Here is a 115,343-nt window from a genome sequence, read left to right on the forward strand (position 1 = left end):
GGCAGGGTGCTGACCCCATCAGAGCTTAAGGCCATAGAGACACTGTGCCACAAACACAGCCTGGTGGTCTGCTCAGACGAAGTACACTGCGATATTATTCTGGATCAAACCTGTAAACATACGCCTTATGCCTCTATCAGCCAGCATGCCCTGGACCACTCCATCACCTTAATGTCCCCCTCTAAAACCTTTAACCTGGCAGGCTTTGGTTGTGCTTTTGCGATCATCCCCAACGGTGAGCTTCGACACCGTTTTCAAAACACGCGAAAAGGTATAGTGCCAGCCCCGGATAATATGCTGATGGGCTTTACCGCCACCAAGGCAGCCTATCGACACGGAGAACCCTGGCGGCAGTGCATGCTTGAATACCTGAGAAGTAACCATAACTATCTTCTGAAAGCCATTAATGCCATTCCCGGACTCCGTATGAACCCTGTTGAAGCCACTTACCTGGCCTGGATTGATGCCAGTAAACTACAGCTTGATGATCCTCACCGCTTCTTTGAAGAAGCCGGTGTGGGTCTCTCACCCGGTGCCCAGTTTGGTGATGCCAACTTTTTAAGGTTAAACTTTGGTTGCAGCAGGGCCTTGCTGGAAACCGCTGTGGAGAGGATAAAAAAAGCGGTGTATAAGATAACTTGAAAATCCCTTGGGAACCGTTAACCTTCACTGATTTTATGGAACCCCTTCAGTGAGCAAACCCACCCTTGCCCAATTCCAGTTCCAACAGGTTGGCGTTATCCACTCCTGTTACCGGCAAAAGTTTGGCATCCCCCGGCAGCCCGGCATCGTCACTGCTGCCGAGGCGGAACTTGAACTGTTACCGCCTTATAATCAGGAAAACCTGATTCGGGGTATAGAAGGTTTTTCCCATATCTGGGTTCATTTTATTTTTCACCAGACCATGAATGAAGGCTGGCGCCCCACCATTCGCCCTCCCCGCCTGGGTGGCAAACAGCGTATGGGGGTATTCGCCACACGTTCAACCCACAGGCCAAATCCCATAGGCATGTCGGTGGTGGAACTAAAGGGCATTCGCTCAGGCAATGGTAAAGTCATACTCGAACTGGGTGCCGCTGACCTTCTGGATAGCACACCGGTTATTGATATTAAACCCTACCTGCCTTACGCCGATGCCATTCCAAAGGCAATGGGCGGCTTTGCACCCTTACCTGTTACCCTGGCAGAGGTAAAATTCTCGGAGCAGGCCAGGAAAAAGTGTGAAACCTATCAGCAACGAACAGGCCGCCAGCTGATAACACTGATTGAGCAAATTCTCGGGCAAGACCCTCGACCAGCTTATCTCGGGGAGACCACCCATCGTCGCCACGGCACAGCACTCTGGGATATTAATGTGGTCTGGGAATCCCGGGGGGATTATTTTCTTGTAACAGACCTTGAATACAACAAAGACATAAAGGAACCGGAGTGATCATTCCCTACCAGATGCTTGAAAAAGAAACATTAAATAGCCTGATCGAAGAGTACGTTAGCCGCGATGGCACAGATAATGGCTTTGACCAGGATCTGACCAGCCGTGTTGCCATGGTGATGAAGCAACTGGCAACAGAAGAGGCGGTTATTGTTTTTGACAGTGAAAGTCAGACAGCCAATATTGTGTGTAAAAAAGACCTTGGCTCAAAACTGTAAGAAGCAAATAAATCTATCGCCTCACTCTCAGAAGCCTGGGAGTGAGGCTAGATTATGCTCACCGCCTCCCACGCCTTTTTCTATTTTTTGATGAACTTGATCTAGAACTGGATTTAACTTGAGAAACACTAGATGTATGAATAAATTTTCTTCTTTTATCACCACTGAGACCCATTATCGGTTCTTGATCTCCCTCTGGTTCTCTTTTTCGCTTATTTCCTGCGGGGGTTCCAAACATGTTCGGTTGATCTAATTTAGCTCTATAACTGACATCCGATCCAGAACTCGGATACAATAACCCTAGTAAAATATCATCCCCCATATTACTCACCTCTTCCAAAGTGCTGATAATGTTATCTTTTACCCATATGTATTCTTGCTCTAGCTTAGCATTTGCTAGCTGATAACATGTATCGATATCACTCAAGTAATAATTTACATTACCTGTTTTATCAACAGTCATATATTGTCTCAGATGACCAACAATAGGAATCATTTCTTCCGTTGGATAAAAATCTGCCATTACTTTTTCATTTCTGCACTTTCTATCAACTTCACATACACATAAGTTTTGTCGTACATTTATACCATCAACCACCTCTGGAACAATCTTTGCCAAATCAAAGTACTCAAATAAACTGCCACTCTCTATCCAATTCTCATTGTCACTTTCATTTCCATCTCGCTCTTTTTCCCATTGAATCTCTCTAACCCAGTATGGCTGGTCATTGCCATCCTTCAACACCTTCAATTTCTGTAAAAAATATTGTTTCGCCAAATAACGAACATCTTTTATTTGCTCTAAAAAAAACCTCATAAACCGTATAAAAAAAGGAGACCACGGGTTCACAACCATTGAACTGGAAATATTATAAAATTCATCGTCCTTCACCAGATAGCGTTGAAAATCATGGGCAAATGGATAAAACTCACCATTTGGCACGTTATTTTCCATGTCGGAGTTATGTGCATCATTATTCTGAGAAACAGTCACCCCAAAATTTATTTCCTTAAATTGAAAAAGTGCCACTACTTTTTCTAGCTGTGGATCATCTGGATTTATATTTTTTCTCTTCGCCACAGGAAAGTACTTAAAAGTCACTTCTTCATCAGGAAAGAGTTCAGCATAAGCCTCAACCCTATAATAACAAAAAGGCAAATTCGCACTACGCATGTCCTTTACTTCAAGTTCAGTTTCAGCATCATCAGATAGAGCTAATTTTCCAGCGTTCCCTGAATGAACCCATAGTGCAAAAAAGCATGAGAAAAAAATAACAAATATTTTGCTCATTAAGACTCTCCCCAAAAGGAAGACTTGGTAAATTACTGCCACCCATCAAAATAAACAGAAAGGTAACCGTGAAACAAACATCTATATCGATGTTAAACTGCACTTAGCCAGAAACCATAGTTTAATGAACTCATTAAAAACACGTTTAGTATTTAACATACTCAATCAACAAGCTAAAAATACCTTATTTTCAAACTGCTTATAGCTTAGAAACTAACTACCAGTATAATAGTTATTTTTTCAGTAACATGGATAAAAAAAAACAAAATATTCGAAAAAAATACAGCCAAATAAAACTTCCATACTCCATAAACAATATCAAATAGAGTAAAATTGCCATCTATCAATTTACCCATTAAGACCTCAAATGCTTAACTATTACAACAATGAAAAGCCGCTCAAATCTGGTAAAAAAGGCCTTACTACCAGTATTCTTTTGGCTTTGGCTCTAACAATAACACCTGTTACAGCTTCTACCGGGGTTTCTCTGGATGACAACCCCAATATCTGGGGACTGGGCCTAAACGTCCGCTACGCCCATGTTCCCTTCAATACCTACAGTGATACCAGCAGCAACCTGGTTCCAGAACTCTACTACAACGGAGACATATTCTTTCTTGAAGGCAGTGCGGGCGGTTTTAAGCTACTACGAAGAGACCGGTGGTCATTGGATTTCCTGGGGCGCATGCGCTTTGGCGATCTGCCTGCAAAAGTTGGCCAGGAATATCGAATGGATACCACTGACTGGGGAGCACGTCTGCGTTATCAGGTAAATAACAGTCAACGCTGGTATGCAACAGCCATGTCTGATCTGCACCATGCCACTTATCTGGATATAGGCCATGAGTGGCAATTTGAAAGCCCGAGGTTCAAAACCGAGCCTTATATCCAGCTCCGCATCAAAGATGCTGGATACAATAGCTACTACTATGGTGGAACCCATCTTAGTGGCCACCGGCTGGGAGGAGGGATTGAAGCCTCTATCGGGATTGACACCCGATATCATCTAACCAGGGGCATCTATCTGGTTGCAGGACTGGAATACACTCAACTGGATAGCCAGGCACGTAAAAGCCAGTTTCTTAGCAGTAATTATAAAGCAGCAGCCAATGCAGGCATAATGATAATGGGGGACCGGACACCAGTGACCGGTAATGGCATCATGCCTGATGGTAGCTATCTCCGGATTGCCCATGGCTGGGCAACACCTTCCGACATGGGAGAAATTCTTAGTGGAAAAAATGACTCAGAGGGGTTTGATGATACTCTCAGCTCCGTTTTTTACGGCCACCCCCTGATGAAAAACACCTTTGACCTGCCATTGGATTTATATATGCATTCTGGCCTAGTCTGGCATCATCAATCTGATACCCAAAAACGGGGAATCGAAGGGGTGATATCCATGAAGGCTTATTATACCCTTAACTGGCCGACCCAGTGGCGTATTGGCCTGGCAGAGGGGTTATCCTATGTATCCAGGGCAACCCACGTTGAAAAAGCCGAGCTGGAGCGAAAAGAAAGCAGTGAAAACCGATTGATGAATTATCTTGATATCAGCTTTGATTTTAACATTGGTCAACTGATCGGCAACCGTGGTCTGGATAAAATCTGGCTGGGGTACAGTATGCACCACCGCTCATCTATATTTGAGCGCTCCTCCCAGTTTGGCCGGATCAAGGGTGGCAGTAATTATAATACGGTGTATCTACAGTTTGATTTTTAGGTCGGATAAATCGCTATAAATGGCACTTGCCGAGCTGTACCTGATACTTAGCAGCTTGGCTTTGTATTTTTTTTGCTGTCTTCTGCAACCACTTTTTAGACTTCCAATGTTGTTTTCTAAACCCTCTCCAACCTTCATGGTAATTAAGATAAAGCTGGTCAGCTTGTTGCAGTGATACCTTATTGATCCGATGGCTTTTATGGTTATACCAGCCAATAAAGTCTATGGCATCCCCAAAGTTTTTCCGACTGGAAAACCAGCCCCCCGCCTCCTTTAAATACTCTCCCCACACAGCATCCTGCGCCTGGGCATAGCCATAGGCAGAAGATTTTCTGGGTAAAGGTATTATCCAGAACCAACGGCGCGGGGGGCGGACATCCTGCCTGAAGCATGACTCCTGATACATGATAGCCATCATGACAGGTACTGATGTTCCCCAGCGAGCCTCAGATTTTTTTGCCTGGCGATACCAGCCAGGCTTTTCCTTAAACACACTGCACAGGTCTTGAGGCCTGGTAGGCGGCTGGCTGTTATCACAATCAGCCAGCATTAACACAAGGACACTTAATAAGAGTCCCTTATATAGCCATGTTATCCAATAATTTAACACCACTGAGCGCTGACATCCGACGACGGTAAGCATCTACACCAGAAGGATAGCTCACCCCGGCCCGCAGACAGTACCCGCAAGCAGACAAACAGATAAATGCTATAAATTACAGCGTCGCAGCTGCTCTCCGTATTCACTAGCTCGCCACTTGACTTTCCTGGCGGTTCGTTTCAGCCAATCCTTTGATTTCCAGGTGCCCCGCCGATAGCCTCCCCAACCGTCATGGTAGTTAAGGTAAAGCAAATCTGCCCGCCAGAGGGAGACCCCGTTGATCTTGCGGCTCTTATGGTTATACCAGCCTATAAAATCAATGGCGTCAGCAAAGTTTTCCCGGTTGGCAAACCAGCCCCCCGCCTCTTCCAGATATTCTCCCCAAACCGGATCCTGGGCCTGGGCATAACCATAAGCCGATGACCTGCGGGGTAAGGGAATAAACAAAAACCAGGGGCGCGGTGGCTGAGCATCATGCTTGAAGCTGGACTCCTGGTACATAATGGCCATCATGATTTGAACAGGTGTCCCCCACTTATCCTGGGACTTCTTTGCCGCCTTATACCAGTCAGGCTTTTCTTTAAATATGCTGCACAGGTTATGGGGTTTGGAGGGGGGAGTGGTACTGGTGGCACAGCCTGCCAATCCTCCCCCTATTAATATAATTAATAAAAGCCTTTTTATTGCAAGCCTCATGCAACTCCCCACCCCCGCAACATTTCCTGGAATTCATCTTCGGAAACAACCTTTACTCCCAGCTTTTCCGCTTTGGCCAGTTTTGAGCCTGCCTTTTCTCCAGCCAGAACCACTGAGGTTTTTTTGGAAACAGAGCCTGCCACCTTGGCACCGAGACTTAGCAGAATATCTTTACCCGCATCACGAGTCATGGTGGCAAGGGTTCCGGTTAATACCCAGGTCTGTCCATCTAACGGTTGCTCCCCTTGGTCATTCACGGGTTCTTTATTAGTCCAGTGAATACCTTTCTCCCTTAAATTATCTATCACCTCACAGTTATGGGCCTGCCTGAAAAACGTTTCAAGATGGGCAGCCACCACAGGTCCAACATCATCCACCGTTTGGAGATCATCAACGGAAGCAGCCATTATTGCTTCCAGTGTACGATAATGATTAACCAGACTGCGGGCTGTAGCTTCTCCAACTTCACGAATACCTAATGCGTAAACAAACCGTTCCAGCTGGGTATGACGACTTCGTTCCAGGGCATCCAGAAGATTTTGTGCTGACTTGGTTCCCATTCGCTCAAGACCTGCCAGCTGTCCTTTAGTCAGGCTATATAAATCAGCCACTGTTGATATGAGCTTTTTTTCCACCAGCTGCTCAACCAGTTTGTCACCAAGACCTTCAATATCCAGTGCCTTCCGGGAAGCAAAATGCTTAATCGCCTCCTTACGCTGGGCAGAACAATAGAGTCCACCAGTACACCGGGCAGCTGCCTCACCCTCATCTCTCTCGATATCCGACTCACAGACAGGACAGTGATCAGGCATAACAATATTCTTTGCCTGATTATTTCGTTGTGATATCACCACATTCACAATTTGCGGAATAACATCCCCCGCCCTGCGAACAATCACTGTATCACCTACTTTAAGCCCCAGCCGCTCAATTTCATCCATATTATGAAGCGTGGCATTACTAACAGTCACTCCCCCAACAACAACAGGCTCAAGTCTAGCAACTGGAGTTATTGCACCAGTTCTACCAACTTGAAAGTCTACCCCCTTCAACACCGTCATTTCTTCCTGGGCGGGAAACTTGCGGGCAATGGCCCAGCGGGGCGCTCTAGCCACATAACCAAGTTTATTTTGCAAATCAATATCATTGATTTTATAAACAATACCATCTATTTCATAAGGCAGCTTCTGACGGCGCTCTTCAAGATCCTGATAGTACTGTTCACAACGTTGAATCCCCCTGACCACTTTAATCTCGGGGTTGACCCTTAATCCCCACTCTCCCAGCCGGGATAAAATATCACCATGTTTTGCCGGTAACTCACCTCCCTCGGCAATGCCTGTACCATAGCAGTACATGGTCAAGGGTCGCCTGGCGGTAATTTTTGAGTCCAGTTGCCTGAGACTTCCTGCGGCAGCATTGCGGGGATTGGCAAATACTTTCTCACCCCGATCCCTGGCTCTTTGGTTCAGCTTCTCAAACCCACCCTTGGGCATATAAACTTCACCGCGAACCTCAAGCCTTTCAGGCCAGCCCGCACCACTTAACTTCAGTGGAATGGCAGCAATGGTACGAATATTCCGGGTGATATCCTCGCCAGTGGAACCATCACCGCGGGTGGCTCCCCGAACCAGAATCCCATCCTCATAAAGCAGGCTAACGGCAATACCATCCAGCTTCGGTTCGCAAATATATTCAATGGCTTCATGGGTTTCCAGCCGCTCACTGACCCTGCGATTAAAGTCTTTCAGATCTTCAGAATCAAAGGCATTATCCAGGGACAGCATGGGCATTTCATGACGAACCTGACCAAAGGACTTCAGTGGCGCACCACCCACCCGCTGGCTTGGAGAGTCTATTGTCACCCATTCCGGGTGATCTGCCTCAAGGGTTTTCAGGCGCTGCATTAAGCGATCGTATTCACCATCGGGAATTTCCGGATCATCAAGGACATAGTAGCGGTGATTATGATAATGAATTTGATCCCGCAGCTGGAGAACTTCCTGCTCTGCCGGGACAGTAGCTGTAACTTTTGACATAGATAATATGAGGATAGGGTTATTTTCCACTGGTCGATAAAATGTCAGGCCCTATGAACAGAAACTGCCGCTTGCCTGAATAGAAAAAAGGGCAGCGATTGCCACCCTTATATAGCAGTCTCATTCCAGTGGCATGGAAAGGTTAGCCTGGTACTTTGTGAGTAAGCTGTTTACGCTCGTAATCAATAATACGCTGACGGCAGTGCTCGATGGTTTGTAGTGTCATAACACTATGCTGTTCATCCTTTAGCTCCCCTCCCACATCAAGCGCCAGCTTCCTGGCCGTTTCTACCATTTTGGTAAATGCCCTGATAGGGTCTTCCGGTCCCGGTAACCCCATAAAAAAGCTGACCGCAGGCGTTGAGGTTTGCTCAAGCTCTTCCAGGTTAAAGTTACCGGGCTTTACCCCGTTAGCCATACTGAACAGGATTTTGCCTGTACCGTTACTATTGGTGTAGCGGTGAAAAATAGACATATCACCAAAACGCATGCCCGCAGCCATGACAGAATTCATCAGCTGCTGGCCATCAAAACTTTCCTGCCCCTTCACCATGACATTGATAACAATCACTTCAGCCGCTGGCCCCCGGTCACTAAGCTTTTCTGCATGCTCAGCCTTTACTTCCGGTTTCTGCCCCTTTCGTCTGGACAGCTGATCCGAAGACTTAAGCCTTGCTCGAGTCCCTTGCTCAACCTTATCACCAGTACTACGACTTTTTCGGGAGACAAAGCTCTTTTCAGCCTTAACTCTTCTTACTACTGCCGAGTCGTCTGTTCCCGAATCTTCAATATTGGTCAGGATAGGCACAGCATCCTCCTCTTTTACCTGCCCAGAAGAACTGTTCTGCTCTTCGACCGCAGGCTGCTGGAAAGACTCTGACCGTTTCGACCGTTCCATCTCAACCTCACCAGAATTCTCCGGTTCCTGGCCAAGGGTGTTATTATCCTCACCAAAGCCCATACCGGATAACTCAGGCTCAACCCGTTTCGATAGATGACGCTCCTGGTTAGAATAATCCCTCAAATGACCTTTTGGCTTCCTGGCACCTCCATTGGGAAGCTCACTGCTAAAGTCATCAGTGTCTCCTTTTACCTCTTCCAGGCCAAAGCTTAATTCACTCGCCCTCTTCCTGGCCAGGCGCAAGCGACGATACCCATCAATAATAACAACAGCTATCACGAGTATCCCGATAAGAACGAGCCATTCACGCAAACTCATGTCCATGGTGTCTTATATACCCTCAATGCAGCTCCTTCGCTGCGCTTTTATGCTATCTGGCTTCAAATTATTTTATCTGCTCAAAACCCATAGATAACATTCTAACCTCACAAATAACAATTACAAAATTCAGTATTAATCCAAACATTTATAATTCTGCCAGGGCTGCCGCCTGTTCAATATCAACAGATACCGGACGGGAAACGCCAGGCTCATGCATAGTCACACCTACCAGCTGATTGGCAGCCTGCATGGCTATTTTATTATGGGTAATATAAACAAACTGCACACGCTCGCTCATTTCCTTAACCATCTTGGCATAACGGCCCACGTTGGCATCATCCAGAGGAGCATCCACCTCATCGAGCATACAGAACGGCGATGGGTTAAGCTGAAAAATTGCAAAAACCAGGGCTATCGCGGTCAGCGCCTTCTCACCACCGGAGAGCAAATGAATGGTACTGTTTTTCTTGCCGGGAGGTTGCGCCATAATGGCCACCCCAGTATCCAGCAAGTCCTCCCCTGTTAGCTGAAGATAAGCCTGCCCTCCGCCAAACACCTTTGGAAAGAGTTCCTGCAATCCCGTATTAACCTTATCAAAGGTCACCTTAAACCGCTGCCGGGTTTCCCTATCAATTTTTCTGATGGCATTTTCCAGCGTGTTAAGTGCTGACTCCAGGTCTTCATTTTGCGCATCCAGATAGCGCTTTCTCTCAGACTGGCTGTCATATTCATCAATGGCAGCAAGGTTAATGGCCCCCAGACGCTCAATTCGTGCATGAAGCTTTTCCAGTTCCTGCTCCCAGACAGAGTCATTGGCTCCTTCCGGTAAATTTTCGAGAACAGTTTCCAGGTCAAACTGTTCTTCACGAAGCTGCTCGGCCAAAGAGGTTCTTCGTACCTCCATAGCCTGCCAATCCATTCTCAGTTTTTCCAGCTGCCCACGAAAACGTTCTGCCTTTTGTTCAGCACTGTGTCGTATTTTTTCGTTCTCACGAATACGCTGTTCTACTTCCTCCAGCACCATCCGGGCTTGCTGCATGGCCTCTTCTTCCTCCAGCCTTCGCGCCAATAATTCCTCAAGCTGTTCCTGCAAATCTGACTCAGGGGAATTGGCCTGGGCCAATGACTCATTCAGAAACTCTCGCCGTTCACGCAGTTTATTGGTCTGCTGGCTAAGCCTTTCAATGGCAGCGCGGGCAGAACTTATCTGGGCAGTAATGGTTTGCTGTCTTAATGCCAGCTGATGGGTACGGTCTTTATCGGTGCGGGCCTGCTGCCTGACTTCTTCCAGATGATTACGGCAAATCTCCTTTTTCTCCAGCAGTTCTTCTTTCAGGTCGATATCCTGTTCCATTATGTCCAGGGCCTCCTGAAGACGTAACCGGGACTCCCCTATTGCTTCCTGTTCGTTCTGGTGCTGCTCCTGACACTCTTTTAACTCTTGTTGCAAACGCCCACGCCGTTCAGAGAACTGTTCCAGCTTGACTTTTTTCGCCCCCAGCTCGGCCCGGACTTTACCTTGCTCACTGTTTAACTCACTAAGCTGGCGCTGCTGGCTATCTCTTTGTGTCTCATGTTCTTCCAGCTGCGCGGTAATATCATCCTGCTGGTTCTTGAGCTGTTCAACCGTATTTTCCAGCTCTTCCAGTTTCAGGCTTAGCTGTTCCAGCTCCTGTTCCCGCTCCAAGACACCCGCCTGGCTATCAATGGAGCGACTGACCCGTATCCAGCTGGATGACAACCAGATCCCGTCACGGGTCACAATAGACTCCCCCGGTTGCAGCTGCTTCCTCCGGGCAAGCGCCTGTTCCAGACTATCTGCAGCATAGATGCCATGGAGAAGATCAGGATTATCCAATCCTTCAGAAATTTTGCTGATAAGCGGGAGTAAACCACTCACCTGACCTGCGAAAGGTGTTCCACTTGCCCCCTGCTCCAGCAGCACTAGAGCACCTTGCTCAAGATTACCCAATAATCCGGCCAGCGGTTCCAGCTTCTCCACACAAACGGCCTGTAGAGCATCACCCAACACAGTTTCAACGGCTTTTTCCCAACCTGTATCCACCCTCAAGCTTTCGAGCAAACGGGGATTACTCTGGAGCTGGCATTCCTCCAGCCAGTTCACTGTTCCAAAGTCTTGTCCAGCTGCGGCCTGCTTCAAAGCCTCCAGTGAAGCCTGGCGCCCCCTTGCTGTGTTCAGTTCCGTTTTATGCCTATCCAGCTGCTTAACCAGCTGCTGCAAAGCCTCACGTTTGGATTCGATTTCGGCGGTTGTTGCTTCCAGGCGAATTTCCACTGTTTCACGGCTGAGTTCCAGTTCTGTCAGACGTTCGGCCAGGGTTTCCATTTCCTCCTGGTCTTCCCCCCCGCCTAAAGCATTGAGTTCTTCGGCCAATCGGGTTTCCCGTTCCAGCAGCCGGCCAAGCACTTGTTCGGCATGCTGGATTCTCGATTGCTCCACCTCGGCAATGCGCCTGGGTTCGTGAGAGCGCTGATTAAAGTGATCCCAGTCCTGCTGCCAGTTCTGCATGGCCTCTTCAGCGGCAGCCAGACGATCACCGGAGGTGTCTTCCTGCTCCTGAAGCATTTCCAGCTCCGGCTCCAGCTCTACCTGCTCAGCCTGTAGAGATTCCAGCTGCTGCCGGTCATCTGCCAGCTGTTCCCGGGCTTCCTGCCAGCCTTGCTCCACCTGGGCCAGATCACTGGTCAACTCTTGTGCCCGCTGCTCTTGATGGCGCAAGGTTTGTTCAATTCGGGTCACCTCATTACCGGTACCATAATACCGGGATTGGGTTTCATGGAAGGTATCACTTAACTCCATTTGAGCGGTACGATCCTGCTCCATATCCGCATCTGTCGCCCTCTGCTGACTGACTGCCGCTTCCAGCTGCACCTCCAGCTCCCGGATGGTTTGCTCCTGGGCCAGCGCTCCCTGATTCAGGGCCTGCCAGCGCAATGCAGACAGTTGGGCCTTTTTCAGGCGTTCTTCCGCTTTATACTCTTTGTACTTTTCAGCGGCCTGAGCCTGACGCTGCAAGTGTCCCAGCTGCCTGCCCAGTTCATCGCGAAGGTCAGTCAAACGTTCCAGGTTTTCATTGGTTCTGCGAATACGGTTTTCCGTTTCACGGCGTCTTTCCTTGTATTTGGAAATACCTGCCGCTTCTTCAATAAAAACCCGTAATTCTTCAGGCTTGGATTCAATCAGGTTGGAAACGATGCCCTGGCTGATGATAGCGTAGCTTCTGGGACCCAGTCCGGTACCCAGAAAGATATCCATAATATCCCGACGGCGGCATTTACTGCCGTTGAGATAGTAGAAATTTTTCGATTCAGAGGTAAGCTTGCGCTTAACGGATATTTCATTATAGGCAGCGTATTCTCCGGTGACCTTGCCTTCGGTGTTATCGAACACCAGCTCTACAGAGGCCTGGCCGGCAGGCTTACGGCTGTTTGAGCCCTTAAAAATAACATCCGTCATGGACTCACCACGCAGATGTTTAGCCGATGACTCCCCCATTACCCAGCGCACCGCATCAATAATGTTGGACTTGCCACAGCCATTAGGGCCTACCACACCACACATATTGGAGGGAAAATGGACTGTCGTAGGATCGACAAATGATTTAAAACCAGCCAGTTTTATGGATTTTAGACGCATTGTTTCCTTAAGCTCATCGCCTTGCCGGTGAACGAATGATCGTGCCAACCGCTATAAATACCAGAAATCTATATGAAAAGTGACTTCCATATTGAAAACATCCCCCAGACAGATTCCCAGGAGGCTGACCAAGAATAGCGCCCATAGCGAGGGTGGCAGAAAGCCACATGTAAAAATTCACTTTTCCCTGCTAATCAACAGTTCTAATAAAAGCGAATTTTCAACTCAATTAACCACCACAATAGGGCAAGCCTTTCTCAGCCAGTCTCTTATCTTTCCGCTGCTTGACTAGCCAGCTGTCCTGCGATAAAACATCAACAGCCCCTATGCCGTGCCATAAGGTATTCACCCAATCCTTAAGAGTTTACACAGGATTAAAGGTAATAGAAAAGTAGCCTTTTCCGAAATAAAAACCGGCCATGTGCTTTCGGTATGAATCAGACCTGAAAAATAGGGAAAAATTCCACAGTAAAATCTTTAAACAGCTACACCATAAAAAACAAATTAATTCATTTTTCCCCATCCCCCCAAAACAAATAAAGAAACAGCGTTCTGTAAGACCTGCAAAAAAACAGTTCCGCAAAAGTCATGGGGGGGGATTACAGAAGAGAAGAAATACAAGAAAAAGAGCTGAAGACTAACACCTTTGTACAAATTCCATAACAACATGGGTAAGAGAATGGATAAAGCTCTTTATACCAATGTCTATGATTAAAACTTTAGGTGTATTCCATACAAATTAACGGTATTAAGGCATAGCTTTTGCCACTTTACCCGTAAATAAAATAAGGTGCTCACAATGACTACAGGCATAAACCCGGGTATCGCCACATTACCATCAATGAGCTATGCTGACGCTTTAAAGCAGCTGGAAAGCTTGGGAAGCAGACGAATAGTCGTTGTGGATCCTGATAATCTAATGCCTACAGGGGATTTTCTTAAAGAAGCGTACCAAAGCGTCTGTGATCACACCCATGACCTCTACCAGTGGGCAATTTCATCACTCCCTTATGTATCCGGTATGCTTACATCTGCCGGAAAAATAGCAGAAAGCACTATTCAGACTGCTCAGGACACCCTGGAGCTTGCAGGAAACACAGCCCAGGAGACACTGACATCTGCTGGAAACATGATCAGTGGTCTATATCCGGTGGTCGGTAACATCGTCAAGGGAGCCGCCCCTTATATAGGCGCTCTCACAAAGCATGCCATTCCTGTGCTGACACTGGCTGCTCCAGCTGCCATCCCCCTCGGCCAACGATTAGTCAGCAAGAGGGCACATCAAAAACAGCTCGTTCTTTTAGAAGATAAAAACCAACGCGTTAAGGATTACTTATTATCTGACCAAAACAGCGTAAAAGATAAGTGTCACCTGGCTAATAAGCGAGCTCAACAATTACAGAAAAAAAGATTGCATTACACTCGACTCAAAGACCGAAAGCTTATTTCCATACCAGGAACTATAAAGTGTCTCGCAACAATAGCTGTTCCACTATGGACTGTAGGAGGGACTGCCGCCCTTGGAGCAGGACTTTTGGGTCTCGCGGCTCGCTATTATACAAATAGGCAAGAAGCATCTGCCAATGAAGCAATGGCTGAAAAAATTAAAAAACAGGAAGCCCTCTTCACAAGTTCCGCAAATGTTTACCAGCAAGAACTGGAAAAAGACGGTGTATTACAAAAAGAGGCTGAGTTGCTGAAAATCTGTGCAGATAAATTACAAACGGATCTTACCCGTCAGCAAATCATGTCCAATCAATTGGAAGGCTGGGGAGGCGATCTGCAAACCCGGCTTACTGATGCACAAATTCACTTTTCAGATGCTTTGAAGGCTAAACAGGATCAATACGATCAATTAAAAACTGAATGTGATCAATTAAAAAAGAAACTCAAAGACGGCCAACCTCAAGCAGGGGGTCAGGAGAAACAGTGCTCTCATACAGAAGGTAAAGTTAATGGGGCAGATAATAGGCCTTTAAATGGACAAGGGGATAACAAGCCCGGCAATCCCGCGCCTCCACCTCCACCGCCACCTCCACCGCCACCAAAACAGACGTCAGGTGATGCGGGTAAAAACATTAACAATAAGGCAACTACTAGCTCTAAAGGTAACTTTGTGAGTGAACTTACAGATGGCAACCACTTGGGACGGTTAAAACAGTGCTCTCCCCCTATAGCCAAAACAGTCACAAAGGATCCTATGGCGATTTTAATGGATGATATCAGAAAGGGGGCTATTTTAAACCCTGCCCCACCACCCAGAGATAAAGAAGATTACCCGAAGGATATGAGTCCTAGAGATTATTTAATGGCTGACCTTAAAACAGATAACCCCTTGGGTCGATTAAACCCGATAAAAGATAAAGATAAAGATAAAGATAAAGATAAAAACACTCAGGATAAGAGTAACATGGGCTTTTTTGCCAAAGGATTACATCAAAAGTTTTTTCGCGCAAATGGCAATGATTCAATGTCTTCAATAGATTCAAATGATGATGATTTTGAGTAGAAGGCTGTTTAAAAAATAATGCTAAAAACAAAGATTGAGAAAAACTGATAATAAAAATCTGCTTTTTATAAGGTGGGTATAAGGGATACCCTGTAGCGATCCCCATTTACCGAATAAATAGCAGATTTTCTATTTATAAACCAAAAACCTGCCAATCTAACAAGCACGTACAGAATTAATAACAATCACATAAAAACATGGATAGACCGCGTCATTTCACCCTCTAACCATATAAGACTTTTGGCTTATACGGGCATTCAATCCATGATTATTAAAAACCAAAAGTTATCACTCAATTTTACTTACTCATAATAAATAAAAGGAAATAATTATGACTACAGGAATAAATACACATACCGGCTTGTTAAAAATGCCAACACTGGGTTCTGTCCAGGAGACCCTTGGAAACCTTCCAGAGGGAATCGGTGGCAGAAAAATTGCTGTTACATATCCTGACAAGCCGGTATCCACAGAAAGCATTGTTCAACACTTTAAAAATGATGTCCGTAATCTCTATCAGTGGGTAATCACAACCGCCTCTCCCATGGCTAAAACACTTGTTGAAACTGCTGAATCTGCCTCAACTACAGCACAAAAAACCTTGACATCAGTTCAGGGGGCATTAAAGCCTGCCGCCAACTTACTTGAAGAAGGCCTGTCATCTGTCGGAAGCGTAACAGAAGGCTTCTTAACATTCACTGGCAATGAAGTCAGCCGTTTTTCTCTAACTGCCGGCAATGCAATTAAGTCCGCAGCCCCTTACGTAGGTACCGCAGCAAGACCTGTTATTCAAGGGCTTGCGATGTTCGCTCCAATAGCAATTCCCTTACGCAACCGGGCAGTAAGTTCAGCAAACCTTAAAAAAGAGCTAAAGCGTTCTGAAGATGCGAATCTGCGAATTAAGAATGACCTGTTGTTTGGCCAAGACAGTACAGAAGAAAAGCTTGATCTCGCCAAGAGGCGTGCTAAACGGCTGGGTGATAAAAAACAGCATTTTACTGAACTCAAAGATCGGAAAATCATTTCCTTTCCTGGCTTCATGAAGTGTCTGGCAACCGTTGCTGTTCCAGCAATCTTTGCTGGTAGCGGACCTGCCGGCATGGCAGCAGGATTTGTCGGCCTTGCTGTTCGCGGCTATGTAAACAGACAAGAAGCCTGTGCCAATGAAGCTATGGCCAAAAAATATGAAAAGCAAGAAGCCGAATTCGAAAAAATAGCTAACCATTTCGGGCAACAGCTAGAGGAACAGGAACAGGATCAGGAGCAAAACAAAGAAAAGCTTGAATCTGTAATGGATCATGCGGACGGATTGCAATCTGACCTTACCGAGCTGCAAGTTAAGTATCATCAGGATTTTGAGGGATTCGATAAATGGAGCAATGATCTACAAACCCAATTTACCAAGGAACAGATCAAGTATTCAGAGACCATACAAAAACTCATGGAAGAAAATGCTAAAATAAAAGAGGAGCTTAAAAAAACCCAAGCCAAAGTAGAAGAGCTAACAAAGCAACTGACTAAAGCGTAAGTTCAATTCTACTACATCTAAACAAGAGTTCCTGGATTACACCTCCTTGTAATCCGCGAACTCTTGTTTAAATCCAAATTTCCAATCATTCCTGAATAAAATATAAAGTTAATCAGTTTCACCAAGGAACACCTTAACTAACGTATTTCCTGAAGGCTTCACAGCTTCCACCACAGCCTGATAGTCGGCTTCTTTCACATCACCACTTAGACTAATTCGAGCAAAAACATCCACAACAGCAACACCAGATAAAGTCCCGCCGCCCATCATCATGGCAGACTGATCGTCCAATACTATTTCCATGGGTAGTTCACCCAAAGTAACAGGAACCGCAGCAATAGGCGGTTTTTTCGTACCGCTTTCCCGGGCAAAGACGATCACCCGGGTATTGGCCGGGAGTTTTTTTAATTCCGGAGTAATGGCCACCCTAACCCTGATTTGCGATAGTTTTTCACCGCTGAGTGCCCTGGCTTTGGCAATGCCGGTAACTAACGCCTGACGGGCTATCGGGTCTCGTTCATTTTTCAAGGCTGTTTGCCAGGCTATAACCGCATCACGGTAACGTTGCTGTCCGAAAGCATCAATGCCTTGTAACCCGAGAGCCGTGGTATTGGCAGGGTCAAGGGCCAGCGCCTCCTGATACAGCTGCCGCACTTCAAAAGTCATCATATTGCTCTCCTGAAGGAATAGCGCCTGAGCCAGTTCAGATGAAACCCGGGAATTTTTATCTGATTGCCGGTACAGTGTCCGATATATTTCAACCGCCTCATCAATCCGCCCCATGGAGAAATAATTACTGCCCAGTAGATAAAGAGCCTGGGCATTATCCGGCTTTTTCTCAACCCAGCGTTTCAAGGCATCATTGACCTGTTCAGTGGTAGCGCTCTCCTGACCCAGCAACCGTGTCACTTCCAGTTCGGTATGGGCACCCAGCTGACTGTATAGCCCCAGGGAGACCGTCGGAACCAGCAGCCCCATAATCAGCGCAGGTATAACACCCGCCACTTTTAAACGGGATGGTTTAGCATGTTGAGCACTAGATATCTCATTCAGCAGCTTTTTCTCAAGCTCAAGCTTCAACTCTTCTGCATCCGGTAAGCGCAACAGACCGCTGGCAACCCTTGATTCAATATCACTTCGTTGTTCATTAAAGCTGGCCAGATTAGCGTGTTGCTGGCAGCTATCTTCACCCGCTATTACCGGTGTGTTTTTCCTGAAGATCAGCGGTGCAACAACAAAAGCCACTGCAACCAGAATTAAAAGGGAAGCCACTGCCAGAAACATCATCGGTTACTCCTTTCCTGACCCACTTCAATAATCCGCTTTAGCCTTTGCCTTTGTTCCTGCGTCAATCCATCACTGACCTCCAGCGATTCAACTACTTTTTTCCTGGTATGTTTTCGGACAATCATAATGAGTGTGATTATCCCAAGCAAAAGCAGCCCCAAAGGGCCAAACCAGAGCGCGAGAGTTTCCAGCTTTAAAGGCGGGCGATATAAGACAAAATCCCCATAGCGGCTCAGCATAAAATCAACCACCTGTTGATCATCAGCACCCTCCTGCAATAGCCGATAAACCTCTCCCCGCAAATCCTGGGCAATAGGTGCATTGGAATCAGCTATGGATTGATTCTGGCACTTCGGGCAGCGCAGCTCATTGGTGAGAGTAAAAAAACGCTGTTCCTGAATACTGTCCTGGAACTGGTAGGTATCAATAACGGCAAAAGCAGGCGACAGCATCACTGTCACTAACAAGCCCAACAGCCACTTGTTGATCATTGCCCCTTATCCTCCTGTTCCACGTTAAGCAGCGCATCATAATGAGGTTTCAGGGTATTACTCCAAAGCTTCTCATCAACCACACCCACATGCTTGTAGCGAATAATCCCCTTTCTATCAATCAAATAGGTTTCGGGAGCGCCATAGACCCCCAGGTCAATACCCAGTTTTCCCTGAGGGTCACTGATACTGAATCGATAGGGGTTATGCAGTTCTTTTAGCCATTTCTTTGCAGATGCTGTCTCATCCTTATAATTCACGCCATAAATGGGTATTCCACGCTCTGCCAGTTTAACCAGAAAAGGGTGCTCAACCCGGCAGGAAATACACCAGGTGGCCCAAACATTAACCAAGGCAACTTCGCCAATAAGGTCTTTCTCGGTGATAATCCGGTCATCACCCTCAACGGTGGCCAACTGAAAAGCCGGTAAAGGCTGGTTAAGAAGTGCTGAAGGCAGCTCCCCCTGTTTATCCCTGAATAGTCCCATATAAAGTAGCAAGCAAAGCCCAAGGAAAATAATCAAAGGCAAAAACATCTGCCAGCGCTTCATGCCTTTCCTCCTGTTAATTCAGGCTTGATCCACTGTGCCGTTGAATCCGGTGCAGCTGCCATCAAAGGACTGCGTAACCGGGTTCGGTATCTCCGGTCAGCAACGGCAATGGCACCTCCCAGGGCCATCAATAAGGCACCCAGCCAGATCCAGCGCACAAAAGGCTTGATATAAATTCTGAGCGCCCAGCTGCCCTGATCATCCAGCGCCTCACCCAGGGCAACATAAATATCCCGGGTCAGCCCCGGATCAATAGCGGCTTCCGTCATGGGCATACCCTGTACCTGAAACAGCCTTTTTTCCGGATGCAAAACAGAAACCAGTCGCTCACCTCGATGCACAGTAACCGTGCCAAATTCAGAGATATAATTAGGACCAACCTGTCGTTCAACACCCTTAAACTGAAACTGATAGTCTCCCAGGGAAACCCGGTCACCAGGTGTCATTCTCAGGTCTTTTTGCAGGCTATACCCTGAGCTGACAGCAACCCCAATGATCATGACCGCAAGCCCAAAGTGAGCCAGATGCATGCCGTAATAAGCAGGTTTTAATCGTCTGAGTCCGGTGCAAAAACCTTGATGACGGGTCTTATTCAACAAATCCCTGATAATGGCTAATACAATCCAGGCAACCAGGGCTATGGCCAGCCATTCACTGATAATAAAATGCTTCCCATAAAACAGGCTAAACAGAAAACCGGCCATCAAACTGGCAAGAAAAAGCCACCGGGTCTGTGCCAATAGCCATGAGAGAGAGCTACTTTTCCAGTTCAGCAAAACCCCCACCCCCAGAGTAAAGGCCAATAACATCGCCATAGGTACAAACAGGCTGTTGAAATAGGGAGGTCCCACTGAAACCATGCCCATATCCAGGGATTCCAGCAAAAGGGGAAATAACGTACCCAGCAAGACAGTGGCAGCACTCACCGTCAGTAGCACATTATTCACTAACAAAAGGGTTTCCCGTGACAGCCAGGAAAATTTAATCCGGCTGTTAACTTCAGGTGCCCTGATGGCAAACAAGGTTAATGAGCACCCCACAACAACCAGCAAATAAATTAAGATAAAGATCCCACGTTCCGGATCATTGGCAAAGGCATGGACAGAGGTCAAGACACCGGAGCGCACCAGGAAGGTTCCCAACAAACTGAGAGAAAAAGTAAAAATAGCCAGCAACAGGGTCCAGCTTTTAAACAGTCCCCGCTTTTCTGTCACAGCCAGCGAGTGCATCAAGGCCGTTCCCACCAGCCAGGGAATAAGAGAGGCATTTTCCACCGGGTCCCAGAACCACCAGCCTCCCCAGCCTAATTCGTAATAAGCCCACCAGCTCCCCAAGGCAATTCCCAATGTCAGAAAACACCAGGCAACGGTGGTCCAGGGACGAACCCATCGTGCCCAGGCACTATCCAGCTGTCCCCCCAGTAAAGCGGCTATGGCAAAGGCAAAGGCAACCGCAAAACCAACATACCCCATATACAACATGGGAGGGTGCACAATCAGGCCAAAATCCTGTAGCAGCGGATTCAAATCGGCCCCATCCGCCGGTGGAAATGGCAAAATTCTTGCGAATGGGTTAGAGGTCAGCAGCATAAATAGCAGGAAGCCAATGGATACCATTGCCATAACTGAAAGCACCCTTGCAGCAAGCTCCAAGGGTAAACGACGACTCTTTAGCGCCACCACAGCCATCCAGCCGGTGAGGGTTAACACCCAGAGCAAGAGAGAACCTTCATGACCTCCCCAGGTAGCACTGACTTTATACTGAGTAGGCAACAGACTATTGGAATGCCGGGCCACATAGTCCACCGAGAAATCATCCGTCAAAAATGACCAGACCAGACAAAGAAAGGCAAACAAAACAAACAGGCATTGACCATAGGCCAGAGGCCTCGCCTGCTGCATCCAGCGGCGATTACCGGTATAGCTTCCTGCCAGGGGGATCACTGACAACACCAGTGAAAGACACAGGGCCAGTATCAAGGCCAATAAGCCAAGTTCAGGAACCATAACCTACCCCTCCGGCAGCCTTACCCTTGGGGTGGACTTCATCAATGGCCTTCTGCACTTCTGGCGGCATATAGTTTTCATCATGCTTGGCCAACACTTCCCTGGCTATAAACTGCTTTTCACTATTCAGTTTTCCAAGGGCAACAATACCCTGCCCCTCTTTAAACAGATCAGGCAAAATCCCGTCATAAATGACAGTAACAACCCCTGCACCATCCGTGATTTTAAAACTAACCTTAAGACTGTTCTTGTCACGATCCACTGAGCCATGAACAACAAGCCCGCCTCCCCTTATGGTTTTATTAACCGGGGCTTCGCCATTGACAATTTGTGAAGGCGAGTAATAGTGATTGATGTTCTCCCTGAGGGCAAACAGTGCCAGAGCAACAGCAATACCAATACCCGCCACCAGTAATAACAGCAGAATAAGCCTTTGTCGTCGTACAGCATTCATTGCTCACCGCTCCTTTCAACTGCTGGCTTATCTTCAGTATGACCAGGCATTTTTGAAGTTGAGGTAATGGATGAGCGCACAGTTCGCTCTCTACCCTGTTGCACTCTTATTTGCTGTTTTATCCTGAACAGAATTCTTTTCCTGGCTATGATGGGTGAAATCAGGTTATACACCAGTATCAGCAAGGCACAGCCGTAGGCAGACCAAACATAGAGACCATGCCCCCCCATTATCATAAAACTGTTAAGGTCCACAAAATACATACTCCCCCCTTAAATTCTGTGGACATAAGATTCCATACTCAGCTCAACCTTTTTCGGATGTTTTTCTCAATCTTATGCCTGCAAAGCCTATTATTTTGAAACCCGGCAGTCCCTAGGGGCTCAAATGGCGAACCCAGTGAGTCCTCCGCTCGCGATCCAAAATCTCAACCCTCATGCGCATCAAAAACACGAGAGTAAAAAATAAGTAAAAGCCTGCGATACAAATCAGCAGGGGCAGCAGCATTTCCAAAGCCATTGCCGGTTTTTCTGTAAGTGTCAGGGTGGCTCCCTGATGCAGGGTATTCCACCACTCCACCGAAAATTTAATAATTGGAATATTAACCACTCCCACCAGGGTCAAAATAGCGCAGGCCCTGGATGCCACATTCACTCTAAGCCCTTGTCTCAGAGCGATAAGACCAATATATAAAAACAGAAGAATCAGCATGGAAGTTAAACGGGCATCCCAAACCCACCAGGTTCCCCAGGTTGGCTTACCCCAAATAGCCCCCGTCACTAACGCCAGCAAGGTAAACGATGCGCCAATAGGAGCCAGGGTGGCAAGTGCCATATCAGCCAGTTTGATTTTCCAGACCATAACCACCACTGCGGCGGCAGCCATCATGATATAGATTGCCTGGGCAAGAAATGCCGACGGTACATGAATAAAAATAATTCGGTAACTGTTTCCCTGAAGATAGTCTGTTGGCGCATAGGCCAGCCCCCAGACAAGGCCTATCAAAAGAATAACTGCCGATGCTACGGATAGGCCTGGTAGCCATTTGCCACTGATCTTAAAAAACCACCGGGGAGAACCCAGCTTGTGAAAAAACGTCCAGTTCATTTGCTTATTTTCTTATATCCTGTTACTTGCCAGCAGTCGCTCTATGTTATAAACGACCACGGAAGTATAATTCTCAGCTACCCAAAACCTGGTAAATAAGGTGATCTCATAACCCTATATACTCTATAATTCTTAGAGTACGTCACCATAATATGACTAGTACATCATTTCAATGGTCTAGCCTTAGTCGCATACTACCCTTAATGCTGCTGCAATTGCCAATGGTGCAAGACATAATCCTAAAACCAGGAACGTTGCCAGCCACAATAAATGCCCCATGTAGGGTAAACCATCCATTGCCGCCCGAACCCCACTGGTTCCAAAAATTAAGACTGGAATATACAAGGGCAGTGACAGTAGCGTCATCAAGATCCCTCCCTGTTGTACCCGGACTGTTAACGCCGCACCTATGGCACCAGCCAGACTCAGCAGAGGCGTACCTAAAAAAAGGCTTAAAAACAAAGCTTTTGAAGCTGTTGAAGGCAAATGGAGTATCAACCCCAGCAGCGGAGCCATTAAAGTGATACAAAACCCGGAAGTCAGCCAGTGTGCTGATACCTTAGCCAGAACCAGTAAAGGCAGCGGATAAGGCGACAAAAGCAACTGCTCAAGGGAACCGTCCTGTTGGTCATTTTTAAACAGGCTGTCGAGAGACAATAAAACAGCCAATAACGCACCTATCCAGACAGCCCCCCCTGCCAGTTCAGAGAGTGTTCCCCTTTCAGGGGTTATTCCCAGAGGGAACAATGATGCGATCATCAGAAAGAAAAACAGGGGATTGGCAACACTTCCCGGAGTCCTCACTGAAAGCAACAGCTCTCGCCTAACAAGAGAGACAAAAGCTCTAAAATTACTCATATCAATTTCATTACTGCTACTCATACCTGTATTCCAGAATACTGATCGAGCCTGATCGTTCTAAGGCCAGCCAAGGACTCAGAAAGTGCCTGGTGACTGGTTATTACTGTCATCCCCCCCTGCCGGGCATGCTGCTCAAGTAAACGCTCGACCCAGTCTATTCCGCTGCTATCAATAGCCGTAAAAGGCTCATCCAGAATCCACAGGCGGGCATCACTCACCAATAAGCCCGCCAAGGCCACACGGCGCTGTTGTCCTGCCGAGAGCGAGCCACAGGGTATATATTCATACCCGGCAAGATCGGCTTCTGCTAGTGCATCGGTGAAATTATTCGATAATTTTCGACCTGAAATACTCTGGCGCCAGGTAAGGTTTTCCATAGGCGACAGTTCATTTTTTATACCAGGATAATGTCCTATGAAATGACAGGCCAGACGAAACTCCGCATAATTTTTATTAAGCAAGTCCTTACCCCAAAGAACTGTCCCCTGATAGTCCTGGGTCAAACCCGCAAGAATTTTAAGCAGTGTCGTTTTACCTGAACCATTACAGCCTTCAACCTGTAATGTTTCCCCTGGCATGACTGAAAAAGAGAGGTCAGCGAACAGCATCCTGTCATCTCGCTCACATTCCAAATTAGCAACTTCGAGCAAGTAGTAACCTTCTGATATTTTATTTATCTTACTGATCAAAGAGTGATAACTGGAGAGATTATAACTGAGAGTGAGGGGGATAGGGAGTGGTTGACGGGAATAGTACCAAGCTATTCCCTATTATTTTTCATCAATACTGTGACCGCTTTGACAGCTGCTCATCAACCAGGCCATCTGATGTCAGGGTGACGGGATAGTCCAGGGCAAGCCAGGAATAGTATCCATCCCTGAAAAAGAAAATCTTTTTATAGCCCCAAAGTGCAGCAAGATAACTGCCGATGGCACCTCTCATGTGATAGGTACTATTTCCATAAATCACGATAGGTGTCTGCTTATTCAAGGTGCCTTCCATAAACAACTGCCTGAAGCCACCTCTAAGATCCAGGCTATGGGAACCGTCAACATGCCCCCAACGCCATTGCTTGTAGGGCCGGACATCAATAAATAATGCCCCCAGCTCATGTAAACGTTTAGCCTGATGACTATTTATGGTAATAACACCTTTAATATTAACCGGAGCTTCCTGGGCAGATACAGAGTGGACATACAGGGAACCAATAACCCCAACCACTAAAGAAATCCATTTCATAGAATACAGATCCATTATTAACTTCACATCATAGCTCTAAGTATATGGATCTTAAGATAGGCGAAATGGAATAATAGGAAGCAAAAAAATCCTTTTCAAATCTTTAGTGAATATCTGCCGTTATAATTTTGTCACCCTCATATTTTTATTGAACACCTACTGCAATACAGCGTCATACTATTGAACATTTCACCAATAAAACAACTTCATTTAAATACTTTTTAAAATTCGCTATAAATTCGACTACCCACGGAACATTCACTTTATCCAGTGATGCAATCTTGACCTTAACCTTACCGCAGCCTGAGAATGAATTTGGCTAACCCTTGATTCACTAACCCCAAGAACTTTGCCAATTTCTTTTAGATTCATTTCCTCATCATAATAAAGCATTAATACCAGCTTTTCTCGTTCAGGCAATTTATCAATAGCTTCAATAAGCGCCATCTTAAATTTTTCTTCCTGAATATCCGCCTGTGGCCCCCTGTCACCAGAACTGGCCTGCATACGAGACTCTTCACTATCAAACAGTTCTTCGAAACTGAATAACCGGCATCCTCTAAGATCGCTGAGAATGGTATAGTAATCATCAATTTTCACATTGAGTTCAGCGGCCACCTCGACATCTCGGGCATCCCTTCCCAGCTTGGCCTCAACCGCCTGAATGGCTTCACTGATACGCCTGCTATTCCTGTAGACAGACCTTGGCCCCCAGTCACCCTTACGGATTTCATCCAGCATGGCGCCACGGATTCTGATGCCTGCAAAGGTTTCAAAGCTCGCGCCCTTTTCCGCATCGTATTTTTTGGCAGCTTCCAGCAAGCCTATCATTCCTGACTGGACAAGATCATCAATCTGAACGCTGGCGGGCATTCTTGCTGCCAGGTGATTGGCAATTCTTTTGACTAAAGGACGGTGTGCCTCAATCAATTCATTATCAACTTTACGGTTTTCCTGAATGGCCTGTGCTAATAATGACATGACTAAACTCCCTCCTTAACTCTTGTTGGCATAAAAATTTCAATACTTCCCCTGGGCATGGGAGCAGGAACCGCTTTCACCTGATGAGCAAGCCGCTGAAACGCACGGGAAGCCCGACAATCCGGTGACCGCTCCAATAATGCCTGTTGATGGTTTAAGGCCTCTGGAACCGCCTTATCAAAAGGAATGGAACCGAGATAGCTCAAAATAATCTGGCTATCTTCTCTTAAAATATTCTGAAGTCGTTCAAATTGTCCTGACCCTGTCTTTTTGCTGGTCACTGCATTCACAACAATACCAAAGCGACGCACCTCATATATCCTGTTTAGCAGTCGAATCAGTCGGGCAGCATCCAGCAGGGAAAGAATATCCTGATTAGTGACAATAAGGATTTCTCCGGCAGCCTGAATCAAAGTGACATTATCGGGAGCCATCCCCGGCGCCGTATCAATAATCAGGGTATCAAGGGACGATGCCAGCTGTTCAAGCTTGCTGATCATCTTTACCGTATCGTTAATACCGATAGACTGACGCCACATGGGGCCACTTGCCGGAGCCAGTACCGTTAGCCCCGAGGGCCCGGAAAGGATTTCCCCATCCCAGAAACTGCTATTGTTTTCAGGTGTACTCAAGCTGGAATTAAAATCCAGCCCCAGGGTGGTTCCAACATCTGGTACTGATAAATTACCATCCATCAGTACCACCCGTTGTCCAAGTTCAGAAAGAGCCAGTGCAAGGTTCACAGATACAAACGTTTTTCCGACACCACCTTTACAACCCGCCACAGCAATCACGCGTTTGGTTTTGGAGGTCATAGTTATTCGCTTCGTTTGTTTTTAAACAATTATTAACTAACAATGAACATGCCAACTTTTAAAAATAATTATTTTCCTCCAGCTTGGAGTCATTCTATTGAACCTATTTAACCTGGAGGCGCTTTCTTTTTCACCACAATCTCATGTTTTTAAAAGATAAAAAATTATTAGATAAAGAAAATAAATTCTGCCGTTTTTTTGACTTCAAAGTTAAAAACAAAGAAATAATATTAATTATCATTAATTATTCAGCACTCACACCCCTATTTATTTGACACTGTCATTTATTCGTGACATTTTCCCGTCGAAGGAAAAGCCAACAAAAAGACCTATTCAAAAAATAATCCAGCTATTAACTGCCTTGTCAAAATAACGGCTCAAAAAATCGCAACCCCTGTGACTTAGCCCATAAAAAAAACCTGGCAAAAGCCAGGTTTTTTTTATGGGGATGATTAAGAGAAAGTTTACAACTAACTCTTAACCGTCTCTTCATAGCGATGCATGCCATACTTTCGCATCTTCTCCACCAATGTAGTCCTGCGAATTTGCAACTTATCCGCCGCTCTTGCCACCACATTATTACAGTCATTCAAAGCCTGCTGTATCAGGCTTTTCTCCAGGCGGGTGAGAAAATCCTTCAGATTCAATCCACCCACCGGCAATACGGCAAGATCATCCACCCTTCCCGTTCCTGCCGGCTGAATACTGTCAGGAAATAAATCAGCCATGCCACCATCATCATGGTCCTGGGCATTCAGGTGACGATAGTCCTCAGGCAGATCCTGAACACCAATCACACCATAGGGATACATGATAGCCAGACGTTCAAGCAGATTTGCCATTTCCCTGACATTCCCCTGCCAGTCATGTCGACACAGAGAGAGAATAGAGGAAGAACCCAGGCGAATGGATCCCCGTCCCTGCTTCTCCATGGCCCGAATCAGCTCATTCAGCATCAACGGGATATCTTCCGGTCGATCACGCAGCGCGGGCATTTCTATGGGGAATACATTGAGACGGTAATAAAGGTCCTCACGGAAAGTGCCTTTTTCAATCATCTCTTCAAGATTTTTGTGGGTGGCAGCAATAATCCGCACATCAACCTCTATGGATTCAGTTCCACCAACCCGCTCAAAGGTTCTTTCCTGCAAAACCCGCAGCAGCTTAACCTGCATATGCAGGGGCATATCCCCGATTTCATCCAGGAATAATGTGCCTCCCTGAGCCAATTCAAAACGCCCTTTCCGTGTGGCAACAGCACCGGTAAACGAGCCTTTCTCATGACCAAACAATTCACTTTCCAAAAGTTCATTGGGGATAGCACCACAGTTAACCGGTACAAAAGGCTGATCACTGCGACTGGAATGTTCATGCAGATTTCTGGCCACCACTTCCTTGCCGGTACCAGATTCCCCGGTGATTAATACATTCACATCCCGATCCGACACCTGGGCCATGGCAGAACGAACATTCCGAATGGGTTCACTTTTCCCCACAAGACCCCGGAATAGTTCCAGCTGTTGCTGGGCAGCACCAATCTGATGGGTTTGTCGCCACTGCTCACGATAAACCTGACCATAGTGCATGCATGACAACAGCTGCGCCTTGGAACAGGGCCAGTCCAACCGCGCAACGATCTGACGCTTGAATGCAGCCTGCAGGTTATCCGGAAGGGGTTCATGGATGCGAATAACCGGAATACCCGCTCCCCAGCGCTGTATTCTCGCAAGAATACCCTGTAAAGAGCTTTCTGCCTCGAGAAAATCACCAAGGAAAATAGTACTGAAGGTTTCCGGCCTGTGCATACTGATAGACTCCTCCCAGTATGCAGCACTTATAGTAACGGGCTTGTACCCCATAAAATGGAGTACGGTGCTTAAATCATGACGACGCTGCTGCGCATCATCAATGATTAGTACCTGATCAGCTGTCTCCATATGACGACGGTCCTTGTCATCAAGTCAAAAAAACAACATAACGGCACAATATTTCGAAATTAATACTTCTCTTTTAATTTAGTAAAGATATAAAAATATCATCCGTCAAATAATTATACGTTTTTTCTTTTTCCTACAAACCAGCACAAGGCAAAAAGTACTGAACAGCCTTTAAATTCTATGCCCCGAAATTGTTATGTCCTTAAAAAATATTTAAACAACATACAGCCCCTATAATCAACATAACCCGCTGGACAACACATTCATCAACCTATCACCTTTATCGCACAAGTCAGCCTTTAAACTGGAGGTTCCCTTGACTTGAGGGAAATTCATTATGAAAAATACCATGGCATTTTTTTATACTTTACTAGGGCTAACTCCATTAATAGCTGCTAATACCTTTGCAGGCCCCATTGCAACCACAGCAGGACAGCCCATCATCACAGCACCTTTAGCAGCCCCCCCTCTTTTTACAGGAACGATACCCAGTCTTGCTTTGCAGTTTGAAAAACTTGATTTTGTTGATCCGACAGAGTGGGGGAATAGTACCCATACAGCCAAAACACCCTTTATGAAACAAAAGATAAAGCATACAGAAAGAAGTAAAAGATCGTTGACGCCTCCAGATGATCTCAATCGCCGGAAGAAAGCAATTCGGCAACGGCATCACCACCGTCATGATCACCAACCACGGGCAGGTTGGGATTTACACGCACCTGTCTGGATCAAAAATATAACATCTAACTGGTTCAAAACTAATCTACAAAAATCGCTTACTGTTGATGAGAGTAACCCCGGCTACGAACAACCTGTAGCAGCTCAGCAACAAGAAGAAATAGTGACTTCGCTCGTAAAAAATTGGTCAGAAAAACCAGAGGCAGAAAGAACAGAGGAGTCTCTTCGCACCATCCTATCTGCACAGGGAATCCAACTGAAAGAGCTAAGCCAAATATCTCCTGATAACATAGGAACGGAGCAGGATCCCTTACCCTTACCCCCAGGCAAAATTGTATCAATAATACACAATGGTGAGATTTTATCTGGCAGCAGGACTACTCAAGACCATGTCCGGGTTAGACGAGAAACCCAATCTGGCAATTGTAAAATCAAGCCTCTTAATTTCCCACTCTATTTCGCAGCTGACCCAAAAATCAGGAAGAATTTTTCTCATATTTCGATCAACATAGGTCATGTACCAAGAAGAGGAAAACCGTGCCAGCACCTAACCCAACAGGAGAGGCAAGATTTACCTTATAGCAGCTGGCAGAGGTACATACTCTATAAGACACAGCAAAAGCCCAAAAAGACACCTCTTCGCTGTCAGGCGACAAAATTTGAAAGCAAGCCTGTTACAGTCATTCAAGAAACAAATTTCGATGGATTTTCATATTCAACACGGGTCACTCAAGTAAACACAGGAATAAAGGTGGCAGTTGAAGCTAAATGCCGATAACTCATACTACCTCCCTCTACGTCCTATAGCTTTAATCGGTGTACCTCCCCCCTATTCTCAGATATCCTGCACTTCACCCCACAGCTTGCGCAGCCGTTTATCCGAAACCGGAAAACGGGTTCCCAGCTGCTGGGCAAACAGGGAGACCCGGTACTCTTCCATCATCCAGCGATAAAGTGTCAGGTTCTCATCCACCAGCTTATGCTTTTGGTGTGCGTCTAAACGGCTGGTATAGGCTTGCTGAAGGGAGCCCAGCTCTTCTGTCCAGGCCCGGTCGCGGTTGACCTGGGCAGGCAGTTTTTCCAGCCGCAGCGCCATAGCCTTCAGGTAGCGGGGAAAATGACTGAGCCACTCAGTACCGGCTTCCTGAATAAAACCATTACTCAGCAGGCGTGTCAGGTGTTGCTTGATATCCGCCATGGAATAAGCCCGGTCAAAGGGAATATTTTTCCCTTTTAACGTGCGGGCAATCGGTTGCGCCAGCCTGAATATCTCATTAAGCAAAGGATCGGTCTTTTCCGCCAGGGGAACAAGGTCTCCCTTATACCGCTCAATTAATGCCTCAAACTCAGCCTTACTGGTGGGACGTTCAGCCTTATCTGCAAGAAAAGCCCGGGATACCAGGAAGCCTTGAAGATCATCCTCCAGAACCTTGTGGTTCACCAGATTGGTAGCCAGTAGTTTGGTTTCTTTTAAACGAGACATTTTAGCAATGGCGAATTTCAACTGGCTTGCCATTCTTATTCTGATCAACCTTACTAGGCCGTTATGAGTTTCTTTATCTGCCAATGAAGGGCTTTCCAGCAGCTTCACCGCAACACTATCCGTTTGATCAATCAAGGCAGGATAAACCTTCAATACCAAACCGGAATAATTACGGGTAATCTCCCTTGGCAGCTCGCCACAGGACCAGTCCGTCAGGCCTTTCTGCTCCAGCCCGTCAGAGGATAAATTACGGATACTGGCTTCAGCCTGACTGGCAAACCGTTCCCTGAGCGTCCTGAGGTTACGCCCTTGCCCCAGCAGTTTGCCCCGCTCATCCACTACCCGAAAATTCATCAAGTGATGGTCATCCAGATTATCAGTGCTCCAGGCATCATCCGGGATAGGCATACCTGCCATTCGCGTCAACTGCCTACCCAGTTTTTCAGCCAGTGGCTCATCACAGATTGAAAGGGCTTCCAGCGCCCCTTTAACAAAATCGGGCACAGGTACAAAATTCTTGCGAATGGCTTTTGGCAATGCCCGCACCATGGCAACACACTTATCAAACAGCATTCCCGGAACCAGCCACTCAAGCCGGTATTTGGGCAGCAGCCTGAGAGCTTGCACAGGCACCGTCAGAGTGACGCCATCATCAACATCTCCCGGCACAAAGTGGTAGGTCAACGGTAGCTCAAGACCTTCCCAGCGGAACCGATCGGGGTAGCGAACTTCCGTTATCTGATCCGCATTATGACGCATCAGGTATTCACGGGTTAACAATAATCGTTCCGGCTCTGCACGCTCGACTGCTCTACGCCATTTCTCAAAACCTGCACCATTAAAAATACCTTCGGGAACACGCTCATCATAAAAGGCATAGAGGGTCTCCGGATCCACCATAATGTCCCTGCGCCGGGCCTTGGCTTCCAGTTCATCCACTTCGGCAATCAGGGCATTGTTATGGGCCTGGAACCGCCCTTTGGACTTATAATGGCCTTCAACCAGGGCTTCCCGTATAAAAATCTCCCTTGATACCACCGGATCGATGGCACCGTAATTGATACGACGGCGACCGACGATAATCAGGCCATAGAGGGTCACCTGCTCAAAAGCAACCACCTGAGCCCGTTTCTTTTCCCAGTGGGGTTCAAAATAATTACGCTTAACCAGATCACCTGCCAGCGGCTCAATCCATTGTGGCTCCACTTTGGCATTCACCCGGGCAAACAGGCGGGATGTCTCTACCAGCTCTGAAGACATCACCCACTTAGGCTTTCGCTTGTAGAGCGTTGAGGCCGGGAATATATAAAAGCGCCGGTTCCTGGCTCCCATATAATCCGCTTCATCATCTTTATTGCCTAAATGGGATAGCAGGCCCGACAGTAAGGCTTTATGCACATCGCCATAACTGGCTGGTTCTTCATTCACCCGAAACTTGAGATCCCGACAGGCAAGTGCAAGCTGACGATGAAGGTCGCGCCACTCCCGCATACGCATAAAAGACAAAAACTGTTGTTTGCAGTATTTGCGTAGCTGATTCTGGGAAAGCGCCTGCCGCTGCTCTTCATAACTTTCCCAAAGATTAACAAAGGTCAGGAAATCCGAGTCTTCATGATAGAGTTCACGGTGCCTTTGGTCTGCCGTCTGCTGTTTTTCGGCCGGTCGCTCCCTGGGGTCCTGCACCGCCAGGGCACTGACAATCACCAAAAGTTCTTGCAGGGCATTATTTTGCTGCCCTTCCACCAGCATACGACCCAGACGGGGATCCACAGGTAATTGCCCAAGCTGGCGGCCAATACGGGTCAGCTTTCGCTCGGCATTAACGGCGCCCAGCTCCTGCAATAGTTTAAAGCCGTCGTTAATGGCCTTGCTATCCGGTGCATCCACAAAGGGGAAACGGGCAATATCCCCCAGCCCCATCCGCAACATTTGCAGGATAACGGCGGCCAGGTTAGTTCTCAGAATTTCAGCATCGGTAAACTCGGGACGAGCCAGGAAATCCTCTTCAGAATAAAGGCGGAAACAGATGCCGTCAGACACACGTCCACAGCGGCCTTTTCGCTGATTAGCCGAAGCCTGCGATACAGGTTCAACCGGTAATCTTTGTACCTTTGATCGAACACTGTAGCGGCTGATCCGTGCCGTTCCCGGATCAATCACATAACGGATACCGGGAACGGTCAGGGAAGTTTCCGCCACGTTGGTGGACAGAATAATCCGTCGCCCGGAGTGAGACTGAAAAATCCGGTTCTGTTCCGCCGCTGTCAGGCGGGCGTAAAGGGGAAGGATTTCGGTATGGGGTAATCGGGCATCCCGGAGAAATTTTGCTGTTTCCCGGATTTCCCGCTCACCGCTTAAAAACACCAGAACATCACCCAGACGCGCGCCCTTACCGGAGTGTTCCATTGCGGTAATTTCAGACAGCGCCCCATAGATACTTTGCTGTAGTCGCTGGTCAGCATCCCGCCCTTCCAGCTCCAGGTCTTCCATAGGTCGATAGTACAATGCTACCGGATAGGTGCGACCTGAAACCTCGATCACCGGAGCATTGTCAAAATGCCGGGAAAAACGTTCAACATCAATGGTGGCCGAGGTGATGATCACCTTGAGGTCTGGGCGTTTCGGCAGGATCAATTTGATATAGCCCAGCAGAAAATCAATATTCAGGCTGCGTTCATGGGCTTCATCAATAATCAGGGTGTCATAGCGACTAAGAAAACGGTCATTTTGAATCTCTGCCAGCAGAATCCCGTCGGTCATCAGCTTAACCAGGGTCTTATCAGTAGAGTGATCCGTAAAACGAACCTGGTAACCCACTTGCTCACCCAGGGAGACCTTCAGTTCTTCAGCAATACGGTTAGCCACAGAACGGGCGGCCAACCGCCGGGGCTGGGTATGACCAATGATGCCATAGGTTCCCCGCCCCGCTTCCAGACAAATTTTGGGCAACTGCGTGGTCTTTCCTGAGCCGGTTTCACCGGCAATAACAACCACCTGATGTGCTTTTATGGCAGCCGCAATATCGCTCTTGCGATCCACAACGGGCAGGGCCTGGTCATAGATTATTTCCGGGATAGCAGCCTGTCGCTGGGCAACCAGCATCCGGGACTTTGTTAGCCGTTTTTGAATAGCCTCCAGCCCGGCCTGGTCATTACGACGTAGCCTCCGAAGCTGTCCCCTCAAGGGGTAGCGATCTCTAATCATGCACTGTTGGATGCTTCGGCGTAGGTCATTTATAGCAGGGCCGGACACTCATTAACTCCAATATTTACTTCATAAAAAAACAGGGACAATAGTATAACCATCTCTATCTAAACCATGCCCGATTCCCCTTACTCACAGCGCCCCGAGGATGCCGATAAACCCAATTCTGTAGATAACAAAGTAGGATTTTTACTCTTTTTTTCACCACGGAGAACACAGAGAACACAGAGCTTTCATTGCTCTTAAAAAATAATTCTCCGTGTCTTTGTGCGACCGCCATGAATGGTGGAAATGCCGAAAATGTAGGAACACTTATCGGCTCTCTGTGGTGAATAAGATGTCTTTTGCGACACCCTCTCCCCGCAGGGAATGCATACAGATGTTTCAGCTTACTCAATGGCTTTATGGGTGTTCATCCCAGCCAATGCTTCATCCCGTAATGCCCGTCGAAGAATTTTACCCACATTAGTGGTTGGCAGCTCTTTCCGAAACTCAACCAGCCTGGGCACTTTATAGCCCGTCAGATGTTTACGGCAATGCTGGATCACATCTTCCCGGCTCAACCCAGGGTCTGAAGCCACAACAAATACTTTAATGGCTTCACCAGTTTTATCACTGGGTACCCCAATGGCTGCACTTTGCAAAACATCGGGATGCAAGGCCAGCACATCTTCCAGCTCATTGGGATACACATTAAAGCCGGAGACGCAGATCATATCCTTCTTTCGATCCACAATAGTGACATACCCCTCCTCATCAATTTGGGCAATATCCCCGGTTTTCAGCCACCCCCCAGCATCAATAGTCTCGGCAGTGGCCTGTGCATTTTCCCAGTAGCCTTTCATAACCTGGGGGCCATAGACACACAATTCCCCCACCTCTCCCTGCTTTAGATCATTCCCCTGATCATCAATCACCTTAAGCTCACAGGAGGGTACAGGAATACCAATGGTTCCCAGCTTAATTTTATCCAGGGGGTTAATGGTCACAATAGGTGAGGTTTCTGTCATGCCGTAACCCTCACAAATACGACAACCGGTTAAATCTTCCCAGCGCTTGGCGGTATCCAGCTGTAATGCCATCCCACCGGATACGGTATTTTTCAGATGCGTGAAGTTAAGCTGACGAAAAGAAGGATTATTCATCAACCCCACAAAGAGCGTATTCAGGCCCACAAACATGCTGAATGGTTTACCTTTCAGCTCCTTCACAAAGCCATTGAGATCCCGTGGGTTGGTAATCAAAAGGTTATGGGCACCAAGCAGCATGCCCACCATACAATGCACAGTAAAAGCAAAAATATGATAAAGGGGCAAAGGAGCCACCATAAGCTCTTTACCCTCCTCCAGATTTCGCGCCACCATGGCTTTAGTCTGGAACATGTTGCTAATAATATTACGATGAGTCAGCATCGCCCCCTTGGCTACGCCTGTGGTACCACCGGTATATTGCAGGATGGCTACATCATCATTCTCCCTGCGGACCTCCCGGGTTCCCCAGTGCCCTCCCAGCCTAAGGACTCTATTGAATGTCACGGCTCCGGGAATTCGCCAGTCCGGTACCATTTTCTTGATATAACGAACAACCCCATTTACCAGATAACGCTTAATGGGTGGCAACATATCCCCGACTTCGGTGACAACAACATGGTTAATCCCTGTCTTTGGCAGCACTTTTTCAGCCATATGAGCCATATTAGCCAAAACCACCAGCGCTTTGGCGCCGGAATCATTGAACTGATGCTCCATCTCCCTGGCGGTATATAAGGGATTGGTATTAACAACAATCAACCCGGCTCTCAATGCCCCGAAAACCGCCACCGGAAACTGAATCAGATTGGGTAACATAACCACAATACGATCACCCGGCTGAAGGTCTGTATAATTTTGCAGATAGCTGCAAAATCGGCCACTTAGTTCGTAAAGCTCTGCATAGCTGATGCTTTTTCCAAGATTGCTGAAAACCGGCTGGTCTGCGTATTTTTCCGCAGAATAATTCAATACATCCAGTATGGATCGATACTGCCCGGTATCAATCTCAGCAGGAACGCCTTCAGGGTATTTATCTTTCCAGAAACCGGTGATCAACTGTTTGCCTTCTTCAATCATTTAGCAGAATAAATAGGTGAGATTATCAATTTTCTGGATACCTCGATAGACAAGCTTCGGAAAAACCGTACGTTAACAGCAAGGCAGTAAAAGCAAAACCGCTATTATCAAACCATAAATGCCCATAGCAAAAAAAACATTTTGCACCACCCAAGCCCATGAAAAACGGAACAACCAAATATTTTTCACAGCAAAGAACAGCTTATCACTCACTTAGCCAAAACCCTTCAAAAGTTGATAATTACGTAAAGAACCCTACTTGCGGTTCTAGCCGCACTCATAATAATGAGACACGATCTTTTTGGAGGTTTGCGAGCAGACCTGAACACCATCACTCCCGGCTTTTGTCCGGAAGGCCGACATGAAATGTTTAACGAGATCAACAGGAAGCAGGCCACTAACCGCCTGTTACAATGGACTGATAAACTAAATTGCTAACGAGCCAGTAAACTACAATGCGTAAGCTTAAAAATATTCCTTTTGATGAGCTGGAGATAGGTACCAAGGGGAATCTCACACGAACACTGACCGAACAAGATCTGTTGCTATTTGCCAAAGTATCCGGTGATACCAATCCCGTTCACCTGGATGAGGCCTTTGCTGCTACAACCCAGTTCGAAGGCCGTATTGCCCATGGCATGTGGACTGCCTCCCTGATTTCCTGTGCCCTGGCAACAGAAATGCCTGGCCCCGGGGGAATTTATCTAGGGCAGGAACTTAAGTTTCTGCGCCCTGTCAAAATAGGCGACACAGTTACTGTCCAGTTAGAAGTTCTATCCAAGAATGAACGACGTAAACGGGCAACCATTGCAACCAATGTTATCAACCAGCATGGCAAAACCGTTGTTAAGGGAACAGCTGAAGTCATGCCCAGTTCCAATAGCATAGCTGTTGACGAGCACCCCCTTCCCGACGTGGAACTAAAAAACAACTAGACGTTTTTCGTGGCAATGAGGTTACTCATTGCCTCTTCTCTGTTAATTTCTAAATAGTATTGTCCGCCAGGAGTGATACCGGTCATCTAACTGAAGAGTGCATATACAACCAAGGTCAGTTAAACTCTGATTGCCGGTAGGTTTTAACTGGCTGGGATAGTGAAAATTCATTCTTGATATGACATAAAGGCCTTCTGACAGACTCCCTCCTGGTCAGCCTCCTTCAGTCCAATAATTATTATGAGGTAAGCATGAAGCTTTCCGCATTCGGCAAGAAATTCACCCGCCACTCAGGCATTCTTTCTCTTATGGATGACCTGGGCAATGCTATGGCCAATGATAGTGATATGATCATGATGGGAGGGGGTAACCCGGCTCATATCCCTGAAGTAGAAACTGCATTTAAGGAACGGCTACAACGGATTCTCGATAGCCAGTGTGAATTCACCCGCCTGATAGGCACTTACGATCCCCCTCAGGGAGAGAAAGGTTTCATCAGTGAGCTGGCCCGGTTTCTGAATCGTCACTATGGCTGGGGTATCAGTGAACGAAACATAGCCCTGACCAATGGCAGTCAGGCCGCTTTTTTTATGATTTTCAATATGTTTGCCGGCCACTATGATAACCATCAGTGCAAACGTATACAGCTACCCCTGGCACCGGAATATATTGGCTATGCTGATAGTGGCGTGAAGGATGATTTTTTCATTGCCAACAAGCCCGATATTGAACATATTGATAGCCATATCTTTAAATACCATGTGGATTTCAATCATCTCACCATTGATGAGAGTACAGGTGCCCTGTGCGTCTCCCGTCCAACCAACCCTACCGGCAATGTGCTCACTGATCACGAAATTGAACATCTGGATGCTCTTGCCGCCCGACATGATATTCCACTGATTATCGACAATGCCTATGGAGCCCCTTTTCCCAGCCTGATATTCACAGAAGCCAGACTTAACTGGAATGAAAATACCATCCTCTGTCTCAGCCTTTCTAAATTAGGGCTGCCCGCCACTCGCACCGGCATTGTCATTGCCAGTGAACAAATTATTAATGCCTTATCCGGAATGAATGCCATCATGAATCTGGCACCCAACAGCTTTGGGAGCTTGCTTGCACTGGATATGGTCCGGGATGACAGTATTCGCCCACTCTGCCAGAATGTCATTCGCCCTTATTATGAAGAAAAGGCAAAATTTGCCATCCATTGTCTTAAAAGACATATGACTGGTATCCCCTGGCGTATCCACAAACCGGAAGGTTCCATGTTTTTATGGCTATGGTTCAAAGACTTGCCGGTCTCAAGCCTTGCTTTGTATGAGGCATTAAAAGCCCGCGGTGTCCTGGTGGTTTCCGGCCACTACTTTTTCCCTGGTATAACGGATGGCTGGCAACACAAATACGAGTGCCTTCGCATTACCTTCACCCAAGATAGCACTTCAGTGGACAAGGGAATCTCGATTATTGCCAAGGAAGTCAGGAAGCTTTACGGAATGTAATTCATTAGCTCCCTAGGAGTCCTTTCAGGACTCCTGCCTTACTGCTCTTAATCTCTGTTAACTCTGTCACTTGCTCACGCTTTATTCCATTCATTGCCTATCATTTCCTTCATTTAGGCTCTTTCAGTATAAGAGTACTTCCTTCAATTAACTCACCTAAAAACAGGTGAGAATTTTTTGAGGGAAAGGAGCGACCTGAGATAATATCAACAATACAGCGAACTTCATCAACGACCGGACTACTGATGGTGGTAATATCATAAGATTCATACCTGGCGGGAGAAATACCATCCATGGATATAACCCCGATATCATCCGGAATACTTAGCTTTTTTCTGTAACGAATGCCATCCATAACACCCATAGCCAAGATGTCACTGGTACAAATAACTGCATCAGGATAAGGGGCTGTAAAACATAGCTCCATTGCTGCTTGAATGCCTGCATCGTAGCTATCTTCCGGTGCTTTTATATGATTTGGAACCACTCCGCTATGCTGTAATTGTTTTTGACAGCCTTTATAGCGGTAATAAGTTACAGGATTATTTTCTGCCCCAGTCACAATACTTATCTTCCGGTAACCTCTTGCCAGCAGTATTTCTGCTGCCAGTCTTCCGGTACGTTGGTGATCACCAGAAACAAAGTGGATATTACTGCCTGATGGAATGGTAACTGTCAGAGGGGCTATAACAATAATTGGCTTTTCACTACCGGATAGGCTTTGGAGGCTTTTCTGATTTAAAATACCATTAACAATAACAATTGCTTCAACCTGGTACTGCATCGCCTGCAAAACTTGTTCGGACACATCATCAACGTCCTGTGCTGAAAACAGAATCATTTGGTAGCCTTTCTGATGCAACGCCAGCGTCAAGGTTGCAACCACATCCGTATAATACGGATTCTGGTTTATCTGACCGGTCACCAGGCCAATCAACCTGCTTTTTCGGGTATTCAGCATTTTAGCAATGATATTTTGCTGATAACCCAGTTCCCGCGCTTTTTCCAGCACCCTTACACGCGTCTTTTCCGAAATTCTGGCCCCTGGAGTAAAAGCACGGGATATAGTAGCTGTAGATACGCCAAGGGCACGGGCAACATCTGCAGCAGAAGCTTTTTCGAAAGGATTATTAGGCATCTATCAAATAACAACTGAACACCGGGGTTTGATAAAACCCCGTATAGAAAATGTATTATTATGCAATTTCAGCTTTGGTTTTGTAAATGACTGAAGGCTTGGTCAAGGTTTCAGGCAATAGCATCCAGGCCACACAGCCCAATGCAAAAAACAGCGATGGTATCAACAAACCCACTTTCATCCCCAGATCGTCAGCAACAACACCTATGCCATATACAGTGACCATTGATATAATCCGCCCCATATTAAAACAGAACCCGGATGAAAGCGCCCGGTACTTAGCCGGAAACATTTCTGTGTAATAAGCTCCCCACACTCCTGAATAGCCCAGCCCAATACCATAAAGAAACGACATGGCAAAAAGCAGATAAATATATTCAATGGATAATCCCATATATACAGGAATAATAATGGCGCACAGCATCATTCCCAGAATGTTTTTTTTCCGCCCCACACTATCAGCTATAAACCCCCACATGATAAACCCGAGAAAATGGCCAACATTCTGAATCTGCACCATTCGGGACCACTCCTGCACAGTCATCCCTAACCCATCCTGCAAATAGATAGGAACAAACTGAGTAAAACCTGAATAACCGGAAAAGTTCATGCCGGAAAGGAAAACAGCTAAAATAGCCACCCAGAAATACTTTCCCTTTAACATTCCTCCATAACCCAGCTTCTCTTTTTTTACCAAAGCCTGCTCTCTGTTTTTTTGAGCAATAGCGAGGTCAGAGGGAACCAAAAAGTAAACCAGAACAACACCGATTAATGTGGGAATAATGCCAAACCAGAGCACCATACTCCAATCTGACTCCATAAAAACTTCGGCTACTTTTCCCGCAATAACGCCAGAAACCGCAAACAAACAGGAAGCAAAGCTGGTGAGCCTGCCGCGATATTTTTGTGGGAACAAGCCTACAATCAAAGATACAGCCGTCCCAAAGACCCCACCCAGAGCAACGCCTGTTAGAAAGCGAAATACAGCCCATACTGCAAAGGATTCAGGTGCAACAATATGCGCATAGGTAAACAGGGAAAAGCTGACACCCAATACCATCAGGGCTATTTTTCTCCCCCACTTCAGAGCCACTTTTCCGGCAATAATCGTTCCAAATAAAGTCCCAAATGACATCAAGGAAAATAACAAGGCAAAATTTGAATTAGTAAAATCAAGCTGGGTTGTCATAAAAGGACCCAGCACACTGAGTATATAGAAGTTGTAGCAATAAAAGAGGTAAACCAGAAGAATAGCTAAATAAGCTGCCATGCGGCGAACAGTAGAAAGATTTTCCCCCAGCTCAATACCTGTATCACATGTATTTGACATCCCGTTTATCCATAAAGTTTTTTCTGTATACAAACAACAGGCATACCAGCACCATGAGTACCGGTACACCATTGGGTTTGAACTAATCCACCTGTTCCATGCTAAGGCGGTGTCCCTCAATTTGACGGAGCACATCCAGTCCATCAAAGGTCAACCATTCTTCGAGAATATTGCCATTACGCACTTTATACTGGCTAACACCCAGGATTTCAGCTTGCCCATGGGAAGGGGAACCAAAAAATCCTATTCCCTCATGTAATCCCAATACTCGCCAGCGAACAGCAACATCCCAGTCTTTATCACCTGACACTTTATTACAGGTCACTCTCTCAACCTGAACCCTGGCATTAGGGAAGGATGCAAAGAAGCTGACCAGCCACCCTTTGATAGCATGAGAGCCTGTTAGATCCTGATTACATACAGTATGTAATACGGCATTTTCAGAGTAATAGTCAGTTAGACAGTTAAAGTAACGCGCCCCCCAAACCTTGCTCATCATTTCCTGCATGAACTCGCCAATGGCAAAAACAGAACTGCCTGAAATTTTGATCTCCGGGATAAATTGGCCATTTCGATTTTCAGATAAACCATAAGAACCCAAAGCAGGTGTCGATTTTGCCATTTTTCGCGCTACTATATTGGGATCCATACCCAGTTGCCTGACAATATGCAGGTTATCGCGAACAAGCCACTCTTCCACAATCTTATTTTTATAGACCTTGCAATCAGCCACCGTTCTGAAAGAAATCGGCTTCCCGGTAGCAGGGCCAAAACTACTATCTCCCAGATTAGTGGCTGTGGAATGAATTCTATGGGAGGAAAAATAAGTTGCATCTGGGTCTTCAGACCAAATTACATTTTCAGCAATAAGACGGCGGTCAGGAAAAGCATGAAGCTGCTGCATTGTCCCGGAGATAACCGTGTTTAAGCCAGCCAGGTGCTGTGTACCCACATGCATAACACAATCATTGTGGTAGGTCTCATAAATAACCCCAATACCTTTTTCTTCCCAGATTTTATGGGTAATACGCAAGATGTAATCAACAAAATCCCTGTATTGAGGCTCAAATCCTTCTAACTTTTGCCGAGGCTCGGTAAAACCATCCATTTGGTTATGATCATTATGATAAAGCGGAGTCACCTTACCGCTATCGCCAAAAAAAATAACGGGATCGCCTTGATCTAATGATTTACTGGCGCCATTACCTTTTACTTTCGGACTTATTGTAATGTCTTTTGTTTTTTGTCCTGTAGCTGCTGTCTCAGTCATCACATTCCCCTGTTGAGAAAACCGCACAAATAGTGCAATCGATTGCACAAATGGCTTTGTATTATTTCCTATCACTTATCGCAACAGTTACAGGATAAGAGACTGATTTATATCAATATATTAACCCACTTATTGTAATCGATTGCACAAATAGACTCATCAGCTTCTTAAACATCATCCATATAAATTCAAAAACCACAAAATGTTTGGTAAGCAGGCGTATAGAACAAGTGATCTGACAAGAGTTTTCCGGACACTTTTTTACGCTGTCTCGGCAAGTTCCTGTTCATACTTGAGCGGAGCCAGGTAGCCGTTAGTTGAGTACTTTAGCAGCATGACCACGGATGCAAAGCATTTTATGCATTCAGTCCGATCTCACTGGTCGGTGGAAAATAACACCTGCACTGGACACTCGACACTGCCTTCAGAGAAGACGAATGCCGCATTAGAAAAGGGTTCGGCGCAGAGAATATGGCGATATCCCCCAGTCATCATGGCTAAGCTATCAGCTCACCACATTCAGACAGGACTTTTCCCGACTGGCAAAAGAATCCATTAAGTTACTACTGAACCATATTCATCATCAGTCGTCTAATATTGTGAAATTAATGATATCAACCGAAATAATAACAAGAAAAACCACACGCTAACGCGGCTATCTATAAAAGCAAATATCACCTTAGCTTATTCTGAACTTACCAAAGGATAATAACATTCCACTACAACAAACCATGGATGTTAATATTTAAGTTGCACCAGTGGAGAAGCTAGAAAGCATGCATTTTCCAAGTTGGCGCAGTTTATAAGCCCTCTGATATTTTTACTCCCCTATACAATCTGGTCTACACTTTTCCGCATATCCAGCATACAGTTTTGATGAACAGCCAAACTTGACTTATTAAAACCGCATGCTGGCTCATCTTCTCCACCTTTCTCCTTATATAGTAATCCTTGACCAATCAAAAAGGATTGACGATACGGGGGAGTTCACAAGCCATGAAACCACTTTCTTGTTTTTACTCTTTTTTTTCCAGCGCTCTTCTTTTACTTGGCACATTCCTTATTCCTGATGCAGTCATCGCCAAACAGCTGTCAGCAGCACCCAAGCCTCTCGCTATTTCTTCACAACAGCTAAAAAAAACCATTCCGATAGAACAGTTAATCACTCAAACCCGAAAAGGACACGGGGAGATCACCATCCAGTCTGCGCGGCAAACCCATCTTGACCAAAGACAGGTATTTGTTATCGATTTTATCGACCTTGGTGGTGAATTGCAGCGAGTTATATATGATGCCATTACCGGCAAGGAGCTGGACCAGGTTCCTATGAAAGATATCCTGCCCATTGAAAAGATTATTGTGAAAGTTCTGGATCGTTACAAAAACGCTCAAATCAAAAGCAGTCGCCACAGCCTTCAGGATGGCAATCAGGTGGTGATCATCGACCTTATAGACGCAAAGAATAAGCGATGGGTCATCACCGTCGATGCCCATACCGGGATGCTTATCACAGAGTACATGTACAACCTGAAACCGAAGGGCAGGCAGCTGTCTCTCATACATATTATTGAAAAAGCACGGGAACACCAAAAAGGACTCATAGTCCTCAGAACACGGCAGACCATTTTCAATAATATTCCTGTACGGGAACTGACCGTACGGGATCAACATAATGTTCGCCGCAGAATGATATTCAATGCCCAGTCAGGGGAGTTACTCAGTAACAAACCTATCACCGGCTACCATTATTAAACACAAATAAAAAGGCTTTTTCTATAAACCCGTTGAGAAAGGAGGAATTCCCCTGAACATACGCCAGCCTTTACCAGGCAAGCATATAGCACAACCCAGTCGTACTTCCACGTAACATCCACCCCTATATCTGCATCACTCTCTGCGCAAATACAAAATGTATAAGACACTCAGTGATCGAAATACTAACCGGAGGATAAAGAATCAGAATAACACCCAATCACATTTATCAACACACTCAAAAGCCCCCCTATCTCAGACATGGACTAAAATAAAACCTTATTTTTAGGGTCGATCATGAATTTCAGAACAAAGCATTGACCCGGCTCAACTTATTGTGTTGTTCAGTCTGGCTAAAATGGCAGGGTAATTATTATGCGGGTTGTTATTTCGCTTGGAGACAGTGCTTTTTTGCAAAAGAGCCAGCCCCTTAAGGTTCATCTATTGCAAAAAAGCATTCAACTGGCGGCCAGTGCCGTTGCCAAAATAGCGGGTATTCATCAGTCTATTATTTTACATAATAACGGTCCGCAGATAGGCATGCTTACTTTAATGCACAGTTCGAGCGAAGAGCTTAGCTTGAGTTCTGCGGATGTTATCGGTGCCCAAAGCCGGGGGGTAATCGGTTTATGGCTTGAACAGGAATTACGGAACAGTTTGCCTGACAACACTGTTTGCAGCCTGATCAACCTTACGGCCATTGACGCCAATGACCCGGCATTAATGGAACCTACGCTGTACTGTGGCCCTGTGTATACACGAGTACAGGCACAACTTGTGCAAGAGCAGAATCCTGGTTGGAAATTGGTGAAAGATGGCCAATACTACCGTCGGCTCATAGCAACTCCAGAGCCGAAAGAGATCATGGAGCTGCCAGTTTTAAAGCAGTTGATAGCCTCTGACCGTACAACCGTCATATGCGGTAGCGGTGGAGGTTTACCTGTGTGCAGGAGCGATAGCGGCCAGATTCATGGCATTGAGGCTGCTATCAACCAGGATCAATCAGCTGCACTGATAGCAGAAGGTATAGAGGCAGATGCATTATTGCTGCTATCAGCCACTGAAGCGCTAGCTGAACCCGTTGAAACCGCACAGCCCAGATTAATTAAGGCTGTAACACCGGAAAAACTGGTGGCTGCCGGGTTTACTCACCCTGGCATTAAAGCCAGGATTCGTGCTGCCCGGTATTTTATAAGCAGCACTGCCGACACCGGTCGCCTATGCGCTATGGGCAGCCTGTTTAATGCCATGGATGTTTTATCAGGAACCTCTGGCACCCGTGTGGCCAACGATGTTCAGGATAGCATCACTTACTACTAGTACGTATGTAGTAACTATGAGTTTTTTTATGCCAGTGCTCACAGAATCGTCCTATCTGTCAGCCACGCAGTAACAGGCAACGCCTGTCAATACTTTCAGGGCGTCAGTACTTTTTATTGCCATGAAAAATATGGCTATCAAGGTGCTGACACCATATCAGGAATCCTTTAGTAGTACAGAGGAGCAGCAATGCCCCAGAGTCTATTGCGATACACCAACATTCTCAGCATTGTTGGTGACCTCATTCGCGTTCATGTACCCGACCTGACCCAGGGCAACGCCCGGGCCAACTACGGCGACCTGGCCCTGATCGAGCAGAATGGGCAGGCCTACTCCATGGCTCAGATCATCAAGATCGACCGTGAAGAAGTGTCCCTGCAGGTATTCGCAGGCACCAAAGGCCTTTCCACCGGTGCGTCTGTGTGCTTTATGGGTGAACCCATGAAAGCCACCTATTCACCGAATATTCTGGGTCGAATCTTCAACGGTGCCGGTGAGCCTATTGATGGCGGCCCAGCCCTTGAACAGGATCCCAAGGTGGAAATTGATGGGCCTTCCGTCAACCCTGTTCGCCGGGTTCTAGCTTCCCGTATGGTAAGAACCAACGTTCCTATGATCGATGTGTTCAACACCCTGGTTGAATCCCAGAAGATTCCTATTTTCTCTGTGGCCGGTGAGCCCTACAACCGGTTCCTGGCACAGATTGCCATCGAAGCAGAAGCTGACATTGTAGTGTTCGGCGGCATGGGCCTGATCTTCGACGATTACCACTTCTTCAAAACCGAATTTGAAAAAGCCGGTGTATCTTCCCGTACCGTTATGTTCACCAACCAGGCCTCCGACCCTACGGTTGAACGTCTGCTGACGCCTGACATGGCGCTGGCTGTTGCTGAACACTTTGCGGTGGAAGAAAGCAAGAAAGTACTGGTTCTGCTCACCGACATGACGTCCTATGCCGACGCCATGAAGGAAATCGGTGTAGCCATGGACAAGATTCCTGCCAACCGGGGTTATATGGGTGACCTGTACTCCCAGCTGGCCCGTCGTTATGAAAAAGCCTGCGACTACAAGGGTGCTGGCTCCGTGACCATTCTGGCCGTGACCACCATGCCGGGTAATGACGTGACCCACCCGGTACCTGACAACACCGGCTATATTACTGAAGGCCAGTTCTACCTTCACGATGGCCTGCTGGATCCATTCGGTTCCCTTTCCCGTCTGAAGCAAATGGTTCAGGGCAAGGAAACCCGGGATGACCACAGCACCATCATGAACACCATGATCCGCTTCTACTCTGACGCCGTAAACGCCCAGCAAAAGCAGGCAATGGCCTTCGAACTGTCCAACTACGACTTGAAAACCATCAAGTTTGGTGACCTGTTCAAGAAGCGCTTTATGGCTCTTGACGTGGTACTCCCTCTGGAAGAAGCGCTGGATCTGGGCTGGCAAACCATGGCGGAATGCTTTGAGCCTGAAGAAACCCTGATCAAGCAAAGCCTGCTGGAGAAGTACTGGCCCAACAAGGCACAGGTCGGCGTTCAGGAAGCCGCTGAAACAGCTGAGGCATAAACCATGGCCAAGGTAGCCCTCAATAAAAGTTCGCTTAACAAAGAGAAGCGCAGCCTTAAGACGTTTAACCGCTATCTGCCGGCACTGGAGCTGAAACGCCAGCAGCTGATGGCTGAACGAAAGAAGGCAGAAGAGGCACTTGCCGAGACCCGTGAGCACCTGACAAACGTCGAACGTCTGGTACGGGAACAGCTACCCATGCTGGCCCGTGATGATGTTTCCATAGAAAATCTGGTGCGCGTAACGGATGTCAGACTGACCAGCGAAAACATCGTTGGAACCAATGTGCCCCTGGTGGAGCATATTGAGATCAGCCTCACGCCTTACAGCGATCTGGCCAAGCCTCACTGGGTGGATTATCTGGTGGAACTTCTGCAACAGATGGTACGACTGCGAGTCGAGTTACAAGTGCGCGAACTTCGCCACAGGGAACTCGATAAGGCAACCCGTACCACCTCACAGCGAGTTAACCTATTCTCCAAGGTTCTGATTCCTCAGACCAAGAAGAACATCCAGAAAATCCAGATCTATATGTCAGACCAGGACCGTGCGGGCGTGATGAACGCCAAGCTGTCGAAAGGCAAGGTTCTGGCTCAGGAAGCCAGGGGTGGACAGTAAGCAGAAATCAGCCGGCGACACGGGTCAGATACCCTGTGCGATCACCGGCTGACAACTGATAACTGAAATTAATATGGCTATAAAACGACTTAAAAAGATCACCCTGTACGGACCTGGCGAAGATAAAAACCAGGTTCTGAAGGGATTGCAGGCACTGGGCTGCATGCACCTGATCCCGCTCACTGAACAGACGCCGGAGTCCTCCCTGCGCCTGCAGCCAGCGGAAGTCAGCGAAGCCCTGACCTGGCTGGAACGCTGCCCGAGACAACGAAAGCAGGTTCGCAGAAAAGAAACCGCCAGTATTGATGGTATCGTCAAGGACGTGCTCGCCAACAAAACAGCCATCCGCGACTTATCAGATATGCGCGACAGGCTGGAAGAGCGCATCCGGGAAGTGAGACCCTGGGGTCATTTCACCTTCCCGGATCTGGCCGACCTGAACGGTCAGCGGCTCTGGTTCTATGTGATCCCCCACGGAGAAATGGCGGCTCTTGACGACATTGAACTCCCCTGGGAGATCATTCACAAAGATCATAAAGACAGTTATGTCATTGTGATTGCCAGTGAAGAACCTGCTGAAGACCTGCTGCCGGTTCCACGCTCAAGGGTGGGTAAATACCCCCTGTCCAAGCTGGAAACCATGCTGGAAGAGTCAGAGTATCGTCTTGAGGATTTAAACGCCGAAAGAGAAGCCCTGACCCGCTGGAGCTATCTGCTGAACCAGGCGCTGGCTGCCCGTCAGGACAGTGCTGCCCTGGAGCAGGCCAGCAACAGCACCCAGGATGAAGATCAGTTCTTCCTGGTACAGGGCTGGGTACCCGCCACGGAGCAACCTGCCGTGGAAGCCTTTACGGCCAGCAACGGCATTGCAGCTGTGATTGAAGAGCCCTCTGAAGAGGATAACCCACCCACCATTCTGGATAACCCGGAAAGTACCGGTGGTGGTGCCGAAGCCATGGCCTTCTTCCAAATGCCAAACTACCGTGCCTGGGACCCCGGTAATGTGGTGTTCTACTCATTCTCATTGTTCTTCGCAATGATCATGAGTGATGCCATGTATTGTGCCCTGTTCGGACTGATTCTGCTGGCCATGCGGAAAAAGCTGACCGCCACGGACTCCGGCAAACGCCTGATGAACATGGGGCTGTTTATGTCCGGTCTCGGTATTGTCTGGGGTGTTCTGATTGGCAGTTACTTTGGGGTAGCCCCTGATCCCGACGGTGTTCTTGGCACGGCTGCCGTTCTTGACCTGAACGACTATGGCGCAATGATGAAGCTTTCTGTCTTTATCGGTGTTGCCCATCTGGTAATTGCCAACCTGGCAACGGCCTGGGTCAACAGGTCGAGACTCTACGCCCTGGCACCTTTGGGTTGGTCCATTCTTATGGCTGGCGGCCTGGGTCTCTGGCTGGGAACCACAGGTACACTGGCTGAAGTATGGAAAACCACCCTGGGCCCCGGTCTGATGATCGGTGGTGGCCTGCTGATTTTCCTGTTCACCAGTACCCGTCCGCTTCAAAAGGGGTCTGACCTGCTGTTGCGTATGCTGGATGGCTTAAAGGCCGTCTACAACCTCACCAGCGCCTTTGGTGATGTGTTGAGCTACATGCGTCTGTTCGCACTGGGACTGTCTGGCGCCTCCCTGGCCATGACCTTTAACGGACTGGCCATGGATGTTCTGCATGCCATGCCAGTGCTGGGTGTACTGTTCTGCGGTTTGATACTGCTGCTGGGCCATGTCCTTAACTTCGCCCTGTGCCTGATGAGCGGCGTGGTTCACGGCATGCGTCTAAACGTAATTGAATTTTTTAACTGGGGCCTTTCCGAAGAAGGCTATCCCTTCAAAGCTTTTAGTAAAAAAGAGGACTGACAATGGAAGATCTGATTATTGCCCTGGGCTGGCTCGGCGTTTTTGCACCTGTTGCCCTGGGAGCCATGGGTAGCTCTATCGGCTGTTCTGTGGCGGGCCAGGCCGCCTGTGGTGCAATGCTTGACGTCGAAAGCGGCTACGGCAAATTTGTAGGTCTCTCTGCAATGCCATCCTCCCAGGTTATCTACGGCATCGTCATCATGTTCACCCTGAGCGGTATCGGTGTAAGCCTGTCCAGCGCCCCTGGCCTGTTCGGCATTGGTCTGCTCACCGGCTTTGCCCTGATGTACTCCGCTATCTACCAGGGCCAGGCTGTTGCTGCCGCCATCAACGCCTCCAAGAACAAGCCGGAAGTATTCGGTCTGTCCATCGCACCTGCTGCGATCGTTGAGGGCTTTGCGGTATTTGCCTTCGTATTCGCTCTGGTAATGGGCCAGGGTATCGTCGCTTAATTCCTGCAGTGAAAGCATCGCTTTCATTATACGGTAACTTAAGCAGCGGTGAGGGCCATCCAGAGACAGTGATGGCCTTCACTGAGGCCCTTATTTATTGAACAGGATTTTGACATGACTGTTGCAATCACACCCGAAGGAAAAACGGTTTCCGTCGGAGTCCAGGAGCTTATTGAAAAGCTTCGCAACCAGGGCGTACAGAACGGCCGTACTGAAGCTGATAAAATCATCAGCGAAGCAAAGGCAAAGGCCTCTCTGTTGATCAGGGAAGCTGAACAAAAAGCAGACACCATCGTTGGCAAAGCCCGGGAAGAAGCGGACTTTATCACCAAGGCTGGCACAGAAGCCCTGCAACTGGCTGAACGCAATGCCATCCTGGAACTGAAAGATTTTCTGCTGGAGAAATTCTCCGAACAGATTCGCGCCGTGGTCAGCAGCTCCATGGACAACGAACTACTGCTTGAAAAAATGATCGTTGAAGTCGCTGGCGAGAACTCCCTGCGCGGTGAAAAGAACGTTGAAGTGGTTCTGCCTCGCAAGGTCATTGGCGTTGATGAACTCCGTGAAAATCCGGAACTGCTGAAAGAAGGTGGCATGCTGGACTTCTCCATGGATCAGGCCAGCACCATGTTGCAGAAAGGTGTCACCTTTGCTGTTGGCGCTGAAAACCAGACTGGCATCAGCTTCCGCCTGAAAGACAAGGACATTGAAGTGGAACTGTCCGAAGAGGCGGTTTCTGCGGTTCTGCTGCGCCACCTCCAGCCACGCTTCCGCGCTCTTCTGGAAGGCATAATCAAGTAAGATGTCAGCTGGCAGTTGGCAGGTTTACAGAGCCTGTTAACGTTTTTCGCATTAACAGTGGCTTCTGCTCACTGCCTGCTGCTCTCTTAATGGAGTAAGTTATGGCTGAAAATGCCTACTATACCTTGCTGACATCGCTCCCCCATATTGATTCGCTGTTTGACAGCAAGATAACCCCGATCTCCCGCATACAGCTGGATCGTCGTTTATCCATGCTGTCCCGGGATGACCGCGAAATGCTGATCCAGGTAGAACAGCTCATGCACTGGAGCCACCTGGACGACGATGTCAATGAAGCCGCTTTAATCAAGCTGGCTGCACGCCTGATATCCGACCTGCCCAGTGAATCCCTGCGCGATCTGGTTAATTGGCGTCTGGATATGCGCACGGTTATTGCTGCCCTCAGACGCAAAATGCGTGGAGACCAGGCACCCACCACCGCTCGCTGGAGTTATGGCACCCGATACGCCTACATTCGCCGCAACTGGAGTTCTCCCACACTGGGCCTGCAGAATGCCTTCCCCTGGATACTCAATGCTGTGGAATGCCTGGATAAAAAGGATTACGCCGCACTGGAAAAAATCCTTCTGGAAGCCGTCTGGCGCAAACTGGATGAAGTAAGCAGTCGCCACAGTTTTGATTTTGAGGCAGTGGTCATTTACCTGCTGCGCTGGAACCTGGTGGCTCGCTGGACTGCCTATAATGGCGAACAGGCGATTACCCGCTTCAAGGAACTGACGGAATTGGCGCTGGGCGATTTTGCAGCACAGCTTCCGGGCTCTCCAGCCTGAATTTTTTGCCCTGTTTGCCAGCCCGAACGGGGGCAGGTAAATAAGCATGAACTATCACGGTTACACTGATGAGTGAACAAACAAGTACGGATCTGATGCAACAGGCAACGGCTCGAGTCGTTGCGGTAATGGGTGATATCATTACCATCGAAAGCATCGATAGCAAAGGCAATACCAGACCTCTGGTAAAGAACGAAGTGGTTTATGTTCTGCCCAGCCGTCGTGCCAACGAAAACGTTGAAGAGCAGCTGATGGCAGAGATTCTCCGGGTACGGGGTAACACCGCCGACATCCAGGTTTATGAAGAAACCCGGGGAGTGGCTGTTGGCGATCTGGTGATACAAACCGGAAAGATGCTTTCCGTGGACCTGGGCCCCGGTATTTTGGGTCAGATCTATGATGGACTGCAAAACCCACTGGAACGACTGGCTGGCCTCCACGGCCGCTTCCTGCAACGAGGCGTTCAGGCTGAGTCCCTGGATCGCACCCAGAGCTGGGCATTCACAGCCACGGCTAAAATTGGCGACAAGCTTCGCGCTGGCGAAACTTTTGGTACCGTACCAGAAGGCCGTTTCACCCATAAAATCATGATTCCATTCGACACCGAAGGTGAAGTGGAAATCGTCTGGATTCAGGAAGGCAACTTCTCTGTGGACACTGTGGTTGCAAGGGTTAAAAATGAGCGCGGTGAAGAAATTCCACTGACCATGTATCAGCCCTGGCCTGTTCGTAAGTCCATTTCTGAAACCCTGACCAAAAAAGGTAAGACTGCCCGTCATTACCCAAACAGTCCGCTGATCACTACCCAGCGCATCGTTGATACCTTTTTCCCCATTGCTCGGGGCGGAACCGGCTGTATCCCCGGACCTTTCGGCTCCGGTAAAACTGTACTCCAGCACTCCTTCTCCCGTTACTGCAACGCCGATATCGTTATTGTAACGGCCTGTGGTGAACGTGCCGGTGAGGTTGTGGAAACCATTGAAGAATTCCCGCACCTGCAGGATCCTTCCACTGGCGGAGCCCTCATCGACCGAACTGTTATTATCTGTAACACCTCCTCTATGCCGGTAGCGGCCCGTGAAGCCTCCATCTACACCGGTCTGACCCTGGGTGAATACTACCGTCAGATGGGCTACAACGTACTGGCCCTTGCAGATTCCACTTCCCGCTGGGCTCAGGCTATGCGTGAAACCTCCAACCGTCTGGAAGAGATTCCAGGGGAAGAAGGCTTCCCGGCTTACATGGACTCTGCCATCAAGGGCGTTTACGAACGCTGTGGCGTCATCACCAACGAAGAGCAGGAAGAAGGTTCCCTAACCATGGTGGGCACCGTCTCCCCCGCTGGCGGTAACTTTGAAGAGCCTGTCACCCAGGCCACCCTGGGTACGGTCAAAACCTTCCTGGGCCTTTCCTATGACCGGGCCTACAAGCGCTTCTATCCGGCCATTGACCCACTGATTTCCTGGTCCCGTTACCTGGATCAACTGTCTGACTGGTACAGTGAAAACCTGTCCTCAGAGTGGGTAAGTACCGTTAAGGAAATGCAAGCCTTACTGGTTCGCGGTGACAGCATCAACCAGATGATGCAGGTTACCGGTGAGGAGGGTGTCACCCTGGAAGACTATGTCACCTTCCAGAAATCCCTGTTCCTGGATATGGTGTATCTGCAGCAGGACGCCTTTGACGATGTTGATAGCAACTGTCCAATGACTCGCCAGAAGAACAGCTTTGAGCTGGTCACCAGCCTGATCCATGAGAAATACCAGTTCGACAACAAGGAGGTTGCCCGGGATTACTTCGTGAAGCAGACCGGTCTGTTCAAGAACCTGAACTACTCCCACGATGGCTCTCCCGAGTACAATAGCTATATGGCCAAAATTCAGGAATTAAGAAATCAATATAGCGCCAGCGCGCTTGCTGCTTAATATCTGAAACACGTCCACACCCAAAAGCTGCCTTAGAGGCAGCTTTTTTATACCTGCTTTTCTTGCAAGCAAATAAAACTCTGCTAAAAATTCTTCCTAAACTCTCGATATCAAAAACATAGCCCTCATTGATATAAGCCTTAATGCAAAATTGTGCATTCATAGCAGTTTACGCCAATAAGCTACAAACAAGCTTTTTGACCAGATACTCCATTAAACCGTTAACCTTGTAAAAACAAAGGAGATCTCTTCGTGACAACAAAACCTCAAATAAAATTTATACCACTCATTTTGCTATCTTGCCTTCTGGCTATATATTGCCTGCCAGGCTTTAACCTCTTTAAAACCTCCTCATTTTTTGCATCAGCCGACCCACTGGGCAATTACCCCTTAGCTGCTGGCAAGTTCGAAGAAGAAGATGATGATGATGACGACGAAGAGGACGATGACGGAGCTTATTATGACGAAGACCGGGCAGATAGGGACGAAGAAAGCGATGAAGGGGACGAAGAGGAAGGTGAAGGTGAAGAAGATGATGAGGATGAAGATGAGGACTATGACTGATTAACCATTCAGGAAACATACAGGCATTGACATCGCCCCCACTACCACGGTGAAAAGGCTGAGCCTTGGGGTCATTACGCGAAAGGGACACGGCACCTGCCAGACGATCTATTTAAAACGATTATGCCAAATATTATTTGTTGTCAGAAAAATTCATTGCCACTGAGTTAATGCAATATCTTAACCCTGAGGGCTCTGGCCCATCATTAAATACATGCCCCAGATGGGCATCACAGCAAGAGCAAAGCACTTCAACCCGCTTCATCCCCAAGCTGTCATCTTCGCAGTAGGTTAAGGCATCGCTGGCAGCCGCCTCCCAAAAACTGGGCCAGCCACAACCTGCATTGAACTTGGCAGAAGAATCAAAAAGCACCTGATTACAACAGGCACAGCAGTATAAACCGTCCTTATCAAATGGCTCATACTTTCCGGAAAAGGGGGCTTCAGTGCCTTTTTGCCGACAAACCCGGTATTGCTCATCCGTTAACTCTCTACGCCACTCCCTGTCTGTTTTCTTGACTGTCATAATGCATCAACCTCAAAAAGGCATCATAATGTAACAACTTGGAACCTATTTAAAAATAATTTCTTCTTCCAGCCAAGCACTCTCTGGAAAAGGTCTTTGGACGCACCATCATGATCGATGTCGAGAAATCTCTGAAACTGGCTAATGTATGCTATGACATCCGGGGACCTGTCCTTCGTGAAGCCAAACGGCTTGAAGAAGAAGGTTCGAAAGTCATCAAGCTTAATACTGGCAATCCTGCTGCCTTTGGTTTTGATGCCCCGGAAGAGATCATTCAGGATATGATCAGAAACTTACCCCGGTCACAAGGTTATTGTGATTCCAAGGGACTGTTTTCAGCGCGCAAGGCCATTATGCAATACTGCCAGCAGAAGCAGTTTCCCGAAGTCACCCTCGAAGATATCTTTATTGGCAACGGTGTCAGTGAGCTTGTTGTTATGGCCATGCAGGGCCTGCTAAACAATGGCGACGAAATGCTCATACCCGCCCCGGACTACCCATTATGGACCGCTGCGGTTAACCTCTCAGGAGGAAGGGCTGTTCATTATCTCAAGGATGAACAATCTGGCTGGTGTCCTGACATTAACGATATCCGCAGCAAAATCACTGCAAAAACCCGCGGCATTGTGGTCATCAACCCAAACAACCCCACAGGTGCAGTTTATCCTGAGGAGATACTGACCCAAATTATTGACATCGCCCGGGAACACCACCTGATTATTTTCGCCGATGAAATCTATGACAAAATCCTCTACGACGGCACCCGGCATACCGCTCTGGCCTCGCTAACCGATGATGTACTCTGCATCACCTTTAATGGCTTATCAAAATCTTACCGCGCTGCCGGTTTTCGTGCAGGCTGGATGGTTGCCAGCGGCCCCCGTCACCAGGCAGTTGATTATATGGAAGGCCTGGAAATGCTGGCGTCTATGCGACTGTGCGCCAATGTTCCCGCCCAGTTTGCCATTCAAACAGCCCTTGGAGGCTACCAGAGCATTAATGACTTAACACTGCCTGGAGGACGGTTATGCGAGCAACGGAACAAAGCCTGGGAAATGCTTGAGCAGATACCGGGGGTCAGCTGTGTCAAACCTAAAGGCGCACTGTATGTCTTTCCTAAACTGGATCGAAAACGCTTTTCAATAAAAGACGATGAGCAACTGATACTGGATCTGTTATTACAGGAAAAGGTCTTGCTGGTTCAGGGACGGGCATTCAACTGGACCACCCCTGATCATTTGCGGATTGTTACCCTGCCACGGGTTGAAGATATCGAGGATATCATTACCCGCCTTGAGCGTTTTCTCAGCAAGTACAGGCAATAATAAGCGTTGGAACCCGCTTTAGGCCATCATGGGGACTAAAATCAAGGTGCCCACAATCACTGTTGCCAAACCAACGGTAACTGGTACAGAGGTACGCTTTACAACCTCTAAAGGACTGATGCTGGCCATACCAGAAGTTGCCACCACAACACCGGATACCGGGGACATGGTACGCCCCAGATTTGATGCCTGCAGCATGGGAATAATCAGGAAGGCTGGACGAAGCCCCATCTTCATCGCCAGTGCCGGAGCCAGTTCAACAAAGGCATAGAAAGGTGCATTACCGGAGCCCGTGGCAATGGCTGCGGCCACGGTCAAACCAGCCAGTAGCAGCATCAGGGCAAATCCCCCGGCACCGGCTGCATCGGCCAGGCTCAGCAGAGTATCAATGGCACCGATAGCCATCAGGCCCTGGGCAAAGGTGCCCGCAGCAACCAGCAACATCACCACACCCTTAAAGGCCTCCGCCATACCCTGATAGCAACTCTCCATATTTTCCAGTGTCTTACGTCCATCAAAACGGTTTACAGCAAAGTCCACCAATCCACTGATCGCGATGGAAAGCACAACAATAGTGTAGATATCCAGTTCCAGGCCTGGAATCGTGCGACCGTTAAAGAGGAAAACTCCGACAATGGGTAAAAATGGCAACACACAATAAAAAGTGGGAGCCTTGGCTTCTATCCGGGAAATATCCACCCGCTCCATAGGCGTATTATGCTTCTTATCCAGATATTTGTTCCAGAAAAAGGCGGCTACCGCCATCGTTGCAATGGCAGACAGAGAGACCGGCAGAACAGTCTGTACGGCAAACACATCCAGCGGCAATCCGGATTTTTCAGCCGCTAATATCACATCCCCTGAAGTGGGAGAAAGGATAATCGCGGCAGGTGAGGCACAGATCGCTACCGCAGCCGGCCGGGAGATCCCCATGGCGGTCATCATCGGAAACAGGGTAGCCATCAACAATACGCCAAGACCTGTAGCGGAGCTTACGGCCAGAGACATCAGGCAGGCAACAATGTAAGCAGCAACCAACAGAATATAAGGTGACTTAATAGCCTTTAGTGGTTTTGAGAATTGCTTCACCACCATATTGTTAGCATCAATATGGGTCATGTAGGCAGCAAAGCCACACAGTAGCATGATCTGCATACCCAGCCCCCCGCCGCGATAACACAGGGTATATTTCACATACTCCAGGGCATCTGTAACAAAATTGCCTGTGGAAACCACTTTATCAGGTAGTAGATCTTTACCCAGCAGTCCGGCAATCAACAGCAACACAATTCCAGCCGTTAATAACACACCTGCAGGCCTATAATCCTTAATAATAAAGTAACCGACCACGGCAGTTACTACCAACCCAATAAAGAGTTCAAGCATAGTTATCCTCAAAAAAAACATTATCACGAAAATTACGGACGGAAGGGTAAACACACCGAATGGAAAGAGAGCGAATGAAGAGTTAAAACAGCCAATTCAGCCAGAAGCAAATACATTCAAATACGCGAAACCATAAAAAAATCCAAAATACTGCGCTCAACCAGAACCCGGAATTTACCTAAAGAGACCAAGGGTGACGAGACTTATCAGCAAAAGTTGTGATCCAGAGCAATTATCACACTAGGGGCTGTTGACGTTTGCTCGTGTGCTCAGCCAAAACCAGCGGTTTCGTGGCTAGCAGCCTGTCGGACTTTGTGGCTCCAAGAAATAAAAGGAAAACAGTCTCAATAAACAGTAAATGTAAATATTTACCATTGAAATCTGGTTAATTGATCGCCATATTCTTACCAATGAAAATGACAAAAGGTAACCACTCAGGCAATGAAAAGAATCTTGCTATTTCTAGGAACAAACCTTGCGGTTATTGCACTGGCCACTATTACCCTTAATATTCTGGGTGTTGGCAGCTATATGTCTGCAAAGGGGCTTGACCTGGGCTCCCTTCTGGTATTCTGTGCAGTTTTTGGTTTCGCAGGCTCTTTTGTGTCGCTGTTCATTTCCAAATGGATGGCGAAAATGAGCACGGGCACCCAGATTATCGAACAGCCCCGAAATGCCCAGGAGCGCTGGTTAGTGGATACGGTTGCCGAACTGTCTGAAAAAGCAGGTATCGGCATGCCGGAAGTAGGAATATTTCCATCTCCCGAGTCCAATGCCTTTGCAACGGGATGGAATAAAAACGCTGCCCTGGTTTCAGTCAGCCAGGGTTTGCTGGAGCGTTTCAGCCCCTCAGAAGCACGGGCAGTTATCGGCCATGAAATCGGTCATGTAGCCAACGGGGATATGGTCACCCTTTCCCTGATACAGGGTGTCGTGAACACCTTCGTTATGTTCTTCGCCCGGCTTATTGGTTATGCCGTAGACAGCTTCCTGCGTAAGGATGAAGAAAACAGCGGCCCCGGCATCGGCTTTTACATTACCAGCTTTATTGCCGAGATTATCCTGGGCTTCCTGGCCAGCGCCATTGTCATGTGGTTTTCCCGCCAGCGGGAATTCCGTGCCGACGAAGCCGGAGCCCAATTGGCAGGCACGGGCAATATGATTGCAGCACTGGAACGACTACGTTCAGAATACGAAGCACCCACTGTAATGCCTGCCACAATGTCTGCCTTTGGCATTCGCAGTGGCCTTAAAGAAGGCCTGGCGGCGATGTTCACCAGTCACCCACCACTGGATCAGCGTATTGCAGCCCTGCAGAGCAGAGGCTAAAAACAACAAGGTCGAGTCCTGGCTCGGCCTTTTGTGTCCTATATAACCAAAAACACGTCTAAAAAAAACCAAGATTAATAGAGCGACAGTTTAGGTTAGGCTTCTTATAATGGGTTTTTAAAAGAAACCCGGTTCACTATGCTTCAGGAATCCCCCTCTCCAATATGGATATCAGATAACACTGATCTTGCTAAATACTGCCAGCACTGGTCACAACTCGGAAAAATAGCCCTGGATACGGAGTTTATTCGTACCGATACCTACTATCCCATTCCAGGCCTTATTCAAATCGGGATTGAGAATAATGAAATCTTTCTGGTTGATCCGCTCACCATTGACCAATGGCAACCTTTAAAAGAATTACTGGAAAACCCGGCCATCTTAAAAGTTATCCACGCCTGCAGTGAAGATCTTGAGGTCATTGAGCTTTTAACCGGTGCCCGCCTTAACCCGATTTTTGATACCCAGCTGGCGGCAGCCTATGCCGGTATTGGTTACTCCCTTGGCTATCAAAAACTGGTCAAGCAACTACTGGGAATAGAGCTACCAAAAGATGAAACCCGGTCAAACTGGTGCCAGCGTCCCTTGACAGAAGCGCAACAGCATTATGCAACCCTGGATGTACTCCACCTGTTAACTATCCACTCTATCCTGAACAAAGAACTGGAAAAAAATACAACAAAAGCCTGGCTTGAAGACGATTGCAACCAGATGAAATCTTCAATTTATAGCAATAACGCAGAAGATGCCTGGAAAGAGGTTAAGTGCGCCTGGCAGCTTTATCCGCAACAGCTGGCGGTTCTGAAAAGCCTGTGCATCTATCGGGAAAACAAAGCCAGACAGCGAAATCTACCCCGAAACCGTGTTATACCCAAAGGCAGCCTTTGGCCAATGGCTCGCTACCAGCCAGACAACCTAAAATCCCTCAGTGCTATTCAGGATATGAGAAAATCCATCATAAAACGTGATGGTCAGCGACTATTAACCCTTATCAAAACCGCTTCACAGTCACCCCGTGAATACCACCCCAGGCCCCTGCCCCGCCCGCTCCCTAAAAAAACCCGGATATATGGGAAAGCCATTAAAGAGTTTCTCAATACAATGGCTAACCAGCTAAATCTTCCCGTAGAAATACTCTTGCCGTCAAAAACCACCTCTCCCATACTACGCAACTGGTTGGAAACAGGGCAGTTTGCACTGCCTGAAGCATTGCAGGGCTGGCGACGGGAAGTTATTGGTATTCCCCTGATTAAAAAGCTCAATACTCTGATAGAAACTCCATAGGTTTGCCATGAAGTTACTGGTATCTGTCTACAAAAGCCCTGTAAAGGATGAAATGTATTTGTATGTTCTTAAAAAGGAACAGTTAACACGCGTGCCTGAAGGACTTACAACCCTCTTCGGACAGCCCCGGCATGTGATGGATCTTCTGTTAACCCCGGAACGTAAACTGGCAAGAGCGGAAACAACCCAGGTTATCCAGCTTCTTGAAGAGCAGGGCTATTACCTGCAAATGCCACCCCCACAAGATGATTATATTGAACACCTGCCGGATGAATTACTCACCAAAAATGATCCGGTTTAGATATATGGACAATCCCTTCTGGCAGAAAAAACCATTGCATGCCATGTCACATGAGGAATGGGAAAGCCTTTGTGATGGCTGTGGCAAATGCTGTCTGCACAAACTCGAAGATGAAGATAGCGGTGATGTCTACTATACCACCGTAGCATGTCAGTTACTGGATATCCCAAGCTGCCAATGCAAGGACTATGACAACCGTAAAAAGAAAGTGCCTGGCTGTATCAAATTAACCGTTGATGATATAGCACACTTCCACTGGCTACCTGAAACCTGTGCCTACCGGTTACTGGCAGAAGGGCAGTCACTGCCTGACTGGCACCCATTAATCTCAGGGTGCCAGAGCTCAGTTCATAAGGCAGGACTATCGGTCAAAGATTATGCCCATCCGGAACAGGATATTCCTGAATCCGAATGGGAGGACTATATTATTCCTGTGGAGCAACTTTGAATTACTCCCAAGCGCTAACAAAATCATCAATACTCAACTCGGGTCGTTTTTTCCGGGCACCATAAGGTGTTCCAAGGTATATAAAGCCTAATAGCTGCTCATTTGCCTCAAGGCCAAGACCAGAGGCCACCATAGGATGATAACTGATAGCTCCTGTCCGCCACATAGCCCCCATACCCTGGGCATAGGCCCCATGAAGGATGTTTTGAGCGGCAGCCCCTAAAGAGAGCTGCTGCTCTATTTCCGGAATTTTGGGATGCTGCCGGGCTTTACAGACCAGCGCTATCAATACAGGCGCCCTTAAGGGCATTCCCCGATAACGGTTCAGTGCATCCTCAGATAAATCCTTCTGATCTGAAAGCACTGCCTCCGCAAACAGGTCACCCAGCCGGTTACGGGCATCCCCCTTAATGGTTATAAAACGCCACGGCCTCAGACGACCGTGGTCAGGTGCCCGCAAGGCAGCCTTGAATATCAGCTCCAACTGTTTTTCAGTGGGTCCTGGCTCAGTCAAAGCCGGATTGGACACTCTATCAACTAAAGCCTCTTTTATATCCATTAACAGCCCCCGGAAAACAACAATTACTGCCTGATAAAACGCACAGGTTTTGGCATTTTATTCTGTGTACTTCGCCATGGATTGATATCCAACCCACCACGCCGCAGGTACTGAGCATAAACGGTAAGCTCTTCAAACTCAAAGCGCGTTTGTAAGTCAGTAAACACTCGCTCTACACACTGCTCATGGAACTCCTGATGATCCCGAAATGAGCAGATATATTGCAGAAAGGCACTATGATCAATGGCATCCCCTTTATACTCTATCACCAGCGTACCCCAATCCGGCTGACCGGTGACAGGACAGTTGGACTTCAGTAAGTGGGTATGAATGGTTTCCTCCATCCGCCCCTGACCCTTTTTCAGCAAATCAGGATTGTATGAATAAGTAGACACCGAAATATCCAGGTCATCTATGCAGAGACCTGGAGTCGCCTGAAAACCAAAGGTTTCCAGTTGCTGAACGTTCATCAGTGTCACTTTTACCGCTTCTCCGGCACAACCGCTCAAATCTTTTTCCAGGATATCCCTCACCTGACTCTCATCACTGAACTCAGATTGATTAAACGAGTTCAGATACAGCTTGAGGGATTTGGACTCAATTAAGTGGGGAGAGTGGCAGGGCAACTCAAACAAAGCCACCCGAACAACTGGTTTGCCCTGCTTATCGAGCCAGGACAATTCATAGCCATACCAGAGGTCACGGCCATAAAAAGAGAGACTATCAGAATCAATACCCAGTTCTTTCCGCTTAACACTTCTCAAAATTGGAAATAACAATTCCGGATTATAAGCCGTCTCATACTGGCTATTTTTACCCAGGGGCGACTTATGCAACAACTCACTCATGAAAAACTCTTGATTAATCAGGGCATTCCACAGAATACCCATTTAAATAGCAGACAGAACCTGTGCTGATACAAGATAGCATCAATAATCACACTTCCTGGGGAAAAGGGAGTCATTGATGGGGAGTAGGTATCCGTACCATTCCCACATTAACTATCCCTGGTAGTAACAAGGTTAACTTCGGAGCCCCTTGCCACTATTAAGCAGATAAATACTGGCGGCAGTTAAAACGATAATTGCCATAGCCATGACAGAAAATGCCATGGAGACACTGACACCACTGGCTTCACCCAGAATGCCATAGCGGAAGGCATTAACCTGATAAAGAATAGGGTTCAGCAGGGAGACTTTCTGCCAGAATGCGGGCAGCACTTCAATGGAATAAAACACGCCTCCTAAATAGGTTAGCGGAGTCAGAACAAAGGTAGGAATAATAGAAACATCATCAAACTTTTTGGCGTAGACCGCATTAATAAAGCCGCCTAAGGCAAAAAGTACCGCCGTCATCACAACCGCCAAAATAGTGATGAGCAGGTTATGCAGATGAAGATCCACAAAAAACAGCCCTAAGCCCATAACAATCAGGCCGGAAATCAGTCCCCTGGCAGAACCACCCAGCACATAACCCGCCAGAATAACCCAGTTGGGTACGGGGGAAACTAATAATTCTTCAATGTTTTTCTGGAATTTGCTACTGAAAAAACCGAAGGCCACATTACTAAAGCTATTGGTGATCACGGACATCATCACCAGTCCCGGCACCACATAGGTCATATAGCCGAAGCCACTCATAGAACCGATGCGCGACCCGATGACCCCACCAAATATGACAAAATACAGTGACATGGTAATCGCTGGCGGTAGCAATGTCTGGGGCCATATCCGCATAAAACGACGGACTTCCCGGACAAATATGGTACAAAAAGCCACCCATAGAGGCTGCCATTGCTTCATGACTTCTGTTCTCCACGGGTCAGGTTCACAAACAGCTCCTCCAGCCTGTTGGCTTTATTCCTCAGGCTCACCACCTCAATCTTGTACTCACTGAGCTGCCTGAAGAGTCCGTTAACACCCACTGTTTTATCCACTTCTACCTCTAAACTGCTAACATCCCGCTTCTTTACGGAATATCCTGCAAACTCAGGCATGGTTTGAATGGGTTCACGCAGATCCAGAATAAAACTCTCTTTCTGCAACTTACCCAACAATGACTTCATGGAACAATCTTCAACAATCCTTCCCTGGTCAATAATGGCAATATTGCGACACAACTGCTCAGCCTCCTCCAGGTAATGGGTGGTAAGAATAATGGTGGTACCCTGCTGGTTAATTTCCTGGATAAAATCCCACAGACTTCTTCTCAGCTCTATATCAACACCGGCAGTGGGCTCATCAAGGATAAGCACCTCCGGCTCATGAATCAGCGCCCGGGCAATCATCAACCGGCGTTTCATGCCGCCGGATAACATCCTTGAAGTTGACTGTCGCTTATCCCAAAGTCCCAGTTTTTTCAGATAGTGCTCAACTCTCGGTCGGGCCTGATGGGCAGAAATGCCATAATAACCCGCCTGCGTCACCAGAATATCTTCAACTTTTTCAAACTGATTAAAGTTAAATTCCTGAGGCACTACCCCCAGCGATCGCTTGGCCTTCACCAAATCGGTGTCGATACTATGGCCGAATACACGAACGTCGCCTGATGTTTTTCGGACAAGTGAAGAAATGATACCAATGATGGTGGACTTACCTGCACCATTAGGTCCCAGCAGGGCAAAGAAATCGCCCTCTGATACTGAAAGATTGACCCCCTTAAGGGCTTCCATGCCACCGGCATAGGTTTTTTTCAGATTTGTAATTGTTAGAGCCTGGGTCGTCATTATTACCCGGTCACCCTCAAATAATAAATGTCCTCCAGATTTTATTATATTTTGAATATATAAATAATATTTAAATCTCGAAACGCTATAACGCTTTTCAACATATCAGGACAAAAGATCCTTAAGCGCTTCCTGTAGCTCTGGATAGTTAAAGCTAAAACCCGCTTCAGTCAGACGCTCCGGATAAACCGCCTGCCCCTCAGTCAATAACTGCGATGACTCGCCAAGAGCTATTCGTAAAGCCATTGCAGGAACTGGAATCAGGGCAGGCCGATGTAAGGCGGCTGCCAGCGAACGGGTAAAGTCCCGGTTACTGACAGGATTAGGGGCTGTGGCATTATAAATCCCCTCAAGCCCAGGCGTTTTCAACAGAAACAGTAATAGCCTCACCATATCTTCCCGATGAATCCAGGACATCATCTGCTTTCCATCAGCAATGGGTCCCCCCATGCCCAGCCTGAACCCCGGCAACATCTTGGCCAAAGCACCACCGGCCGGATGCAACACGACGCCTGTCCGGACAATAATAACCTTTACCCCAAAGGAAGAAGCCCTTTGCGCTGCCTGTTCCCAGCGTTGACAGAGAGACGCGGCAAAGTCATTTCCGGGGGAATTGCTCTCATTCAACACTTCAGTGGCTGAATGACTGCCATAATAACCAATGGCTGACCCACTGATTAACAGCTTCGGTCGGTTTGACATTCGCTCCAGTAAATCCACCAGCTCAGAAGTCAGCGCTATCCGGCTGTCTTCCAGCGCCTTTTTCCGTGAAATACTCCAGCGTTTATCCATGATGCCTTCACCCGCCAGGTTAATAACTGCATCAAATACGTCAGATTGATCAATTGCAGCCATTGATGAGACAACATTGATATCAGGTGATACCTTATTCTTTACCTGTTCAGGCCTCTGTCGACTGATCACCGTAATTTTATAACCATCCTTCAGCAGGCTACGAACCAGGCTGCCGCCAATAAACCCTGTTCCTCCGGTAATAAGTAGTTGCATGACCGTTCTCCTGGGAATTATCCACACACAAAAAACCCGGGTCCCCTCAAACCCGGGTGGCACTGGCTGGTTTTGGTGAAGGTTCCCGCTTCTTTATTTATATCCCTGTTAAGTAGGAGTAACAATGACTGCGATGGCTTGATGCTGAATAGCCGTGAATTATTGTTTGAAACCATTCACATCGAATTGCCTTTACGCCTCCAACTATACGTATTTTTACCTAGATTTTATTGATCCCTGTCAATATTTACGCTGCAAATGCGAAAATATGAAAAATAGCGTTTAATTTTGATATACATCAACCTTCTTTCTCGATCACAGCAATCCATCCACCAAAAATGCAACCTCTTTCGCCAGATCCTGTGCTCAAAAAATCCGTATATTCTTTAACAATGCTTAGCGGCACTAGTATGATTCCATGCCATCAAGCATGTAGTTACCAGCAATATCCCCCTGTAATACACACAAAGGAAATTGAGAACTAACGGTAACCGTTAAACTTCAGGAATGAGAGAATGACCACCATAAAAGATGTTGCTGAGCGCGCAAAGGTTTCACGGGCAACGGTATCCCGGGTTTTAAACAATACCGGCCAGGTCACTGACACTACCCGGGAACGGGTAGTAGCGGCAATCAAGGCGTTAAACTACAGTCCAAACCCCCTTGCGCAATCATTGGCCAACAACTCCTCAAATACTGTAGGTCTGATGGTATCGTCATTTCGAGGCGGGTTCTTTGGTGACCTTATGGCGGAAGTTCAGGAGGTGGTTGACTCGGCTGGAAAGTTAATGATTGTAACCCAGGGACGTCACTCTGCCGAGAGTGAAAGGAAAGCCATAGAACACCTGATAAAAATGCGTTGTGACGGACTGATTCTCCATGCCCGCTATTTAAGTGATGAAGAGATTATCGCCATTGCAGAAAAAGCGCCCCCCCTGGTGTTGATTGATCGCAATATCCGCAAACTGGCAAACAATTGCATCACCTTTGACCATGTCAAAGCCAGCGAGAAAGCGATGGGGCAGCTGATTGGCAACGGCCATAGAAAAATTGCCTGCATGGCTGGCAAGCTCACAAAAAGCAAAGCCTACGAACGCTTTCAAGGGTATGTTAATAGCCTTGAACGCCACCATTTACCTGTTGATATGAATCTCGTGACAGAAGGAGCCTATGAACGCGAAAGCGGCTACAGTGCCGCGATGGAATTACTGGCAAAGGCCAGGCCATTCACAGCCATCTATGCCTGTAGTGAAGAACTGGCAGCCGGCTGCATGGATGCCTTCAGGGAACGAAATATTCGGGTACCGGAGGACATATCCCTGGCCAGTTACGACAGTGTTGATTTATGTACGTTTCTTACCCCCCACGTCACCGCACTCCATTTCCCTATCACCGATATGGCACGAACTGCCGGCTGCTTACTCATGCACCGTATTCATCCTGATCGATTTGATGCACCTGAAAATACCGTATTCGAAGGTGAGCTAAGAATCAGGGAATCCATTAAAAAACTGGTATAGAGATGTCATAGGGAATGGGGAATGGGGAATGGGGAATGGGGAATGGGGGGATTGTATATGGCTTTATCCCTATTTCCCATCAACTATCAACAATTAACCACCAACCACCTCCTAACAGGAAAGCATCCCAACTATAGTCTATGCTTCCTATCGTTTATGACGATAAACCATGCCCCTGGCGCTCCTCCTTTCTTTATTTGCCGGGTTTTCAGCCAAAGGGCAGGCCAGGGAAATGGCCTGGGTTAACCTGCTTTAATGCGAGTACCCACCCTGACTTTTAAGTAAAGGATGCTCAAAGCTATCAAGTCCGGCAAACAGTCAATGGGTGGAGCACTCGATTCCTGCCTCTGGAGTCTTCCCCATGCTCAAAAGCGCTTTTGGTACGCTACAGAAGATTGGTCGAGCCTTGATGCTACCGGTTGCTGTACTGCCGGTGGCCGGCATTCTATTGGGTGTAGGCAGTGCCGGTTTTTCATTTATACCAGACATCATATCCCAGGTTATGGCAGAGGCCGGCGGGGCCGTTTTTGGTAATCTCCCTATTATTTTTGCCATAGGTGCAGCAATCGGGCTAACCGAAAATGATGGCGTATCCTCTGTCGCTGCCGTGGTGGGCTATGTGGTCATGCTCGGCACCATGGGAGTTATGGCCCATACCCTCAATATCGAACCCTCTTCAATAATGGGCATTGACTCCATTGATACCGGAGTCTTTGGCGGCATTATCGCAGGCGTTCTGGCCGCCGCCATGTTTAACCGCTTCTATAAGATCAAGCTGCCTGAATACCTTGGATTCTTTGCTGGCAAGCGCTTTGTCCCCATCGCAACAGGCATCGTCGCTATTGCCTCCGGTATTGTCTTAAGCTTTATCTGGCCTCCCGTTCAGGATGCCATTGACCGCTTTTCCCAGTGGGCCGTCACAGAAAACCCCGTACTGGCAGGCTTTACCTATGGCGTGATCGAAAGAGGACTGATTCCGTTTGGCCTTCACCATATATGGAATGTTCCCTTTCAAATGGAAATGGGGGAATTTATTGATGACGCCGGAAATCTTTATACCGGCGATATCCCCCGCTTCTTTGCAGGAGACCCAACGGCAGGCTTTTTGGCCGGGGGCTACCTGTTTAAAATGTTTGGCTTGCCAGCAGCAGCCATTGCTATCTGGCATTGCGCCAAGCCCAAAAATAAAGCCAAAGCGGGTGGCATAATGGTTTCTGCTGCCCTGACTTCCGTATTGACCGGGATCACCGAACCCATTGAATTTTCTTTTTTGTTTGTTGCCCCGATACTCTATGGTATCCACGCGATTCTGGCTGGCCTGGCCTTTGCTATCACCAACTACCTTGATATCAAAATGGCCATGTCCTTTTCTAACGGTATGATTGACTACGTCCTTTACTTTGGAATAGCCACGAAGCCCGTCTGGCTCATTTATCTTGGAGGATTATACGCCATTGCCTATTACATTATATTCAGGATTGTAATTACCGTGATGGATCTAAAAACTCCGGGCAGAGAAGAGGAGTCAGGCTCTGGCAAAGTGGTCATTACTGATGAGATGGTACGCAGGCTGGTGCATGCCTTCGGCGGTAAAAATAATATCAAGAATCTTGATGCCTGCATTACCCGCCTTAGAGTCACCGTACATGAGCGAGAGAATGTAAACCAGGATTTAATCAGGGAATTAGGCGCCACTGCCGTAGTGGTGGTTGGGCAAAATATGCAGGCTATATTTGGCCCCCAGTCTGACAATATCCGAACTGAAATGCAGGAGGCAATGAAAAGCATGTAATACGTAACACATCTCACCTTCGCTGCTATTGTATTTATTCACTGATTAAAAGTTCTGAGCGCATTAATTATGCCAGTTATTGTTTATAACAGTGACACTTAGTCATTTCCATTACGCAATAGTGCAAAAATACTGAAAATATAATGCATTTTTTTGAATGTATGCGTTTACATTTGATAACCTCGTTTTTTTTTGATTTGAGTCAGTCCACCCAGCCCTGATGTGAATAAAAATCGCCCACTGGGTCTGTTTTCTCAAAGTGGTGTTTTTTATTTGTTACTGTTTGAAGCTTTCATCAGTCCTTCCCGTTGTTAACAAATATCAACAATGCTCTGATCTCAGCCAACTCCAGTTTTAAAAAGGGTTACCATCAATGCGCAACGCATTTAGTGTATTACAAAAAATCGGGCGGTCACTGATGCTGCCTGTAGCGATATTGCCTGTAGCAGGCATTCTGCTGGGCATCGGCAGTGCTAACTTTAGCTTTTTACCGGATCTGCTTAGCCATATTATGGCCCAGGCTGGCGGTGCGGTATTTGGTAACCTGCCCTTATTATTTGCCATCGGGGTTGTTTTAGGTCTGACAGATAACGACGGTGTTTCCACTCTGGCGGCGATTGTCGGTTATGTGGTCATGCTGGGAACCATGGGCGTGATGGCTGGCGAACTGGGTGTAGAGACAAAACCCATTATGGGGATCCCTTCTATCGACACCGGTGTATTTGGTGGTATTTTGGCAGGTATTCTGGCTTCCATCATGTTTAACCGCTTCTACAAGATCAAACTGCCCGAGTACCTGGGCTTTTTCGCTGGCAAGCGTTTCGTACCGATTGTTACTGCCTTTGGTGCGATTATTCTGGGAGTTATCCTGAGCTTTATCTGGCCTCCTATTGGTAATGGCATCCAAAGCTTTGGTAACTATGCCATTGAGGGCAACCCGGTAACCATGGGCTTTGTTTACGGTCTTGTTGAGCGCCTACTGGTTCCCTTCGGCCTGCACCATATCTGGAACGTACCTTTCCAGATGCAAATGGGTGAATTTATAACCTCCACAGGCACAGTGGTTACCGGTGATATTCCGCGCTTCTTTGCCGGTGACCCCACTGCCGGATTCCTGGCAGGCGGCTTCCTGTTCAAGATGTTTGGCCTGCCCGCTGCCGCCATTGCCATGTGGCACAGTGCAAAAACCAAGAACCAAAAACGTGTTGGCGGTATCATGATTTCTGCGGCCCTGACTTCCATGCTGACAGGAATCACTGAACCCATCGAGTTCTCCTTCATGTTTGTAGCGCCTGTTCTGTACGGTATTCATGCTGTACTGGCTGGCATTGCCTTTACTATCACCAACTTCTTTGGCATCAAAATGGGAGCCTCCTTCTCCCACGGCCTGATCGACTACAGCCTGTTCTTCGGCATCGGTACCAAACCTGCCATGATTCTGGTGTGGGGTGTTGCCTATGCGGCCATCTATTACACTGTGTTCCGCTTTGCTATCAAGATGTTCAACCTGAAAACACCTGGCCGGGAAACTGAAAGCGAAACATCCGTTAAAATTGAAGTCAACCAGGAGCTGGCTGCTAAACTGTTCACAGCATTTGGCGGTAAGGGCAATATTAAAAGCATTGATGCGTGTATTACTCGTCTTCGCGTCACTGTCCACAAGCCTGAAAATGTTGATGTTGATGCCATTAAAGCCCTGGGAGCAACCGCAGTACTGGTTGTTGGCCAAAATATGCAGGCTATCTTCGGGCCCAAGTCTGATAACATAAAGACAGAAATGAACGAACTCATTAAGAGCGGTGGTGCTCCAGAAGCCACTCCAGCAGCTGCTTAATAGTCTAAAAAATAAAGCGGGAAATCTCTCTCGCTTTATTTTTTCCCTGTGAAACCATGTGCCCTGGACTTTGGCCACGCCCCGCTTTTCAACAACACATAGCTATCAGCAGGCTTGGTACTATAACAGCTCTTTCCATAACATCCGCCCACAGAGCCAAGCGTTGAAGCCCTTTCTATTTGAGCAAGATCCTGCCGGTCTTTCTGGCGAATATGCTTCCTGGTTAGTTTTAATCTTTTCTTATGCCAATGGCGATTAAAGTATGGGGATTGATATCCGGGAAAGTCATAGTAATAGTTCTCTGGAGCCGCTTTTCCATAACTAGCCGTTTTCTTATCCTTTTTGTCTGTAGCATTAATTTCAACAACCTTCAGAATACCGTCCTTGATACAATAACCTGTAGATGACCCCATCAGCGAATCTGCCAGGTTAATCTGCTGTTTATCCAGCTCATCTTTTATTTTCGCTATATCCCACAGCAGCTCATCGCGTTTTTCCAAAACCCCTTTCATAGGTCCATCATATTTAGGGCATTGTCCGCCTTTTGCATGCAGGCAATAAAAATTCAACTGCCAGTCAATCCGGTCAACTTCATCAATATAATGATCAAACTCCTTAAGGATTTTTGCGTAAGTAACAGGGTTGCAACTATCTGCCAGCGCAATCTGGAAATACAATATATTCAGAACCACCAAAAATACTCTTGAGTGTCTCATATTCATTTACCTAAAATATTATTTCAGAGTAAGTTCTAAGTACTTTAGAATAATCATTTAATATATTATTTTTTGTATGAAAATCTCCTTGAATTGACGGGGCATTCAAATTAACTGACATCAATAAATAGCGACTTTCCAAGGCCCTGTAATCTTCCGAAAAAAACCAGAAGATCACTATCAAACGAATCACTTTCAAAACCAAACCTCATTATGAAGCCATGAATAGCAGAGCAACATAAAGAAACATCAATAAAGTATCACTAACACCCTTGAAAGTAGCTCTAACAAATTTTTCCCAATGAAACCATTTCAACTTTATTGACTCTAACGACTAAATATAAGGAAGGACATCATGGTATGGGAATAACAACAAAATTCTATCTAGCCATTATTTTTATTCTAAGCATCGCTGCCCATACAGCAGAATCCGACGTTACTGTTATCGGTGCTGGCCCTGCCGGACTAACTGCTGCAATAACAATCAAGCGACAATTACCTGAAATACAGGTCACCGTTATCAAAAGCCATGAAAAGGGACAGCTGGAAAGCACAGACAGCATTGAAAACTGGCCAGGACACCCTCCAATACCCGGAGAAAAATTATTAAAAAAAATAGAGAAAGAAGCTATTCATCTCGGTGTTATTATCAGACATGACCATATTGAAAACATCAGTCATCATGGTCATAAAAAACTGATTTATGGTAAAAACAAAACTTACCTATCAAGCCTCGTTATTATTGCCACAGGTGCAACGCCTAATATCCCTGAAAGTTTGACGCCTCTTCTGGGAAAGGGCGTATACACATGCGCCACTTGTGACGGCCCCAGAATGAGCCATAAAAAAGCAATCGTCATAGGCGGCGGATCAAATGCCGCAGAAACCGCTTTGGCCCTTCACAACCTTAATGCCGATGTCACAATGATTATCAGGGGAAATTCCCTAAAAGCTGAACAGGTATTGACTGACCGCCTGCTCGAACAGCAGGATATCTCCAAGCTATATAGTCACGAGACCTGAGTTCGACATAACGGTTAAGCAACCAACTCAACCAGCCCCGTATGCTGAATGCTCAGAGAAGGCTTCTTTTTTTGAAACGTATAGGCTATAAGCCCTGCCAGCAAGTTCACCATAAAATTGAACTTTGAGCGGTGGCGGGTGTGCTCTATCTGAGAGATATTTTTCAACTGATCGTTGACCGTCTCAATGATTGCACGCCCTCTCAGCAGTACTTTATCAAAAGCAGGCAGGTTCTGAGGTTTCATGTTTTTCCTGCGCGTCGTAATCAGGTCAACATCGTATTTTTCTTTTAAAAGCTGGGCTTTGGCCTTGGATATATAGCCTTTGTCGCCGAACAGCTTACCAAACAAGTGGCAGCACATATCTTCAAGAACAGCACGATCATCGGTATTACCTGATGTACACTTAACCGCCAGCAACTCACCGGTATCATTGATAATCAGGTGAAGCTTAAAGCCGTAATACCAGTGTGTAGAAGACTTACCCCAGCCTGCTTCATCTTTAAACACTTTATGGCGCAGAGCCCGACTTTTTTCACAGACAGCGATGCCGGTTGAATCTATATAAGAAATGCCAGACACCTTGCCATATCGTGTCTGCAAGAAAGCTGAGAGTACCATAAGCGCTTGTGGCATCAGCTCAACAAACCGATTGTAGCTGACTAGCCCGTGAAAGTGCTTATGCCAGTATTTACAGACATGATTAATATAGAAGTGCTTCAGACAACGATAGCCTTTAGCATGAAATAGGATGACGATCGTTGCCACTTCGCTGATTGATAGAGACTGTTTACGAATGCGCTTGCGGCCACAATGCTCGATCAGATACTGGTTTAGCTTTGGTTCAAATTGCTTGCAAAAATCGTCTACCCTGCAAAATACCTTGGTCAGCACAGCACTACTCCACCCCTAATCAGCGTGGTAGCTATGCTATATAAAATCAGTTCCTTATGTCGAACTCAGGTCAGCAGGGAGGTAGTGCTTAGTTGCGGTCAATATGAAACTTTCACCTTTTTTTAATGGGTGTTTATATGAAAAGTTTGTTTTTTTTATTTTTATGTGTTGGGTTTATACCTGCCTGGGCTTATCTTATAGATCCATGTAAAGTGGAAGATATCTTAAACGAATTTAAGCAGTCGTTATTATTGGCTAGAGAAAGTAATTGCCATGTTGTGATTGTTTTTGATCCTGACTCTGCTTTCTACTTTGAAAATAATGAGAATGATGATGAGGATTGTTTTATTAGTCAATTTTTGGAGTTTCTTTCTTTACCCATGTGCAAGGAAGATATTACTTTAGTTTATAATTCTTCAAGAAGTATTGGAACTTTTGATAGAAAAAACACTGGAGAAGAAGGTGAATTATTTTTTTTATTTGGTGATAGTTCTACCTACACCCGTATGCATCTTGATGTAGATGAGGCCAGTAGGTTTTCTTTAGTCCCGGCTCCTGATTTTTTTATTTTTGAATATGGCAAGGGGATTTATATTAATAGTGAGAGGCGGCCATTATTGTATCGTGATAAAAAAGTACGAAAAGCTGTTAATTATCTAAATAGGAATTTTGAATCCAGATTAAAAGTAAATAATACTGTATATGATATTGATTCAGTAAATTATGCGGAATTGCTGGAAGAGCTGGGAAAGGAAAACGCATACAGTGAAAACATATTAAGCTTGCCGCATGACTGGGAGTCTTTAATAGCCAGATACAAAGGATATCCATTTCAGTACGCAGTTCCTCATCGAAGTCTTGAGTACAGGGGGTGGTGGAATGAAAGAAATATTTTGGAAGTGTGTGAGTCATGTTCAGGAATAGCTCCTTCGGAAGAGCACATTATGGCTGATAGTTACAGCTTGATCCATCCCGCCGTTAATAAAGGTAATGCATTGATTGTTCTAATGGCATTAATTGATAATGTGTGGAGTGTTGGTCGTCAGGGGTTTCCTTACGAAGAGACCTGTTTAAAAATGTTTGTGGTAGGGGGAGAGGCGTGTGATATAACAATGTTGAATTTTGATCAGCGTGCAGGCGCTATAAGTAGTGTATAGATTGCTTTCGAATAATTTAACCATCCAGTCGGACAGTATTAGAAAATGAGATCATATACTCCTCTCCAAATGAAAAAAGCACCCGTTCAACTTCTTTTTCAAATTCCGCAAAGCTCTTGATTGACAAGAGGTTGAGCCATTCATACTTTATTTTCCTCCACAGGATTTCAATCAGGTTGAGCTCAGGTGAATATGTTGGCAGAAAGCAGACCAGCAATTTCTTTTCAATCATCCAGTCATCAATTCTGGCACAAAACTTTTTGCTGGTGTGAATGCTGGCATTATCCACCATAACTACCGTGTAACGATCATTTGAGCTGTATTTTTCATCTGCCATTTTCTCTGCAAAGTCATCAAAGGCCGCAATCACCGTATCGCTATTCACTGAACCCACAACAGGATAATGAAATAGCTCACAGCTTCGGTTCATAAACCCCAGTACGTTGATGCGTTTACTTTTGACTGATGGTATTCTGAGCTGCTTTCCTTTTTCCTGCCAACCGTATGGCACACAAGGTTCCTGGGTAAAGCCGGACTCATCAAAATAAAATAAATTGATTAACCCTTTGCTCTCGGCTTCCTGGGCATCTTTCAGAGCAGTTTTACAGTCATGGAATTGCTCTTCGTCCCGTTTATGTTTGCATGATTTACGGAGTCTTTTGTAAACCAGCCCTGCTTTTTTACAATGTTTGCCAGAGTAATTTTTGATGAAGATTTACCGGTTTCATCCTCGATCTTGGATTTGACATACGATAAGCGACGAGGCTCTTCAGCCACTAATTCTTTTATGCGTTGCACTTCGGATTCGTCATATATGCACGGCCTACCGCCACCATGCCCCTTGTACAAGGCACGAATACCATATTCTTCCCAATCATCAATCCACTGAGAAGCAGTTTGATATCTAATTTCAAGTATTTCGGCAATTTGCTCAAGGGTAAAGCCACGATTGCTCAATAAAAGGCTATGGGCTCTTTCCCTTATACATCTCAGAGGTCCGTAGTGTTTGGCGAATTTCAAAGTTAATAAAACAGCTTCATCAGTGATTGTAGTGACGTACTTCATAGGGAGAGGGATTTAAAGACCAGTACTCTCTTTATAATAGAGTAAATGTATCATTCAATAGCTATCTGATCGTTAGATCAAGAAGTAGATTTCTCGTACTGGCCGAACATCCAGTTTATTTGAAACCAAACTATGACCTACTTAGTTGATTTTTCGGAGAGCGAAAAGGAACGAAATGATAGTTATTTAGTAACTTTGATTTCTGGAGTTTATAATATTTTATCCGGCCGACCAAGCTGGTCAAAAAAAACACTATCAAGAGTGATTGATTGTTGGGCTGGAAGCTATATCCCTTATGGCCTTTCATTAAATATGGATTTTTTTTATGGAAAAAAAATCCATAAAGCGCTTGATCATGAAAAAATAAAAAGAATGGAGTATCCTGGGTTGTGCCATATTATCCAAGCTATTTCCAGGGATCTTGTCACATCAATAGGTAAGCAGCAGAAAAAAAAGTTGGAACCCTTCCCGGTGACAGAAGAGCTAAAGTTACTGATTAAAAAAGGAGGCTCTGAACGTTTATTATGATTACTACGCTTTTTCAGCTTAATGCGGGTTTGGGTTGTAATTGAGCGTACCGTGTCCATCTTGTAAGGTCTTGTTGAGGGTAAGTGTCAAGCCTTACATTATGCAGACGCAGCCTGCTTTTTAGTTATAGTTATTTTTAATCAGCCGACAATCTGAACAAAGCGAAACACTGTCAAACAAAGGCATTTCGCCACAGCAACAGCTACCAAAACAAGCAATCCTTACTTACTGCCCAGGATGGTTTTATAGCCGGTATGCTTACCATAGAAAAAATTAAAATTGAGAATATTATTCTGTTATTAACATTTTGCAACACGACACCAATCGTACTTTCTAAACCTCTCCCGCTCCAGCAACAGAAGCCGAAAGTACGGTTGGTCAATTGATCATCACTGGCAGGGCTTACTTCATATGCACAGTCAGCAAAGAGTCAGTTCCTTCAACCACTGAGCCGGATGATTTTTCCAGGGAAGCCACATCATCCATATTGGAAATAACAACCGGGGTAATCACGCTCTTGGCTTTCTCACGGAGAAACTCAAGGTCAACCTCAATCACTGTTTCACCCGCTTTTACATCCTGACCTTCGCAGGCAACACGCTTAAAGCCTTCACCCTTGAGTTCAACGGTATCAATACCAAAGTGAACGAACAGCTCAACACCACTGGCAGTTTCCATACTAAAAGCATGGTTGGTTTCGAAAATTTTACCAATGGTTCCATCGCAAGGCGCTACCATGCGATTACCGGTTGGGTTGATAGCAATACCATCACCCACTACCTTATCCGCAAATACCGGATCTGGCACATCTTCAATAGGAACAATCTCACCGGTCAGTGGTGCCTTGATCACCGTACCTTCATCGGCACCAAGGCCCATAGTTTTCTTGAGAGAATCAAATAAACCCATGATGTACACCTTATTCTGCAGATTTTGAAAGACCGTATTTACACGGTAAATAGAACTACCCGGGCAGGCAATCAAAGAATAAAATCAAACAGTGATAATCTCTGCCACTTTCATCAAGTGACTGTCAATGGTATTTTGCTTGCTGATAGCACGCTCCAGTGGGGTTTTAACCACCTGCTGATCGCGCACACCTACCATAATACCACTTTCACCCTTGAGCAGTGCCTCTACAGCAGCCACACCCAGGCGACTCGCCAATACCCGGTCAAAGCAGCTGGGCTTGCCACCACGCTGAATGTGTCCCAGTACGGTCACTTTGGCTTCGTATTCAGGAAAGCTTTTTTCTACCGTCCTGGCCAGCTCGAACACACCACCGCTCTTATCGCCCTCTGCAACCACAATAATGCTGGAGGTTTTACCCGCCCTGCCACTGCTTTGCAAACCGCTCATCAACTTTTCAACGCTGTTTTCCTGCTCAGGAATCAGAATTTCTTCTGCACCCGCAGCAATACCCGTGTTCAACGCAATAAACCCGGCATCACGGCCCATGACTTCGATAAAGAAAAGACGGTTATGGGAAGTAGCGGTATCACGGATCTTGTCGATGGCCTCAACCACTGTATTCAGTGCCGTATCATAGCCGATGGTATAATCAGTGCCATAAATATCATTATCAATGGTACCGGGAACACCAATACAGGGAATACCATGCTCTTCTTCCAGTAGCATTGCACCCGTGAAAGAGCCATCACCACCAATCACCACCAGTCCATCCAGATTGGCAGCCCTGGCATTTTCATAGGCCTTGGCACGGCCTTCTTTAGTACGGAATTCCTGACAGCGTGCTGACTTCAGGAAAGTACCACCCTGATTAATAATATTGGCAACGGAGCGGGCATTCACCACCTCCAGATCATTATCAATCAGTCCCTTGTAACCTTCCCTGATGGCAACCGGCTCAACACCGTGGTAGATACTGCCCCGCACAACAGCACGAATGGCTGCATTCATGCCAGGTGCATCTCCACCGGAAGTCAATACACCAATTCTTTTAAGCTCTGTCATTTTCGGTTTTTCTCCTTCAAGCTCCCCTGCCTTTCACAGGGAAGCTGATCAACCCGTCGTTAAAAATGGGTGTATTAACCAATAGTAACGATTTGCAGAGTATTGGTGCCGCCTTCAACCTCTCGGTTTTCGCCTTTGGTCAGAATAATCTTATCTCCGGCTTTCAATACACCACGCTCTTTCAGAACAGTGATAGCACGCTCGTTTACTTCAGAACCGTAGGTGCTGCCGCTGTCAAAGGCAACAGACTCAACCCCACGATACAGGGCCACACGGCGCTCTGTGGTTTTATAACGGGTCAGGGCAAATACAGGCAGACCTGTATTAATCCGGGACATCCACAGAGGGGTGCTACCGGTCTTGGTGAGACAAACGATGGCTTTTACACCTTCCAAGTGGTTGGCCGCATACATGGCCGCCATGGCAATGCCTTCATCAGCCTTTTGGAAAGTAAAGTCCATCCGGTGTGTAGAGACCTGTGCAGCAGGCTGCTTTTCAGCTCCCATACAGATACGTCCCATGGCACGAACCACTTCATCAGGACGCTTGCCAGTAGCGGTCTCGGCAGACAGCATAACGGCATCAGTGCCATCCAGCACCGCATTAGCCACGTCAAACACTTCTGCACGGGTTGGCAGGGTGTTGTGAATCATGGACTCCATCATTTGGGTCGCAGTAATCACAGGCTTGTTCAGACGACGGGCTTCGGCAATCATGTGCTTCTGCACACCTACCAGTTCCGCATCACCGATTTCAACACCCAGGTCACCACGGGCTACCATGACAGCGTCAGAGGCTTTAATGACTTCTTCCAGAAGTTCATGGCTGCGCACCACTTCAGCACGCTCAATCTTGGACAGGATAGCAGCAGAACCACCGGCTTCTTTCAGAAGGGCACGGGCTTCTTCAACGTCTTCGGCCCGACGGACAAAAGAAACCGCCAGGTAGTCAACACCCAGGTCTGCAGCCAGTTTGATATCAATCTTGTCTTTTTCAGTCAGTGCTGCTGCAGACAGACCACCACCCTCAAGGTTAATACCCTTGTTATTGGACAGCTCGCCACCGGCAATAGTTGTGGTAACAATTCGGGAACCTTCGATAGCCTTTACCTTCAGGCTTACACGACCATCGTCCAGCAGCAGGGTGTCACCCACTTTACAATCGTTTGGCAGATTGGTGTAAGCCAGGCCAACCTGAGTCTCATCACCTGCATCAATAGGCAGCTCAGCGTCCAGAATAAATTCAGCACCGTCTGGCAGATGGATTTTAGCATTCTGGAAACGGCCAATACGGATTTTTGGCCCCTGCAGGTCACCCAGAATGGCAACACTGCGGTTTAGGCGTGTAGCGATAGAACGAATTCGCTCAGCACGAATACGGTGATCTTCAGGGTCACCATGAGAGAAATTCAGTCGAACAACATTGACACCCGCTTCAATCAGCTTTTGCAGTTGCTCTTCAGATTCGGTAGCCGGTCCAAGAGTAGCAACAATTTTAGTACGTCTGAGCATGATATCCTCTCACTTATACGTCCTGCCATAACCCTGAGTGTTCCTCATCATCAGTAGGCAATCATGGTCATGGGCAGGCTTCAATAGACTGGCAGCAAAAAGCAGCAAGCAAAAGAAGAGGGAGTCTATCTAGGTACACCCATTCCAAACTCCATCTTCTTTTTGCTGCCGCTTTGGCCACACCTTACCGGGCAATGCCAGTAAGCTTTTACTGACGGTTTATCGGCACCGGGCCGGTAAACCAAAAACAAAATCACTTAACTGATAAAACCACAGGCTCGCAAAGCGAGCCTGTGGTTTTATCTAGCAGACACTATCAAGCGCTCATGAAAGCCTTGGCAGTATCCAGCATACGGTTGGAGAAGCCCCACTCGTTGTCATACCAGGACATCACTTTCACCAGGTTACCCTGTACGCGAGTCTGGGTTGCATCGAAGTTGGAGGAGAATGGGCTGTGGTTAAAGTCTACGGAAACCAGAGGCTCGTAGTTAACGTGCAGCACTTCATTCATTGGGCTTGCCTTGGCGGCAGTGGCAATAATTTCGTTAACTTCTTCAGCGGAAGTTTCACGGCCAGCCACAAAGCTCAGGTCAACCAGGGATACGTTGATAGTAGGCACTCGAACAGCCATGCCGTCGAACTTGCCTGCCAGGGCAGGAACAACCAGACCAACAGCAGCAGCAGCACCAGTAGCGGTAGGAATCATGTTCTGGGCAGCAGCACGGGCGCGGTACAGGTCTGTGTGGTATACATCGCTCAGACGCTGGTCGTTGGTGTAGGCGTGAATGGTGGTCATCAGGCCTTTTTCAATACCCAGGGTATCGTTCAGCGGCTTGGCGATAGGTGCCAGGCAGTTAGTAGTACAGGACGCATTAGAGATAACGGTCATGTCGGAAGTCAGGACGTCCTGGTTCACACCGTATACGATAGTTGCGTCAACATTTTTGCCTGGGGCAGAAATGATAACCTTCTTGGCACCAGCATCCAGGTGAGGCTGGCACGCTTCCTTGGAACGGAAAATACCAGTACATTCGAATACAACGTCAACACCCAGCTTGGCCCAAGGCAGGTCAGCAGGATTGCGCTCAGAGAAGGTCTTGATTTCGTCACCGTTTACGAACAGGGCGCCTTCACCTTCTTCAACCTGCGCATTAAAACGACCATGTGCAGTGTCATACTTGGTCAGGTGAGCGTTAGTCTTGGCGTCACCCAGGTCGTTGATAGCAACAATCTGGAATTCTTCGCGACGACCGGCTTCGTAAAGGGCACGCAGTACATTGCGGCCGATACGGCCATAGCCATTGATTGCAATTTTAATCATGACGTCTCCAATACTATTAATCGCAGCGGATTACCCGCGCTTTATCTTAGTAAATAGGATTTCCAACTCGAATACAGCCTAGTAAAAACACCTACAGCCCTTGATAATCAAGGGTTTGCAAGAAATACACACAACTGCACAAGTAACCACGCCTCACAGCTGAAAACTGAAACATAAAGAATCAATCTATAACCAGGGCTGTACCTATAAACTCGTTGTACGAGTGGAATTCCTAAATCCGGGATTTTTTTTACCCGGACAACCAGGAGGGGGGGTTGACAGATTAATGGTACGGAGTTACAAATACGCAAGATGATTCACAAACATTTGCACATTTTTTCACACCGCTTCATTAATGGGTCATACAACTCCCTGAAGCATACTTGCATTACAACTATGCGAAAATAAACCAGACTTCATGCAGTTGAGGTCTGGTCTTCATTTGTATAATTGTAACCGTCTTAATCCAAGACGGCTAAGGGATATGTATAAAAAATAAGAACTGTTTCATCGGACATTTGACCAGAGTCAATAAACCGACACACACTCGAACCATATCCCTTTATTCAAACAGCCAGCTCACTGTCTTTTTTTCATTACTTTAATGTTGTAATAAACTCAGCCAGATGCGCTACTGCCTGCTCAGCACCTTCGCCTTCTCCAATAATACTAACGCTGGTTCCCTGGGTCAGTCCCAGAGTCTGGAGCTTGAACAGGCTCTTGGCACTTGCCTGCTTGCCTCCCACTTCCAGCTTGATGGTGCACTCAAAACCCTTTGCCTCTTTGACAAACTGTGCTGCCGGGCGGGTATGAAGGCCATTTTCAGCAGTAATAACTACATCTTTTTTAAACATAAGGTTCTCACTTGTTTTCACGGCCGGATGATCCGGCTCTACTCGTTAAATTAGCCAGGGCGCTATTTTGCCACATTCTGTCAACAAAGTAGCTCCCTAACCCCGGTTCAGCAGCTAACCACTGAACCTGGATGTAAAGTGATGTAAAGTGCTGTCCCGGATTGATGAACACCTCTAAAATCAAAATGGGTGCTCAACGGTGTCACCTTCATGACTCACCACTTTTCAGACAGCAAATATAGTATGAAGTTCTATTTCCTGGCTCAAAGCCCGGCCTTAATCTCTCCGGCAATAATTTCAGCCTGGGGACCCAAAATAACCTGGAGATTATTCTCTCCCAAACGCACAATACCTTTAGCGCCTATTGCCTTGAGTCCGGCTTCATCAATACGGTTTCGGTCAGCCAGCGTCAATCTCAGGCGGGTAATACAGGCATCAACTGTCTTGAGGTTATCTTTACCCCCTAAAAGTTGTACATAGCGAGTTGCACGTTCGCTGCCGCTTATATGTTCCACCTCTTCTGATACAGCACCCTCATCACGACCGGGAGTTTTTAAATTAAATGCCTTAATCGCAAGGTAGAAGATCGTGAAATAAACCAGGGCAAAAGCAAGACCAATAAAAATCAGCGTAACAGGTTTCGTTGCCAGTCCCCAGTTCAGCACCATATCAAAGGCACCCGCGGAGAAACCAAAGCCATGGAGCACACCCAGCATATTGGTTACAACCAGCGATAGACCCGTCAACAGCGCGTGAACAACGTATAATCCTGGTGCCAGGAAGACAAACATAAACTCCAATGGTTCAGTAATACCGGTCAGGAAGGCAGTCAGGCCAACGGAAAGTAATACGCCTCCCACCTTAGCCCTGCCTTCTTTGGGCGCAGCCAGATACATGGCAAACGCAGCAGCTGGCAAACCAAACATCATCACAGGATAAAACCCGCCCATAAATACTCCGGCGGTTGGATCCCCGGCAAAGAACCGAGCAATGTCACCTGTCACCAGTTCTCCAGCAGCATTGGTATATTCCCCAAGACCAAACCAGAAAATGGAGTTCAGCACATGATGAAGACCCACAGGAATCAACGCCCTGTTCAGAGTTCCATAAACAAACTGACCAATTGCGCCAGAGTCAGCAACACCATTACCAAAGGCATTAATGCCATCCTGAATAGCAGGCCAGATATAGCCCATCAAGAAAGCTGCTACCAGAGCAATAAGCCCGGTCATAATGGGCACAAGACGTTTACCACCAAAGAATGCCAGAAACTGGGGTAGTTGTACGGCATGAAACTTATTATAAGAATGCCCAGCAATAATACCGGCGATAATGCCACCAAAAAATGACATATCAATTTCAGGATTGATAGTTCCCGCCGCTGCAGTTAACACAAAATAACCAACACCACCGGCCATAGCAGCCGCACCACCATCACCTTTTGCCAGCCCCATGGCGATACCCAGGGCAAACAACAGTGGCAGGTTACTGAAAATAGCACCGCCCGCTTCCGCAATAAAAGGGATACCCAACAAATCAGGTTGTCCCAAACGCAATAGCAACGCCGCTACCGGAAGAATCGCAATGGGCAACATTAACGCCTTGCCCAGTCTCTGCATGTACCCGAGAATATTCACCGTCTCACTCCCCTGCCTGCCCTATTATCATTGGCTCAATAAAGCTCAGAAAAGGAAATATAATACCAGAATGTAACCGGTTTCTGTAACCGATTGCAAAAATGTGGGCTATTCTGCTTTCACTGACCTGCCTGCGCCTTGATCCAGAGCAAAACTGCAACATTATTTAGTAGTTTTTTTGGACGATAACAACTAACAGAAAAATGGTTAATGGTGAGTATCATGAAGCTTTATCAAAAAGAGGGAAGCAGGGTAGCCCCCTGCCTCCTCAACGATGCAACTATTTGCCGTAGTAAGCTTTCTTGAAGAGTTCCTCCAGCTCTGTCACCAGCGGCATTCTGGGGTTAGCTGTTGTGCACTGGTCTTCAAACGCGTGCTCAGCCAACATCTTGACCTTAGACAGGAAGTCTTTCTCGGAAACACCCATTTCCTGAAGCGACAGAGGCATCCCCGTACGTTTCATAAGATCACGAACAGCACTGGCCAACGATTTAACGCCCTGTTCAGGATTAGCTGCCGGCAGGCCAAGCGCTTTCGCTACTTCCGCATACTTTTCATGGGCAATATAATGGTCGTATTTAGGGAAAGAAGCCACTTTAGTCGGCTGACTGGCACCATTATATTCAATAACATGCGGCAGCAGCAGTGCATTCGCCAAACCATGAGACACATGGAATTCATGACCCAGTTTGTGAGCCATGGAATGATTAATTCCCAGGAAGGCATTAGCAAAAGCCATACCGGCAATACAAGATGCATTGTGCATTTTTTCACGGGCACGCTTATCTGCTTTTTCATAGGAATCCGGCAGGTAATCGAAGACCAGCTGAATAGCCTTCATCGCCAGCGCATCTGTATAGTCAGAGGCCATGATAGACACGTAGGCTTCCAGCGCATGGGTTAACACATCCAGGCCCGTATCCGCAGCCACCTTCTTGGGCACAGTCAGCACCAGATTAGGATCAAGGATGGCAACATCCGGGGTCAGTTCGTAATCCGCCAGCGGATACTTGATCCCTTTTTCCTTATCAGTAATAACTGCAAATGACGTTACTTCCGAACCAGTACCAGAAGTAGTCGGGATAGCAACAAGCTTGGCTTTCTTGCCTAATTTCGGGAATTTATAGACACGTTTACGAATATCCAGGAATTTCTGGGCCATGCCGGCAAAATCAGCATTTGGCTGCTCATAGAAAAGCCACATTCCTTTAGCCGCATCAATCGGAGAGCCACCGCCCAGAGCAATGATCACATCAGGATTAAAGCGCGCCATATCCTCAGCGCCAAGACGGATGGTTTCCAGGCTGGGGTCAGGCTGAACCTGGTTAAACACCCTCACCTGAACCGGAGCCTGGCGCTTTTGCAGGTGATAACGCACCTTATCAACATAGCCCAGACTTTGAATAACCTCATCGGTCACAATATAGACCTTGGAGATATCCGGCATTTTCTCCAGATACTGAAGGGAGTTTGCCTCAAAATAAATTTTCCGAGGAAGCTTGAACCACTGCATATTCACCCTGCGCTTGGCCACCCGTTTAACATTAATCAAGTTAACAGCAGAAACATTGGACGTTGTACTGTTACCACCATAGGTACCACAACCGAGAGTCAAGGATGGCATATTGGTGTTGTAAATATCACCAATGGCACCATGGGTACTTGGGGAGTTGATAATGATACGGCCTGCCTTCATGGCCAGGGAGAAGTTATCAATCACCTCATCACTTTGTGAATGAAGAACCGCAGAGTGCCCCAATCCACCAAAATTCAGCATCTGATCAGCAAGATCAATAGCATGCTTGATATCACGCGCCCTCAAAATACCCAGTACTGGAGAAAGCTTCTCTCTTGACAGCGGATGCTCCGGTCCAACGCCTTCTATTTCACAGGCCAGCACCCGTGTATTCTCCGGCACCCGGATATCAGCCATCGCTGCAATGTCAACAGGCTTCATTCCAACAATCTGACTGTTAACATGCCCATCAACGATGACCACTTCAGCCAGTCGCCTGGTTTCTTCCGGAGAGGTGAAATAGCAGTTCAGCTTTTTCATCTCTTTCACAACATCTTTGTACACCGTCTCATGGACAATTGCCGCCTGCTCGGACGCACAAATCATGCCATTATCAAAGCTCTTGGACAGTACCAGATCATTGGCTGCCTGCTTGACATCTGCAGTCTGGTCAATCACACAGGGTACGTTACCCGGACCAACGCCCAGGGCAGGCTTACCAGAGGAATAAGCAGCCTTAACCATACCAGAACCACCGGTAGCCAGAATGACCGCCACTTCAGGATGAACCATCAATTTCTGTGTCGCTTCCAGAGAAGGCTGCTCTACCCAGAGAATACAATCTTCAGGCGCTCCTGCCTCAATGGCTGCATCACGAACGGTCCTGGCCGCCTCAGTGGAGCACTGTTGCGCAGAAGGGTGGAAAGCAAAAATGATAGGATTACGGGTTTTAGCAGAAATAATGGACTTAAACATGGTGGTGGAAGTGGGGTTGGTAACCGGTGTAATACCACACACTATGCCCACTGGCTCGGCCACCAGCATAAAGTCTTCTTCTTCATTATCCTCTATCACACCCACCGTTTTATCGTATTTAATGGAGTGATAGATATATTCAGTCGCAAAAATATTTTTAGTAACCTTATCTTCCAGAATCCCCCTTCCTGTTTCCTCTACAGCCATTTTGGCCAGGCTCATGTGAGCGGCCTGCCCCGCCAGGGCCATAGCCTTGGCCACCCGATCCACCGTTTCCTGGTCAAGCTCAAGATACTTATCCCGAGCTATCCTGGCCTTACCAATCAGCACATCCAGCTGCGCATCCACACTATCAACAACGGCCTGTTTTTGTTTTTCTACAGCCTTGGCAGTTTGCTTTTCGCTTGCCATATCGCTTACCTCACTCTACGAATAGTATTCGTTGATGAACAGAAATCCTTTCAACGCTTGGCGTTCAGCCTATAAAGCCGAACAACCTGATATTCTTTATTAACCAGTTACTCTCCCTACCCTGGCCTTTAAATTCCCTGATAAAAAATCAAGGCATTAATGAGCGAAAAATATTGCTTTCATCTCATTTAAATTAAAATGAAAACAATAACCTCCAACCTCAAAACAAATGAAAATGATTTCAACGGAAGCCTGAAAACAGGCTTCCATTATTAATGGCTAATTAACTGGCAAAGTTTTCAAGAAGAGACTTCACTTCAGCCGCAGTAGGCAAATTAACCGCTTTCTCAGCCATTACCTTCAGCGCATCATAACCATAACGTTTAACTGCCTTTTTAACCCTTGGAATGGAGGTCGCACTCATACTGAACTCATCAAGACCCAGGCCAGCCAGCAATAGAGCGGCACGCTCATCACCCGCCATTTCACCACACATTCCCGTCCATTTACCGGCTTTATGGGAACAGTCAATGACTCGCTTGATCGCCCTCAGGACACTTGGAGAAAAATGATCATACAATTCAGCGATCATCTCATTACCACGGTCAACCGCCAGCACATACTGAGTCAGGTCATTTGTGCCAATGCTGAAGAAATCCAGCTCTTCGATCAGCAAGTCAGCAACCATCACCGCGGCAGGTGTTTCAACCATAATACCTATTTCAACACTTTCATCGAAAGGCTGACCTTCACTACGCAAAGCAGACTTAACTTCATTGACAATAGCTTTTAGACGACGAACCTCTTCGACAGAAATCACCATTGGAAACATGATTTTCAGCTTGCCGAAGTGACTGGCTCTAAGAATAGCCCTAAGCTGGGTATTCAGGATTTCCGGTTTATCAAAGCACATACGAATGGCCCGATATCCCAGGAAAGGGTTTAACTCCTGCGGCAGATCCAGATAAGGCAGCTCCTTGTCGCCACCAATATCCAGGGTTCGCACAATAACCGGGCACCCTTTCATTGCTTCCGCTACAGCTTTATAGGCCTGAAACTGCTCTTCTTCCGTTGGCATCTGGCTTCGATCCATAAACAGAAATTCTGTCCGGTAAAGCCCTACACCCTCAGCACCATGGCGATTGGCACCCTCAACATCCTTCACCGTGCCTATATTTGCACAAATCTCAAACCGCTTACCATCCGCTGTCTCACAAGGAAGATCCTTAAGTTTAGCCAGTGCCTGACGCTCAACATCCAGATCTTTTTGCAGTTTCCGATAACTTTCCAGAGCCATCGCATCGGGATTAACCAGCACTTTATTATTAACAGCATCCAGAACCACCTGATCACCACTGACAATACGGTCAGTGGCAATTTTAGCCCCAACAATAGCGGGCAGCTCAAGGGAACGCGCCATGATGGCGGAATGAGAGGTTCTTCCACCTACATTGGTAATAAAACCCCACACCTTATCCAGGTCAATTTGAGAGGTATCTGAAGGTGTCAGATCATCCGCAATAATAATGGAGCCTTCCTCAACATCCTCAAGGGAAGCCATAGGTATCCCCAGAAGATTCTTCAGCATACGACGGCCAACATCTTTAATATCCGCAACACGCTCACGTAAGTAAGGGTCATCCAACTCTTCAAGCATTGAAACATTAGCCTTGATAGCGGCATTCAATGCCGCATCAGCGGGGGTCAGCCCCTTAATGGCTTCCAGAACCTCTTCTTCAAGCTCTTCATCGGTGGCAACCAGAATATGGCCCTCAAAGACCTCGGCTTCTTCCTCACCCAATTTGGCGGCAGCCTTGTCACGAATGATTTCCAGCTGCTCTACAGTTTTATCGCGTGCACCCTGAAACCGGGCCACCTCGGATGCCACCTCTGACTGATCGAGAACACCATCGCTGATTTGTATATCCACCTCTTTCAGCACAAAAGCTTTACCAATAGCAACACCAGAAGATGCAATGATGCCTGAGAACATGATCTTACCTACTTAAAATCTTGTCAGTAACCAGTAACCATCTGGATAATATTTCGAAGTCAATCACCCAGATTCTAAAAACCTTTATCGCCACAGCGATAAAAACAGTATTTTTACATTAAATGAGCAAACTTTTCACGCAATAACAATTTCAAACAACAAAAATATTGAATAACTAAAAGTACTAAAAAACAAAAATAAAAGAATATTTTTAAAGTACTTCAAAAACCAACAAAGACAATCACTTTTATTTACATTTATCTCCAGCAATTAACAGGCCAAAGGTATCTAAAAGCAAAATTAATCTCGCAAACAGTAAAGATAAAAGATCACAAAATGATAATCTTTCACTATTTTTAACATCAGCCTCTCCAAGCAAAAGCAAAGAACTGCAATTATCCGGATTAACGTCCTGATGTTTAATAATGAATAAAGATGTATCCATCTGTTAAACTCAATAGGTCATAGAAGAAAACATGTAATCAACTGGTTAGGAATAAAAATAAAAACCTACCTATTACAAACGACCCATCAAATTTCTTTAAAAATTACACCACAAATCCATTATTGAAAAACTGATCTAAATCATGGCTTATCACTCATCATACGAGGTATAAGCCAAAAGTTTATTAATTTATATTTAATTATTCTTAATACTTATTAAATATTGAATCATTTGTGTATAATCGCCTCTCATCGCACAATTAGGCTCAACGCAGCGTTTAACTCTTTCATAGAGTTTCAGGTCATGAAGCAACTACCCAACATGACCCTATCCGCTGACGATTAGCAAATGCTGGAACCGGGAGCCAAAGAGATGATCAAAGAACGCTCATCCTGTACGTTTCTAGAGCATCCCTTAAACCTCGAAAGCATTGCCCTTTGTTTGATTCTGGAAGCAGGACAACCCTTATGTCTAAAAAGATCTTCGATGCAGTAAAGCCTGGCGTAATCGCTGGTGATGATGTTCAAAAAGTCTTTGAAATTGCCAAAGAAAACAGCTTCGCCCTGCCAGCAGTTAACTGTGTAAACACCGATTCCGTTAATGCTGTACTGGAAGCTGCCGCCAAGGTTAAATCTCCTGTTGTTATCCAGTTCTCTAATGGCGGCGCCGCCTTCTTTGCCGGTAAAGGCCTCAAACTGGAAGGTCAGCAAGCCCAGATTGCCGGAGCCATTGCAGGCGCCAAGTACGTTCACGCAGTAGCCGAAGCTTATGGCATTCCTGTCATCCTGCATACCGACCACGCAGCAAAGAAACTGCTGCCATGGATCGACGGCCTGCTGGATGCCGGCGAACTGTTCTTTGAGCAGACCGGTAAGCCACTGTTCAGCTCTCACATGATCGATCTTTCTGAAGAAAGCCTGGAAGAAAATATTGAAACCTGCGCTAAATACCTGGAGCGCATGGCCAAAATCAATATGACCCTGGAAATCGAACTGGGCTGCACCGGCGGTGAAGAAGACGGCGTTGATAACACCAACATGGATTCTTCCTTACTGTACACCCAGCCAGAAGATGTTGCCTACGCCTACGAAAAGCTGAATGCCGTTAGCCACCGATTCACCATTGCTGCTTCCTTCGGCAACGTGCACGGCGTTTACAAGCCAGGCAACGTTGTCCTGACCCCTAAAATCCTGGATAACTCCCAGAAATTCGTTTCTGAAAAGTTCGGCCTGCCTGCCAAGTCCCTGAACTTTGTTTTCCACGGTGGTTCCGGCTCTTCCCTGGAAGAGATTCGTGAGTCCATCGACTACGGTGTCATCAAGATGAATATTGACACTGATACCCAGTGGGCTACCTGGAGTGGTGTAATGGGCTACTACAAAGAAAACGAAGCTTATCTGCAAGGCCAGATCGGCAACCCCAAGGGTGAAGACCAGCCTAACAAGAAGTTCTATGATCCTCGCGCATGGCTGCGTGCTGGCCAGTCTTCCATGATCAGCCGCCTAGAACAGGCATTTTCTGACCTGAACGCCATTGATGTCCTGTAACTGAGCATTAATAGGCCACAAGGCCAGCAATAACCATTGCTGGCCTTTTTATATCAAGAAACTAAAACCCAACCTTCGCAGACCTATCAAACCGATTGAGCACAACCTGACATCGTTCAAAAGCTGTTCCACATCATTACTTTTTCCCCTTAAAATATTATACCCTCTGCCTCCAAACCTGACAGGCTGAAGAATTCTGACAGATGCGATCAACCCGGAACAAATAAAAACGGCAATAATTACATATATCGCAGTCACCAGAAACTCTCAATGGCCCTAGGTTAAAAACAATTACTTCCATCTGGAGCAAACCATGCTGTATGGACTGGACATCGGTGGCACAAAAATTGAGCTAACCGCTTTTGAAGACAATAACAACGTATTCACCAAGCGAATACCAACGCCCACCGAATCCTACACTGATTTCAAAGCCGCCATTAAACAACTTGTTACTGACACTGATTTGGAACTGAATAGTCGTGGAACTGTAGGTATTGGCATTCCCGGCTTTATCGAGCCCCACACAGGAAAAGCCCGGTGCGCCAACATCCCCTGCGCCAACGATAAACTGCTTCAGTGCGACCTCGAGATGATTCTGGACAGGTCAGTAAAGATTGAAAACGATGCTAACTGCTTTGTTCTTTCCGAAGCTCGGGGAGGAGCAGCAGAAGGCTTCAGCTCTGCATTTGGCGTTATCCTTGGCACAGGCTGTGGCGGCGGATTTTATCTTAACAACAAACTCTATACAGGATGCAACAATCTTGCCGGTGAATGGGGACACACACCCCTGCCCTATAGCATTTTCGAACTGGCCGGACAAAACTTTCCAATAGTAAAATGTGGCTGCGGACTGAAAGGCTGTATCGATAACTACCTCTCTGGCCGAGGACTGGAGCTGATTTATAGATATCTGACAGATGAAGATAAAAAAGGCAAAGAAATAGTTCAGTCTTATCGACGCCACGCCCCCGATGCAGCCAAAGCCGTTGAAATATATTGTGAACTTCTGGCCAATGGGTTGGGAGGCATTATCAACACCTTTGACCCCGGTGTTATTGTTTTCGGAGGTGGTTTATCAAATTTTGATGAACTCTACGAACTCATCCCCTCCATGCTGAAACAGCATACGCTGAAAACCAGCAAACTTCCGGAAATCCGTAAGGCTGTTTTCGGGGATGCTGGCGGCGCTCGTGGCGCCGCATTGCTTAACCACTAAAATAAGGGGGATCTAATCCCCCGTCACTTTCATTATTTCTCAATCAGGCCCTGCTCACTCACCCCAAGCTTTTGAATCCGCTTTTCCTCGGGAGGTTTCCCAAACCCCTGCCCTTCCGCATAATCAAGGAATGTTAAAATAACCGATCCTGTCACATCAAAAGGTTCATCAATATCCAGACCTGTTATTTTTACACGATCCCCCACAAAGTAACTTCCCCGATGGGCAACAATATGACTGTTATGATCAAACCGAAACAACCCCAGATACCAAAAATAACCCGACCCCTGCCCGGCAACCACAAAAGGCGCTAAAAACCACATATCCTTTTCCGGATTTCCTATCTGAACAGGGCGTATCTTCATATAATCAAGGAGTACCATCCCCTTTTCATAACCGTCGTCATACCCTCCAGAGGCATACTTAACCCCATCACGATCAACGATATCAGTCAATGCTGCTGACGTATCAATATCTGGCACACTGACCATCCAGTCCCTGCCAGTATTAACGCTAAACAGCTCCCGCATCACTTTTGACTGGTAGCCAGACCCTTCATCCTGACTCACGTCCAGAGTATTGGACTGAACAACATCCAAATCATTCTTAGTAACGTTGAAATGATAGATTACCGCTGCCACAACGAGTACGAGAAGGGAGACAAGGACCAATAGAGCTTTTTTCATCACATAAACCCCATCCTGCTTTTTTAGTGAAAAAAAAAGCCAGTCAAAATGACTGGCTTTTTTGAATTGGAGCGGGAAACGAGACTCGCCCTTGCTATAAAGAGACGACCCCAACCTTGGCAAGGTTTCATTTCACGCCATATGCAGAATCTCTGCATCATTAAACTGGAGCGGGAAACGAGACTCGAACTCGCGACCCCAACCTTGGCAAGGTTGTGCTCTACCAACTGAGCTATTCCCGCAGTGAAAATGTTTTATGACTTTTTCAAAGTCGGAGCGGGAAACGAGACTCACTCTTAAGCTCTGGAGCCCCCAACCTTAACAAGATTGTACTCTACCAACTGAGCTATTCCCACTTTAGCGTCTGACGCCAAAATAAATGGCGTCCCCTAGGGGACTCGAACCCCTGTTACCGCCGTGAAAGGGCGGTGTCCTAGGCCACTAGACGAAGGGGACGCAAATTCTCAAAGAGAATTTGGTGGAGCCAAGCGGGATCGAACCGCTGACCTCAACACTGCCAGTGTTGCGCTCTCCCAGCTGAGCTATGGCCCCAATCAATGCTGATCATTATGCAAAATTGATTATCAAAATCAATTCACCCCGAAGAAGAACTTCGTTATTGCTGTCAGCAGCAAACGAGGCAGAATTCTATGGATATCATCCCCATCTGTCAACAACGATTTTTACTCAGCCACCAGCAAAACCGAATATCTCCTGCACCAATGCATATCTATCAATTTTTCCCGCAGGATTTAAAGGAAAGCCGCTGATATAACGGTACTCGCCTACCTGGCTTAATTCTGGGAACGTACTACCTATACACTGAATGAGTTGCGGGATAACCTCGACTTCTAACTTCCGGGTCTTCCTTAAACTCTGATCCTTATCAACAATAACAAGACACCATGGGCGCTGGACATTGTCACTGGGCTGATCAAAAATGATAGTGCCGCAGTTGGGAGCAAGATGCTGATCAACCATCGCTTCCATTTCACTCAGCCCAACAAACTTTCCTTCAGCATTTTTTAGTAACTGCCGTTTTCGTCCAACAATGAATAATCGACCTTGATCGTCAAAGTATCCTAAATCACCTGTAGCAAAAAAATCAGCCGCAATCGGAGTAACTACCCCCTCGGTAATATAGCCAGAGCAAGCTCCCGGGCTCTTAACCCAAATTTCCCCAACACCTCCGCTTGCAGCAGTTTCAATATGCACCTCAATACCTTTTAAGGGTTTACCAACACCTGTTGCATTATCCAAACACAAAGCATCTGATGAAGAAGCCACCAATGGTATTTCTGTGAGGCCATAACCTGAAAGTATTGGAGAACCGGTCACTTCCCTGAATACCGAGATAACCCAGCGGGGTAGACTTGCTCCCCCCGTCATCCATATTTTGGTTTTTCTTATAAAAGAATAGCCCGCCTGCTTATTCCTGAGGGCATCTGCTATTCTCATAAACCCGGCAGGCATCATAAAGCAAGCTGTAGGCTCATGACGCTCAATAAGTGTCAAATAGTGACAGCCTGATTTTTCAATATCCTCAACCGGATGTTTATGGCTATTGTCTGGTAAAATAAGCTCTCCGCCAAAAAAGTACGACGATAACATCAGCAAACAGCCCTGCTCGGTAAACAAAACAGAATTGCTTGATAAATCCAGGAGATCGCGCCAGCACAATAAGTTAAATATCAACGCATCAGCAGAAAACTGCACCCCCTTTGGAGTACCTGTAGTACCCGATGTAAACAGGGTCAGGGGATGAGGAGATTCTTCAGGGCTTAACTCGTAAGTTCTGCTGCCATCTGCTATAAGTGAATCCAGCGGATAAATCTTCTCTTCATAAAAGCAGTGAAAGAGAACGGCATACTCTCCTGTCTTTTTGTTCAGTTTCCCGGAAATAGATGCATCAGGTACAAGACTACAATGTAATTTATCGATATCTGTCCGGCTGTGATAAAAGGGAATTGGAACCACCTCAATACCCACTCTCAGGCAGGCAAGGGTACAAACCAGAGCTTCCCAACCATTAGGAAGCTGGCAAAACACCCTGGAAGGTTTTTTCGGCATTGCCAGCAGCGCACTGCATAACCGGGTAACCCTCTCATCAATCCATTGATAAGAGTAATGGGCATTCCCCACACGCAAAGCAACACCCTTTTTTTTAGCCGCAGCATCTATTAAGGCAGAGACTTTATCAAATGCATTCATAAACGGATCTCCTGCTCACAGATAGCAATAAGTTTTTCTGTATGCTCACATTGCAGTATATTTTTATGGGTAGCCTGAACAGGTATTACCCGAATATCGGGCATGATGGCTTCCCACCCATTAGCAGATTTGGTTTTTAATTGAGCGTAGAACTCATCCATCATTATTTTTTCCTGCCCTGAATAAGATGCAGGATATGCATACTGCTCCGCCCTGAATAACCAGCAGGGTGCCTGACAAGGCTGATGCTGATGGGTTATATACATCGTATTTTCAACCTCCTTTACCATAAGCAGGGTTTCCTTTGCTGCGGGATCAAGAGACTGAAACTTTTCCGACTCCATCAGAATACGTTCCAGCATGGGTTCCAGCTGTTGCGTAAGCGCCACTCCTTTTTCATCGGGAACAATACTGTCAAATAGATATACGGCCTCTACAACCTCCCCCTGCATTTCCAACTGTTTTGCCATTTCCTGGGCCACATTACCGCCCATTGACCAGCCAGCCAATTTATAGGGCCCACGGGAGAGATTCTTTTTCAGCACCTCGATATTCCTTGCAGCAAGCGCTGTTATATTTTTTATCATATGCCCCGGCTTCGCATACATGTTATGGGATTCAATCCCATAAACCGGTACGCTATGAAACTGCCGACCAAAGGCTTCATAAGCCTCCAGCCCTGCTCCCCTGGGAGGTAATAGAATAACAGGCGTAGCCTCTTTTGAAGCAGAGTGAAAACAACGCCAGACAGGTATTTCATAGTGCGTCACCCGCTTTAAAAGCTCTGCTTGTAAATGAATGGTTTTTGCCTTGACCAAATCCATCAGTGACAGCTGTATGGCAAATTCCTGCTCTATTTCCAGCATCAGCTCAACCAGACCAAGAGAGGATCCCCCCTCATAGTAAAAATGACTGCCTGGTGATAGACCATGCCGATCCCGGTTAAGCACCTTTGACCAAATACGGGAAAGGCGTATCTCAATCTCTGACCGGAATCCTTTCTCTTCCTCCCCCTCCACTGCTTCAGGCAATGTCCCCAGTCCTTTGAGCAAACGCTTATCTACTTTCCCCCGACCATTAAGGGGAAGGTACGGCACCAAAAACAGTGAAGCAGGAAGCCAGTAAGATGGATAGCGACTTGCCAGTGCCTCATATAGTGCCGCTTTATTAAAGATAGCCCCGGGCTTTAAAACGATATAAGCAACCAGCGACGTCTTTTCTCCCAGCCCTTCAATAATAGCTGCCGCCTCTTGTATCATTTCAGATTGACAGAGCATACTTTCTATAGCTGAAAGCTCCAGGCGGTAGCCTCGCAGTTGTACCTGGTGGTCACTCCTGCCTATATACTCCAGCTCACCACTTTCAAGCCATCGAACGATATCACCTGTTTTGTACGCAGTGCAGCAATCTTGACCGGAAAGTGATAACTCCACCATAGCGCTCCGGGTTCTGTCAGGGTCATTCAGATACCCCCTCATCAACCCCACTCCCGAAATATATAACTCTCCTTTCATCCCCACAGGCACAGGCTCCATATTGGCGCCCAGTACAAAAACACCAACCCGGTTAATGGGCTTTCCAATAGTTGATGCCGCTTTGGCATCAGACTGACCATTCGGTGTAAAGAGGGTTGAGAATGTTGCTTCAACGCTGGCTTCAGTGGGGCCATAAGAATTAATAATGGCAAACGGATAGGATTCTGCCGGAATATGATGCAGTTTCTCACCACCAAATTTAACCACACGTAACGATGTTTCAGCACGCTTAATGGCTAAAAAACGGCTCGCCATTGAAGAGGGTAAATCACAGATAGTCACTTGCTGGGAGATTAACCATTGATCAAGCTCGGCCGGAGATAGCCGAACCTCCTTCGGAACAATGACGACACTGCTACCATTAAGGAGAAACGGCCACACCTCACAGCCAAAGGTATCAAATGCCGGACTGGCAAATTGACTACTACGATCATCCACTGTCAGAGATAAGTGCTGCCGATACCAGTCAGCCAGATTAATAATGCCACGGTCCTCAATCATTACCCCTTTTGGAGTACCTGTTGAGCCTGAAGTAAAGATGATATAGGCCAGGTGCTGAGGTGTTCTTCGTTTTTGACTCAACCTATCAGAAAACCATTCATTCCCGGGAAACATAGGAACAACAAGCTTTGTTGCCTCATGGCATGTGAAAGACAATAAATGGGTTTCCGGTCCGAGAACAAGCGCCGCATGACTGTTTGCAATAATCGTTTGATTAAATGTATCAGGACTATCCGGGTCCAGCGGTATATAGGCATTACCCGTCTTCCAGACAGCAATCATGGCTGCAATCAGCATTTTTCCCCTGGGAAAAAGCAGGGCGATCGTTGAAGCTTGTTCAGAGGAACAAGTCTTATCCAAGCGACTCTCTATCCGATGGGCCAATTCGTTAGCCAACCGGTCAAGTAGTCTGAATGTAATGACGTCATCACCATCAACAATAGCCGTTGCTTCAGGGAACTGCCTGGCTTGATCTTCAAATCGGCTTACCAGGTCTTCATAGGGTAATGGCCCTTGAGCACCGACTCCCAAAGACAGTATTTCCCGCTTCTTGTGTTTGCCTAATAGCGTCGTTTGTATGCAGTCAACATCTTCATGGGTAATCCATTCGCGAAGCACATGAAGATACATATCAACCAGGGTCTGTGCGATACTCCCTGATTTTTTAGCATCATAATGTAATGAAAATACTGTAGTATCACCCCTGGAATCCATCACCAACGATAGATCGCTCATGGCATCAAGCTTACAAAGATGCGACAGCGCTACCCCTCCGTAAAGCCCCCCCACACATGCAGCACCGCCAAACTCCAGCATCTCATGTTGCAGGCAACTTTGAGATATCATGACATTAAGTAAATTATCAGCACTTCCCGAGGTATCACCTGCCCGAAAATCCTGGACAATATTTGCCGTCGGATAATTCCCAAAATTTTTCGCAGCTTTTCGCTGCCTTGTTATATCGGCAACAAGCCCATTAATGGTTTGACCTTCAGAAACATGAATCGTTGCCGGGAGTGTGTTAACAAAGCAACCCGGTACGTTCTTGTATGCTCTGGGTCGGCAATTTATCGGGTAGGCAATGACAAAGTCATTTTGCTGGGTAAACCGGTACAGCACCATACCCAATATAGCTTTTGCCGCCAGAAACTCTGTTGAGCGCAATTTACGACACTGCTTGCGCCATGCATTACTCTCAGCCCTGGTCAATGAGAAATGAATTTTCGAAAACACCCCCTGGCCACCTTTATCACCAGAATGTCCTGTGGGTGCATCTATACTGAGTGATAATGATTTCCCATGAAGAGCCTGCCGCCAAAATACCTTGGCATCATCATTAACACCCCCAATGTCTTTTTCCGCCATCAGCCATCCCCGCAAACTGGGGAAAAAGCTTTCATCCCATCGCTGCCTACTGCCATTGTAGGCTTCAGAAAGAGACGAGATCATTTGGGGAACACAGCCTTCATCAAAGATAATATGATGAAAAACCAGCACCAGATAACTACAGCCACTACCCGCCAATATAAGAAAACGGTGCATTGGTCCTGCATTGAGGTCAAAAGGCATAGAAACAAAGTTCTGGATTTTTTGTTCTGCCTCACTATCGTCAAAGCACGATATTGTCTCAATATTCAGTTTCAGTTCTTCAGGAACAGCAAGACGGATATTGCCATTCTCTTCCTGGATATGACTGCCTATTTCAGGAAACCACTCAGAAAACACACTCTCAAGACTATTCAATATTTTCTGCCGCCCTACCGGGCAGCAATTCCCGCAGACTTGATTAAAGCCCTTAATAACAAGGGCTGTAGCTTGGTAGCCTCTTGCTAAAATCGCAGACTATCCGGTAGAATTTCACCACAATAATAATAACGATGCTCATGTTGTGCCGCTAACGAAACCAAGAACCATTGCTGAAAAACTGCTCAAAATAGTCTCTGATGAAGCGGGTCAAATTCCAGACTTTCGCAAGAAAAGCCAACATGACAAAATTGTCCTTCATGATGCGGTCATGAGTGGCCTGGCAGTCATGCACCTGAAATACCCTTCATTACTGGCTTTTGATCAGGATTGTGTCAATAACCCAGATAGGCTCAAGAACTTAAAGTCGATGTACAATGTCAGCTGTGTCCCCAGTGATACCTATCTGAGGGATCTGATTGACCCTATCGAAACACGCTATTTAAGGAAGTTCTTTACCCGCCTGTTTGCCTTTGTGCAACGATCTGGGCGGCTTAAGCAGTTCACTTATTTTGAGGAAGGGTATCTTGCGCCTATCGATGGTACGGGGCACTTTTGCTCAGGGAAGATTAGTTGTCCTGAGTGTTGTGTAAAAAAGCCAGGCAGCAAAAATCCGCAATACTACCATCAGTTACTGGCCTGCTGTCTGGTAAAGCCGGGCAAGAAAGAAGTATTACCTTTAATGCCTGAACCCATCATCAAACAAGTTGATGCGTCAAAGAATGATTGTGAGAAGGTAGCGCTCAAGCGGCTATTGGCGAATTTATCCAGAGAGCATCCGCACCTGCCACTGGTTCTGACTTTTGATGACCTGTACTCAGATGGACCGACCATCAAGTTGGTAAAGTCCTTTGGCTATAGCTTCATTATGGTGGCAAAGGATTCAACCCATGAGTCGTTATACCAGGCCGTCGATGAGCTGGATTGTGCAGACAAAGTGGTGCGCTATGAATATACCGATGATAAAGGGTTTACGCACTGGTTCCGGTTTGTGAATGGTGCCCCCATTAACAAGTCACACCCGGATGTGCTGGTTAACTTTCTCGAATATATAGAAATTGATCCAGAGGGCAACAAGAAGTACGTCAACACCTGGGTCACGGACATTGAGCTTTCAGCCGAGAACGTGAATAAATTCATGCGAGGAGCACGCGCTAAATGGAAAATTGAAAACGAAACGTTCAATACACTGAAAACACAGGGCTACCATCTCGAACACAATTACGGGCACGGAAAGCAGCATCTGGCCAGCAATCTGGCATGCCTGACTTTTACGGCCTTCCTCATCAACCAGATAGAACAACTGTCTTGCAAGCTCTTCCAGGAAGCGCTCAAGATAAAAAAGTCTAAAAAGGCATTCTGGCATGCCATACGAGGGCTGTTTGACTGGTTCTGCATTGATAACTGGACAGACGTATTTACAGCTATCATTGAAGGGCGAAGTGTGAGCTTGAAGTTGCTGACTGTCGATACGACATAGAGCGTTGATGTTAGCCCTGTGACCTGTGTTACCTGTCATTAAAACCGACTGCCGATATAGCAGCAGTCTGGCTCTGTTCATCCGCGATAAAATCATTTTTAATTAACTGAAAATGTGCCAGCCGGAATCTGGTTTGCGGGAATTGCTGCCTACCGGGCGATCAAATTTAAAGATAAAAGGAATATTATATTGATTGCTTGCAGGAAACATTTGCCACTCCTGATAGAAGCGACGAATGAACCTGTCAACTGGTGTAAAATAGTACATGCTAAACTTTTTTTCTGAAGGCTACCGCATGATCAGCTGGAAAGAAACATAAAACAAATGAACAGCTGCCTTAAAAGGCTGCGATTAGCAGAGCCCTTAAAAAGTGGAGGTTTAAAAGTCCCTTTTTTGAAGTGACTTTTATTGAGTATTTACAAACTTGAATGCCCTAAGCGACTGATAGGCTTTAAACATATCACTGTAATCATTACCAAAAGCTGAAACCGTTATTGCTTTATTGGCTATTGACAATGGTTTTTGCATTCTTTCCCCTGCCAGCACTCTGACATTTATATCAATAGAGAAAGGCAAGGAAGGAATAGAAAAACCGTGAAGCACTCCCTCCTGCTGAGGTGCAGCTACAGTGAAGCCTGGTTGAAAATCACTTTCATCATCAATACTTTTATTAAGCCAGATATATAAATCCTGATTACAGATATTGATACCTGTGGTTTTTTCATACAGTTCAATAAGCGCACCGCCAGGTGGCCTATTGGCAGCTTCCAGAAAAATATACTCGCCTTGCCTCTCAAAAATTTCAATATGATAGCTACCATGGAGAGTAATCCCCAGTCCATCAAGGCATGTTAAGGCAAAGCTGATAATAGATACGCTGAGCTCCGATCCAGGGTGCATTATAAAAGAGCCAATATTACTCCCTATAGTGAACTGTAGTAAGTAGTGTATAGATTGCTTTCGAATAATTTAACCATCCAGTCGGACAGTATTAGAAAATGAGATCATATACTCCTCTCCAAATGAAAAAAGCACCCGTTCAACTTCTTTTTCAAATTCCGCAAAGCTCTTGATTGACAAGAGGTTGAGCCATTCATACTTTATTTTCCTCCACAGGATTTCAATCAGGTTGAGCTCAGGTGAATATGTTGGCAGAAAGCAGACCAGCAATTTCTTTTCAATCATCCAGTCATCAATTCTGGCACAAAACTTTTTGCTGGTGTGAATGCTGGCATTATCCACCATAACTACCGTGTAACGATCATTTGAGCTGTATTTTTCATCTGCCATTTTCTCTGCAAAGTCATCAAAGGCCGCAATCACCGTATCGCTATTCACTGAACCCACAACAGGATAATGAAATAGCTCACAGCTTCGGTTCATAAACCCCAGTACGTTGATGCGTTTACTTTTGACTGATGGTATTCTGAGCTGCTTTCCTTTTTCCTGCCAACCGTATGGCACACAAGGTTCCTGGGTAAAGCCGGACTCATCAAAATAAAATAAATTGATTAACCCTTTGCTCTCGGCTTCCTGGGCATCTTTCAGAGCAGTTTTACAGTCATGGAATTGCTCTTCGTCCCGTTTATGTTTGCATGATTTACGGAGTCTTTTGTAAACCAGCCCTGCTTTTTTACAATGTTTGCCAGAGTAATTTTTGATGAAGATTTACCGGTTTCATCCTCGATCTTGGATTTGACATACGATAAGCGACGAGGCTCTTCAGCCACTAATTCTTTTATGCGTTGCACTTCGGATTCGTCATATATGCACGGCCTACCGCCACCATGCCCCTTGTACAAGGCACGAATACCATATTCTTCCCAATCATCAATCCACTGAGAAGCAGTTTGATATCTAATTTCAAGTATTTCGGCAATTTGCTCAAGGGTAAAGCCACGATTGCTCAATAAAAGGCTATGGGCTCTTTCCCTTATACATCTCAGAGGTCCGTAGTGTTTGGCGAATTTCAAAGTTAATAAAACAGCTTCATCAGTGATTGTAGTGACGTACTTCATAGGGAGAGGGATTTAAAGACCAGTACTCTCTTTATAATAGAGTAAATGTATCATTCAATAGCTATCTGATCGTTAGATCAAGAAGTAGATTTCTCGTACTGGCCGAACATCCAGTTTATTTGAAACCAAACTATGACCTACTTAATGGATTCAGATACTCCCCCACAGAGGAAAAGACAAGCTTACCTGCCTGAAACTGCAAGTCGCAATGGTACAATTTACCATCAATAAATTCATTGGCGATGTACTCTTGTGAAGACTCTTTTTCCATGGAAGAAAAAGCAGTTATATCTTCAATAATTCGTATACCGAATGCCCCGGAGGATGAAACCGGCTTTAAAATAAAAGGACAGCCAACATGTTCAACAATTTTATCAAACGCTTGAGTCTCACTGGTAAACCTGGGAACCCTTATCGAGCGACTACTCAGCTTTATGTATGCCTTCTCCTTATCTGATAGAAGAAGCACATCATCAGCATCCTGGGCAGTAAGATCAAATTCTTCTCTTAATCTAGCAACGGTATGCAAAATCCCTTCATCAATAGAAATTAACTGAATATTTTCATACGACAGTGAAAGCTCAGAAATAATCGGTCTCAGGTCATCTTCACTGAATCTGCCATTAGGTTCTCCATGGATACGTTTAACCGGGCAAGTTTTTAATATCCGTCCCCCTTTTCCCTCAAGCTTCTCCTTATCATCATCTGCACAAATAAAAGCCAGCTTCCAATTTTCAGTAAGCCTGAGCTTTGACCAGTTATATTGCTCAAAATATCGAAACGATGCAGCAATAATTATTGCTAAATTCATATTGTTAAGTAGGTCATAGTTTGGTTTCAAATAAACTGGATGTTCGGCCAGTACGAGAAATCTACTTCTTGATCTAACGATCAGATAGCTATTGAATGATACATTTACTCTATTATAAAGAGAGTACTGGTCTTTAAATCCCTCTCCCTATGAAGTACGTCACTACAATCACTGATGAAGCTGTTTTATCAACTTTGAAATTCGCCAAACACTACGGACCTCTGAGATGTATAAGGGAAAGAGCCCATAGCCTTTTATTGAGCAATCGTGGCTTTACCCTTGAGCAAATTGCCGAAATACTTGAAATTAGATATCAAACTGCTTCTCAGTGGATTGATGATTGGGAAGAATATGGTATTCGTGCCTTGTACAAGGGGCATGGTGGCGGTAGGCCGTGCATATATGACGAATCCGAAGTGCAACGCATAAAAGAATTAGTGGCTGAAGAGCCTCGTCGCTTATCGTATGTCAAATCCAAGATCGAGGATGAAACCGGTAAATCTTCATCAAAAATTACTCTGGCAAACATTGTAAAAAAGCAGGGCTGGTTTACAAAAGACTCCGTAAATCATGCAAACATAAACGGGACGAAGAGCAATTCCATGACTGTAAAACTGCTCTGAAAGATGCCCAGGAAGCCGAGAGCAAAGGGTTAATCAATTTATTTTATTTTGATGAGTCCGGCTTTACCCAGGAACCTTGTGTGCCATACGGTTGGCAGGAAAAAGGAAAGCAGCTCAGAATACCATCAGTCAAAAGTAAACGCATCAACGTACTGGGGTTTATGAACCGAAGCTGTGAGCTATTTCATTATCCTGTTGTGGGTTCAGTGAATAGCGATACGGTGATTGCGGCCTTTGATGACTTTGCAGAGAAAATGGCAGATGAAAAATACAGCTCAAATGATCGTTACACGGTAGTTATGGTGGATAATGCCAGCATTCACACCAGCAAAAAGTTTTGTGCCAGAATTGATGACTGGATGATTGAAAAGAAATTGCTGGTCTGCTTTCTGCCAACATATTCACCTGAGCTCAACCTGATTGAAATCCTGTGGAGGAAAATAAAGTATGAATGGCTCAACCTCTTGTCAATCAAGAGCTTTGCGGAATTTGAAAAAGAAGTTGAACGGGTGCTTTTTTCATTTGGAGAGGAGTATATGATCTCATTTTCTAATACTGTCCGACTGGATGGTTAAATTATTCGAAAGCAATCTATACACTACTTATCACAAAGGTAGGATTAAAGCTGCAAGCCAGAACAATTGCCTGAAAAAGAACCATTTTCCACATCAAAGTCATACTTCATATAAGTACCTTTTCCGGTTTCACGTATCTTTTTTCGCGTTAGCTGTATTTTAATACCCTTTGTTTTATTGATCTGATGAGTAAGTTTCATCGTAAAATCTCTCATATATGCCTCACCAGGTTTTTTATCAATACCTTGTAAAAGATACATATGGATCATTTGAAGCTGACTAACAATCAACTGGGTATGAAATGCTGTGAAGTGATACCGCCCATCCGATGGCATAAAATAATCGGAGATGCTCAAAATGGCGATAATACTGTTTTCATCATAGAGAATATCGTCCACATTGACACAGTCCGTTTTGTATCCCCCCATAAGATACGGTGAAGCCATTTTTTCAAAAGAAATATTGTCTAATTTTTCCATTATTTACTGCGCAGGCTGTTAATTTTAATAGGCTGTCAAAATAGCGACGCATATCCTATCACACAATAAGTAAATACCCATGCATCAATATGTAAACAGACTGTAAGGTAACAGATATATCAATACCATCTCTATTCAGGGTGTATACTCTATCAGCTGCAGCAAGCCTTTACCCCCCTCCTCTTCTCCAGGCAAAAACTTTAAACGACCTGTAGTCGTTATTACCTCCCCTATAGCCCTTTCTTTTTGGGAGTAGAGTACCAAATTCTCTGACAAAACATCCGTGCTCAAATGGTATTGATTATATACCTCCTTCCCTTCTCCAGAAAAATACACCTCTTTCGGAAAACAACTCCATTCTGAAATATTTGAAATCCTTCCCGATACTTTAACCATTGTCTCCTGTGCCGTTTTTAGGCCATCCGGAGTCAAATCAACAGGGTCAGAATTAGCTAAAGCCGCTATCACTGCACTAGCTATAAACAAGAAGAATTTATAAGCCACTTTCATATCTCTTCCACCCCAAATAACCAAGCTCAGTGATAGTGTAGTTTGAGGCATAGAAAACACATACCTTTGTGTACAGCAGCCATCATAAGCAATGGAGATACTACGTATTATTCTGAGTTTTTAGAATCAAAGTTTTGAGTAATTTAAGGGTCAAGCCTTCCCTCTTGAGTAGACGCGCTAGGCATCACAAAATGAAAGACCCGACCCTGTTTCACTCCGCTCAGATAACTACCACTACAGAATAGTTACAAAACGTGATTGATATTATTATCATCAGGACAAAACTTGAGACTGTGATACTCCCTGGTATGAAACACGACTCTTACGGCGACTCGCTCCCTGCAGCCAAAGCAATGAGATAATCAATAGCACATTGACAAGCATCATAAGTACAAAGACACCACCCCAGGAGAAACTTTGCTGAACCAATGCAACAGGGAGGCCAGCACTGGCAGCACCTATATAGGTAACAAGACCTTTCACGCCTGTCGCTGAACCGGCCGCATCCTTATGTGTACTTTCAATAATCCCTAAAGAAAATAACAGCTGCGACCCATAAATACCTGCACCAATAAGTGCAAACAACATAGCAGAAATTAAATAAGAGCTATGCTGAAAGAAGGGCAGTAAAGCAACACTGGCTGTCAGCATCAGGCTAAATAAAAGACAACTGGTCCAGCGATTGGATTTAAAAAACAAATCAGAAATAAATCCAGCTGATAGTCCACCGACAATCCCGCCAACTTCAAACCAGGCAGAAAGTGATGATGCCGTTACCAAATCCCAGTGTGCAACCTGAGTATAATAAACGGCAGGCCAGTCAGTGATAATTGTACGTACCATATAAATACAAAGATCACCGCCCACGGCAAGCCAAATCAGTGGATTTTTAAGGATATACTTTATAAATATTTCTTTTCCGGTAAGGCCCGATTCACTTTGCGCTTCCTGCTGCTTCTCCAGTGCATCCTGCTTCCACTCGCCCACAGATGGCAAACCATATTTTGACGGTCTATCCCTCATGAAAATAATCGCACCAACACCCATTGCTATCGCTATAACGGCAGGTACGTAAAAGGCCATACGCCAATTACCAGTGGATGCGATTACACCACTGGCAATAATCGGAGCAAGAGCACCTCCCACATTATGGGACATATTCCAGAAGCTATACCACATGCCCCGCTCTTTTTTGGAATACCAGTAACTCATCGCCTTAGCGATAGGGGGGAACCCGCTTCCTTGCAAAATAGCCGTCAGCGCATAAACCATCATAAGTAGTCACTCAAACGAAATCAGATATTTTTGACCAAATAGATCAAATATACGTTTGACCTCTTGTTCGAATTCCTTGAAATCCATTATTGACAGCAGGTTCAGCCATTCATACTTCACTTTTCTCCACAATATTTCTATCAGGTTTAGCTCAGGTGAATAGGTTGGTAAAAAACAGACTAAGAGCTTTTTCTCAATTGCCCAGTCTATTACTCTTTCTCTGAAAAGTTTGCTGGTATGAATGCTGGCATTATCCACCATGACGATGGTATAGCGCTCATTAGAGCTGTACTTGGGTTCTTCCATCCTGGCGGCAAAATCATCAAAGACACTGATAACTGTTTCGCTGTTAACACAACCTGTTACTGGGTAGTAGAAAAGGTCATTGGCACGATTCATAAATCCCAGCACATTGATACGCTTACTTTTTACAGAGGGTATTTTTAGCTGTGAGCCTTTTTCTTGCCAGCCATAGGGGACACAAGGCTCTTGACTAAAACCAGATTCATCAAAGTAAAACAGATTGACAAGCCCTTTATCCTCAGCATATTGGGCCTCTTTCAAGGCAGACTGGCAACATCTGAATTGCTCCTCATCGCGCTTATGGCTGCAAGCTTTACGAAACCGCTTATAAACAAGTCCCAGCTTTTTTTAAAAGTCTCGACAGGGTTTGCTTTGAGGCAACCTTACCGGTTTCCTCTGCAATCTTTGTTTGAACATAAGACAGCCTGCGAGGTTCCTCGGAGACAATCTCTCTAATGCGTTGTGCTTCCTGGTCAGTATAGATAGGTGGTTTTCCACCTTCATGTTTTTTGTACAAGCCGCGAAGGCCATAATCATCCCAGGCATCAATCCAGTCAGAGACTGTCTGATATCGAACTTCAAATATTGCAGCAATCTCGCTCATAGAATAACCACGTATGCTGAGTAAAATAGCATGAGCCCTTTCCCTTAGGTACGGATATGGCCCATGTCGAATAGCTTCTCTCAATGTTTTTATGACAGCGACATCGGTTACTGGATCAACAGTTTTCATCGTGACAACAGCGAAATTAACGATATTAGGCAATGAGTATAGCCAAATTGGAATGGGGAGTTATTAAACGGTCGTACAGTTATTTTTATCTATTAGCGGTTGCGTGAGTACTTAAGTACACTAATATTATTACTGGATCCCATCCAGAAATTAAGCACACCAATAAGAATCAATGCCGGCCCAAGCATTAATCTCGGATTTATTCGATCCGCAACCAATCCACTGGAAAATTTTGACACGCCATAAAGAATATAAAACATAGATGACATCAGGCCAAATTGTGCCGTTGTCATCCCCAGATCTTCCATTAAAGATGGAGCAGCATAAGTAAAGTTTTTTCTACTGATATAAAATACTGCATAGCTCATAAACGTTGTAACAATAATTTGCCAACGCAGCTTTTTGTAGGTTGAGTCAATGGTTTGTTTTTCAGACATAGTTACAGACGCCTATTAAATTGGAAAATCCCCCTTTTTAAATTAACCTCTTACCTTTTATTTTTTATCAATGCTGTAGTTAAAATATTTATAAAAAAAAACCAGCCATCACTGGCTGGTTTTTTGTATAGCAGCACAAAACGAGACTCGCCCTTGCTATAAATAGACGACCCCAATACTGAAAAGGTTGTGTTTTACGCCATATGCATAATCTCTGGAGCGGGAAACGAGACTCGCCCTTGCTATAAAGAGACGACCCCAACCTTGGCAAGGTTGTGTTTCACGCCATATGCAGAACTTCTGCATAGTTAAACTGGAGCGGGAAACGAGACTCGAACTCGCGACCCCAACCTTGGCAAGGTTGTGCTCTACCAACTGAGCTATTCCCGCAGTGAAAAGGTTTTACGACTTCTTCAAAGTCGGAGCGGGAAACGAGACTCACTCTTAATCTCTGGGCGACCCCAACCTTGGCAAGGTTGTGCTCTACCAACTGAGCTATTCCCGCAGCGAAAATGTTTTGCGACTTCTTCAAAGTCGGAGCTAAACGAGACTCACTCTTAAGCTCTGGCGACCCCAACCTTAACAAGGTTGTGCTCTACCAACTGAGCTATTCCCGCACTTATCAGAAGCACTCTTCCGACAACTTAATAAATGGCGTCCCCTAGGGGACTCGAACCCCTGTTACTGCCGTGAAAGGGCGGTGTCCTAGGCCACTAGACGAAGGGGACGCAAAACCTTCGATTCTTTGAGTTCCAATTAAAAACCCAAAGCTAGATTTTGAGCGGGAAACGAGACTCGCCCTTGCTATAAAGAGACGACCCAACCTTGGTAAGGTTGTGTTTCACGCCATATGCAGAATTTCTGCATGGTTAAACTGGAGCGGGAAACGAGACTCGAACTCGCGACCCCAACCTTGGCAAGGTTGTGCTCTACCAACTGAGCTATTCCCGCAGCGAAAATATTTTACGACTTTTTCAAAGTCGGAGCGGGAAACGAGACTCACTCTTAAGCTCTGACGACCCCAACCCTATCAAGGTTGTGCTCTACCAACTGAGCTATTCCCGCAGTGAAAATGTTTTTTCGACTTTTTCAAAGTCGTCAGACCAATGCCTGATTAATAAGTGGCGTCCCCTAGGGGACTCGAACCCCTGTTACCGCCGTGAAAGGGCGGTGTCCTAGGCCACTAGACGAAGGGGACGCAAAACCTTCGATTCCTTGAGTTTCAATTAAAAACCCAAAGCTAGATTTGGAGCGGGAAACGAGACTCGAACTCGCGACCCCAACCTTGGCAAGGTTGTGCTCTACCAACTGAGCTATTCCCGCAGTGAAAATATTTTACGACTTTTTCAAAGTCGGAGCGGGAAACGAGACTCACTCTTAAGCTCTGGCGACCCCAACCCTGGCAAGGTTGTGCTCTACCAACTGAGCTATTCCCGAAAATCATCAGAGTTACCTGACAACTTAAATAATGGCGTCCCCTAGGGGACTCGAACCCCTGTTACCGCCGTGAAAGGGCGGTGTCCTAGGCCACTAGACGAAGGGGACGCAAAACCTTCGATTCTTTGAGCTCCAATTAAAAACCCAAAGCTAGATTTTAAGCGGGAAACGAGACTCGCCCTTGCTATAAAAAGACGACCCCAACCTTGGTAAGATTGTATTTCACGCTATATGCAGAATTTCCACATAGTTAAACTGGAGCGGGAAACGAGACTCGAACTCGCGACCCCAACCTTGGCAAGGTTGTGCTCTACCAACTGAGCTATTCCCGCAATGAAAATGTTTTTCGACTTTTTCAAAGTCTGAGCAGGAAACGAGACTCACTCTTAAGCTCTGGCGACCCCAACCCTGACAAGGTTGCGCTCTACCAACTGAGCTATTCCCGCAAATCATCAGAGTTATCTGACAACTTAAATAATGGCGTCCCCTAGGGGACTCGAACCCCTGTTACCGCCGTGAAAGGGCGGTGTCCTAGGCCACTAGACGAAGGGGACGCAAATTCTCAAAGAGAATTTGGTGGAGCCAAGCGGGATCGAACCGCTGACCTCAACACTGCCAGTGTTGCGCTCTCCCAGCTGAGCTATGGCCCCAAACTTCTCTATTCGTGACTGACTGTGTTTGCCAGTCCCGAAACGCAGGGCGAATTCTATGGATGCCCCCTGGTACTGTCAAGCATCACTTATGAAAAAAATTTAGATATTTCCATATGGTTATAAAAAAAGGAGACCTCAAGCCTCCCTTTCTACCGATGCAAACAAACAGTCCTCATCACTCAGCGGAGAGTACCTTGAACTCTTTTTCCAACCGCTTGCCTTCTTTTTTAGAAAGACCACCAAGCACTGCCACTGCATGTCGCAGGCGCGCACGGATCATATCCGGCCCAAGAATTTCCATGGAATCCATAACTGACCATGAATTAGGCGTTCCCGCTACAGCCACAAAGATAGGGTGGTTAAAATCACCCAGCTTATGCCCCATGGCTTTGGAAAGCGCTTTGATATCAGCAAAGATATTACCCTTGGTCCACTGACGCTGCTGTTCCAGACGCCAGAGAGTAAATTGAAGCACTTTCTTTACCTCAGACTCTTCCAGCTTTTTATGGGCAAAATCTTCTGGCGACAAATCCAAAAGTCCGGAAAACATAAAAGCAGACATTGGTGCAAAGTCGCTTAATGTTTCTACCCGTTCTTTGGCAAAGGGTAAAAACTTCATCATGTAATCTTTGTTAAGCAGCCAGCCATGAAGTCGGTCAGCAAATTGCTCAACGGTCAGGTTTTCCCGAATCCAGCTGGCATTCAGCCAGGACAGTTTTTCCTGGTCAAAGATGGGACCACCCAGAGAGACCCGGGAAATATCAAACTGTTCCAGCATTTCATCCAGGGTAAACTTTTCCCGCTCGTCCGGCATGGACCAGCCCATTCGTCCCAGGTAATTCAGCAGCGCTTCAGGGAGATAGCCGGCATCACGGTAATAAGTGATACTGGTTGGGTTTTTACGCTTGGACAGCTTGCTCTTATCCGGGTTACGCAACAGCGGCATATGACAAAGGACTGGCATTTCCCAGCCAAAGTATTGATAAAGCAGCTTATGCTTGGGCGCCGAATTAATCCACTCTTCACCACGAATCACATGGGTGATTTCCATGAGATGGTCATCCACAACATTCGCCAGATGATAAGTGGGCATGCCATCGGCCTTTACCAGCACCTGCATATCCACTTGAGACCAGTCAATCTCGATCGCTCCCCGCAGCATATCATCCACAACACAGGTTCCTTCTACCGGAACCTTCATACGAACTACATGGGATTCCCCTGCTGCCAGTTTCTGTGCCACTTCTTCTTTGGATAAATGCAGGCAGTGGCCATCATAACCAGGGGTCTGTTTATTCGCCATTTGCTCAGCCCTGAGCTCATCCAGTCGCTCAGAAGAACAGAAACAGTGGAAAGCATGCCCCTTATCCAGAAGCTGCCGGGCATGATCCGCATAAATCTCACGGCGCTCGCTCTGACGATACGGACCATTAGGGCCACCCGCATCAGGTCCCTCATCCCAATCAAGCCCTAACCAGCGAAGAGAGTTCAGAATCTGTTGCTCGGATTCAGGTGTACTACGAGCCTGGTCAGTATCTTCAATACGTAAGATAAACTTGCCACCCTGGCTACGGGCAAAGGCCATATTAAAAAGCGCAATATATGCAGTGCCCACATGGGGATCACCGGTGGGGGAAGGAGCAACTCGAGTACGAATGGTCATACGTCCAATATCCCAGTCAGGAAAAATAAAAGTGGGCTATTATATCTTTCAATCCCCCCAAGCACATAGTACTGAAAACAAGTTCGAACCATGCATAAATCTTCATCTGGACTCAAAAAAAGGCTCTTATTATACAGCATAATACTTAAAACTATTTTCACTCCCGCATTTGCTGCTCTTCAAATCATTACGCAACCACTCTATGAAACACTAGTTCCCGAAGAGATAAGACCACTGCTCAAAAATAAACCTCACGCAATTAAAACAACGATTTCACAGCAATTCCCGCAAACCAGATTCCGGCTGGCACATTTTCAGTTAATTAAAAATGATTTTATCGCGGATGAACAGAGCCAGACTGCTGCTATATCGGCAGTCGGTTTTAATGACAGGTAACACAGGTCACAGGGCTAACATCAACGCTCTATGTCGTATCGACAGTCAGCAACTTCAAGCTCACACTTCGCCCTTCAATGATAGCTGTAAATACGTCTGTCCAGTTATCAATGCAGAACCAGTCAAACAGCCCTCGTATGGCATGCCAGAATGCCTTTTTAGACTTTTTTATCTTGAGCGCTTCCTGGAAGAGCTTGCAAGACAGTTGTTCTATCTGGTTGATGAGGAAGGCCGTAAAAGTCAGGCATGCCAGATTGCTGGCCAGATGCTGCTTTCCGTGCCCGTAATTGTGTTCGAGATGGTAGCCCTGTGTTTTCAGTGTATTGAACGTTTCGTTTTCAATTTTCCATTTAGCGCGTGCTCCTCGCATGAATTTATTCACGTTCTCGGCTGAAAGCTCAATGTCCGTGACCCAGGTGTTGACGTACTTCTTGTTGCCCTCTGGATCAATTTCTATATATTCGAGAAAGTTAACCAGCACATCCGGGTGTGACTTGTTAATGGGGGCACCATTCACAAACCGGAACCAGTGCGTAAACCCTTTATCATCGGTATATTCATAGCGCACCACTTTGTCTGCACAATCCAGCTCATCGACGGCCTGGTATAACGACTCATGGGTTGAATCCTTTGCCACCATAATGAAGCTATAGCCAAAGGACTTTACCAACTTGATGGTCGGTCCATCTGAGTACAGGTCATCAAAAGTCAGAACCAGTGGCAGGTGCGGATGCTCTCTGGATAAATTCGCCAATAGCCGCTTGAGCGCTACCTTCTCACAATCATTCTTTGACGCATCAACTTGTTTGATGATGGGTTCAGGCATTAAAGGTAATACTTCTTTCTTGCCCGGCTTTACCAGACAGCAGGCCAGTAACTGATGGTAGTATTGCGGATTTTTGCTGCCTGGCTTTTTTACACAACACTCAGGACAACTAATCTTCCCTGAGCAAAAGTGCCCCGTACCATCGATAGGCGCAAGATACCCTTCCTCAAAATAAGTGAACTGCTTAAGCCGCCCAGATCGTTGCACAAAGGCAAACAGGCGGGTAAAGAACTTCCTTAAATAGCGTGTTTCGATAGGGTCAATCAGATCCCTCAGATAGGTATCACTGGGGACACAGCTGACATTGTACATCGACTTTAAGTTCTTGAGCCTATCTGGGTTATTGACACAATCCTGATCAAAAGCCAGTAATGAAGGGTATTTCAGGTGCATGACTGCCAGGCCACTCATGACCGCATCATGAAGGACAATTTTGTCATGTTGGCTTTTCTTGCGAAAGTCTGGAATTTGACCCGCTTCATCAGAGACTATTTTGAGCAGTTTTTCAGCAATGGTTCTTGGTTTCGTTAGCGGCACAACATGAGCATCGTTATTATTATTGTGGTGAAATTCTACCGGATAGTCTGCGATTTTAGCAAGAGGCTACCAAGCTACAGCCCTTGTTATTAAGGGCTTTAATCAAGTCTGCGGGAATTGCTGACGATTTCACCCGACAAATCACAGATTGCTTTTTGCATCCATACCGAAAACGAATATTGCGCATTCATCTTACAAAGACACAGAGACAGATATGAAAGGGTTCCTGAACCAAGATGGGGTTATTTTGACCCCTCCACTGGAAAGTCTGGCATTATAAACCCCTCCGAATTAGCTTGAAGTGGTTATAGTTTTCCGGACACACAAACAAGGGTAATCTTGGAACCCTATTAAAGGTGTGTAGCATGTCGGAAAAGAAAGTAAAAAATTACACTGCTGAGTTCAAGGAATCTGCTGTGAAGCTGGCAGTTGAATCAGATAAGCCAGTTACTGAAACTGCTCGGGAGCTTGGGGTTAATATCAACACCCTTCATACCTGGATAACAAAGTACCACCGCCCGAAGGTGGCTAATCAGCCCAGGAAAAATGATGAGCATGTGTATGATGAAGTGAAACGTTTGCGTAAAGAGCTGAAAACCCTCAAAGAGGAGCACGCTATTTTAAAAAAGGCGGCAGCCTTCTTTGCAAGAGAAAGTCTCTGAGATTTCAGTTCATCAAGGACAACCAGGAGCGCTTCAGTATTACTGCCATGTGTCGGGTTATGTCTGTATCGACCACGGGCTTTTATGACTGGTGCTCCCGTCCAGAATCGAACCGAAGCCAGGAAGACCGTGCATTGAAGGCAGATATCCGCGTGATACATGAAAAACACCGCCAGCGTTATGGTGAGCGCCGTATAAAAGACAATCTTGCTGATCAGGGTAAAAACGTCAGCCGTCAACGAATAAGTCGCCTAATGAAGGAGGAAGGCATTCGAAGCGCAAGTTCAAGGCAACAACAGACTCCCGCCATAACAAGCCGGTGGCCGAGAATCTGCTGAACCGTAATTTCAAACGGAAGCAGCCCAATGAGGCTTACGTGGGAGACATTACCTATATTCGTACCCGGGAGGGCTGGCTGTACTTGTCCGTATTCATTGATTTGCATTCGAGAGCTGTGGTTGGCTGGTCTATGAGAGATCGCATGACGGCATCACTGGTCACTGACTCTCTGATGATGGCTATGTGGAAGCGGAGGCCAACAGAAGGGCTGCTGGTACATAGTGATAGGGGCAGTCAGTACGTCTCGGAAAGCTATCAGAAATTGCTGAAAGATAATGGCTTTATTTGCAGTATGAGCCGTAAGGGAAATTGCTGGGATAATGCGGTGGCAGAGAGTTTCTTCCATACGCTGAAAGCTGAGCTTGTTCATCATGAAGACTTCCAGACAAGGGAAGAGGCAAAGCAGGCAATTTTTGAATACATTGAGGTCTATTATAACCGCCAGAGAAAACACTCTGGTAATGGCTACCTGGCACCTTTCAAATATGAACAGAAAATTGCCGAGGCAGCGTAAAAAAGTGTCCGGAAAACTCTTGCCAGATCAATATATACCAGGTCAGTTTAAACGAAGTAAACTAACCCGGATATTTCATAAACATGCTCGGGAAAGTTTATAAAATATCCGAGCCAAGGATTAATGAGACACCGACTTCAACTTAAGCAATGTCATCAACCGCTCAATAGTGGTTCCCTGAACCAGCAGTGAAAACAAAATAACTGCCAGAGACATATGGATGATGACTCCCCGCTCTGGCATATCCAGCGGAATGGATAGCATTAAAGCCACAGGAACAACGCCGCGCAAACCACCCCAGAACATCACCGCCTTGGTCTTTCCGTCAACCGGTGAGCTTTTGGGCAACCGGTTACTGACCGGAATTAACAGATAGACCACCAGGAAACGGGCAAATAGCACCACGGCAATGGTAAGTAGCAGGTAAGGTACATTTTCGTAAAGACGATCCACATCCTGGAACAGCAAGTCTTCCTGCATACCCAGCAGCAGGAAAATAAAACTGTTAGCCACAAAGGCCATAAACTCCCAATAAGGATGCAAATATTCCTGTACGGGTTCACTGAGCACCCGGCGAGACCAGGTTCGGGTAACTACACCCGCCGCAATGGTAGACATGACTCCGGACATGCCAAAGACATGGTCCGCCAGAATAAAGCTTAAGTAAGCAAGTATTGTGGTATGGGCAATCTGCACAAAAGGAATATTACGCCCCAGCCGCAACAGGAACAGCATTCCACCACCCAATGCCGCACCAACCGCGATACCACCGAGAAATACCCGGCAGAACTCCCAGATGGCTCCCAATAGCATCTCGACACCAAAGCCCTGACCGGTTTGTACCACAGCCATCACAATACCGAACATAACAATCGCGGTGGCATCATTAAAGAGGCTTTCTGCATCCATCAGCAGTGACATCCTCTCTGGTGCCCCCACTTCCTTAAACAGGGCAATAACCGCCACAGGATCTGTGGCAGAGATTAACGCCCCAAACAGCAAGGCACCAGCCATGGTCATAGGTGTGAGATAACCAAGCAGCCCGGCTACAACCAGAGTAGATAACACAACCCCGACAACAGCCAGCATTAATACAGGTACCAGCTCTTTTACCAGCATCGGCAGCTTTATATTGATAGCCGCATCATAAATGAGTACTGGCAATAGAACGTACATAATCAAGTCATGGGTCAGCTCCACCTGCAGAACCGGAGCCAGAAAGTCAGAATGCTTGGCCACTCCCCCCAAAACCATTCCGATCACCACCAGACCAATGGTGTAAGGCACTCTCAGAAACTTGAGTCCGATGGCAGAAGCCGTGGTCAACATAAACATACCGGTAAAAATCAACACCGGCAAAGCCAGGCCAGCTTGATGCATGGCATAACCTCTATATTAAAGAAAGGATTTCCATATGGACTTTATAATCGGTATCCGAGGCATATTCATGCACCCAGTGGATCATAAGCTCCATACGAATAACAGGAAGAGACCGGGCATAAATTTTACGGCATGAAATAAGTCAGTAATGAAATGCCAAACCGGAAAATCCATGCACAGGCATTGGCCTTCAGAAAAAACCGCTACCCACTCTAACCTTGACCAAGATCAAAAGAAA

General features: G+C 46.4%; 98 protein-coding genes, 18 tRNA genes and 2 pseudogenes (1 of these 118 cut by a window edge). 39 read left to right on the forward strand and 79 right to left on the reverse strand.

Translation table 11 applies throughout. The features are described from left to right. The 3 genes in view from MJ595_RS22080 to MJ595_RS22090 are tightly spaced (at most 49 nt apart) and all read left to right on the forward strand, a layout consistent with a single transcriptional unit that may run on beyond the window. Window positions 1-642: the 3' portion of a PatB family C-S lyase gene (locus MJ595_RS22080; protein ID WP_263080296.1), read on the forward strand. Its footprint begins 510 nt before the window's first position; only the last 642 of its 1,152 coding nucleotides appear in the window; the start codon falls outside the window, past its left edge; its stop codon occupies window positions 640-642. Window positions 643-691: 49 nt separating this feature from the next. Beyond that, on the forward strand, window positions 692-1,432 hold the full coding sequence (tsaA, locus tag MJ595_RS22085; protein WP_263080298.1) for a tRNA (N6-threonylcarbamoyladenosine(37)-N6)-methyltransferase TrmO: 741 nt from the start codon (window positions 692-694) through the stop codon (window positions 1,430-1,432). Beyond that, window positions 1,429-1,650, forward strand: a complete 222-nt coding sequence (locus MJ595_RS22090) for a YheU family protein (protein WP_263080299.1) — start codon at window positions 1,429-1,431, stop codon at window positions 1,648-1,650. The genes tsaA and MJ595_RS22090 overlap by 4 nt, the downstream gene beginning before the upstream one ends. A gap of 58 nt (window positions 1,651-1,708) precedes the next feature. Here the strand turns inward: MJ595_RS22090 and MJ595_RS22095 are convergent, their stop codons facing one another. After that, window positions 1,709-2,941, reverse strand: coding sequence for a hypothetical protein (locus tag MJ595_RS22095; RefSeq protein WP_263080300.1), 1,233 nt, complete (start codon window positions 2,939-2,941; stop codon window positions 1,709-1,711). A 442-nt stretch (window positions 2,942-3,383) separates the two neighbouring features. Here MJ595_RS22095 and MJ595_RS22100 point away from each other — a divergent pair, with 442 nt between their 5' ends. Then, the gene (locus tag MJ595_RS22100; RefSeq protein ID WP_263080301.1) at window positions 3,384-4,664 is read left to right on the forward strand and encodes a MipA/OmpV family protein; all 1,281 of its coding nucleotides are present in this window, start codon (window positions 3,384-3,386) and stop codon (window positions 4,662-4,664) included. A gap of 13 nt (window positions 4,665-4,677) precedes the next feature. Here the strand turns inward: MJ595_RS22100 and MJ595_RS22105 are convergent, their stop codons facing one another. The 5 genes from MJ595_RS22105 to smc all read right to left on the reverse strand — a co-directional run bounded on the left by MJ595_RS22105 (window position 4,678) and on the right by smc (window position 12,880). Next, window positions 4,678-5,307, reverse strand: a complete 630-nt coding sequence (locus MJ595_RS22105; protein WP_263080302.1) for a hypothetical protein — start codon at window positions 5,305-5,307, stop codon at window positions 4,678-4,680. Between the two features lie 66 nt (window positions 5,308-5,373). Beyond that, entirely contained in the window at window positions 5,374-5,961 is a 588-nt protein-coding gene (locus MJ595_RS22110) for a hypothetical protein (protein ID WP_263080303.1), read from the reverse strand. Then, entirely contained in the window at window positions 5,958-8,000 is a 2,043-nt protein-coding gene (gene ligA / locus MJ595_RS22115) for an NAD-dependent DNA ligase LigA (RefSeq protein ID WP_263080305.1), read from the reverse strand. Before ligA ends, MJ595_RS22110 begins: the two co-directional genes overlap by 4 nt. 142 nt (window positions 8,001-8,142) lie before the next feature. Continuing rightward, window positions 8,143-9,219 (reverse strand): cell division protein ZipA, encoded by a 1,077-nt coding sequence (gene zipA, locus MJ595_RS22120; protein WP_263080306.1) that lies wholly within the window; start codon window positions 9,217-9,219, stop codon window positions 8,143-8,145. 148 nt (window positions 9,220-9,367) lie between these two features. After that, window positions 9,368-12,880 carry a chromosome segregation protein SMC gene (gene smc / locus MJ595_RS22125; protein ID WP_263322567.1) on the reverse strand — a complete coding sequence of 1,171 codons (3,513 nt, stop codon included), beginning with the start codon at window positions 12,878-12,880 and terminating at the stop codon, window positions 9,368-9,370. 841 nt (window positions 12,881-13,721) lie between these two features. On the opposite strand from smc, the gene MJ595_RS22130 reads away from it, so the two are divergent. Both MJ595_RS22130 and MJ595_RS22135 read left to right on the forward strand, forming a co-directional pair. Next, on the forward strand, window positions 13,722-15,389 hold the full coding sequence (locus MJ595_RS22130) for a hypothetical protein (RefSeq protein WP_263080307.1): 1,668 nt from the start codon (window positions 13,722-13,724) through the stop codon (window positions 15,387-15,389). A 331-nt stretch (window positions 15,390-15,720) separates the two neighbouring features. Continuing rightward, on the forward strand, window positions 15,721-16,917 hold the full coding sequence (locus MJ595_RS22135; protein WP_263080308.1) for a hypothetical protein: 1,197 nt from the start codon (window positions 15,721-15,723) through the stop codon (window positions 16,915-16,917). A 108-nt stretch (window positions 16,918-17,025) separates the two neighbouring features. Here the strand turns inward: MJ595_RS22135 and ccmI are convergent, their stop codons facing one another. The 13 genes from ccmI to MJ595_RS22200 form a co-directional block, all read right to left on the reverse strand. Then, window positions 17,026-18,204, reverse strand: coding sequence for a c-type cytochrome biogenesis protein CcmI (ccmI, locus tag MJ595_RS22140; protein WP_263080309.1), 1,179 nt, complete (start codon window positions 18,202-18,204; stop codon window positions 17,026-17,028). Next, the gene (locus MJ595_RS22145; protein WP_263080310.1) at window positions 18,201-18,695 is read right to left on the reverse strand and encodes a cytochrome c-type biogenesis protein CcmH; all 495 of its coding nucleotides are present in this window, start codon (window positions 18,693-18,695) and stop codon (window positions 18,201-18,203) included. The genes ccmI and MJ595_RS22145 overlap by 4 nt, the downstream gene beginning before the upstream one ends. Further along, window positions 18,692-19,246 carry a DsbE family thiol:disulfide interchange protein gene (locus tag MJ595_RS22150; protein ID WP_263080313.1) on the reverse strand — a complete coding sequence of 185 codons (555 nt, stop codon included), beginning with the start codon at window positions 19,244-19,246 and terminating at the stop codon, window positions 18,692-18,694. The genes MJ595_RS22145 and MJ595_RS22150 overlap by 4 nt, the downstream gene beginning before the upstream one ends. Further along, window positions 19,243-21,252, reverse strand: coding sequence for a heme lyase CcmF/NrfE family subunit (locus MJ595_RS22155; protein WP_263080314.1), 2,010 nt, complete (start codon window positions 21,250-21,252; stop codon window positions 19,243-19,245). The genes MJ595_RS22150 and MJ595_RS22155 overlap by 4 nt, the downstream gene beginning before the upstream one ends. Next, the gene (ccmE, locus tag MJ595_RS22160) at window positions 21,242-21,706 is read right to left on the reverse strand and encodes a cytochrome c maturation protein CcmE (protein ID WP_263080315.1); all 465 of its coding nucleotides are present in this window, start codon (window positions 21,704-21,706) and stop codon (window positions 21,242-21,244) included. Before ccmE ends, MJ595_RS22155 begins: the two co-directional genes overlap by 11 nt. Continuing rightward, entirely contained in the window at window positions 21,703-21,969 is a 267-nt protein-coding gene (ccmD, locus tag MJ595_RS22165) for a heme exporter protein CcmD (RefSeq protein WP_263080317.1), read from the reverse strand. Before ccmD ends, ccmE begins: the two co-directional genes overlap by 4 nt. A gap of 112 nt (window positions 21,970-22,081) precedes the next feature. Then, window positions 22,082-22,813, reverse strand: a complete 732-nt coding sequence (locus tag MJ595_RS22170; RefSeq protein ID WP_263080318.1) for a heme ABC transporter permease — start codon at window positions 22,811-22,813, stop codon at window positions 22,082-22,084. Window positions 22,814-22,996: 183 nt separating this feature from the next. Beyond that, window positions 22,997-23,695, reverse strand: a complete 699-nt coding sequence (ccmB, locus tag MJ595_RS22175) for a heme exporter protein CcmB (protein WP_263080319.1) — start codon at window positions 23,693-23,695, stop codon at window positions 22,997-22,999. Further along, window positions 23,692-24,324, reverse strand: coding sequence for a cytochrome c biogenesis heme-transporting ATPase CcmA (gene ccmA, locus MJ595_RS22180; RefSeq protein WP_263080322.1), 633 nt, complete (start codon window positions 24,322-24,324; stop codon window positions 23,692-23,694). The genes ccmB and ccmA overlap by 4 nt, the downstream gene beginning before the upstream one ends. A gap of 130 nt (window positions 24,325-24,454) precedes the next feature. Beyond that, the gene (locus tag MJ595_RS22185) at window positions 24,455-24,913 is read right to left on the reverse strand and encodes a rhodanese-like domain-containing protein (protein WP_263080324.1); all 459 of its coding nucleotides are present in this window, start codon (window positions 24,911-24,913) and stop codon (window positions 24,455-24,457) included. 258 nt (window positions 24,914-25,171) lie between these two features. After that, on the reverse strand, window positions 25,172-25,894 hold the full coding sequence (locus MJ595_RS22190; protein ID WP_263080325.1) for an RNA polymerase sigma factor FliA: 723 nt from the start codon (window positions 25,892-25,894) through the stop codon (window positions 25,172-25,174). 2 nt (window positions 25,895-25,896) lie between these two features. After that, complete coding sequence (locus tag MJ595_RS22195; RefSeq protein WP_263080326.1) at window positions 25,897-26,709, reverse strand: P-loop NTPase; 813 nt, start codon at window positions 26,707-26,709, stop codon at window positions 25,897-25,899. A gap of 470 nt (window positions 26,710-27,179) precedes the next feature. Then, window positions 27,180-28,646 carry a sigma-54 dependent transcriptional regulator gene (locus tag MJ595_RS22200; protein ID WP_263080328.1) on the reverse strand — a complete coding sequence of 489 codons (1,467 nt, stop codon included), beginning with the start codon at window positions 28,644-28,646 and terminating at the stop codon, window positions 27,180-27,182. A 337-nt stretch (window positions 28,647-28,983) separates the two neighbouring features. Here MJ595_RS22200 and MJ595_RS22205 point away from each other — a divergent pair, with 337 nt between their 5' ends. Further along, the gene (locus tag MJ595_RS22205) at window positions 28,984-30,102 is read left to right on the forward strand and encodes a hypothetical protein (RefSeq protein WP_263080329.1); all 1,119 of its coding nucleotides are present in this window, start codon (window positions 28,984-28,986) and stop codon (window positions 30,100-30,102) included. A gap of 57 nt (window positions 30,103-30,159) precedes the next feature. On the opposite strand, the gene hrpA is transcribed toward MJ595_RS22205, so the two are convergent. From hrpA to MJ595_RS22220, 3 genes are all read right to left on the reverse strand, one after another. After that, window positions 30,160-34,059, reverse strand: a complete 3,900-nt coding sequence (hrpA, locus tag MJ595_RS22210; RefSeq protein WP_263080330.1) for an ATP-dependent RNA helicase HrpA — start codon at window positions 34,057-34,059, stop codon at window positions 30,160-30,162. 341 nt (window positions 34,060-34,400) lie between these two features. Then, window positions 34,401-36,098, reverse strand: a complete 1,698-nt coding sequence (locus MJ595_RS22215; RefSeq protein ID WP_263322568.1) for an AMP-binding protein — start codon at window positions 36,096-36,098, stop codon at window positions 34,401-34,403. Between the two features lie 93 nt (window positions 36,099-36,191). Further along, window positions 36,192-36,332 (reverse strand): hypothetical protein, encoded by a 141-nt coding sequence (locus tag MJ595_RS22220; RefSeq protein ID WP_263080331.1) that lies wholly within the window; start codon window positions 36,330-36,332, stop codon window positions 36,192-36,194. 242 nt (window positions 36,333-36,574) lie between these two features. On the opposite strand from MJ595_RS22220, the gene MJ595_RS22225 reads away from it, so the two are divergent. Both MJ595_RS22225 and MJ595_RS22230 read left to right on the forward strand, forming a co-directional pair. Then, window positions 36,575-37,054 (forward strand): MaoC family dehydratase, encoded by a 480-nt coding sequence (locus MJ595_RS22225; protein ID WP_263080332.1) that lies wholly within the window; start codon window positions 36,575-36,577, stop codon window positions 37,052-37,054. Between the two features lie 251 nt (window positions 37,055-37,305). After that, window positions 37,306-38,559 (forward strand): valine--pyruvate transaminase, encoded by a 1,254-nt coding sequence (locus MJ595_RS22230; protein ID WP_263080334.1) that lies wholly within the window; start codon window positions 37,306-37,308, stop codon window positions 38,557-38,559. A gap of 109 nt (window positions 38,560-38,668) precedes the next feature. Here the strand turns inward: MJ595_RS22230 and MJ595_RS22235 are convergent, their stop codons facing one another. The 3 genes from MJ595_RS22235 to MJ595_RS22245 form a co-directional block, all read right to left on the reverse strand. Next, entirely contained in the window at window positions 38,669-39,697 is a 1,029-nt protein-coding gene (locus MJ595_RS22235; RefSeq protein WP_263080335.1) for a LacI family transcriptional regulator, read from the reverse strand. Between the two features lie 58 nt (window positions 39,698-39,755). After that, the gene (locus tag MJ595_RS22240) at window positions 39,756-41,027 is read right to left on the reverse strand and encodes an MFS transporter (protein ID WP_263080336.1); all 1,272 of its coding nucleotides are present in this window, start codon (window positions 41,025-41,027) and stop codon (window positions 39,756-39,758) included. 82 nt (window positions 41,028-41,109) lie between these two features. Next, entirely contained in the window at window positions 41,110-42,297 is a 1,188-nt protein-coding gene (locus MJ595_RS22245) for an ester cyclase (protein ID WP_263080337.1), read from the reverse strand. A gap of 996 nt (window positions 42,298-43,293) precedes the next feature. Here MJ595_RS22245 and MJ595_RS22250 point away from each other — a divergent pair. The 10 genes from MJ595_RS22250 (at window position 43,294) to MJ595_RS22295 (ending at window position 53,959) form a co-directional block, all read left to right on the forward strand. After that, entirely contained in the window at window positions 43,294-44,049 is a 756-nt protein-coding gene (locus tag MJ595_RS22250) for a hypothetical protein (RefSeq protein ID WP_263080338.1), read from the forward strand. A gap of 375 nt (window positions 44,050-44,424) precedes the next feature. Next, window positions 44,425-45,369, forward strand: a complete 945-nt coding sequence (locus tag MJ595_RS22255; RefSeq protein WP_263080340.1) for a carbamate kinase — start codon at window positions 44,425-44,427, stop codon at window positions 45,367-45,369. A gap of 189 nt (window positions 45,370-45,558) precedes the next feature. After that, window positions 45,559-46,938, forward strand: a complete 1,380-nt coding sequence (locus tag MJ595_RS22260; RefSeq protein ID WP_263080341.1) for a V-type ATP synthase subunit B — start codon at window positions 45,559-45,561, stop codon at window positions 46,936-46,938. A 3-nt stretch (window positions 46,939-46,941) separates the two neighbouring features. Then, window positions 46,942-47,556, forward strand: coding sequence for a V-type ATP synthase subunit D (locus MJ595_RS22265; protein WP_263080342.1), 615 nt, complete (start codon window positions 46,942-46,944; stop codon window positions 47,554-47,556). 73 nt (window positions 47,557-47,629) lie between these two features. Next, complete coding sequence (locus MJ595_RS22270; protein ID WP_263080344.1) at window positions 47,630-49,426, forward strand: V-type ATP synthase subunit I; 1,797 nt, start codon at window positions 47,630-47,632, stop codon at window positions 49,424-49,426. Window positions 49,427-49,428: 2 nt separating this feature from the next. Further along, window positions 49,429-49,878: an ATP synthase subunit C gene (locus MJ595_RS22275; protein ID WP_263080346.1), complete on the forward strand. Its 450-nt coding sequence runs from the start codon at window positions 49,429-49,431 to the stop codon at window positions 49,876-49,878. A 114-nt stretch (window positions 49,879-49,992) separates the two neighbouring features. Continuing rightward, window positions 49,993-50,679: an ATPase gene (locus tag MJ595_RS22280; RefSeq protein WP_263080348.1), complete on the forward strand. Its 687-nt coding sequence runs from the start codon at window positions 49,993-49,995 to the stop codon at window positions 50,677-50,679. 101 nt (window positions 50,680-50,780) lie between these two features. Beyond that, window positions 50,781-51,470, forward strand: a complete 690-nt coding sequence (locus tag MJ595_RS22285) for a DUF2764 domain-containing protein (RefSeq protein ID WP_263080349.1) — start codon at window positions 50,781-50,783, stop codon at window positions 51,468-51,470. 68 nt (window positions 51,471-51,538) lie between these two features. Then, window positions 51,539-53,395: a V-type ATP synthase subunit A gene (locus tag MJ595_RS22290; protein WP_263080351.1), complete on the forward strand. Its 1,857-nt coding sequence runs from the start codon at window positions 51,539-51,541 to the stop codon at window positions 53,393-53,395. A 252-nt stretch (window positions 53,396-53,647) separates the two neighbouring features. Then, a complete protein-coding gene (locus MJ595_RS22295) occupies window positions 53,648-53,959 on the forward strand; it encodes a hypothetical protein (RefSeq protein ID WP_263080352.1) in 312 nt (103 codons plus the stop codon). A gap of 133 nt (window positions 53,960-54,092) precedes the next feature. On the opposite strand, the gene msrB is transcribed toward MJ595_RS22295, so the two are convergent. Continuing rightward, on the reverse strand, window positions 54,093-54,488 hold the full coding sequence (gene msrB, locus MJ595_RS22300) for a peptide-methionine (R)-S-oxide reductase MsrB (RefSeq protein WP_263322569.1): 396 nt from the start codon (window positions 54,486-54,488) through the stop codon (window positions 54,093-54,095). 107 nt (window positions 54,489-54,595) lie between these two features. Here msrB and MJ595_RS22305 point away from each other — a divergent pair, with 107 nt between their 5' ends. Next, window positions 54,596-55,810 (forward strand): pyridoxal phosphate-dependent aminotransferase, encoded by a 1,215-nt coding sequence (locus tag MJ595_RS22305; RefSeq protein ID WP_263080354.1) that lies wholly within the window; start codon window positions 54,596-54,598, stop codon window positions 55,808-55,810. 18 nt (window positions 55,811-55,828) lie between these two features. On the opposite strand, the gene dcuC is transcribed toward MJ595_RS22305, so the two are convergent. After that, complete coding sequence (gene dcuC / locus MJ595_RS22310) at window positions 55,829-57,196, reverse strand: anaerobic C4-dicarboxylate transporter DcuC (protein ID WP_263080357.1); 1,368 nt, start codon at window positions 57,194-57,196, stop codon at window positions 55,829-55,831. 441 nt (window positions 57,197-57,637) lie between these two features. Here dcuC and htpX point away from each other — a divergent pair, with 441 nt between their 5' ends. From htpX to MJ595_RS22330, 4 genes are all read left to right on the forward strand, one after another. Beyond that, on the forward strand, window positions 57,638-58,525 hold the full coding sequence (gene htpX, locus MJ595_RS22315; RefSeq protein WP_263080358.1) for a protease HtpX: 888 nt from the start codon (window positions 57,638-57,640) through the stop codon (window positions 58,523-58,525). A 138-nt stretch (window positions 58,526-58,663) separates the two neighbouring features. Beyond that, window positions 58,664-59,809: a ribonuclease D gene (rnd, locus tag MJ595_RS22320; protein WP_263080359.1), complete on the forward strand. Its 1,146-nt coding sequence runs from the start codon at window positions 58,664-58,666 to the stop codon at window positions 59,807-59,809. Between the two features lie 7 nt (window positions 59,810-59,816). Then, entirely contained in the window at window positions 59,817-60,110 is a 294-nt protein-coding gene (locus tag MJ595_RS22325) for a YcgL domain-containing protein (RefSeq protein WP_263080360.1), read from the forward strand. Window positions 60,111-60,114: 4 nt separating this feature from the next. Then, entirely contained in the window at window positions 60,115-60,558 is a 444-nt protein-coding gene (locus MJ595_RS22330) for a YcgN family cysteine cluster protein (protein WP_263080361.1), read from the forward strand. A 1-nt stretch (window position 60,559) separates the two neighbouring features. On the opposite strand, the gene MJ595_RS22335 is transcribed toward MJ595_RS22330, so the two are convergent. From MJ595_RS22335 to MJ595_RS22355, 5 genes are all read right to left on the reverse strand, one after another. Further along, window positions 60,560-61,117: a nitroreductase gene (locus MJ595_RS22335; RefSeq protein WP_263080362.1), complete on the reverse strand. Its 558-nt coding sequence runs from the start codon at window positions 61,115-61,117 to the stop codon at window positions 60,560-60,562. A 23-nt stretch (window positions 61,118-61,140) separates the two neighbouring features. After that, window positions 61,141-62,007, reverse strand: coding sequence for an NADPH-dependent 7-cyano-7-deazaguanine reductase QueF (queF, locus tag MJ595_RS22340; RefSeq protein WP_263080363.1), 867 nt, complete (start codon window positions 62,005-62,007; stop codon window positions 61,141-61,143). Between the two features lie 132 nt (window positions 62,008-62,139). Next, entirely contained in the window at window positions 62,140-62,919 is a 780-nt protein-coding gene (locus MJ595_RS22345) for an ABC transporter permease (protein ID WP_263080364.1), read from the reverse strand. Continuing rightward, window positions 62,916-63,842, reverse strand: a complete 927-nt coding sequence (locus MJ595_RS22350; protein ID WP_263080365.1) for an ABC transporter ATP-binding protein — start codon at window positions 63,840-63,842, stop codon at window positions 62,916-62,918. The genes MJ595_RS22345 and MJ595_RS22350 overlap by 4 nt, the downstream gene beginning before the upstream one ends. Before the next feature lie 105 nt (window positions 63,843-63,947). Continuing rightward, complete coding sequence (locus MJ595_RS22355; protein ID WP_263080366.1) at window positions 63,948-64,850, reverse strand: TIGR01777 family oxidoreductase; 903 nt, start codon at window positions 64,848-64,850, stop codon at window positions 63,948-63,950. Window positions 64,851-65,362: 512 nt separating this feature from the next. Here MJ595_RS22355 and MJ595_RS22360 point away from each other — a divergent pair. The 5 genes and pseudogenes from MJ595_RS22360 to ptsG (MJ595_RS22380) all read left to right on the forward strand — a co-directional run. Beyond that, window positions 65,363-65,497 (forward strand): annotated as a pseudogene (locus tag MJ595_RS22360) (LacI family DNA-binding transcriptional regulator); the annotation flags it as partial. Window positions 65,498-65,524: 27 nt separating this feature from the next. Beyond that, window positions 65,525-66,370 carry a substrate-binding domain-containing protein gene (locus tag MJ595_RS22365; RefSeq protein WP_263322570.1) on the forward strand — a complete coding sequence of 282 codons (846 nt, stop codon included), beginning with the start codon at window positions 65,525-65,527 and terminating at the stop codon, window positions 66,368-66,370. A 57-nt stretch (window positions 66,371-66,427) separates the two neighbouring features. After that, window positions 66,428-66,616, forward strand: a complete 189-nt coding sequence (locus MJ595_RS22370) for a hypothetical protein (RefSeq protein ID WP_263080367.1) — start codon at window positions 66,428-66,430, stop codon at window positions 66,614-66,616. A 115-nt stretch (window positions 66,617-66,731) separates the two neighbouring features. Next, the gene (gene ptsG / locus MJ595_RS22375; protein WP_263080368.1) at window positions 66,732-68,162 is read left to right on the forward strand and encodes a PTS glucose transporter subunit IIBC; all 1,431 of its coding nucleotides are present in this window, start codon (window positions 66,732-66,734) and stop codon (window positions 68,160-68,162) included. Between the two features lie 373 nt (window positions 68,163-68,535). Continuing rightward, window positions 68,536-69,996 carry a PTS glucose transporter subunit IIBC gene (gene ptsG / locus MJ595_RS22380; protein ID WP_263080369.1) on the forward strand — a complete coding sequence of 487 codons (1,461 nt, stop codon included), beginning with the start codon at window positions 68,536-68,538 and terminating at the stop codon, window positions 69,994-69,996. Window positions 69,997-70,031: 35 nt separating this feature from the next. On the opposite strand, the gene MJ595_RS22385 is transcribed toward ptsG (MJ595_RS22380), so the two are convergent. Continuing rightward, a complete protein-coding gene (locus MJ595_RS22385; protein ID WP_263080370.1) occupies window positions 70,032-70,712 on the reverse strand; it encodes a hypothetical protein in 681 nt (226 codons plus the stop codon). Between the two features lie 360 nt (window positions 70,713-71,072). On the opposite strand from MJ595_RS22385, the gene MJ595_RS22390 reads away from it, so the two are divergent. Then, window positions 71,073-71,735: an FAD-dependent oxidoreductase gene (locus MJ595_RS22390; protein WP_263080371.1), complete on the forward strand. Its 663-nt coding sequence runs from the start codon at window positions 71,073-71,075 to the stop codon at window positions 71,733-71,735. 14 nt (window positions 71,736-71,749) lie between these two features. On the opposite strand, the gene MJ595_RS22395 is transcribed toward MJ595_RS22390, so the two are convergent. Next, window positions 71,750-72,628: an IS982 family transposase gene (locus tag MJ595_RS22395; protein ID WP_263078216.1), complete on the reverse strand. Its 879-nt coding sequence runs from the start codon at window positions 72,626-72,628 to the stop codon at window positions 71,750-71,752. Between the two features lie 137 nt (window positions 72,629-72,765). Between MJ595_RS22395 and MJ595_RS22400 the strand changes: the two genes are divergently transcribed. Next, the gene (locus MJ595_RS22400) at window positions 72,766-73,785 is read left to right on the forward strand and encodes a hypothetical protein (protein WP_263080372.1); all 1,020 of its coding nucleotides are present in this window, start codon (window positions 72,766-72,768) and stop codon (window positions 73,783-73,785) included. 16 nt (window positions 73,786-73,801) lie between these two features. On the opposite strand, the gene MJ595_RS22405 is transcribed toward MJ595_RS22400, so the two are convergent. Both MJ595_RS22405 and MJ595_RS22410 read right to left on the reverse strand, forming a co-directional pair. Further along, window positions 73,802-74,455 (reverse strand): IS630 family transposase, encoded by a 654-nt coding sequence (locus MJ595_RS22405; RefSeq protein WP_263322427.1) that lies wholly within the window; start codon window positions 74,453-74,455, stop codon window positions 73,802-73,804. After that, window positions 74,377-74,850: a helix-turn-helix domain-containing protein gene (locus tag MJ595_RS22410; protein ID WP_263078037.1), complete on the reverse strand. Its 474-nt coding sequence runs from the start codon at window positions 74,848-74,850 to the stop codon at window positions 74,377-74,379. Before MJ595_RS22410 ends, MJ595_RS22405 begins: the two co-directional genes overlap by 79 nt. Before the next feature lie 261 nt (window positions 74,851-75,111). Between MJ595_RS22410 and MJ595_RS22415 the strand changes: the two genes are divergently transcribed. Continuing rightward, entirely contained in the window at window positions 75,112-75,378 is a 267-nt protein-coding gene (locus tag MJ595_RS22415) for a hypothetical protein (RefSeq protein ID WP_263080373.1), read from the forward strand. A gap of 402 nt (window positions 75,379-75,780) precedes the next feature. On the opposite strand, the gene crr is transcribed toward MJ595_RS22415, so the two are convergent. The 9 genes from crr to MJ595_RS22460 all read right to left on the reverse strand — a co-directional run bounded on the left by crr (window position 75,781) and on the right by MJ595_RS22460 (window position 88,015). After that, entirely contained in the window at window positions 75,781-76,287 is a 507-nt protein-coding gene (gene crr, locus MJ595_RS22420; RefSeq protein WP_263080374.1) for a PTS glucose transporter subunit IIA, read from the reverse strand. 84 nt (window positions 76,288-76,371) lie between these two features. Continuing rightward, window positions 76,372-77,352, reverse strand: a complete 981-nt coding sequence (gene pfkA, locus MJ595_RS22425; protein WP_263080375.1) for a 6-phosphofructokinase — start codon at window positions 77,350-77,352, stop codon at window positions 76,372-76,374. A gap of 74 nt (window positions 77,353-77,426) precedes the next feature. Next, window positions 77,427-78,863, reverse strand: coding sequence for a pyruvate kinase (pyk, locus tag MJ595_RS22430; protein WP_263080376.1), 1,437 nt, complete (start codon window positions 78,861-78,863; stop codon window positions 77,427-77,429). Window positions 78,864-79,179: 316 nt separating this feature from the next. Further along, the gene (gene gap, locus MJ595_RS22435) at window positions 79,180-80,184 is read right to left on the reverse strand and encodes a type I glyceraldehyde-3-phosphate dehydrogenase (RefSeq protein WP_263080377.1); all 1,005 of its coding nucleotides are present in this window, start codon (window positions 80,182-80,184) and stop codon (window positions 79,180-79,182) included. Between the two features lie 596 nt (window positions 80,185-80,780). Then, window positions 80,781-81,038 (reverse strand): HPr family phosphocarrier protein, encoded by a 258-nt coding sequence (locus tag MJ595_RS22440; protein WP_263080378.1) that lies wholly within the window; start codon window positions 81,036-81,038, stop codon window positions 80,781-80,783. Between the two features lie 263 nt (window positions 81,039-81,301). Further along, window positions 81,302-82,675: an N-acetylglucosamine-specific PTS transporter subunit IIBC gene (nagE, locus tag MJ595_RS22445; RefSeq protein WP_263080379.1), complete on the reverse strand. Its 1,374-nt coding sequence runs from the start codon at window positions 82,673-82,675 to the stop codon at window positions 81,302-81,304. Between the two features lie 280 nt (window positions 82,676-82,955). Then, on the reverse strand, window positions 82,956-85,577 hold the full coding sequence (gene adhE / locus MJ595_RS22450) for a bifunctional acetaldehyde-CoA/alcohol dehydrogenase (protein ID WP_263080380.1): 2,622 nt from the start codon (window positions 85,575-85,577) through the stop codon (window positions 82,956-82,958). A 283-nt stretch (window positions 85,578-85,860) separates the two neighbouring features. Further along, window positions 85,861-87,570 carry a phosphoenolpyruvate-protein phosphotransferase PtsI gene (gene ptsI, locus MJ595_RS22455; RefSeq protein ID WP_263080381.1) on the reverse strand — a complete coding sequence of 570 codons (1,710 nt, stop codon included), beginning with the start codon at window positions 87,568-87,570 and terminating at the stop codon, window positions 85,861-85,863. A gap of 247 nt (window positions 87,571-87,817) precedes the next feature. Then, window positions 87,818-88,015 carry a hypothetical protein gene (locus MJ595_RS22460; protein WP_263080382.1) on the reverse strand — a complete coding sequence of 66 codons (198 nt, stop codon included), beginning with the start codon at window positions 88,013-88,015 and terminating at the stop codon, window positions 87,818-87,820. 467 nt (window positions 88,016-88,482) lie between these two features. On the opposite strand from MJ595_RS22460, the gene fbaA reads away from it, so the two are divergent. Both fbaA and MJ595_RS22470 read left to right on the forward strand, forming a co-directional pair. Beyond that, window positions 88,483-89,562: a class II fructose-bisphosphate aldolase gene (gene fbaA, locus MJ595_RS22465; protein ID WP_263080383.1), complete on the forward strand. Its 1,080-nt coding sequence runs from the start codon at window positions 88,483-88,485 to the stop codon at window positions 89,560-89,562. Window positions 89,563-89,875: 313 nt separating this feature from the next. Further along, window positions 89,876-90,778: an ROK family protein gene (locus MJ595_RS22470; protein ID WP_263080384.1), complete on the forward strand. Its 903-nt coding sequence runs from the start codon at window positions 89,876-89,878 to the stop codon at window positions 90,776-90,778. Between the two features lie 32 nt (window positions 90,779-90,810). On the opposite strand, the gene MJ595_RS22475 is transcribed toward MJ595_RS22470, so the two are convergent. The 7 genes from MJ595_RS22475 to MJ595_RS22505 all read right to left on the reverse strand — a co-directional run bounded on the left by MJ595_RS22475 (window position 90,811) and on the right by MJ595_RS22505 (window position 97,454). Further along, window positions 90,811-91,467, reverse strand: a complete 657-nt coding sequence (locus tag MJ595_RS22475; RefSeq protein ID WP_263080385.1) for a hypothetical protein — start codon at window positions 91,465-91,467, stop codon at window positions 90,811-90,813. Window positions 91,468-91,630: 163 nt separating this feature from the next. Beyond that, window positions 91,631-91,706: transfer RNA gene (locus tag MJ595_RS22480), tRNA-Gly, on the reverse strand. 33 nt (window positions 91,707-91,739) lie between these two features. Continuing rightward, window positions 91,740-91,820, reverse strand: a tRNA-Asn gene (locus MJ595_RS22485). Window positions 91,821-91,844: 24 nt separating this feature from the next. Further along, window positions 91,845-91,920: transfer RNA gene (locus MJ595_RS22490), tRNA-Glu, on the reverse strand. 20 nt (window positions 91,921-91,940) lie between these two features. Next, window positions 91,941-92,016, reverse strand: a tRNA-Ala gene (locus tag MJ595_RS22495). A gap of 135 nt (window positions 92,017-92,151) precedes the next feature. After that, entirely contained in the window at window positions 92,152-93,675 is a 1,524-nt protein-coding gene (locus MJ595_RS22500; protein WP_263080386.1) for an acyl--CoA ligase, read from the reverse strand. Beyond that, a complete protein-coding gene (locus MJ595_RS22505; RefSeq protein ID WP_263080388.1) occupies window positions 93,672-97,454 on the reverse strand; it encodes an amino acid adenylation domain-containing protein in 3,783 nt (1,260 codons plus the stop codon). The genes MJ595_RS22500 and MJ595_RS22505 overlap by 4 nt, the downstream gene beginning before the upstream one ends. Before the next feature lie 145 nt (window positions 97,455-97,599). On the opposite strand from MJ595_RS22505, the gene MJ595_RS22510 reads away from it, so the two are divergent. Then, entirely contained in the window at window positions 97,600-98,934 is a 1,335-nt protein-coding gene (locus MJ595_RS22510) for a transposase (protein WP_263078000.1), read from the forward strand. Between the two features lie 405 nt (window positions 98,935-99,339). On the opposite strand, the gene MJ595_RS22515 is transcribed toward MJ595_RS22510, so the two are convergent. The 4 genes from MJ595_RS22515 to MJ595_RS22530 form a co-directional block, all read right to left on the reverse strand. Next, window positions 99,340-99,834 carry a hypothetical protein gene (locus MJ595_RS22515; protein ID WP_263080389.1) on the reverse strand — a complete coding sequence of 165 codons (495 nt, stop codon included), beginning with the start codon at window positions 99,832-99,834 and terminating at the stop codon, window positions 99,340-99,342. A gap of 69 nt (window positions 99,835-99,903) precedes the next feature. Beyond that, window positions 99,904-100,557: an IS630 family transposase gene (locus MJ595_RS22520; protein WP_263322427.1), complete on the reverse strand. Its 654-nt coding sequence runs from the start codon at window positions 100,555-100,557 to the stop codon at window positions 99,904-99,906. After that, window positions 100,479-100,952, reverse strand: a complete 474-nt coding sequence (locus MJ595_RS22525; RefSeq protein ID WP_263078037.1) for a helix-turn-helix domain-containing protein — start codon at window positions 100,950-100,952, stop codon at window positions 100,479-100,481. Before MJ595_RS22525 ends, MJ595_RS22520 begins: the two co-directional genes overlap by 79 nt. Window positions 100,953-101,082: 130 nt before the next feature. Then, window positions 101,083-101,763: an ATP-grasp domain-containing protein gene (locus tag MJ595_RS22530; RefSeq protein ID WP_263080390.1), complete on the reverse strand. Its 681-nt coding sequence runs from the start codon at window positions 101,761-101,763 to the stop codon at window positions 101,083-101,085. Window positions 101,764-101,912: 149 nt separating this feature from the next. On the opposite strand from MJ595_RS22530, the gene MJ595_RS22535 reads away from it, so the two are divergent. Together MJ595_RS22535 and MJ595_RS22540 are read left to right on the forward strand one after the other, a co-directional pair. Further along, window positions 101,913-102,386 (forward strand): helix-turn-helix domain-containing protein, encoded by a 474-nt coding sequence (locus MJ595_RS22535; protein WP_263078043.1) that lies wholly within the window; start codon window positions 101,913-101,915, stop codon window positions 102,384-102,386. Further along, on the forward strand, window positions 102,308-102,961 hold the full coding sequence (locus tag MJ595_RS22540; protein ID WP_263322427.1) for an IS630 family transposase: 654 nt from the start codon (window positions 102,308-102,310) through the stop codon (window positions 102,959-102,961). The genes MJ595_RS22535 and MJ595_RS22540 overlap by 79 nt, the downstream gene beginning before the upstream one ends. Before the next feature lie 44 nt (window positions 102,962-103,005). Here MJ595_RS22540 and MJ595_RS22545 read toward each other — a convergent pair whose 3' ends face one another. From MJ595_RS22545 to gltX, 21 genes are all read right to left on the reverse strand, one after another. Next, entirely contained in the window at window positions 103,006-103,440 is a 435-nt protein-coding gene (locus MJ595_RS22545; RefSeq protein ID WP_263080391.1) for a hypothetical protein, read from the reverse strand. A 135-nt stretch (window positions 103,441-103,575) separates the two neighbouring features. Continuing rightward, window positions 103,576-104,001 (reverse strand): hypothetical protein, encoded by a 426-nt coding sequence (locus tag MJ595_RS22550; protein WP_263080392.1) that lies wholly within the window; start codon window positions 103,999-104,001, stop codon window positions 103,576-103,578. Window positions 104,002-104,223: 222 nt separating this feature from the next. Then, window positions 104,224-105,225, reverse strand: a complete 1,002-nt coding sequence (locus MJ595_RS22555) for an MFS transporter (RefSeq protein WP_263080393.1) — start codon at window positions 105,223-105,225, stop codon at window positions 104,224-104,226. Window positions 105,226-105,231: 6 nt separating this feature from the next. Continuing rightward, the gene (locus MJ595_RS22560) at window positions 105,232-105,870 is read right to left on the reverse strand and encodes an IS630 family transposase (protein ID WP_263322441.1); all 639 of its coding nucleotides are present in this window, start codon (window positions 105,868-105,870) and stop codon (window positions 105,232-105,234) included. Beyond that, window positions 105,854-106,261, reverse strand: a complete 408-nt coding sequence (locus tag MJ595_RS22565) for a helix-turn-helix domain-containing protein (protein ID WP_263078176.1) — start codon at window positions 106,259-106,261, stop codon at window positions 105,854-105,856. The genes MJ595_RS22560 and MJ595_RS22565 overlap by 17 nt, the downstream gene beginning before the upstream one ends. A gap of 92 nt (window positions 106,262-106,353) precedes the next feature. Then, window positions 106,354-106,698 carry an MFS transporter gene (locus MJ595_RS22570; RefSeq protein ID WP_263080394.1) on the reverse strand — a complete coding sequence of 115 codons (345 nt, stop codon included), beginning with the start codon at window positions 106,696-106,698 and terminating at the stop codon, window positions 106,354-106,356. Between the two features lie 314 nt (window positions 106,699-107,012). Next, a tRNA-Gly gene (locus tag MJ595_RS22575) sits at window positions 107,013-107,088 on the reverse strand. Between the two features lie 33 nt (window positions 107,089-107,121). After that, window positions 107,122-107,203, reverse strand: a tRNA-Gly gene (locus MJ595_RS22580). A 30-nt stretch (window positions 107,204-107,233) separates the two neighbouring features. Further along, window positions 107,234-107,312 (reverse strand) — tRNA-Asn (locus MJ595_RS22585). A 38-nt stretch (window positions 107,313-107,350) separates the two neighbouring features. Beyond that, window positions 107,351-107,426: transfer RNA gene (locus MJ595_RS22590), tRNA-Glu, on the reverse strand. Window positions 107,427-107,573: 147 nt separating this feature from the next. Beyond that, window positions 107,574-107,649, reverse strand: a tRNA-Gly gene (locus tag MJ595_RS22595). Window positions 107,650-107,682: 33 nt separating this feature from the next. Beyond that, window positions 107,683-107,763: transfer RNA gene (locus tag MJ595_RS22600), tRNA-Ile, on the reverse strand. Between the two features lie 57 nt (window positions 107,764-107,820). Then, a tRNA-Glu gene (locus MJ595_RS22605) sits at window positions 107,821-107,896 on the reverse strand. Between the two features lie 49 nt (window positions 107,897-107,945). Beyond that, a tRNA-Gly gene (locus MJ595_RS22610) sits at window positions 107,946-108,021 on the reverse strand. Between the two features lie 33 nt (window positions 108,022-108,054). Beyond that, window positions 108,055-108,134: transfer RNA gene (locus tag MJ595_RS22615), tRNA-Gly, on the reverse strand. 33 nt (window positions 108,135-108,167) lie between these two features. Continuing rightward, window positions 108,168-108,243, reverse strand: a tRNA-Glu gene (locus tag MJ595_RS22620). A 148-nt stretch (window positions 108,244-108,391) separates the two neighbouring features. Continuing rightward, a tRNA-Gly gene (locus tag MJ595_RS22625) sits at window positions 108,392-108,467 on the reverse strand. Window positions 108,468-108,500: 33 nt separating this feature from the next. Next, a tRNA-Asp gene (locus tag MJ595_RS22630) sits at window positions 108,501-108,581 on the reverse strand. Between the two features lie 32 nt (window positions 108,582-108,613). Continuing rightward, a tRNA-Glu gene (locus MJ595_RS22635) sits at window positions 108,614-108,689 on the reverse strand. A 20-nt stretch (window positions 108,690-108,709) separates the two neighbouring features. Next, a tRNA-Ala gene (locus MJ595_RS22640) sits at window positions 108,710-108,785 on the reverse strand. Between the two features lie 178 nt (window positions 108,786-108,963). Continuing rightward, window positions 108,964-110,451 (reverse strand): glutamate--tRNA ligase, encoded by a 1,488-nt coding sequence (gltX, locus tag MJ595_RS22645; protein ID WP_263080395.1) that lies wholly within the window; start codon window positions 110,449-110,451, stop codon window positions 108,964-108,966. 90 nt (window positions 110,452-110,541) lie between these two features. Between gltX and MJ595_RS22650 the strand changes: the two genes are divergently transcribed. Continuing rightward, entirely contained in the window at window positions 110,542-110,847 is a 306-nt protein-coding gene (locus MJ595_RS22650; protein WP_263080396.1) for a hypothetical protein, read from the forward strand. 28 nt (window positions 110,848-110,875) lie between these two features. On the opposite strand, the gene MJ595_RS22655 is transcribed toward MJ595_RS22650, so the two are convergent. Next, complete coding sequence (locus MJ595_RS22655) at window positions 110,876-112,210, reverse strand: transposase (protein WP_263078000.1); 1,335 nt, start codon at window positions 112,208-112,210, stop codon at window positions 110,876-110,878. A gap of 365 nt (window positions 112,211-112,575) precedes the next feature. Between MJ595_RS22655 and MJ595_RS22660 the strand changes: the two are divergent. Continuing rightward, window positions 112,576-113,725: pseudogene (locus tag MJ595_RS22660) on the forward strand (IS3 family transposase). A gap of 120 nt (window positions 113,726-113,845) precedes the next feature. Here MJ595_RS22660 and MJ595_RS22665 read toward each other — a convergent pair. Further along, a complete protein-coding gene (locus MJ595_RS22665) occupies window positions 113,846-115,105 on the reverse strand; it encodes a cation:proton antiporter (RefSeq protein ID WP_263080397.1) in 1,260 nt (419 codons plus the stop codon). Window positions 115,106-115,343: the final 238 nt, after the last annotated feature.

Source organism: Endozoicomonas sp. Mp262 (assembly GCF_025643335.1).
GTDB lineage: Bacteria > Pseudomonadota > Gammaproteobacteria > Pseudomonadales > Endozoicomonadaceae > Endonucleibacter.

Excerpts from the sequence above, each read along its gene's own strand:
- MJ595_RS22095 (WP_263080300.1), bottom strand. The coding sequence starts at position 2,941 with ATGAGCAAAATATTTGTTATTTTTTTCTCATGCTTTTTTGCACTATGG.
- MJ595_RS22105 (WP_263080302.1), bottom strand. The coding sequence starts at position 5,307 with ATGCTTACCGTCGTCGGATGTCAGCGCTCAGTGGTGTTAAATTATTGG.
- MJ595_RS22110 (WP_263080303.1), bottom strand. The coding sequence starts at position 5,961 with ATGAGGCTTGCAATAAAAAGGCTTTTATTAATTATATTAATAGGGGGA.
- ligA (WP_263080305.1), bottom strand. The coding sequence starts at position 8,000 with ATGTCAAAAGTTACAGCTACTGTCCCGGCAGAGCAGGAAGTTCTCCAG.
- zipA (WP_263080306.1), bottom strand. The coding sequence starts at position 9,219 with ATGAGTTTGCGTGAATGGCTCGTTCTTATCGGGATACTCGTGATAGCT.
- smc (WP_263322567.1), bottom strand. The coding sequence starts at position 12,880 with ATGCGTCTAAAATCCATAAAACTGGCTGGTTTTAAATCATTTGTCGAT.
- MJ595_RS22130 (WP_263080307.1), top strand. The coding sequence starts at position 13,722 with ATGAGCTATGCTGACGCTTTAAAGCAGCTGGAAAGCTTGGGAAGCAGA.
- MJ595_RS22135 (WP_263080308.1), top strand. The coding sequence starts at position 15,721 with ATGACTACAGGAATAAATACACATACCGGCTTGTTAAAAATGCCAACA.
- ccmI (WP_263080309.1), bottom strand. The coding sequence starts at position 18,204 with ATGATGTTTCTGGCAGTGGCTTCCCTTTTAATTCTGGTTGCAGTGGCT.
- MJ595_RS22145 (WP_263080310.1), bottom strand. The coding sequence starts at position 18,695 with ATGATCAACAAGTGGCTGTTGGGCTTGTTAGTGACAGTGATGCTGTCG.
- MJ595_RS22150 (WP_263080313.1), bottom strand. The coding sequence starts at position 19,246 with ATGAAGCGCTGGCAGATGTTTTTGCCTTTGATTATTTTCCTTGGGCTT.
- MJ595_RS22155 (WP_263080314.1), bottom strand. The coding sequence starts at position 21,252 with ATGGTTCCTGAACTTGGCTTATTGGCCTTGATACTGGCCCTGTGTCTT.
- ccmE (WP_263080315.1), bottom strand. The coding sequence starts at position 21,706 with ATGAATGCTGTACGACGACAAAGGCTTATTCTGCTGTTATTACTGGTG.
- ccmD (WP_263080317.1), bottom strand. The coding sequence starts at position 21,969 with ATGTATTTTGTGGACCTTAACAGTTTTATGATAATGGGGGGGCATGGT.
- MJ595_RS22170 (WP_263080318.1), bottom strand. The coding sequence starts at position 22,813 with ATGAACTGGACGTTTTTTCACAAGCTGGGTTCTCCCCGGTGGTTTTTT.
- ccmB (WP_263080319.1), bottom strand. The coding sequence starts at position 23,695 with ATGAGTAGCAGTAATGAAATTGATATGAGTAATTTTAGAGCTTTTGTC.
- MJ595_RS22185 (WP_263080324.1), bottom strand. The coding sequence starts at position 24,913 with ATGAAATGGATTTCTTTAGTGGTTGGGGTTATTGGTTCCCTGTATGTC.
- MJ595_RS22190 (WP_263080325.1), bottom strand. The coding sequence starts at position 25,894 with ATGTCATTATTAGCACAGGCCATTCAGGAAAACCGTAAAGTTGATAAT.
- MJ595_RS22195 (WP_263080326.1), bottom strand. The coding sequence starts at position 26,709 with ATGACCTCCAAAACCAAACGCGTGATTGCTGTGGCGGGTTGTAAAGGT.
- MJ595_RS22200 (WP_263080328.1), bottom strand. The coding sequence starts at position 28,646 with ATGGAGACAGCTGATCAGGTACTAATCATTGATGATGCGCAGCAGCGT.
- MJ595_RS22205 (WP_263080329.1), top strand. The coding sequence starts at position 28,984 with ATGAAAAATACCATGGCATTTTTTTATACTTTACTAGGGCTAACTCCA.
- MJ595_RS22225 (WP_263080332.1), top strand. The coding sequence starts at position 36,575 with ATGCGTAAGCTTAAAAATATTCCTTTTGATGAGCTGGAGATAGGTACC.
- MJ595_RS22230 (WP_263080334.1), top strand. The coding sequence starts at position 37,306 with ATGAAGCTTTCCGCATTCGGCAAGAAATTCACCCGCCACTCAGGCATT.
- MJ595_RS22235 (WP_263080335.1), bottom strand. The coding sequence starts at position 39,697 with ATGCCTAATAATCCTTTCGAAAAAGCTTCTGCTGCAGATGTTGCCCGT.
- MJ595_RS22240 (WP_263080336.1), bottom strand. The coding sequence starts at position 41,027 with ATGTCAAATACATGTGATACAGGTATTGAGCTGGGGGAAAATCTTTCT.
- MJ595_RS22245 (WP_263080337.1), bottom strand. The coding sequence starts at position 42,297 with ATGACTGAGACAGCAGCTACAGGACAAAAAACAAAAGACATTACAATA.
- MJ595_RS22250 (WP_263080338.1), top strand. The coding sequence starts at position 43,294 with ATGAAACCACTTTCTTGTTTTTACTCTTTTTTTTCCAGCGCTCTTCTT.
- MJ595_RS22255 (WP_263080340.1), top strand. The coding sequence starts at position 44,425 with ATGCGGGTTGTTATTTCGCTTGGAGACAGTGCTTTTTTGCAAAAGAGC.
- MJ595_RS22260 (WP_263080341.1), top strand. The coding sequence starts at position 45,559 with ATGCCCCAGAGTCTATTGCGATACACCAACATTCTCAGCATTGTTGGT.
- MJ595_RS22265 (WP_263080342.1), top strand. The coding sequence starts at position 46,942 with ATGGCCAAGGTAGCCCTCAATAAAAGTTCGCTTAACAAAGAGAAGCGC.
- MJ595_RS22270 (WP_263080344.1), top strand. The coding sequence starts at position 47,630 with ATGGCTATAAAACGACTTAAAAAGATCACCCTGTACGGACCTGGCGAA.
- MJ595_RS22275 (WP_263080346.1), top strand. The coding sequence starts at position 49,429 with ATGGAAGATCTGATTATTGCCCTGGGCTGGCTCGGCGTTTTTGCACCT.
- MJ595_RS22280 (WP_263080348.1), top strand. The coding sequence starts at position 49,993 with ATGACTGTTGCAATCACACCCGAAGGAAAAACGGTTTCCGTCGGAGTC.
- MJ595_RS22285 (WP_263080349.1), top strand. The coding sequence starts at position 50,781 with ATGGCTGAAAATGCCTACTATACCTTGCTGACATCGCTCCCCCATATT.
- MJ595_RS22290 (WP_263080351.1), top strand. The coding sequence starts at position 51,539 with ATGAGTGAACAAACAAGTACGGATCTGATGCAACAGGCAACGGCTCGA.
- MJ595_RS22305 (WP_263080354.1), top strand. The coding sequence starts at position 54,596 with ATGATCGATGTCGAGAAATCTCTGAAACTGGCTAATGTATGCTATGAC.
- dcuC (WP_263080357.1), bottom strand. The coding sequence starts at position 57,196 with ATGCTTGAACTCTTTATTGGGTTGGTAGTAACTGCCGTGGTCGGTTAC.
- htpX (WP_263080358.1), top strand. The coding sequence starts at position 57,638 with ATGAAAAGAATCTTGCTATTTCTAGGAACAAACCTTGCGGTTATTGCA.
- rnd (WP_263080359.1), top strand. The coding sequence starts at position 58,664 with ATGCTTCAGGAATCCCCCTCTCCAATATGGATATCAGATAACACTGAT.
- MJ595_RS22325 (WP_263080360.1), top strand. The coding sequence starts at position 59,817 with ATGAAGTTACTGGTATCTGTCTACAAAAGCCCTGTAAAGGATGAAATG.
- MJ595_RS22330 (WP_263080361.1), top strand. The coding sequence starts at position 60,115 with ATGGACAATCCCTTCTGGCAGAAAAAACCATTGCATGCCATGTCACAT.
- MJ595_RS22335 (WP_263080362.1), bottom strand. The coding sequence starts at position 61,117 with ATGGATATAAAAGAGGCTTTAGTTGATAGAGTGTCCAATCCGGCTTTG.
- queF (WP_263080363.1), bottom strand. The coding sequence starts at position 62,007 with ATGGGTATTCTGTGGAATGCCCTGATTAATCAAGAGTTTTTCATGAGT.
- MJ595_RS22345 (WP_263080364.1), bottom strand. The coding sequence starts at position 62,919 with ATGAAGCAATGGCAGCCTCTATGGGTGGCTTTTTGTACCATATTTGTC.
- MJ595_RS22350 (WP_263080365.1), bottom strand. The coding sequence starts at position 63,842 with ATGACGACCCAGGCTCTAACAATTACAAATCTGAAAAAAACCTATGCC.
- MJ595_RS22355 (WP_263080366.1), bottom strand. The coding sequence starts at position 64,850 with ATGCAACTACTTATTACCGGAGGAACAGGGTTTATTGGCGGCAGCCTG.
- MJ595_RS22370 (WP_263080367.1), top strand. The coding sequence starts at position 66,428 with ATGGCTTTATCCCTATTTCCCATCAACTATCAACAATTAACCACCAAC.
- ptsG (WP_263080368.1), top strand. The coding sequence starts at position 66,732 with ATGCTCAAAAGCGCTTTTGGTACGCTACAGAAGATTGGTCGAGCCTTG.
- ptsG (WP_263080369.1), top strand. The coding sequence starts at position 68,536 with ATGCGCAACGCATTTAGTGTATTACAAAAAATCGGGCGGTCACTGATG.
- MJ595_RS22385 (WP_263080370.1), bottom strand. The coding sequence starts at position 70,712 with ATGAGACACTCAAGAGTATTTTTGGTGGTTCTGAATATATTGTATTTC.
- MJ595_RS22390 (WP_263080371.1), top strand. The coding sequence starts at position 71,073 with ATGGGAATAACAACAAAATTCTATCTAGCCATTATTTTTATTCTAAGC.
- MJ595_RS22400 (WP_263080372.1), top strand. The coding sequence starts at position 72,766 with ATGAAAAGTTTGTTTTTTTTATTTTTATGTGTTGGGTTTATACCTGCC.
- MJ595_RS22410 (WP_263078037.1), bottom strand. The coding sequence starts at position 74,850 with ATGAAGTACGTCACTACAATCACTGATGAAGCTGTTTTATTAACTTTG.
- crr (WP_263080374.1), bottom strand. The coding sequence starts at position 76,287 with ATGGGTTTATTTGATTCTCTCAAGAAAACTATGGGCCTTGGTGCCGAT.
- pfkA (WP_263080375.1), bottom strand. The coding sequence starts at position 77,352 with ATGACAGAGCTTAAAAGAATTGGTGTATTGACTTCCGGTGGAGATGCA.
- pyk (WP_263080376.1), bottom strand. The coding sequence starts at position 78,863 with ATGCTCAGACGTACTAAAATTGTTGCTACTCTTGGACCGGCTACCGAA.
- gap (WP_263080377.1), bottom strand. The coding sequence starts at position 80,184 with ATGATTAAAATTGCAATCAATGGCTATGGCCGTATCGGCCGCAATGTA.
- MJ595_RS22440 (WP_263080378.1), bottom strand. The coding sequence starts at position 81,038 with ATGTTTAAAAAAGATGTAGTTATTACTGCTGAAAATGGCCTTCATACC.
- adhE (WP_263080380.1), bottom strand. The coding sequence starts at position 85,577 with ATGGCAAGCGAAAAGCAAACTGCCAAGGCTGTAGAAAAACAAAAACAG.
- ptsI (WP_263080381.1), bottom strand. The coding sequence starts at position 87,570 with ATGTTCTCAGGCATCATTGCATCTTCTGGTGTTGCTATTGGTAAAGCT.
- MJ595_RS22460 (WP_263080382.1), bottom strand. The coding sequence starts at position 88,015 with ATGGATACATCTTTATTCATTATTAAACATCAGGACGTTAATCCGGAT.
- fbaA (WP_263080383.1), top strand. The coding sequence starts at position 88,483 with ATGTCTAAAAAGATCTTCGATGCAGTAAAGCCTGGCGTAATCGCTGGT.
- MJ595_RS22470 (WP_263080384.1), top strand. The coding sequence starts at position 89,876 with ATGCTGTATGGACTGGACATCGGTGGCACAAAAATTGAGCTAACCGCT.
- MJ595_RS22500 (WP_263080386.1), bottom strand. The coding sequence starts at position 93,675 with ATGAATGCATTTGATAAAGTCTCTGCCTTAATAGATGCTGCGGCTAAA.
- MJ595_RS22515 (WP_263080389.1), bottom strand. The coding sequence starts at position 99,834 with ATGCACCCTGGATCGGAGCTCAGCGTATCTATTATCAGCTTTGCCTTA.
- MJ595_RS22525 (WP_263078037.1), bottom strand. The coding sequence starts at position 100,952 with ATGAAGTACGTCACTACAATCACTGATGAAGCTGTTTTATTAACTTTG.
- MJ595_RS22530 (WP_263080390.1), bottom strand. The coding sequence starts at position 101,763 with ATGAATTTAGCAATAATTATTGCTGCATCGTTTCGATATTTTGAGCAA.
- MJ595_RS22535 (WP_263078043.1), top strand. The coding sequence starts at position 101,913 with ATGAAGTACGTCACTACAATCACTGATGAAGCTGTTTTATCAACTTTG.
- MJ595_RS22545 (WP_263080391.1), bottom strand. The coding sequence starts at position 103,440 with ATGGAAAAATTAGACAATATTTCTTTTGAAAAAATGGCTTCACCGTAT.
- MJ595_RS22550 (WP_263080392.1), bottom strand. The coding sequence starts at position 104,001 with ATGCCTCAAACTACACTATCACTGAGCTTGGTTATTTGGGGTGGAAGA.
- MJ595_RS22555 (WP_263080393.1), bottom strand. The coding sequence starts at position 105,225 with ATGATGGTTTATGCGCTGACGGCTATTTTGCAAGGAAGCGGGTTCCCC.
- MJ595_RS22565 (WP_263078176.1), bottom strand. The coding sequence starts at position 106,261 with ATGAAAACTGTTGATCCAGTAACCGATGTCGCTGTCATAAAAACATTG.
- MJ595_RS22570 (WP_263080394.1), bottom strand. The coding sequence starts at position 106,698 with ATGTCTGAAAAACAAACCATTGACTCAACCTACAAAAAGCTGCGTTGG.
- gltX (WP_263080395.1), bottom strand. The coding sequence starts at position 110,451 with ATGACCATTCGTACTCGAGTTGCTCCTTCCCCCACCGGTGATCCCCAT.
- MJ595_RS22650 (WP_263080396.1), top strand. The coding sequence starts at position 110,542 with ATGCATAAATCTTCATCTGGACTCAAAAAAAGGCTCTTATTATACAGC.
- MJ595_RS22665 (WP_263080397.1), bottom strand. The coding sequence starts at position 115,105 with ATGCATCAAGCTGGCCTGGCTTTGCCGGTGTTGATTTTTACCGGTATG.